At 36.3% G+C, this 115,343-nt stretch carries 110 protein-coding genes (1 of these 110 running past the window's edge); 52 read left to right on the top strand and 58 right to left on the bottom strand.

Features of this window, described 5'->3' with window-relative positions; all coding sequences use genetic code 11:
* On the bottom strand, positions 1-53 hold the 5' portion of the coding sequence (locus tag ACT9TX_RS04310; protein ID WP_481336981.1) for a glycosyltransferase. The gene continues 1,093 nt to the left of window position 1, outside the view; only the first 53 of its 1,146 coding nucleotides appear in the window; its start codon is at positions 51-53; the stop codon falls past the left edge of the window.
* 1 nt (position 54) lies between these two features.
* The gene (locus tag ACT9TX_RS04305) at positions 55-1,395 is read right to left on the bottom strand and encodes an MATE family efflux transporter (protein WP_481336980.1); all 1,341 of its coding nucleotides are present in this window, start codon (positions 1,393-1,395) and stop codon (positions 55-57) included.
* 24 nt (positions 1,396-1,419) lie between these two features.
* On the opposite strand from ACT9TX_RS04305, the gene ACT9TX_RS04300 reads away from it, so the two are divergent.
* Positions 1,420-2,388, top strand: coding sequence for an ion channel (locus ACT9TX_RS04300; protein WP_481336979.1), 969 nt, complete (start codon positions 1,420-1,422; stop codon positions 2,386-2,388).
* 113 nt (positions 2,389-2,501) lie between these two features.
* On the opposite strand, the gene ACT9TX_RS04295 is transcribed toward ACT9TX_RS04300, so the two are convergent.
* The 6 genes from ACT9TX_RS04295 to ACT9TX_RS04270 form a co-directional block, all read right to left on the bottom strand.
* Positions 2,502-3,836 carry a DEAD/DEAH box helicase gene (locus tag ACT9TX_RS04295; RefSeq protein ID WP_481336978.1) on the bottom strand — a complete coding sequence of 445 codons (1,335 nt, stop codon included), beginning with the start codon at positions 3,834-3,836 and terminating at the stop codon, positions 2,502-2,504.
* A gap of 584 nt (positions 3,837-4,420) precedes the next feature.
* Positions 4,421-6,118, bottom strand: coding sequence for a carboxypeptidase-like regulatory domain-containing protein (locus ACT9TX_RS04290; RefSeq protein ID WP_481337007.1), 1,698 nt, complete (start codon positions 6,116-6,118; stop codon positions 4,421-4,423).
* A gap of 300 nt (positions 6,119-6,418) precedes the next feature.
* On the bottom strand, positions 6,419-8,443 hold the full coding sequence (gene glgB / locus ACT9TX_RS04285) for a 1,4-alpha-glucan branching protein GlgB (RefSeq protein WP_481336977.1): 2,025 nt from the start codon (positions 8,441-8,443) through the stop codon (positions 6,419-6,421).
* A gap of 327 nt (positions 8,444-8,770) precedes the next feature.
* Entirely contained in the window at positions 8,771-10,147 is a 1,377-nt protein-coding gene (locus tag ACT9TX_RS04280) for an MFS transporter (protein WP_481336976.1), read from the bottom strand.
* A gap of 99 nt (positions 10,148-10,246) precedes the next feature.
* Positions 10,247-11,530 (bottom strand): glucose-1-phosphate adenylyltransferase, encoded by a 1,284-nt coding sequence (locus ACT9TX_RS04275; protein WP_481336975.1) that lies wholly within the window; start codon positions 11,528-11,530, stop codon positions 10,247-10,249.
* A 146-nt stretch (positions 11,531-11,676) separates the two neighbouring features.
* A complete protein-coding gene (locus ACT9TX_RS04270; protein WP_481336974.1) occupies positions 11,677-13,089 on the bottom strand; it encodes a glycogen synthase in 1,413 nt (470 codons plus the stop codon).
* Between the two features lie 129 nt (positions 13,090-13,218).
* On the opposite strand from ACT9TX_RS04270, the gene ACT9TX_RS04265 reads away from it, so the two are divergent.
* A complete protein-coding gene (locus ACT9TX_RS04265; RefSeq protein ID WP_481336973.1) occupies positions 13,219-14,670 on the top strand; it encodes an MFS transporter in 1,452 nt (483 codons plus the stop codon).
* A gap of 49 nt (positions 14,671-14,719) precedes the next feature.
* Entirely contained in the window at positions 14,720-15,691 is a 972-nt protein-coding gene (locus ACT9TX_RS04260) for an ROK family protein (protein WP_481336972.1), read from the top strand.
* Between the two features lie 87 nt (positions 15,692-15,778).
* On the opposite strand, the gene ACT9TX_RS04255 is transcribed toward ACT9TX_RS04260, so the two are convergent.
* Positions 15,779-15,943: a hypothetical protein gene (locus ACT9TX_RS04255; protein ID WP_481336971.1), complete on the bottom strand. Its 165-nt coding sequence runs from the start codon at positions 15,941-15,943 to the stop codon at positions 15,779-15,781.
* Between the two features lie 451 nt (positions 15,944-16,394).
* Here ACT9TX_RS04255 and ACT9TX_RS04250 point away from each other — a divergent pair, with 451 nt between their 5' ends.
* Positions 16,395-16,787 carry a DUF1801 domain-containing protein gene (locus ACT9TX_RS04250; RefSeq protein WP_481336970.1) on the top strand — a complete coding sequence of 131 codons (393 nt, stop codon included), beginning with the start codon at positions 16,395-16,397 and terminating at the stop codon, positions 16,785-16,787.
* Positions 16,788-16,793: 6 nt separating this feature from the next.
* Here ACT9TX_RS04250 and ACT9TX_RS04245 read toward each other — a convergent pair whose 3' ends face one another.
* A complete protein-coding gene (locus ACT9TX_RS04245) occupies positions 16,794-17,411 on the bottom strand; it encodes an RNA polymerase sigma factor (protein WP_481336969.1) in 618 nt (205 codons plus the stop codon).
* 211 nt (positions 17,412-17,622) lie between these two features.
* Between ACT9TX_RS04245 and ACT9TX_RS04240 the strand changes: the two genes are divergently transcribed.
* The 5 genes from ACT9TX_RS04240 to ACT9TX_RS04220 all read left to right on the top strand — a co-directional run bounded on the left by ACT9TX_RS04240 (position 17,623) and on the right by ACT9TX_RS04220 (position 24,872).
* A complete protein-coding gene (locus tag ACT9TX_RS04240) occupies positions 17,623-18,369 on the top strand; it encodes a response regulator transcription factor (RefSeq protein ID WP_481336968.1) in 747 nt (248 codons plus the stop codon).
* Positions 18,370-18,614: 245 nt separating this feature from the next.
* A complete protein-coding gene (locus ACT9TX_RS04235; protein WP_481336967.1) occupies positions 18,615-20,381 on the top strand; it encodes a DUF4331 domain-containing protein in 1,767 nt (588 codons plus the stop codon).
* A gap of 20 nt (positions 20,382-20,401) precedes the next feature.
* Entirely contained in the window at positions 20,402-22,669 is a 2,268-nt protein-coding gene (locus tag ACT9TX_RS04230) for a T9SS type A sorting domain-containing protein (RefSeq protein WP_481336966.1), read from the top strand.
* Positions 22,670-22,816: 147 nt separating this feature from the next.
* On the top strand, positions 22,817-24,163 hold the full coding sequence (locus ACT9TX_RS04225) for a tetratricopeptide repeat protein (RefSeq protein WP_481336965.1): 1,347 nt from the start codon (positions 22,817-22,819) through the stop codon (positions 24,161-24,163).
* Positions 24,164-24,176: 13 nt separating this feature from the next.
* Complete coding sequence (locus ACT9TX_RS04220; protein ID WP_481336964.1) at positions 24,177-24,872, top strand: HupE/UreJ family protein; 696 nt, start codon at positions 24,177-24,179, stop codon at positions 24,870-24,872.
* A 53-nt stretch (positions 24,873-24,925) separates the two neighbouring features.
* Here the strand turns inward: ACT9TX_RS04220 and ACT9TX_RS04215 are convergent, their stop codons facing one another.
* Positions 24,926-25,345 (bottom strand): aspartyl protease family protein, encoded by a 420-nt coding sequence (locus tag ACT9TX_RS04215; RefSeq protein WP_481336963.1) that lies wholly within the window; start codon positions 25,343-25,345, stop codon positions 24,926-24,928.
* Positions 25,346-25,399: 54 nt separating this feature from the next.
* Entirely contained in the window at positions 25,400-26,140 is a 741-nt protein-coding gene (locus ACT9TX_RS04210) for a DUF6261 family protein (protein ID WP_481336962.1), read from the bottom strand.
* A 440-nt stretch (positions 26,141-26,580) separates the two neighbouring features.
* Here ACT9TX_RS04210 and ACT9TX_RS04205 point away from each other — a divergent pair, with 440 nt between their 5' ends.
* The 4 genes from ACT9TX_RS04205 (at position 26,581) to ACT9TX_RS04190 (ending at position 30,656) form a co-directional block, all read left to right on the top strand.
* Positions 26,581-27,423, top strand: a complete 843-nt coding sequence (locus ACT9TX_RS04205) for a hypothetical protein (protein ID WP_481336961.1) — start codon at positions 26,581-26,583, stop codon at positions 27,421-27,423.
* Positions 27,424-27,456: 33 nt separating this feature from the next.
* Positions 27,457-27,813, top strand: coding sequence for a hypothetical protein (locus ACT9TX_RS04200; protein WP_481336960.1), 357 nt, complete (start codon positions 27,457-27,459; stop codon positions 27,811-27,813).
* Between the two features lie 133 nt (positions 27,814-27,946).
* Entirely contained in the window at positions 27,947-28,309 is a 363-nt protein-coding gene (locus tag ACT9TX_RS04195; RefSeq protein WP_481336959.1) for a hypothetical protein, read from the top strand.
* Between the two features lie 115 nt (positions 28,310-28,424).
* Positions 28,425-30,656, top strand: a complete 2,232-nt coding sequence (locus ACT9TX_RS04190) for a TonB-dependent receptor (RefSeq protein WP_481336958.1) — start codon at positions 28,425-28,427, stop codon at positions 30,654-30,656.
* Positions 30,657-30,691: 35 nt separating this feature from the next.
* On the opposite strand, the gene ACT9TX_RS04185 is transcribed toward ACT9TX_RS04190, so the two are convergent.
* Positions 30,692-31,405 carry a ribonuclease H-like domain-containing protein gene (locus ACT9TX_RS04185; RefSeq protein WP_481336956.1) on the bottom strand — a complete coding sequence of 238 codons (714 nt, stop codon included), beginning with the start codon at positions 31,403-31,405 and terminating at the stop codon, positions 30,692-30,694.
* Positions 31,406-31,447: 42 nt separating this feature from the next.
* Between ACT9TX_RS04185 and ACT9TX_RS04180 the strand changes: the two genes are divergently transcribed.
* Both ACT9TX_RS04180 and ACT9TX_RS04175 read left to right on the top strand, forming a co-directional pair.
* On the top strand, positions 31,448-32,428 hold the full coding sequence (locus ACT9TX_RS04180; RefSeq protein ID WP_481336955.1) for a hypothetical protein: 981 nt from the start codon (positions 31,448-31,450) through the stop codon (positions 32,426-32,428).
* 104 nt (positions 32,429-32,532) lie between these two features.
* A complete protein-coding gene (locus ACT9TX_RS04175) occupies positions 32,533-33,432 on the top strand; it encodes a 3-hydroxyacyl-CoA dehydrogenase family protein (RefSeq protein WP_481336953.1) in 900 nt (299 codons plus the stop codon).
* Between the two features lie 3 nt (positions 33,433-33,435).
* On the opposite strand, the gene ACT9TX_RS04170 is transcribed toward ACT9TX_RS04175, so the two are convergent.
* The gene (locus ACT9TX_RS04170) at positions 33,436-34,041 is read right to left on the bottom strand and encodes an IMPACT family protein (protein ID WP_481336952.1); all 606 of its coding nucleotides are present in this window, start codon (positions 34,039-34,041) and stop codon (positions 33,436-33,438) included.
* Between the two features lie 5 nt (positions 34,042-34,046).
* Positions 34,047-35,093, bottom strand: coding sequence for a bifunctional diaminohydroxyphosphoribosylaminopyrimidine deaminase/5-amino-6-(5-phosphoribosylamino)uracil reductase RibD (gene ribD / locus ACT9TX_RS04165; protein ID WP_481337006.1), 1,047 nt, complete (start codon positions 35,091-35,093; stop codon positions 34,047-34,049).
* A gap of 65 nt (positions 35,094-35,158) precedes the next feature.
* Between ribD and prmC the strand changes: the two genes are divergently transcribed.
* Positions 35,159-36,013 carry a peptide chain release factor N(5)-glutamine methyltransferase gene (prmC, locus tag ACT9TX_RS04160; protein ID WP_481336951.1) on the top strand — a complete coding sequence of 285 codons (855 nt, stop codon included), beginning with the start codon at positions 35,159-35,161 and terminating at the stop codon, positions 36,011-36,013.
* On the opposite strand, the gene dacB is transcribed toward prmC, so the two are convergent.
* The gene (gene dacB, locus ACT9TX_RS04155) at positions 36,006-37,409 is read right to left on the bottom strand and encodes a D-alanyl-D-alanine carboxypeptidase/D-alanyl-D-alanine endopeptidase (RefSeq protein WP_481336950.1); all 1,404 of its coding nucleotides are present in this window, start codon (positions 37,407-37,409) and stop codon (positions 36,006-36,008) included. The two genes, prmC and dacB, sit on opposite strands and share 8 nt — an antisense overlap.
* 40 nt (positions 37,410-37,449) lie before the next feature.
* Here dacB and ACT9TX_RS04150 point away from each other — a divergent pair, with 40 nt between their 5' ends.
* From ACT9TX_RS04150 to ACT9TX_RS04140, 3 genes are all read left to right on the top strand, one after another.
* The gene (locus ACT9TX_RS04150; RefSeq protein ID WP_481336949.1) at positions 37,450-38,706 is read left to right on the top strand and encodes a competence/damage-inducible protein A; all 1,257 of its coding nucleotides are present in this window, start codon (positions 37,450-37,452) and stop codon (positions 38,704-38,706) included.
* 197 nt (positions 38,707-38,903) lie between these two features.
* On the top strand, positions 38,904-41,168 hold the full coding sequence (locus ACT9TX_RS04145; RefSeq protein WP_481336948.1) for a 2-oxo acid dehydrogenase subunit E2: 2,265 nt from the start codon (positions 38,904-38,906) through the stop codon (positions 41,166-41,168).
* Positions 41,169-41,314: 146 nt separating this feature from the next.
* Positions 41,315-42,259, top strand: a complete 945-nt coding sequence (locus tag ACT9TX_RS04140; protein ID WP_481336946.1) for a class I SAM-dependent methyltransferase — start codon at positions 41,315-41,317, stop codon at positions 42,257-42,259.
* A 79-nt stretch (positions 42,260-42,338) separates the two neighbouring features.
* Here the strand turns inward: ACT9TX_RS04140 and ACT9TX_RS04135 are convergent, their stop codons facing one another.
* The 5 genes from ACT9TX_RS04135 to ACT9TX_RS04115 are packed head-to-tail and all read right to left on the bottom strand — an operon-like array spanning position 42,339 to position 46,210.
* Entirely contained in the window at positions 42,339-43,691 is a 1,353-nt protein-coding gene (locus tag ACT9TX_RS04135; protein WP_481336945.1) for a hypothetical protein, read from the bottom strand.
* Positions 43,672-44,334, bottom strand: coding sequence for an RNA polymerase sigma factor (locus tag ACT9TX_RS04130; protein WP_481336943.1), 663 nt, complete (start codon positions 44,332-44,334; stop codon positions 43,672-43,674). Before ACT9TX_RS04130 ends, ACT9TX_RS04135 begins: the two co-directional genes overlap by 20 nt.
* Before the next feature lie 42 nt (positions 44,335-44,376).
* On the bottom strand, positions 44,377-45,270 hold the full coding sequence (locus tag ACT9TX_RS04125) for a DUF5777 family beta-barrel protein (RefSeq protein ID WP_481336942.1): 894 nt from the start codon (positions 45,268-45,270) through the stop codon (positions 44,377-44,379).
* A 12-nt stretch (positions 45,271-45,282) separates the two neighbouring features.
* On the bottom strand, positions 45,283-45,819 hold the full coding sequence (locus ACT9TX_RS04120) for a YceI family protein (RefSeq protein WP_481336941.1): 537 nt from the start codon (positions 45,817-45,819) through the stop codon (positions 45,283-45,285).
* 10 nt (positions 45,820-45,829) lie between these two features.
* Positions 45,830-46,210, bottom strand: a complete 381-nt coding sequence (locus ACT9TX_RS04115) for a hypothetical protein (RefSeq protein ID WP_481336940.1) — start codon at positions 46,208-46,210, stop codon at positions 45,830-45,832.
* Positions 46,211-46,506: 296 nt separating this feature from the next.
* Here ACT9TX_RS04115 and ACT9TX_RS04110 point away from each other — a divergent pair, with 296 nt between their 5' ends.
* Positions 46,507-46,986: an NUDIX hydrolase gene (locus ACT9TX_RS04110; RefSeq protein ID WP_481336939.1), complete on the top strand. Its 480-nt coding sequence runs from the start codon at positions 46,507-46,509 to the stop codon at positions 46,984-46,986.
* Positions 46,987-47,124: 138 nt separating this feature from the next.
* Here the strand turns inward: ACT9TX_RS04110 and ACT9TX_RS04105 are convergent, their stop codons facing one another.
* Positions 47,125-47,928 carry a queuosine precursor transporter gene (locus ACT9TX_RS04105; RefSeq protein ID WP_481336938.1) on the bottom strand — a complete coding sequence of 268 codons (804 nt, stop codon included), beginning with the start codon at positions 47,926-47,928 and terminating at the stop codon, positions 47,125-47,127.
* Positions 47,929-48,039: 111 nt separating this feature from the next.
* Positions 48,040-48,327 carry a hypothetical protein gene (locus ACT9TX_RS04100; RefSeq protein ID WP_481336937.1) on the bottom strand — a complete coding sequence of 96 codons (288 nt, stop codon included), beginning with the start codon at positions 48,325-48,327 and terminating at the stop codon, positions 48,040-48,042.
* 56 nt (positions 48,328-48,383) lie between these two features.
* On the opposite strand from ACT9TX_RS04100, the gene ACT9TX_RS04095 reads away from it, so the two are divergent.
* The 6 genes from ACT9TX_RS04095 to ACT9TX_RS04070 all read left to right on the top strand — a co-directional run bounded on the left by ACT9TX_RS04095 (position 48,384) and on the right by ACT9TX_RS04070 (position 54,403).
* Positions 48,384-50,885 (top strand): YfhO family protein, encoded by a 2,502-nt coding sequence (locus ACT9TX_RS04095; protein WP_481336936.1) that lies wholly within the window; start codon positions 48,384-48,386, stop codon positions 50,883-50,885.
* A 58-nt stretch (positions 50,886-50,943) separates the two neighbouring features.
* Complete coding sequence (locus ACT9TX_RS04090; RefSeq protein ID WP_481336935.1) at positions 50,944-51,192, top strand: hypothetical protein; 249 nt, start codon at positions 50,944-50,946, stop codon at positions 51,190-51,192.
* Complete coding sequence (locus ACT9TX_RS04085) at positions 51,189-51,602, top strand: PIN domain-containing protein (protein ID WP_481336934.1); 414 nt, start codon at positions 51,189-51,191, stop codon at positions 51,600-51,602. Before ACT9TX_RS04090 ends, ACT9TX_RS04085 begins: the two co-directional genes overlap by 4 nt.
* Positions 51,603-51,640: 38 nt before the next feature.
* The gene (locus tag ACT9TX_RS04080; RefSeq protein WP_481336933.1) at positions 51,641-52,420 is read left to right on the top strand and encodes an FkbM family methyltransferase; all 780 of its coding nucleotides are present in this window, start codon (positions 51,641-51,643) and stop codon (positions 52,418-52,420) included.
* A gap of 95 nt (positions 52,421-52,515) precedes the next feature.
* Complete coding sequence (locus ACT9TX_RS04075) at positions 52,516-53,517, top strand: glycosyltransferase family 2 protein (RefSeq protein ID WP_481336932.1); 1,002 nt, start codon at positions 52,516-52,518, stop codon at positions 53,515-53,517.
* A gap of 31 nt (positions 53,518-53,548) precedes the next feature.
* On the top strand, positions 53,549-54,403 hold the full coding sequence (locus ACT9TX_RS04070; protein ID WP_481336931.1) for a glycosyltransferase family 2 protein: 855 nt from the start codon (positions 53,549-53,551) through the stop codon (positions 54,401-54,403).
* Between the two features lie 5 nt (positions 54,404-54,408).
* Here the strand turns inward: ACT9TX_RS04070 and ACT9TX_RS04065 are convergent, their stop codons facing one another.
* The 6 genes from ACT9TX_RS04065 to ACT9TX_RS04040 form a co-directional block, all read right to left on the bottom strand.
* On the bottom strand, positions 54,409-55,527 hold the full coding sequence (locus ACT9TX_RS04065; RefSeq protein WP_481336930.1) for a glycosyltransferase family protein: 1,119 nt from the start codon (positions 55,525-55,527) through the stop codon (positions 54,409-54,411).
* Positions 55,520-56,401 carry a GDP-mannose 4,6-dehydratase gene (locus ACT9TX_RS04060; protein ID WP_481336929.1) on the bottom strand — a complete coding sequence of 294 codons (882 nt, stop codon included), beginning with the start codon at positions 56,399-56,401 and terminating at the stop codon, positions 55,520-55,522. The genes ACT9TX_RS04065 and ACT9TX_RS04060 overlap by 8 nt, the downstream gene beginning before the upstream one ends.
* Before the next feature lie 18 nt (positions 56,402-56,419).
* Positions 56,420-57,121 carry an FkbM family methyltransferase gene (locus ACT9TX_RS04055; protein WP_481336928.1) on the bottom strand — a complete coding sequence of 234 codons (702 nt, stop codon included), beginning with the start codon at positions 57,119-57,121 and terminating at the stop codon, positions 56,420-56,422.
* On the bottom strand, positions 57,105-58,139 hold the full coding sequence (locus ACT9TX_RS04050) for a hypothetical protein (protein ID WP_481336927.1): 1,035 nt from the start codon (positions 58,137-58,139) through the stop codon (positions 57,105-57,107). Before ACT9TX_RS04050 ends, ACT9TX_RS04055 begins: the two co-directional genes overlap by 17 nt.
* Before the next feature lie 75 nt (positions 58,140-58,214).
* Complete coding sequence (locus ACT9TX_RS04045) at positions 58,215-59,471, bottom strand: class I SAM-dependent methyltransferase (protein ID WP_481336926.1); 1,257 nt, start codon at positions 59,469-59,471, stop codon at positions 58,215-58,217.
* Positions 59,472-59,481: 10 nt separating this feature from the next.
* Entirely contained in the window at positions 59,482-59,919 is a 438-nt protein-coding gene (locus ACT9TX_RS04040; protein WP_481336925.1) for a hypothetical protein, read from the bottom strand.
* A gap of 215 nt (positions 59,920-60,134) precedes the next feature.
* Here ACT9TX_RS04040 and ACT9TX_RS04035 point away from each other — a divergent pair, with 215 nt between their 5' ends.
* Positions 60,135-63,047 (top strand): NHL domain-containing protein, encoded by a 2,913-nt coding sequence (locus ACT9TX_RS04035; RefSeq protein WP_481336924.1) that lies wholly within the window; start codon positions 60,135-60,137, stop codon positions 63,045-63,047.
* A gap of 64 nt (positions 63,048-63,111) precedes the next feature.
* Here the strand turns inward: ACT9TX_RS04035 and ACT9TX_RS04030 are convergent, their stop codons facing one another.
* Positions 63,112-63,846 carry a menaquinone biosynthetic enzyme MqnA/MqnD family protein gene (locus ACT9TX_RS04030; RefSeq protein WP_481336923.1) on the bottom strand — a complete coding sequence of 245 codons (735 nt, stop codon included), beginning with the start codon at positions 63,844-63,846 and terminating at the stop codon, positions 63,112-63,114.
* 341 nt (positions 63,847-64,187) lie between these two features.
* Here ACT9TX_RS04030 and purB point away from each other — a divergent pair, with 341 nt between their 5' ends.
* A complete protein-coding gene (purB, locus tag ACT9TX_RS04025) occupies positions 64,188-65,534 on the top strand; it encodes an adenylosuccinate lyase (RefSeq protein WP_481336922.1) in 1,347 nt (448 codons plus the stop codon).
* Here purB and bshC read toward each other — a convergent pair.
* The 5 genes from bshC to ACT9TX_RS04000 all read right to left on the bottom strand — a co-directional run bounded on the left by bshC (position 65,531) and on the right by ACT9TX_RS04000 (position 71,825).
* Entirely contained in the window at positions 65,531-67,129 is a 1,599-nt protein-coding gene (gene bshC / locus ACT9TX_RS04020) for a bacillithiol biosynthesis cysteine-adding enzyme BshC (RefSeq protein WP_481336921.1), read from the bottom strand. The two genes, purB and bshC, sit on opposite strands and share 4 nt — an antisense overlap.
* A 115-nt stretch (positions 67,130-67,244) precedes the next feature.
* A complete protein-coding gene (rimO, locus tag ACT9TX_RS04015; RefSeq protein ID WP_481336920.1) occupies positions 67,245-68,609 on the bottom strand; it encodes a 30S ribosomal protein S12 methylthiotransferase RimO in 1,365 nt (454 codons plus the stop codon).
* Positions 68,610-68,650: 41 nt separating this feature from the next.
* On the bottom strand, positions 68,651-69,160 hold the full coding sequence (locus ACT9TX_RS04010) for a GNAT family N-acetyltransferase (protein WP_481336919.1): 510 nt from the start codon (positions 69,158-69,160) through the stop codon (positions 68,651-68,653).
* A gap of 187 nt (positions 69,161-69,347) precedes the next feature.
* The gene (locus ACT9TX_RS04005) at positions 69,348-70,937 is read right to left on the bottom strand and encodes a peptide chain release factor 3 (RefSeq protein ID WP_481336918.1); all 1,590 of its coding nucleotides are present in this window, start codon (positions 70,935-70,937) and stop codon (positions 69,348-69,350) included.
* A gap of 567 nt (positions 70,938-71,504) precedes the next feature.
* A complete protein-coding gene (locus ACT9TX_RS04000) occupies positions 71,505-71,825 on the bottom strand; it encodes a hypothetical protein (RefSeq protein WP_481336917.1) in 321 nt (106 codons plus the stop codon).
* 694 nt (positions 71,826-72,519) lie between these two features.
* Here ACT9TX_RS04000 and ACT9TX_RS03995 point away from each other — a divergent pair.
* The 4 genes from ACT9TX_RS03995 to ACT9TX_RS03980 all read left to right on the top strand — a co-directional run bounded on the left by ACT9TX_RS03995 (position 72,520) and on the right by ACT9TX_RS03980 (position 75,260).
* A complete protein-coding gene (locus tag ACT9TX_RS03995; protein WP_481336916.1) occupies positions 72,520-73,203 on the top strand; it encodes a hypothetical protein in 684 nt (227 codons plus the stop codon).
* 111 nt (positions 73,204-73,314) lie between these two features.
* Positions 73,315-73,728 (top strand): PH domain-containing protein, encoded by a 414-nt coding sequence (locus ACT9TX_RS03990; protein WP_481336915.1) that lies wholly within the window; start codon positions 73,315-73,317, stop codon positions 73,726-73,728.
* Positions 73,728-73,955 (top strand): membrane protein insertion efficiency factor YidD, encoded by a 228-nt coding sequence (gene yidD / locus ACT9TX_RS03985; RefSeq protein WP_481336914.1) that lies wholly within the window; start codon positions 73,728-73,730, stop codon positions 73,953-73,955. Before ACT9TX_RS03990 ends, yidD begins: the two co-directional genes overlap by 1 nt.
* A 582-nt stretch (positions 73,956-74,537) precedes the next feature.
* Positions 74,538-75,260: a YoaK family protein gene (locus tag ACT9TX_RS03980; RefSeq protein ID WP_481336913.1), complete on the top strand. Its 723-nt coding sequence runs from the start codon at positions 74,538-74,540 to the stop codon at positions 75,258-75,260.
* 68 nt (positions 75,261-75,328) lie between these two features.
* On the opposite strand, the gene ACT9TX_RS03975 is transcribed toward ACT9TX_RS03980, so the two are convergent.
* Positions 75,329-75,919 (bottom strand): 50S ribosomal protein L25, encoded by a 591-nt coding sequence (locus tag ACT9TX_RS03975; protein ID WP_481336912.1) that lies wholly within the window; start codon positions 75,917-75,919, stop codon positions 75,329-75,331.
* 173 nt (positions 75,920-76,092) lie between these two features.
* Positions 76,093-77,058 carry a ribose-phosphate pyrophosphokinase gene (locus tag ACT9TX_RS03970; protein WP_481336911.1) on the bottom strand — a complete coding sequence of 322 codons (966 nt, stop codon included), beginning with the start codon at positions 77,056-77,058 and terminating at the stop codon, positions 76,093-76,095.
* 116 nt (positions 77,059-77,174) lie between these two features.
* On the opposite strand from ACT9TX_RS03970, the gene radC reads away from it, so the two are divergent.
* Positions 77,175-77,858: a RadC family protein gene (gene radC / locus ACT9TX_RS03965; RefSeq protein WP_481336910.1), complete on the top strand. Its 684-nt coding sequence runs from the start codon at positions 77,175-77,177 to the stop codon at positions 77,856-77,858.
* A 139-nt stretch (positions 77,859-77,997) separates the two neighbouring features.
* On the opposite strand, the gene ACT9TX_RS03960 is transcribed toward radC, so the two are convergent.
* The 9 genes from ACT9TX_RS03960 to ACT9TX_RS03920 form a co-directional block, all read right to left on the bottom strand.
* Positions 77,998-78,303: a DUF3467 domain-containing protein gene (locus ACT9TX_RS03960; RefSeq protein ID WP_379012138.1), complete on the bottom strand. Its 306-nt coding sequence runs from the start codon at positions 78,301-78,303 to the stop codon at positions 77,998-78,000.
* Positions 78,304-78,953: 650 nt separating this feature from the next.
* A complete protein-coding gene (locus ACT9TX_RS03955) occupies positions 78,954-79,241 on the bottom strand; it encodes a hypothetical protein (RefSeq protein ID WP_481336909.1) in 288 nt (95 codons plus the stop codon).
* Positions 79,234-79,635 carry a hypothetical protein gene (locus ACT9TX_RS03950; protein ID WP_481336908.1) on the bottom strand — a complete coding sequence of 134 codons (402 nt, stop codon included), beginning with the start codon at positions 79,633-79,635 and terminating at the stop codon, positions 79,234-79,236. Before ACT9TX_RS03950 ends, ACT9TX_RS03955 begins: the two co-directional genes overlap by 8 nt.
* Before the next feature lie 232 nt (positions 79,636-79,867).
* Positions 79,868-81,445, bottom strand: coding sequence for a F0F1 ATP synthase subunit alpha (gene atpA / locus ACT9TX_RS03945; protein ID WP_481336907.1), 1,578 nt, complete (start codon positions 81,443-81,445; stop codon positions 79,868-79,870).
* A gap of 112 nt (positions 81,446-81,557) precedes the next feature.
* The gene (atpH, locus tag ACT9TX_RS03940; RefSeq protein WP_481336906.1) at positions 81,558-82,118 is read right to left on the bottom strand and encodes an ATP synthase F1 subunit delta; all 561 of its coding nucleotides are present in this window, start codon (positions 82,116-82,118) and stop codon (positions 81,558-81,560) included.
* Between the two features lie 83 nt (positions 82,119-82,201).
* Positions 82,202-82,711: a F0F1 ATP synthase subunit B gene (gene atpF, locus ACT9TX_RS03935; RefSeq protein WP_481336905.1), complete on the bottom strand. Its 510-nt coding sequence runs from the start codon at positions 82,709-82,711 to the stop codon at positions 82,202-82,204.
* 107 nt (positions 82,712-82,818) lie between these two features.
* Positions 82,819-83,031 (bottom strand): ATP synthase F0 subunit C, encoded by a 213-nt coding sequence (gene atpE, locus ACT9TX_RS03930; protein WP_379012132.1) that lies wholly within the window; start codon positions 83,029-83,031, stop codon positions 82,819-82,821.
* A 37-nt stretch (positions 83,032-83,068) separates the two neighbouring features.
* Complete coding sequence (gene atpB / locus ACT9TX_RS03925; RefSeq protein ID WP_481336904.1) at positions 83,069-84,178, bottom strand: F0F1 ATP synthase subunit A; 1,110 nt, start codon at positions 84,176-84,178, stop codon at positions 83,069-83,071.
* A 247-nt stretch (positions 84,179-84,425) separates the two neighbouring features.
* Positions 84,426-86,255, bottom strand: a complete 1,830-nt coding sequence (locus ACT9TX_RS03920; protein ID WP_481336903.1) for an ABC transporter ATP-binding protein — start codon at positions 86,253-86,255, stop codon at positions 84,426-84,428.
* A 134-nt stretch (positions 86,256-86,389) separates the two neighbouring features.
* Between ACT9TX_RS03920 and ACT9TX_RS03915 the strand changes: the two genes are divergently transcribed.
* The 9 genes from ACT9TX_RS03915 (at position 86,390) to ACT9TX_RS03875 (ending at position 97,075) form a co-directional block, all read left to right on the top strand.
* Positions 86,390-88,645 (top strand): RelA/SpoT family protein, encoded by a 2,256-nt coding sequence (locus ACT9TX_RS03915; protein ID WP_481336902.1) that lies wholly within the window; start codon positions 86,390-86,392, stop codon positions 88,643-88,645.
* Between the two features lie 63 nt (positions 88,646-88,708).
* The gene (locus tag ACT9TX_RS03910) at positions 88,709-89,929 is read left to right on the top strand and encodes a hypothetical protein (RefSeq protein ID WP_481336901.1); all 1,221 of its coding nucleotides are present in this window, start codon (positions 88,709-88,711) and stop codon (positions 89,927-89,929) included.
* Positions 89,930-90,298: 369 nt separating this feature from the next.
* Entirely contained in the window at positions 90,299-91,003 is a 705-nt protein-coding gene (locus ACT9TX_RS03905) for a hypothetical protein (protein WP_481336900.1), read from the top strand.
* A 165-nt stretch (positions 91,004-91,168) separates the two neighbouring features.
* Entirely contained in the window at positions 91,169-92,431 is a 1,263-nt protein-coding gene (locus ACT9TX_RS03900) for an adenylosuccinate synthase (protein ID WP_481336899.1), read from the top strand.
* A gap of 131 nt (positions 92,432-92,562) precedes the next feature.
* Positions 92,563-93,006 carry a hypothetical protein gene (locus ACT9TX_RS03895; RefSeq protein ID WP_481336898.1) on the top strand — a complete coding sequence of 148 codons (444 nt, stop codon included), beginning with the start codon at positions 92,563-92,565 and terminating at the stop codon, positions 93,004-93,006.
* A gap of 29 nt (positions 93,007-93,035) precedes the next feature.
* The gene (locus ACT9TX_RS03890) at positions 93,036-94,331 is read left to right on the top strand and encodes an anthranilate synthase component I family protein (RefSeq protein ID WP_481336897.1); all 1,296 of its coding nucleotides are present in this window, start codon (positions 93,036-93,038) and stop codon (positions 94,329-94,331) included.
* A 165-nt stretch (positions 94,332-94,496) separates the two neighbouring features.
* Positions 94,497-95,432 carry an ABC transporter ATP-binding protein gene (locus ACT9TX_RS03885; RefSeq protein ID WP_481336896.1) on the top strand — a complete coding sequence of 312 codons (936 nt, stop codon included), beginning with the start codon at positions 94,497-94,499 and terminating at the stop codon, positions 95,430-95,432.
* Positions 95,410-96,285, top strand: a complete 876-nt coding sequence (locus ACT9TX_RS03880; protein WP_481336895.1) for an ABC transporter permease — start codon at positions 95,410-95,412, stop codon at positions 96,283-96,285. Before ACT9TX_RS03885 ends, ACT9TX_RS03880 begins: the two co-directional genes overlap by 23 nt.
* 94 nt (positions 96,286-96,379) lie before the next feature.
* Positions 96,380-97,075 (top strand): LolA family protein, encoded by a 696-nt coding sequence (locus tag ACT9TX_RS03875; RefSeq protein ID WP_481336894.1) that lies wholly within the window; start codon positions 96,380-96,382, stop codon positions 97,073-97,075.
* Here ACT9TX_RS03875 and ACT9TX_RS03870 read toward each other — a convergent pair whose 3' ends face one another.
* The 3 genes from ACT9TX_RS03870 to ACT9TX_RS03860 form a co-directional block, all read right to left on the bottom strand.
* Positions 97,076-97,819 carry an SGNH/GDSL hydrolase family protein gene (locus ACT9TX_RS03870; protein ID WP_481336893.1) on the bottom strand — a complete coding sequence of 248 codons (744 nt, stop codon included), beginning with the start codon at positions 97,817-97,819 and terminating at the stop codon, positions 97,076-97,078. It lies immediately after the preceding gene.
* A 63-nt stretch (positions 97,820-97,882) separates the two neighbouring features.
* Entirely contained in the window at positions 97,883-98,131 is a 249-nt protein-coding gene (locus tag ACT9TX_RS03865; protein ID WP_481336892.1) for a DUF2442 domain-containing protein, read from the bottom strand.
* A gap of 4 nt (positions 98,132-98,135) precedes the next feature.
* The gene (locus tag ACT9TX_RS03860) at positions 98,136-98,405 is read right to left on the bottom strand and encodes a DUF4160 domain-containing protein (protein ID WP_481336891.1); all 270 of its coding nucleotides are present in this window, start codon (positions 98,403-98,405) and stop codon (positions 98,136-98,138) included.
* 187 nt (positions 98,406-98,592) lie between these two features.
* On the opposite strand from ACT9TX_RS03860, the gene ACT9TX_RS03855 reads away from it, so the two are divergent.
* Positions 98,593-99,822 (top strand): NADP-dependent isocitrate dehydrogenase, encoded by a 1,230-nt coding sequence (locus tag ACT9TX_RS03855; protein WP_481336890.1) that lies wholly within the window; start codon positions 98,593-98,595, stop codon positions 99,820-99,822.
* 302 nt (positions 99,823-100,124) lie between these two features.
* Here the strand turns inward: ACT9TX_RS03855 and ACT9TX_RS03850 are convergent, their stop codons facing one another.
* On the bottom strand, positions 100,125-100,394 hold the full coding sequence (locus ACT9TX_RS03850) for a hypothetical protein (protein WP_481336889.1): 270 nt from the start codon (positions 100,392-100,394) through the stop codon (positions 100,125-100,127).
* A gap of 129 nt (positions 100,395-100,523) precedes the next feature.
* Positions 100,524-100,736 carry a hypothetical protein gene (locus tag ACT9TX_RS03845; RefSeq protein WP_481336888.1) on the bottom strand — a complete coding sequence of 71 codons (213 nt, stop codon included), beginning with the start codon at positions 100,734-100,736 and terminating at the stop codon, positions 100,524-100,526.
* 73 nt (positions 100,737-100,809) lie between these two features.
* Between ACT9TX_RS03845 and ACT9TX_RS03840 the strand changes: the two genes are divergently transcribed.
* Both ACT9TX_RS03840 and ACT9TX_RS03835 read left to right on the top strand, forming a co-directional pair.
* On the top strand, positions 100,810-101,112 hold the full coding sequence (locus tag ACT9TX_RS03840) for a type II toxin-antitoxin system Phd/YefM family antitoxin (protein WP_481336887.1): 303 nt from the start codon (positions 100,810-100,812) through the stop codon (positions 101,110-101,112).
* Positions 101,113-101,119: 7 nt separating this feature from the next.
* Positions 101,120-101,308: a Txe/YoeB family addiction module toxin gene (locus ACT9TX_RS03835; RefSeq protein ID WP_481336886.1), complete on the top strand. Its 189-nt coding sequence runs from the start codon at positions 101,120-101,122 to the stop codon at positions 101,306-101,308.
* A gap of 66 nt (positions 101,309-101,374) precedes the next feature.
* On the opposite strand, the gene pruA is transcribed toward ACT9TX_RS03835, so the two are convergent.
* Positions 101,375-103,006: an L-glutamate gamma-semialdehyde dehydrogenase gene (gene pruA / locus ACT9TX_RS03830; RefSeq protein WP_481336885.1), complete on the bottom strand. Its 1,632-nt coding sequence runs from the start codon at positions 103,004-103,006 to the stop codon at positions 101,375-101,377.
* Between the two features lie 312 nt (positions 103,007-103,318).
* Between pruA and ACT9TX_RS03825 the strand changes: the two genes are divergently transcribed.
* Entirely contained in the window at positions 103,319-104,482 is a 1,164-nt protein-coding gene (locus ACT9TX_RS03825) for a putative sugar nucleotidyl transferase (protein ID WP_481336884.1), read from the top strand.
* 113 nt (positions 104,483-104,595) lie between these two features.
* A complete protein-coding gene (gene tpiA / locus ACT9TX_RS03820; RefSeq protein ID WP_481336883.1) occupies positions 104,596-105,351 on the top strand; it encodes a triose-phosphate isomerase in 756 nt (251 codons plus the stop codon).
* A 65-nt stretch (positions 105,352-105,416) separates the two neighbouring features.
* Here tpiA and ACT9TX_RS03815 read toward each other — a convergent pair whose 3' ends face one another.
* Positions 105,417-105,758: a hypothetical protein gene (locus ACT9TX_RS03815; protein WP_481336882.1), complete on the bottom strand. Its 342-nt coding sequence runs from the start codon at positions 105,756-105,758 to the stop codon at positions 105,417-105,419.
* Positions 105,759-105,792: 34 nt separating this feature from the next.
* The gene (locus tag ACT9TX_RS03810; RefSeq protein WP_481336881.1) at positions 105,793-106,506 is read right to left on the bottom strand and encodes a VIT1/CCC1 transporter family protein; all 714 of its coding nucleotides are present in this window, start codon (positions 106,504-106,506) and stop codon (positions 105,793-105,795) included.
* A gap of 114 nt (positions 106,507-106,620) precedes the next feature.
* Here ACT9TX_RS03810 and ACT9TX_RS03805 point away from each other — a divergent pair, with 114 nt between their 5' ends.
* Positions 106,621-107,211, top strand: coding sequence for a peptidylprolyl isomerase (locus ACT9TX_RS03805; protein ID WP_481336880.1), 591 nt, complete (start codon positions 106,621-106,623; stop codon positions 107,209-107,211).
* Here the strand turns inward: ACT9TX_RS03805 and ACT9TX_RS03800 are convergent, their stop codons facing one another.
* Together ACT9TX_RS03800 and ACT9TX_RS03795 are read right to left on the bottom strand one after the other, a co-directional pair.
* Positions 107,212-107,580 carry a hypothetical protein gene (locus ACT9TX_RS03800; RefSeq protein ID WP_481336879.1) on the bottom strand — a complete coding sequence of 123 codons (369 nt, stop codon included), beginning with the start codon at positions 107,578-107,580 and terminating at the stop codon, positions 107,212-107,214.
* Between the two features lie 69 nt (positions 107,581-107,649).
* Positions 107,650-108,078, bottom strand: a complete 429-nt coding sequence (locus ACT9TX_RS03795; RefSeq protein WP_481336878.1) for a small multi-drug export protein — start codon at positions 108,076-108,078, stop codon at positions 107,650-107,652.
* A 49-nt stretch (positions 108,079-108,127) separates the two neighbouring features.
* On the opposite strand from ACT9TX_RS03795, the gene ACT9TX_RS03790 reads away from it, so the two are divergent.
* Entirely contained in the window at positions 108,128-108,508 is a 381-nt protein-coding gene (locus ACT9TX_RS03790) for a hypothetical protein (protein ID WP_481336877.1), read from the top strand.
* Between the two features lie 241 nt (positions 108,509-108,749).
* Here ACT9TX_RS03790 and ACT9TX_RS03785 read toward each other — a convergent pair whose 3' ends face one another.
* Positions 108,750-111,035, bottom strand: coding sequence for an aconitate hydratase (locus ACT9TX_RS03785; protein WP_481336876.1), 2,286 nt, complete (start codon positions 111,033-111,035; stop codon positions 108,750-108,752).
* 147 nt (positions 111,036-111,182) lie between these two features.
* A complete protein-coding gene (locus ACT9TX_RS03780; RefSeq protein WP_481336875.1) occupies positions 111,183-113,951 on the bottom strand; it encodes a bifunctional aconitate hydratase 2/2-methylisocitrate dehydratase in 2,769 nt (922 codons plus the stop codon).
* 203 nt (positions 113,952-114,154) lie between these two features.
* Between ACT9TX_RS03780 and ACT9TX_RS03775 the strand changes: the two genes are divergently transcribed.
* The 3 genes from ACT9TX_RS03775 to ACT9TX_RS03765 all read left to right on the top strand — a co-directional run.
* Complete coding sequence (locus ACT9TX_RS03775) at positions 114,155-114,376, top strand: PspC domain-containing protein (protein ID WP_481336874.1); 222 nt, start codon at positions 114,155-114,157, stop codon at positions 114,374-114,376.
* Positions 114,377-114,640: 264 nt separating this feature from the next.
* Positions 114,641-115,102 carry an IS200/IS605 family transposase gene (gene tnpA / locus ACT9TX_RS03770; RefSeq protein WP_481336873.1) on the top strand — a complete coding sequence of 154 codons (462 nt, stop codon included), beginning with the start codon at positions 114,641-114,643 and terminating at the stop codon, positions 115,100-115,102.
* Positions 115,071-115,343, top strand: a 273-nt coding sequence (locus tag ACT9TX_RS03765; protein ID WP_481337008.1) for a hypothetical protein, incomplete at its 3' end; no start/stop codon positions are given. The genes tnpA and ACT9TX_RS03765, both read left to right, overlap by 32 nt.

Genomic DNA, 115,343 nt, shown 5'->3' with positions numbered 1-115,343 from the left:
TATGCATCAAATTTATTAGGATACCAACTTGCTAACCATAATACCTGCTTCATATTACTCAGTTTTATTGGTTAATAAATGAAACACCCATTGATAATCTGATTTTTTAAAGCGAAGCAATTCATAAACAGACATTGTATTGCTTTTGAAAAAGCGATAGAACGAATACGCCACATTTACCGTGTAACCAACGCTACTAACAATGGCAGCAGCCACAATACCATATTGTTTTACAAACAAAAAATCGCCCAAAAGAATAACCACAAGCGCTAAAACTGCACCTGTAATGTTCACTCTCATTTGATTTAAGCCACTGAAATATGCAGATAGTAACGCCAACACTGATAATGAAAAAATGCCCGGCAGCAACAATGTAACTGACCAATGCATACTGCTAAATGTGGCACCGAATACACTGGTAAAAACTATATTTCCAAACAAATAACTTAACACGAATACCGCCAAAAAGCATTGCGCCAACAACCTTACAATAATCAAAATTTGCTGTGGTATAAAGGCAACAGCTTTACTATCGGCAGATTTGGGAAATACCACACTAGCAAATATTTGTGGCAATACCAATAACAACTGTACCGTTTTTGATGCTTGAATATAATTACCCAAATCGCTCGCTGTGCAGTATTCATTTACAAAGCAAAAATCTACACGATACACAAAGAAAAAAACAACGTTACCTGCTAAGGCTAATAGTGAATATCGCAGCAATAAATTGGTTTGTTTTGTATTGGGCAAAGTGAATCTTTGAATAGGTTTTATCTTTAAAAAATAATAACCTGCAACAGCCAAACCTTGCACAACAAAGAACGAAAAATAAGTAAGCACCAAATCAGTTTTAGAAGCACCTAAACAATACAACACCAACAACACAACACTTAGTATCGCATTTACACAAGCCATGGTTACATTACCAGAAAAAAAATCATCTTCTGCTTGAAACAAGCCCAAGAAAATATTAGATAACAGCGTACCTAGTATAAAAGTGATACCAAAAATGGCAAGTAACACGGGTGTTGCATTTGCCTGCGGCAAATAATTTGCGCAAGCAAACATACCAATGGTTACTAGTACGGTTATTATTGCAAATGCTACAACTACAAATGATAATACAGCTTGCCTTGGGATTAATTTGCTAGCAACATAATACGCCACACCGCTTTCAATATTTACACTTACAACTAGGGTTAATAAAAAGAAAATAGTCGTTAAATAATTGGCCCAACCGCTTATTTCTGCTTGCAGCAATCTACTCATCACAATGTTTAAGGCAAACAAAGTAATGAGGTACAAACCACGCCACACAATACCTTGACGTAATAATTGCTGAAACTGCATGTAGAAAATAAAATTAGTAGCGGCTAAAATACGATATTGCACAAACCAACGCTATCTCAAATTATTATGGCATTACTAACACACTTTAACCGTAGGGCAAAAGCAGAAACAGAAACAGGCTTAGGCACTAATACAAACTACAATGGCGGCAGATTTTTTAATAAAGATGGTTCGGCTAATATAGAAATGCGTGGCATGAATTTCTTCAGCCGCTTTAATATTTACCACACACTTTTATCGCTGCCTAATTGGAAATTTCTTGCCATCATCATGCTTGCTTTTGTAGGTGTTAACTTGGTATTTGCAGGTGTATACTTACTCATTGGGTTAGAACATTTAGGTGGTTTAGTAGCCACTACTAATGGCGAAAAATTTGGCGAAGCTTTTTTCTTTAGCGCACAAACATTTACCACCGTTGGCTATGGTCGTATTAATCCTATTGGTTTTGCTGCAAGCTTTACTGCTTCGCTTGAAGCATTGGTTGGCCTAATGAGTTTTGCATTAATTACAGGCTTGCTGTATGGTCGTTTTGCAAGACCACGAGCTTATATCAAATACAGTCAAAACGCTTTGTTTACGCCGTTTCGTGGTGGTATGGCTTTTATGTTTCGCATTGTGCCTTACACTAAAAACTTTTTGGTAAATGTTGAAGCCAAAGTAACCATGAGTATGCAGGTACTAGACGATGATGGCACAAAAAAGAATAAGTTTTTCAATCTGCCGCTTGACATTGCTAAGGCCAATAGTTTAATAAGCAACTGGACAATTGTACATGTAATTAACGAGGAAAGTCCATTTTACAATCTATCAAAAGAAGATATCGATAATGCCAATGTAGAAATTTTGATTCTCGTACAAGGCTTTGATGAAAGCTTTGCCAATACGGTTATTTCTCGTGGTAGCTATGTGGCGGCTGAGTTTGTATATGGCGCTAAGTTTTTACCAATGTACCATCCTAATAAAGATAATACAGGTACTATTTTAGAACTTGACAAACTAGATGCGTACGAAGAAATGAAACTACCGCAAGAGTAATAGAACGTAGAATAAAAAGATTGGATGGATTTACAACATTGTACTTTAAAACCTACTTTAAAAATCGGTGTAAATCTATTCAATCTGTGTCATCCGTGTTCTAAATACTTTTTCTATTTTTCTTTTGGCTTTCTTTTAATAGGCTTACCGTATTTCTTCATCATTTTATCTTTATGACTCACTTTTACAGTGACTTTTTTCTTGTTCTTATCCTTTTTCTCATGAAACGCAGGTCCTTTTTCTTCTTTCTTCGGCAGCTTTACTAAGTGCGTTTTCATTTTCACCTTTGGCTTTTCATCTTCTGTCAATACATCCGAAATCACCAAATCATCTGGCAAAGGCAATACAGGCACAGCATAGTTCATTAACGCTTCTATCCTAGCCTGCTGTTCTTGTTCTCGCTCTGTAATAAAACTAATTGAGATACCTTTTTTATCAGCCCTACCAGTTCTACCAATGCGGTGAATATAGTTTTCTGGCACTTCTGGCATGTCAAAGTTTATCACATGCGTTACTTCAGAAATATCCAAACCACGTGCAATTATATCTGTCGCAATGATAAAGCGGTACGTACCATTTGTAAACTGATTCACCGTATTAAAACGATGATTCTGCTCTTTGTTCGAGTGAATCACTCCTAGCCTGTCAGGAAACTCTGCTTTCAGTTCGTCGTACAAATCGTCTGCTAAGCTTTTAGTAGCTACAAACACCAATACCTTGCTCATCTCTTCATGCTGCGTAAGCAACTGAATCAGCAAATTAACTTTGGTATAAAAGTTAGGTACATGGTAAGCCGTCTGAATAATATTTTCTAGCGGTGTGCCTGTTGGCGCCGCTTCTATGCGTTCAGGTGTGTCAAAATAGGTGTTCATCAGCAACTCTACATCACCTGTAATAGTAGCAGAAAACATCAGGTTTTGGCGCTTTGGGGGCAGCAAATCCAATATGGCTTTTAACTGCGCTCTAAACCCAAGATTCAGCATTTCATCCACCTCATCAATCACCAATCGCTTAATGGCTTTGGTTTTAAAAGCCCCGTCATACATCAAATCTATCAATCTACCAGGCGTAGCCACCAGCACATCCATACCTTCGGCTACTTCTAGTTTTTGCGTGTTAATATTCACCCCACCATATACACCTACCACGGCCACATTCATGTAAGTAGTCAGTTTTTTCACCGCTTCTACCACCTGAACCACCAATTCTCTCGTAGGCACAATGATCAAAATTTGCGGTGCCGTGTCTTTACTAAATTTCCATTGGCGCAAGCAAGGCAACAAATAAGCAAAGGTTTTACCAGTACCAGTTTGCGCAATACCACACACATCTCTACCACTCATAATCACCGAAAAAGCCCTAGCCTGAATAGTAGTTGGTTTGGTATACCCAAGATCATCCAAAGCATTTAACAACGGTGCGTTTAAATTTAAATCACTAAAAGTCATAATCGTTTGTTCAACACATAGGCACAAAGGCACATAGCTTTACAACCATTTCCTTTTATCTATGCTATTTTAATCAATAGTATCCTTACCAAACAGCATTTCTATTGTGCCTATGTGGTAAATTTTATTGGCGGTGAAGGTAGCTTTAAAACAGCGATAAAAATTCCCCGTCATTGCGACGCAGGAAACAATCCAACGTCATTGCGAGGTACGAAGCAATCTAAAATCATTTAAAATAGACTGCTTCGTGCCTCGCAGTGACGAGAACCTTTTATTTACCAGCTTTAGTGGTACTATGATGCTTCGGTTGTGTCACTCTACCGATAGCTATCGGTATGTACGTTCTGTTCGCTGCGCAGCTTTTATTGTAGCGTAGATATTTTCATACAAAGCTATCTTCAAAATCCTTGAAGGTTTCAATAAAAACCTTCAAGATTAATATAAGGTATTTTACACAAAGTAACAAAGAAGGCAAAGAGCGCAAAGGTTTTATTGTCATGCTGAGGAACGAAGCATCTAACCGAAATGAATTAATACCGTTTGTTATAGTAAGAGAAATGAGTGAAATCAAAACACCTTTTCGTTTATCGCTTAAATATATATCCAATGCTAAAAGAAAAATTCGTTGGCTCAATGCCGGTGTAAGTGCCTCCTTGATAGTAGTTATAGTGATAAGTCGGCGTCACAAATAAGCAACGTTTACGTGTGATTTCTATAGACACGTTAGTACCAAACACCCAGCTTTTAAAACTTTGATCAATGTTCTGATTATCTTTTTTGATAGTAGTTACTGAATACCCTGCAAAGGGCATTATAAATATTGGCCTATGCGATTTATTGACTTTAAATTGATAATCTAACTGATAATGACTGGTAATAGCAAATATTCCCCCTAACCCGTAAAAAGTTTTGCTCCCAAATTCAAAAAACAATCCACCATGTAGCCTAAAGCCATTAGTTATTCCTAACCCATATTCTGCTAATGAATTATAACTTGAGTTTTTCGTATCAATCGGCTGCTTGCCAAGTGATAGCATTATATAAACATTATCACTTCGTAAATATTTAAATAAAGCACTTATTACATTCGTATTCTTTATTGTTTTTGTAGTATCAACATCTGGCACTTTCATTACGGGTATATTACCAGCTACTTCCTCTTTTTTAAACAAGCTATCATATTTTGCCCAATCATCTTTATTGCCCTCTTTAAGTGTTTTTATATTTTCGTCTCGCCGTTGTAACACTTCTTGGTAGTCGAATGATTTTACATCACTGGTATCCACAGACGTAGTTACGAAATTTCTAAAGTAGTGTTCATCATAATTAGTGGCATACTTGTTTTCGCCTTGGCTTTCTTTTATGTACCATTTGCCATTAAATAACTGATAAGTTGTTGAATGAATACCAATAGAAACTGGTACAAAAAAAATTTCGTTAACATTATATCTAGTAACATCAAATTTTACAAAAGCCAAAGTAGCTGTATCTAAATAAATAGTACCCTCTGTCTGCTTTTTTGTTTTAGATTCAAAATCTACCACAAATACTTTTCTACCTTCAAACACTATTTTTTCACGCTCTGTATAAACATAATTTTTAAGATACTTTCTGTTAATGTAGTCAGGTCTATTAAATACATAATCGCCTATACCATAAAACTGTCCAACCCATCGATGTTTTTCAGTTGGGGTATTGTAGTACTTAGACGACTTATTTTCTTTTAATACAAACTTATTTTGTATCAATTTCACTTGTTGTTTGTCATTGTCCTCATTATTGTAAGCAGGAGAAAATGCTTTAACGACACCGTCAGCTTTATAATAATAATCACTATCGTTTACAATGTTATATACCCTATAAATACCGTTGATAATAAAAGGTTTGTTAGGATAATTTTCCGGTATTTTATCAATCGCTCTCTCAATTAGTGTTTTTGCTCTTGTAGAAACTATCACCTCTTTTAGATTACTACTCGCAGGAACAAGTTCTATCATATTACTTACATTATGTAAGCAATTAATAGTTGCTTTTTTATAGCCAATGAAACTAAAACTAAGTTGAGAGGTATTAATTGATGTATCTATATTGATACTAAAAAAGCCTTTATTATTAGTAACAGAGCCTTTGTACTTACTAACTTGTATTGATACACCCTGTAGCGGTTTATGGCTCGCTTTATCCACAACAGTACCTTTAATCTGCACTACTTGAGAGTAAGCAGAAATAGAAGATAATAACGCTAATAATAAACATACCAGACATTTTTTTTTGACCAACATAAGATTCAACAATTAGTAATTAAAAATTGTAGATATTTTACATTCAGCTATTATCTTATTAAAATACAAACATTGAAATCGCTCTACTAAACTTTCAGTTGTGTAGATCCTTTGTCTTTTCTTTACCCCACAACCTTCTCAGCAACCTTTGCACCGCTACCACCTTGCTCTATAATATTTCTCGCCAATACATATTCGGTATAAAAATCTGGGTATTTCTTTTTCAGTACCACTATTAGGCAAATACCAAAAAGCTTTAGTGTTCTTTGTGTTTCCGTCTTTGTGTACTTGGTGGTTAAACTACCCCAACACAATACCAGCCAATGGCGGTAAATTCAATGTGAGTTTATAGCATTTGGTATCTTCATCTACCAATTCAGCTTTTATTGCTGGGTTAAACACATCACCAGTGCCCCAATAGGCTTTATCGTTACTGTTAAATATCTCTTGCCACTCGTTTTTGCCATGCACATAAATTTCCCAATTCATGCGCACTACAGGCGTCATGTTTAGCACTACCACCACATCATTTTCTGGTAATTCGCCTTTGCGCTTGTACACCATTACACATTCATCACGGTGGTTTAGGTCTATCCATTCAAAGCCATCATTACCAAATTGTTTTTCGTACAAAGCCGGCTGACCTCGGTACAATTCATTCAGCTTTTGCACACAATATTTCATACCACCATGGCTTACATGTTTTAGTAAATCCCATTGCAGCTCTGTTTTGTAATTCCACTCAGCGGTTTGCCCAAATTCATCACCCATAAACAGCAACTTAGCCCCGGGATGTGTAAACATATAGGTGTACAACAAACGCAAGTTGGCAAACTTTTGCCACTCATCACCAGGCATTTTATAAATCATAGGGCTTTTGCCATGCACCACTTCATCGTGGCTAAGCGGTAGCATAAAATTTTCATCGCTAAAATAAGCCATACTAAACGTAAACTTATTCTGCGAGCCTTTGCGCAGCAATGGGTCTATTTTAAAGTAATCTAGTGTATCATGCATCCAGCCCATCATCCATTTCATACCAAAGCCCAAGCCACCTTCAAAAGTGGGCTTGCTTATGCCCGGCCAGTCAGACGCTTCTTCTGCAATAGTTTGTGTATCGGGGAAATCTCGGTATAAAGTTTCATTCAAGTCTTTAATAAACGCAATGGCTTCAATATTACCATTACCACCGTATTCATTTGGTTCCCATTCACCTTCTTCACGGCTATAATCTAGGCGCAGCATCGAACTTACCGCATCTACACGCAAGCCATCAATGTGAAATTGATCGTACCAAAAACGAGCACTACTTATCAAAAAGCTTTTTACCTCGCCACGTTTGTAATTAAAAATATAGCTGTTCCAATCTGGGTGAAAACCCTTGCGCATATCGGCATATTCATAGGTGTGTGTACCATCAAACAAGTACAAACCATGTGCATCGTAAGGAAAATGCGAAGGCACCCAATCTAATATCACACCAATACCTGCTTGGTGCAGGCAGTCTACCAAGTAAGCAAAATCTTGTGGGTTACCAAAGCGACTAGTAGGTGCAAAAAAGCCCGTGCCTTGATAGCCCCAACTACCATCAAATGGATGCTCCATCACAGGCATAAACTCTACGTGTGTGAAAGCCATTTCTTTTAAGTAAGGTACTAGCAAAGCCGCTATTTCACCATAGGTTTTATAACTTTCTTCATCGTTTTTATCTGGGCGCATCCAGCTAGCCAAATGCATTTCATACACAGAGTAAGGTGCATTTAGTGCATTGTGTTTTTTGCGTTCTTGCATCCATTGATTGTCTTGCCAATAATATTCAGTGGCCCAAGTAATTGATGCAGTAAATGGTCTTATTTCAGAAAAATGTGCAAATGGATCAGCTTTATCTAGTCGTGCATTTTCATAGCCATGAATGTGGTATTTATAAGCCTCACCTTTTAAAACATTGGGTATAAATCCTTCCCAAATACCAGAACTATCTTGCCTTACTTTTAGAGGATGCGCTGTTTTATCCCATTTATTAAAATAGCCTGTAACGCTTATGAATGTTGCATTTGGTGCCCATACAGCAAAGTAAGTACCTTCTGTACCAAGTACCGTTAACTGCTTATTGCCAAATAATTTATACAAACTATAGTGTGTACCATTTTGAAAATTACGTACATCTTCATCCGTAAATAGTGAGTAGTTCCAAACCGATTGTTGGCTATCTACAAAATGGATGTCTTCGTATTTTTTTTCTGCTAGCATTCCAACTTTTTTAGTGTTTTGTGCTGTTGGGTTTATGGAATTAGCATCTTCTTTCATCAGTGAATTTTTAGGCATAGCAACCATTAATAATGGTGAATGTTTTATTAAAACTAATTTCTTAATTTATGTAATGCAATTTATACATTTTACAGGCAATTAGCAGTAATACTTTTAGCACCCGTATAAAAAAGGCGAAGGAAAAACTAATGGTTGTTTTTAGCATTTTGGCACTACCATCAATTGTTTTGTGAAGCCAATAAGCAAGCATTAGAAACCAATTTATAAACACTACCAACAAGCACATGTAGTTGTTTTAATAATAAAGCAAAAAACAGTGTATTTGTGCTATGCAACAGTAGCCAAATAGTACTACTAACAATGGTTACATAAGAATTATCTAGATTAAGATTTTTGCGATGCAGTGTTATTAGTGTCTTGTACAAACAAGCAACTTAGTGCAGCCAAAAGCATAAACACGCCAGCTAAAACAATGGCATAAATGGGCTGATTACCATAAACATGCTTTACTATCCAGCCACCAAAAAGACCGTTAACGATTTGAGGCATGGTGATAAAGAAATTAAAAATACCCATGTAAATACCTAGCTTGCCTGATGGTATAGAGCCTGATAAAATAACATAAGGCATTGATAAAACGCTTGCCCATGCTAGCCCTATACCTACCATAGAAAAGGTAACCATGTTTGGATCTTTAATAAAATAAATAGAAATTAAACCAACACCACCAGCTAGTAACGAAAACGCATGCGTGGCTTTGCGACCAATAAATTTTGCAATCATTGGCAAAAACAAAGCATATACCATAGCAACTAAATTGTACACGCCAAAAGCTGAACTTACTTTATTGCCTGCTTCATTATAAGCAATGCTTTTACTATAATCACCACTTAAACCATAAACGTGTGTAGCAACAGCATCTGTTGTAAAAACCCACATACTAAAAAGTGCAAACCATGTAAAAAACTGCACTAAGCCAAGTTGCTTCATGGTTTTAGGCATTTGAGCAAAGTCTTTAAAAATTTCACTCAAAACAGGCTTTTCTGTTTCTTCATTCTTGCCATGAAACTGCTCGTACTCTTTGGGTGGATATTCTTTTGAAAAAAATACTGTAATTAAAATGGCTATCATAAAAACTGCTGCACCAATATAAAATGCGTACTTGATATTATCGGCTACACCATCTTTTGCAGTTTCCATACTAAAGCCGCTTTTACCTAAAATTTCAGGTAATGCAGAACCTACAACGGCACCTAAACCAATTAAAAAGGTTTGTATTGAAAAGCCAATTGTACGTTGCGAGTCGGGCAAATTATCAGCCACCAAAGCTCTAAATGGCTCCATAGCTACATTAAACGAAGCATCCATAATCATTACCATGCCAGCCCCAACCCATAAAGCAGGAACTATTGCAGATAACGCACCAGAATTTGGTAAAAAAACTAAAGCCAATGATGATAGAATTGCACCTGCCAAAAAATAGGGTTTTCTACGACCTAATTTATTCCATGTTTTATCGCTGTAATGACCAATAAGTGGTTGAACAATCATACCAACTAATGGCGCAACTATCCAAAACATTGGCAACTGGTCTACATCGGCACCATAAGAACGTAAAATGCGGCTTGTATTGCCATTTTGTAAAGCGAAACCAAATTGAATACCCAAAAAGCCGAAGCTCATTGTAAAAATCTGTACTAAGGATAATTTAGGTTTAGCAACAGTGTTTGTAACGTTTGGGGCTAAAGTTGAACTAGTCATAGCAATCGTTTATAATTATAATTGTGTATTTTTTACACGTTGCAAAATAAAGCAAAAAAACATCCGCAATTGTGCGGATGTTTTCATTTATCAAATTTATTAAATTACAAAACCATTGGGTAAAATAGCACCTTTTTTTACCACCACTATGCCATCTTTTACACTATATAATGGATGGTCTGTATTTTCTAAGTGCTTACCGCCATTAATACGCACATCATTACCTATACGGCAGTTTTTATCAATAATAGCATCTTTAATATAGCAACGCTCCCCAATACCAATTTTAGGGATACCTTTTCCTACGTTCTCTTGCATCACTTCTAATGTTTCGTAGTAGTCGTTACCCATAATATAGCTACTCACAACTGTAGTACCATAGCCAATGCGAGCCCTAATACCTAATACACAATGTTCAAGTCGGCTTGCATTTATAATAGAACCCTCTGCAATTAAGGTTTTTTCTAAAGTTGTACCACTAATTTTTGCTGGTGGCAGCATACGTGGTCTTGTGTACACCACATTGCTATTGTCAAATAAATTGAACTCAGGAATTTCAGCTGTTAAAGCTAAATTCGCTTCAAAGAAAGAAGCGATATTTCCAATATCTGTCCAATAACCTTCATATTGATAGCTTGCTACTTTATAATTTTCGATAGCGTTAGGGATGATCTCTTTACCAAAATCTGTGGCATTGGGATGATGATCTTTCAACAAATTATTCAATACCGCTTTGTTAAATATATAAATCCCCATTGAGGCTAAATATATTCTGCCTTGCTGTTGCATTACACCACTTGTAGTGCTTGTCCAATCGCCAAGTACATCTTTTTTAGGTTTTTCTATAAACGATGAAATCATACCGCCTTCGTCTGTTTTAAGAATACCAAACTCGGTGGCATCATTGGCATGTACAGGTATGGTAGCAATAGAAATATCAGCTCCTCTGTTAAGATGATCCGTAATCATTTCTAAGAAATCCATTTGGTACAATTGATCACCGCTTAGTATTAAAATGTATTCGAAATCTAAGTTTGAAATGTGACGTAGCGATTGTCTCACCGCATCGGCTGTACCTTGAAACCAACCTGGATTATCAGGTGTTTGTTCTGCTGCCAGAATATCTACAAACCCAGTACTGAATGCACTAAAGTGGTAGGTATTTTTAATGTGCTTGTTTAATGAAGCTGAGTTAAACTGCGTTAACACAAACATACGGTTGATGCCGCTATTCATACAGTTGCTAATAGGAATATCTACCAAACGATATTTACCAGCTACTGGTACTGCAGGTTTAGAGCGTGATGCTGTAAGCGGGTACAATCTGCTGCCAGCGCCACCACCTAATATTACTGCTACAATTTTTTTACTTAAAGATGCCATAAAATTGGGGTTAAAAAGTTTTTTTCATAATTATCAAAGCAATCCAAAAAACAGAGGTTGGAAAGTTATGACGAAAGCAATTGATATACATACATTGGTTAAAAAAAATTAGACAAATCTTTTGTTAACTTCAAAAAGACTAGTTATTAAGCACTTTTGTATACATCGGTATAGGCTTCAACTACTGCTTCCCAGCTGTGGTCTATTTGCATCATGTATTTACGCATCCAACCAAAGTGCGTTTTATCTTTATACACTTCTATAGCTCTATAAATTGAGTGCGCCACATCGCTTACCGTTGCGTTATTAAATCTAATACCAAAACCTTCCCATTCACCCATGTCTTTTACGGTATCTTGCAAGCCACCAGTACTTCTAACCATTGGCACTGTACCATATCGCAAGGCATACATTTGGTTTAAGCCACAAGGTTCTACCCTACTTGGCATTAATAAAAAGTCGGCAGCTGCATATAGTTTATGACTCAAGGCTTCATCGTAACCAATTACCGCATTGTAGTAGCCTCTGTATTGACTAGTGATATTATTTAATTCCCATTCTACATGTTTATCACCACTACCAAGCACCATATAACAAGCTTTTCCTTGCTGATGGTACAAAGCGTTTAAAAATGCTCCAGGCAAAATATCGGCTGCTTTTTCGCCCACAAGCCTACCAATAAATACAAACAACGGCAGTTTTTCATCTAAGCCATAGGTCTCACAAATTTGCTTTTTGTTTTTCTTTTTACCTGCATCAGCCGTTTTTACAGAAAAATTACTGGTAAGGTAAGGGTCTGTTGCAGGATCCCAAACTTCATTATCAATACCATTTAAAATACCTACACACTTACCTTTTTCGTACTCAAATAAATCTTCCAATCCATTGCTATTATAACGCAGCTCATCCATATAGCTAGGGCTTACAGTAGTAACTTTCCAAGCACATTTTACGGCACTAGCAAGCGGATTTATAGTGTTATTCCAATCTAAATCGCCCCATTTATAGCCATCGTATGCAGGTATTAAACTGGCTTTATCCCAACCTATCCAGCCTTGGTATTGTGCATTGTGAATGGTTAACACCGTTTTTACATAAGCCATGCGTTTAAAGGCAAAGCAATTCTTCAACATAAACGGTATTAGGCCTGCATGATAATCATGCACATGAATAATATCAGGTTGATGTTGCCAACTATTAAGCCACGTTAAAACTGCTATTTGAAAAGAGATAAAACGTTCGGTATCGTCACTATAACCATAAATTTTTTCTCGGTCAAGCAAGCCATTGATGTCAACTAAAAACAAATCGTAGCCAAGTTTATTAGTAGCTTCTTTGATAATGGTAAAGTCAAACTTTTTAGAGCCTAAATAGGCTGTGCCTTTAAAGTCAACTACCCATTCATTTGCGTATAAAAACTTGGTGCGGTACATTGGCATCACCACTTTGGCATAGTTGCCAGCTTTGCATTGGTATTTAGGTAACGCCCCTACTACATCGCCTAAGCCACCAGCTTTAGCCATTGGGTAACACTCTGCACTTACGTGAATTATTTCCATATAGATAATCGTGTTTTTGTAAAAGAAAATCCAAATTAGGGGTTAAAGCTTTTGTAACAAATTTTAACCAAACAATTTTATGTAAATAAAACTCTTTATTTTCAGCCCCTAACAAAAAATGTTTGCATTATGAACCAAAAAACTAAATGGGGGCAATTCGGCACATTAATTACCGTATTCTTTTTCTGGGGTTTTGTTGCCGCTAGCAACGATATTTTAATCCCTGTATTTAAAAAAGCTTTCGTGCTATCACAAGCAGAAAGTCAATTAGTGGCCGTTGCATTTTACATTGCCTACACAGTTGGTTCTATCATTTACCTTATTATTTCTAAGTTTATTGGTAGCGATTTATTGAATAAAATTGGTTATAAAAACGGTATCGCACTGGGCTTAATTATTTCTGCAATTGGTACACTACTATTTTATCCAGCAGCTAATAACAGTTCATTTACTTTAATGATTACAGGTTTATTTGTTGTTGCCTTAGGTTTTTCATTACAGCAAATTGCAGCTAATCCTTTAGCCGTAGTTATGGGTGACCCAAAAACTGGTTCACAACGTTTAAGTATGGCAGGTGGTGTAAATAATTTTGGTACTACCATCGGCCCATTGTTAGTAAGTTTTGCCATTTTTGGTAGCGTCAATTCAGCTAATACTGAGGCAAGTATTGGTAGCGTTAAAATACCTTACCTTATTCTAGGCCTAGCATTTTTACTAGTTGCTGTGTTCTTAAAATTTTCTTCTGTACCTAATAAAATAGACCTTGATAATTTAGCTACTGAAGAAGCCGGCGATACAAGCAAAGTGCTTCATAAAAAATATGCTTTTCAATATCCACAACTTTGGATGGGCATGATTGGCATATTCGTTTATGTAGGTGTAGAAGTAGCTACAGCTAGCAACTTACCAGAGTTTTTAAAACAAAAAATGGCAATTAGTACCGATAAAGTTGCTCCTTATATTTCATTGTATTGGGCTAGTTTAATGATTGGTAGATGGACAGCCAGTATTGGTGCGTTTGACATGTCAAAATCGGCAAAAGACATTCTTAAATTCTTCATGCCATACATTGCGTTTGCAGTATTTATTATTGTAAACATGATTGCACAACACGATGTATCATCTTTCTATTTATACGGCTTTGTAATTATTGCTATGATTATTGGCGACATTTTAAGCAAAGGTAGCCCTGCAAAAATGTTACTTATTTTTTCATTAATGGGCATTACAGCTTTGGTGATAGGCATGCTTACTACTGGCACAGTTAGTATTTATGCCTTTGTAAGTGTTGGCTTATTTTGTAGCACATTATGGCCTTGCATATTTACATTGGCAGTAGCTGGCTTAGGCAAGCACACCAATGAAGGTAGCAGCTTTTTAATTATGATGATTATGGGTGGCGGCTTTATTAGCTATTTACAAGGTTATGTTGCTTCTGAGCATTTACTTGGTATTCAATACAGCTACATTGTAGGTGTTGCCTGCTTTGCCTACCTTGCTTTTTATGCTATTAAAGCTAAAAGTATTTTAAAAGCACAAGGCATAGATTATGATGTGCTGGCAAAAGGTGGTGGCCATTAATTTTGCGCAGCAGAACTTTTTTAACAATAGATATTAACGATAGATAACAATGAGTACAACAAACCCTCAATATGCAGTAGGTATAGACCTTGGCGGCACCACCGCAAAATTTGGTATTGTAGATAGTGAAGGCAATATACTTGAGCAAGATAGAATAGCAACAGCAAGTGAAAAACCAGTCAACTTTTTTGTAGACGAACTACATAAAAAGTTGCAACCGATGATTGACAGACATGGCGGCAAAGAGAATATGATTGGCATAGGTATGGGTGCGCCAAATGGCAATTTATACACTGGCAATATTGAGTATGCAGCCAATTTACATTGGCAAGGCATTGTACCTATTGCACATTTAATTACAGAAAAATTTGACATTAAAACCACGCTTACCAACGATGCAAATGCTGCTGCCATGGGCGAAATGATGTATGGTGCAGCTAAAGGCATGAAGCATTTTATAACCATCACACTTGGCACAGGTGTAGGTAGCGGTATTGTTATTGATGGTAAAATGGTGGTTGGTCACGATGGCTTTGCTGGCGAATTAGGTCACGTAATTGTGCGCCATGGTGGTAGATTACACAGAGGCACAGGCAGTCGTGGTTGTTTAGAATCTTATGCATCAGCAACCGGTGTTAGAGATACCGCTGTAGAATTTTTAGCGGCTAACCCTACCAAAGTAAGCTTGCTTAGAGACTTTGCAGAAGAAGACCTTACTAGTCAAACAGTGTACGAATGTGCCATACAAGGCGATGAAATTGCCAAAGGTATTTTTGATTTTACTGGCGAAATTTTAGGTGAAGCTTTGGCAAACTTTGTCATGTTCTCTTCACCGCAAGCTATTATTTTGTTTGGTGGCCTTACTAAAGCTGGTAGCTACATCATGACCCCTACCAAAGAAGCGATGGAAAAGAATTTAATTCAAGTATTTAAAAATAAAGTGCAACTAATGTTTAGCAACTTAAAAGAAAGCGATGCTGCTATTTTAGGCGCAAGTGCATTGGTGTGGGATGGCAAGTAAGCATAAACTGATGTATATTTTTTACAATAAAATGCCCAGTTAATTTAATTAACTGGGCATTTTATATTACCCACCTGTCTCATGATTTTAATTTTCTAAATCATTATAATCAGGTGCATCTTTATCAACTTGAGATGTGCTTTTTTTCATTTGTCGGTCTATCCTTAATGCGTGGTTTCTATTACTTACCATTACAAATAAAATTAAACCAAGCGATAACGCCAATACGGTATACAATAATAATAAGTTCATAATTTCTGTTTTTTGCTTTGTTAATAATTGGTTTTAAATCTTTATAGAAGCCTGGTGTAAAGATTCTATTGCTTCTACAAAAATTTATAACCATTTTGCCTACTTAACCTCAATACAAGTTTTAAGCCAACTTGCGGTTGTAAGTAGCATCTATTAACGAATTGACGGCACGAATGCTGGTAAAAGCACTAATAAAGCCGTTATAAATAGCAATTTTTAAGATAATACACAATTACGTGTTAAAATGAATTGTATACAGTGTGACTAAGTATTAAACAGGTGAATAATGCAAGGCTCTGATAATATTGAAGCCACTGCAACAAAACCTTTACAAAATGAACAAACAGGTGTAAAAGCAAACACCATAGTTGTTAATGATTTGCCATAGGTGATTAAAAAGAAGTGAAATAATTATCTTCGATACATATTTAACACCATAAACATTACTGTAATGGCTGAACTAAAAACTCAAAAAACAGAATTAAGCGTTGAGGCATTTATTAATACAGTTGCTGATGAACAAAAACGTAAAGACGCTTTTACCATTCTTGAATTAATGGAAAAAGCCACTAAGGTCAAGCCTAAAATGTGGGGGTCAGCCATTATTGGTTTTGGCGATAAACGATTAGTTTATGATAGTGGCCGTGAATTAGATTGGTTTATTATGGGTTTCTCGCCACGCAAGCAAAACTTTGCATTGTACATTAGCGGTGCTGTTACAGATGAGCAAGCATTGTTGAAAAAACTTGGTAAATATAAAACTGGCAAAGGCTGCTTGTACATTAATAAGATTGATGAAATTGATATTGCCGTTTTAAAAGAAATCATCCAAAAAGGATTATAAAAACTGTTATTGGCAAGCATCCTTTAAAATACTAATTCCTTTTCTTGCCAAGGTTTTAACAGTACCAATAGGTAATTTTAAAAGTTCAGCAGTTTGTTGATACGTATAACCATAAAAAAAAATCATATCAATGATGGTAGCATATTTAGCATCAATTTTTGAAGCTTTATTTCTAATATCTTTATTCTCTACAATTACTGCATTTGAAAAACTAATGCTTATATAATCCAAATCAAGCGAATATATATCGTTATTCACATTTGATAAGTGTTGACGATTTGTGGAAGAACGTAGATAATCAATTGCTGTATTTCTAGTAATTTTTAGCATCCAAGTAAACAGGGCTCCTTTTGTAGCATCAAACAAGTGTATACTTTTCCATATTTTTAAGAATACATCTTGAAGAAGATCCTCAGCAACATCATTGCGACCAACAAGTTTAAGGAGAATACTATAAAAAGCGCCACTATAGTTATCATAAAGCATATTGAATCCTTGCTCATTTCTTGCTTTTATCAATTCTACAAGCGATATGGTGTTTAATATTATTTCGTTAGAATTTTTACTTCTGGGTAATGCCCCTAAAGTTGATTGCTTCCAAGAATACTTTTTGGCTACTATCATAATACAAAAATTAACGCGATAGAGATGATATATTTGAGGCACGAAAGTATAGGTAGCAATGTTTGCAAAAAATAGTGAAAACCGCTATTTTTTCGCATATAAGAGCAAGAAATAGGTGAAGCAAATTAAGTAATTACAACTTTTATGTATGCAAAATGACAATTTAAAGAAGATGCAGAATGCAGATATTTTGTATCATAAAATTGTATCAATGTCTTCTTCATTTTTTAAAGACAATGATATTGGCAACATAGAACGTTTTAGAGAAGAAGCTAACCTGTTGCTTAACAGTGTAAGAGGTACAGATGCTGTAATAGCAATATTTGATCATCTTAACTATGCACCGATACTAGAAGTTGGCGAAAAAGATTTTTGGGGTAACCTGCCAGAAGTACCAAAAGAACAGCGAATGGCTCAAATTATGAGCCTTCTTGAAATAGATTATTTATCATTTTTTACAGATTCGGTAAAATGGTTTACAGAAATATTAGAAAAAATACCTTTTGAACAAAGTGAAAATATTCAAATATTTCATTGTGGCATTAGATATAAACTACTTAATAATAAACCAATTTGCCTTTTTTCTAAAGGCCTACCTATTCATTACGATGAAAATAAAAAATTCAGCTACACATTTAATTATGTACAAAACATTAATCATTTACTTAAAAAAGATTACAGGTATTATTGGATAAGAATTACTCACGGAAGCAATAGCGAATATATCCATACGTTTCATTCACAGGACAAATTATACTCTACTAAAGACCTTTTATCGATAAGAGAAAAAGAAATTTTAAAATTAGTAGCAGATGATTATGACACTAAAGAAATAGCTGCCCGTCTTTTTATAAGTACCGCCACCGTAGGCAACCACCGTGGCAATATGATTGAAAAATTAGGTGCAAGAGATACCACTGCTTTGGTTCAATTAGCTAAAATGGCAAACATGATTTAGTCATTTTAAAGTACATACTTCTATAAACAACACTTTCATAAAAATATATAGAGTATATAGTATTCATTCAACTTCCACTACTCTATGTGAACTAAAAGCGTATCCGCTTATTTTCAATACTTCTGCTAAATTCTTGCAATATTTTAAAAAGTTAAATCTTTTTATCGCCAAGCGTCGTACATATCTGTACCATCTTTATTCCTACTGTCTGTTAGCATTTATCTTAACATTTAATGCATTAATTTATGAAAAGAATTTTTCACACCTTTCAATGGAAGCATCTAGCCATGATTCCATTAGCCATGTTGCTCAACTTTACAGCAAAAGCTTCATCGCACAGAGAAGCACCATTGATTGCCAATGATCCATTGGCCGACAACACCGATGTGTATGCGTTTAGAAGCCCAGATGATTCATCTACGGTTACGCTAATTGCCAATTACATCCCTTTTCAGTTACCAGAAGGCGGGCCTAACTATTACAGTTTTAGCCCTAATGTGCGCTACGAAATTCACATTAAAAACAAAACTACCACCACAGGTGATGACATTACTTACCGTTTTACATTTACACAAGTAAACCAAGATGGTACAACATTCTTCAACATTCGCTTAGGCCAGCAAAACCTTAAAACCACTTACAAACTAGAAAAAAGTACTGATGGTGGCAGTACATTCATAACAATTATAAATAGTGGTGTTGTACCACCTGCTAACATTGGCCCACGTTCTATAGAAAATGCAACGGTTGGTTTAGGTAGCAATTACAATACCTTAATGACCAATGCAATTACTACTGCTATTACGGGTGAAAAGGTATTTGCTGGCCCTGCTGACGATCCGTTTTTTGTTGATTTAGCAGGCGCATTTGATGTAGGCAATTTTAGACCTGAAGGCAATACTACCAATGCTACTAAAGATGGTTTAGCTCGTTTTAACGTACACAGTATTGCTATTAAAGTGCCTATCAGTTCTTTACAAAAAGATGGCAAAACCACTGCACAAGCTACCAGCATTTTAGATGGTGATTTTGTAATTGGTGTATGGGCAAGCGCAAGCCGCCAACAAATAAAAACATTAGCTAGCGATGGTAGTGGCAATGCAACTTTTTCAGGTAATTGGGTACAAGTATCTCGTTTAGGTATGCCTTTAACCAACGAAGCCATTGTTCCAGTAGGCCAAAAAGATAAATGGAATACTGTAAAAACCAATAGTTCTGGTGAAGGTAGCTTTATTCCTTACTTCAAAAATCCAGAGTTAGCATTATACATGGATGATTCTCAATTTGGTGGTGCTGTGCCTTCTATGAATGCATTACGTATTCAACAAAAATCATTGGGTTCATTCGATTTTAGAAATGGTAAGCCAGGTCTATATGGCTTAAAAGGCAATCCAGCATTAGATGGTACAGCATTAAGCGAAGCAAATTTTGGTAGCGTTTTATTACCTGATAATTCTAGTCCTCGTGCAGTAGACTTATTGCCAATTTTTTATACAGGTGTACCAAACTTAAAACCTTACCAGTTAGCAACAGGTAAACCAGCAGGCAGCCCATTATCGGCAGGTAAACCATTTATCAATAACTTTTTACCAACTTTTGGTGATATGCTACGCTTAAATATGGCTGTACCTGTAACACCAAGAAATAGTGCTGATTTTAGCTCTCTTGGTTTAGTTCAAGCAGCAGTATTGGGTTTAACAGATGCGCGTTATACAGCAAGTGGCACAACATTGCAGTTTATCCCTAACATGGATGGTTTTCCTAATGGTAGACGCCTAGAAGATGATGTTACTACGATTGAATTACAAGCAGTATCTGGTGTAGTATTAGCAGCTATAGGTTTGTGGTACGATGATTATACAGTAGGTCAAAGCCCAGTAACACCAAGATTGGTAAATGTACTAAGCTTTAGTGCAGGCCCTACTAAAAACGATACCACGTTTAAATCATCTTTCCCTTATGTGCAAACACCATGGAGAGGCTACGATTACACTTCTAAACCAAGGTTCTAACCCATTTTAAATTAAATTTTATGAACAGAATTATAAAACTATTCACGGCCACACTGGTTTGTGTTACACTTAGTCAAAGTGTAGTAAAAGCCTCTTCTCACAGAGAAGCGCCATTGATTGCCAACGATCCATTGGCAGATAATACCGATTTATATGCTTTTAGAAGTCCATCAGACTCTAGTAAGATTGTGTTGATTGCAAATTATATTCCTTTCGAGCATCCTGCTGGCGGACCAAACTGGTACACATTTGGCGAGAATATTCGCTACGAAATTCACATTAAAAACCAAACTGCAACTACCGGTGACGATATTACCTATCGCTTCACATTTACACAAGTAAACCAAGATCCTACTACGTTTTTCAACATACGTTTAGGGCAACAAAATGTAAAAACTACTTACACTTTAGAGCGTAGCATTAACAACAGTGGTGTATTTACAACTATTGTAAGTAATGGTATTGTACCGCCGCCAAATATTGGCCCACGTTCTATTGAAAATGGCACAGTAGGTTTAGGTGCAAGTAGCTACGATGCATTAATGACAGCTGCAATTGCAACTGCTACCACTGGCGAAAAAGTATTTGCTGGCCCTGTTGATGATCCATTTTTTGTAGACCTTGGTGGTGCATTTGATGTAGGCGGCTTTAGAGCCACAGGTAAAGATGGTTTGGCTAAATTCAACTGCCACTCATTAGTAATTGAAGTGCCTATTTCTACTTTACAAAAAAATGGCAAAACCACCGCACAAGCAACATCAATACTTGACCCTGAATTTGTAATTGGTGTGTATGCAAGTGCAAGTCGCCCAGCTATTACAACTTTCGATTCTACAGGAGGCAAGCCAGTTGCTTCTGGTAATTGGATTCAAGTATCTCGTTTAGGTATGCCTTTAACTAATGAAGTGGTGATTCCTATTGGTCAAAAAGACAAATGGAATGCTACGTCACCAAGTAACGATTTGCAATTTGCATCTTACTTTAAAAATCCTGAGTTAGCATTATATATGGATGATTCTCAGTTTGGTGGTGCAGTACCAGGTTTAGCACCTTTACGTATCCAAAGCAAATCTTTAAATACCTATGATTTTAGAAATGGTAAAAAAGGTTTGTATGGCTTAAAAGGTAATCCAGCATTAGATGGCACAGCATTAAGCGAAGCAAATTTTGGTAGCATTTTATTACCAGATAGTACTAGCCCTCGTGCTGTAGATATTTTACCTGCTTTTTACACAGGTGTCCCAAATTTAAGACCTTATCAGTTAGCAACAGGCAAGCCAGCCGGTAGCCCACTATCAGCAGGTAAACCATTTATCAATAACTTTTTACCTACCCTTAGCGACATGTTGCGCCTAAATATGGCCGTACCAGTAACGCCAAGAAACAGTGCTGACTTTAGCTCTTTAGGTATTGTAAAAGCAGCCGTATTAGGTTTAACAGACCCTCGCTTTACAGCTAGCGGTACAGCATTACAATTTATACCAAACATGGATGGTTTTCCTAATGGTAGACGTTTAGAAGATGATGTAACCACTATTGAATTACAAGCTGTTGGTGGTGTAGTATTAGCAGCTATTGGTTTGTGGTACGATGATTATAATACCAATGGCAACAATGCTGTATCAAATCAATTAGTGAATGTTATTAGCTATAACGCTGGCATAACTGCAAATGATACCACTTTTAAAGCTAGCTTTCCTTATGTGCAAGCACCTTGGCGTGGCTTTACAGGTGCTAACTATGTAGGCCCAGTAAACACACCTTTACCAGTAAATTTTGTTGACTTTACTGCAAATGTATCTGGCGATAATGTATTGCTAGATTGGCAAGTAACCAATGAAGTAAACAATAACCATTACGATGTAGAACAAAGCACTGGTGGTACTTTTACAAAAGTAGGTACAGTAAATGCAACCCTTGGTAGCGGTATTAAAAACTACGGTTTTACCCATACCACACCTGCTAAAAATGCTACCAATTACTACCGTATTAAGCAAGTAGATAATGATGGTAAATTTAGCTACTCACCTATCCGCTCTGTAAGATTTGATAGCAAAACAGTGTTATCTATTTCACCAAATCCTGCGAGCAGCTTTATTAATGTGAGCAGCACACAAAGCAATATTAATGTTGCAATATTTGATGGTAATGGCAAAAAAGTAGCTAATAAACTATTAACATCTGGTAATGCTCGTTTCGATATATCTAGCTTATCAAGCGGTACATACATAGTAATTGCAGAAAGTAATGGTGTAACTGTAGCTTCTAAAAAAATAGTGAAACAATAATTATCCCGTTAATTATCCAATTCTTATTTAACCCAGCCGATTGGCTGGGTTATTTTTTTGTGCAGTTATTTCTTTGCCAATCCAAACCACTCTTTACAATCAGCCGTATGTATTAGAAACCTATACATCATCTGAAATTAATACAACATGAAAAAGAAAAACATTTACCTATTAAGCATTGCCTTATTTTTAATAGCCACTACCGCCATTGTAGTTAATTACAATAAAAAACAAAAAGAAAAAGACGGTTACGTTTACGAATTATTAGACCGTAAAGGACCAGCAGCTCAAAGCAAAGAATGGCTAGATGTAAAAAAACGTGCAACAGATCTTATTGCCGCATTAGCGCTAAATCCAAACGATACTAAATCATCTTTAAAATTAGCATCACTATACATTCAAGAGGCAAGAGAAACTGGCAACTATGTGTATTACGATATGGCTGCAATGCACCAACTAAAAACTGTATTAAAAGCTGAACCAGACAACTTTAATGCATTGGTATTTAAAGCCCTAATTGAAATGAGTCAACACCATTTTGCTGATGGCCTAGCAACAGCAGCAAAAGCTAGAGCTATCAATCCTTACAACGGCTACATCTATGGTTTATTAGTTGATGGTAATGTAGAAATGGGTAGATACGATAGCGCTGTTGTATATGCAGATAAAATGGTATCAGTTCGTCCTGACTTAACGTCTTACTCAAGAGTATCTTACTTAAGAGAAATTTATGGTGATTATGCTGGCGCAATTAAAGCCATGAAAATGGCGGTAGAAACTGGCGGTGCTGGTGACGAACATACAGAATGGACCCGTGTGCAACTTGGTAGCTTGTACGAGAAAGTTGGTGACTATAAAAAAGCCGATACATTATATCAATACTCTTTGGCATTAAGACCAGGCTATTCTTACGCTATTGCTGGCTTAGGCAGAGTGGCTTTGGCGAATAAAGATTATAAGAAAGCTATTGGTTATTTTGAGCAAGCAGATTCATTAATTAATGATAATGCTATGAAAGAAGAACTGGTAGATATCTATCAAATTTCTGGTGATTCTAAAAAAGCTGAGGCTACTGCGAATGCTGTAATAACTGATTTAAGTAAAGATGCAAAAGCCGCCAATGATGATGAAAATATTGGCCATTATGCCGATAAAGAATTGGCTTACGCGTACCTAAAAATTAAAAACGTTGACAAAGCTTTAGAACATGCATTATTAGAGTACAATCGCAGACCAGATAATATTGATGTAAACGAAGCTGTTGCTTGGGTGTACTACAATAAAGGTGAGTTTGCCAAAGCATTACCTTATATAAAAGTGGCGTTAAAAACCAATTCTAAAAACCCAACATTGCTAAGCAGAGCAGGTTTAATTTTTTATAAAGCAGGCGATAAAACAATGGCAAAAACCTTGTTGCAAGAAGCTACTAACAGCAATGCGTATATTGCACAAAGCTTACGTACCGAAAGTATAGAAGCTTTTAAAACTTTATAATCATTCTGCTTGTATGACATCAAATTATTTGTTGCCTTCGCTAAAATATCATAAGCAAAAGCTGATTGGGCTTTCTGTTTTGCTGTTACTAATTGCCAATAATAGTTATGGCCACACCATTAACTATTCGCTAGAAAAAGCACCTACAGAGCATGTTGTTTTATTTTACCTAAAGCTTGGTTTTAGCCACATTATTCCACAAGGTTTAGATCATATTTTGTTTGTAATAGGCCTTTGTTTATTGAGCAATAAAGTAAAAGTAATCTTGTGGCAAGCTACAGCATTTACAGTAGCACATTCTATTACTTTGGCATTAAGCATGAAGAGCATTATTGTAGCACCAAGTGCAGTGGTTGAGCCTATTATTGCCTTATCCATTCTGTTTGTAGCCATAGAAAATATGCTGCTAACAGAACTAAAACCATGGCGCATTTTACTGGTGTTTTTGTTTGGGTTAATACATGGGCTAGGCTTTGCAAGTTCACTCAACGAAATAGGGCTGCCACGCAATCAATTTGCACTCTCTATCCTATCGTTTAATGTAGGTGTTGAGCTGGGGCAAATCAGTATTATACTTGCTGTGTTTGCCTTACTGGTAATCCCTTTTGGCAAGAAGCCATACTATAAAAAACGCATTGTTTACCCCCTATCAATTGCTATTGCTGCAATGGCTTTGTATTGGACCATTGAGCGAGTGTTTTTTGCATAAAAAAGCTGTGAACAAAACCAATGTTCGCAGCTTTTATACCTAGCCTTTAACTATTATTTCATTTTCATTTGGGCAAAATAAGGATGCTCTGGATTAACAATTAATTCTTGTCTTAGTGGATGAATCAATATATCCATGTCTTCCATAGGTATCGCACCAAGTAAAGGTTCGTTGTCACCAGGTAACACCATTGCTCTACAAGTTGATTGCCTATTTTTAAATCTTACTTCTATTGGCCCTACTACATCGTACTCTTCAATAGTACCATTTGCCATTTGTGCTTTACGCTTTTCTATTACGGGCAATTGCAATTGCTCTTGTATGTTTTCGTTAATGGCCAACATGTATGCACCAGAATCTGCTAGCATACTTACCGTCATTTGTTTCACTTCCTCCTCACCTATTATATGGCGCTTGGCAAGTATTAAGTCTTCGCCATTAATTAATGTTATATCTGCATATACTAAGCCCATAATTACTTATTTTATTGTTCAAATTTACAGATAAAAGTCCACCACCTATTATTACTACGCTGGCGGATTATCATTTGGCGTTGTATTACCGCCACCTGATCTACGCCTTTTTGCAGTTGCAACATACTGGTCTTTCAAACTATTTATTTTACTAATCAAACTATCATATGCTGCCGAAGGTGTTGTTAGCGCATAAAATTCAATATGCTTTTTCAATACATCAAATTTTGCTTCTACTACTTTACGTAGTTCCAATATATCACCCTCTGGTATTTCGGCATATTCTGTATTACGCACTAAATAAGTATCGTTAAAGTCTACGTTAGTTTCTTTTAAAACAGTGCCCCAACTGGTTAAATTAAGTAATGCCAACGCAGCTTTTACCTTATCATCCGTTTCAAAATCTACTGCTAGTTTATCTAATGTGGTAGTTTGGGTTACCAAATTTTGCCGCACTATATTACTACCATATTTATCAATACACAATTCTATGGTTGTAGCGGCTTTTACTATATTACTATCATAATGGTAAGTATAGCCATCTACTACTTTTCTAATGCCTGTAAAATGTCTATCTCGCAGCACATCCAAGTTAGTAATGGTAGTTGTTTCGCCACTTTTTTGTGGTCTTACATATAAAGTATTTACAGCTTCAACTGCGGTTTTTACATCTACTAGCGGCGCATCAATTTTAAGGGTACTTGGGTCGCTATCGTTGCATACTTTTTCAATATTGGTAAATAAGCCAATAAATTCACCATTAATAAAAATGCTGTACGGAATGTCTTGTATCATATACTATTAGTTTAAGGTTTAAAAGTAATGATTTATCTATTTCCTCATTAAAATTGCATATTATTTTTTTTATTTTTTTGGCTACCGCCAAATGGCATCTGCAAAACCTGCCGCAAAGTTTGTTGATGCTTAAAAGCCGTAAAAAAACTTCCGCAAAGTTTGCGGAAGCAAAATGATGCGTAAAAAACGTTCAGCAAAGTTTGCTGACGCTAAAAAGCTGTAAAAAAACTTCCGCAAAGTTTGCGGATGCAAAATGACACGTCAAAAACGTTCAGCAAAGTTTGCTGACGCTAAAAAGCCGTAAAAAACCTTCCGCAAAGTTTGCGGAAGCAAAATGATGGATAAAAAGATTATTTAGTAGTGTATTATATTGAGAGTTTCGGCTATTTTTGAGTTGGCGTTCATTACCAATAATATTTTAAATTCAATTAAATTCCATCATGAATATATTCTTGAGTTGGTCTGGAGAAAAAAGTAAGAAGGTTGCTAATTTATTTAAGGATTGGTTACCACAAGTTATTCAAGCAGTTAAACCATGGGTATCTACACAAGATATAGAATCAGGAAAAGGTTGGCATAGCCAAATTCAAGGTTCATTAAACAGTACTTCATTTGGAATATTCTGCCTGACAATGGAAAATAAGAATACGCCTTGGATTCTCTATGAAGCTGGTGCGATTTCGAAAGGTGACCCCAAGAATAATGTTTGTACTTTTTTAGTTGATTTAAGAACTACCGATTTAATAAACAATCCTCTATCTAGCTTTAATCATACATTCAATCAAAAGGATAGCATTTTCAAATTAATAAAAGAAATTAATAATCAACTTTTAGAATTAAAATTGGATGATGTCGTTTTAAAAAAAGCTTTTGAAAAAAATTATCCAGATTTTGATGGCGAAATGCAAAAAATTTCGACCGATAGTTCGACTACAAAACCCACATTAACACTTCAAGAGCAAACCATTAATGAAATTCTAACTACTGTACGGAAAGTTCATTACGAAATAATTGATACCAAAGCAAATGTGAAATCTATTAAAGGGGCATACCCCAGAACTGCGTATTCAAATATTTTGCAATCATTCTATGGCAATTATCTATTAAATACGTCTAACGCTTCCCAATTTCAAAGAAAAGTTGATTCTTTCACAAATGATTTCGTTGAAAAAAATGGACGTTTTCCAAGTAATGAAGAGATAGAGAAGTCCTTTAAAGAGGAAGAAGATGACAATAACAATGAAGATAGTAATGCAGATATTTCGCCGTTGTTGGCTTCCTAGCCAACAACATATAACATGTAAACTCTTTCTAGCATGAAAATCTCTACATTCTCTGAAATGATTCAAGAATATGCACTAAGACCAATTGATAGTGATGATTTGCAAGAAAGAGATAAACTATTAAGTACCCATAAGTACACAATCATTTTTGAGGCTGAATTCTTAGAGTTCCACAATCTCGAAAAATGGATAAAAGAGAACATAACTAAAGAGCCACTAAATATTTTGTTTTACGGTAAGCTAGATTATGACTATGGTTTCTTTGAATTATTTATAGACAATAAAAGCCATTTTGAAAAAATAGAAACAATCGTTCCTACTTTATATACTACTTTTCCAAATGGGGAAACTTTAAAAACAAACGGCTCGAACAATTTTATACATCTCTAGAAATTATTTTCGCTGGCATTGGTGTTGCCTCACTAACTGCAAACACCAATCAATTGTTTGTAAAAGTCACATCAAAAGACAAAGAAGAGATACCAACAATCCAACCACCACATTTTCCCGTACTTTTAAACCGATGAAACAAGTATTATCATATTTGGTGTTGCTAGCTTATAGCACCGTTATGTTAATGCCTGTGTTACCCTATGTTTCTGATACTGTGGCGCACACATTTTGGTTGTACGAGCATATTTCTACCGTACACTACGAGCATGGTAAATACCACACCCATTACGAGGCGCAAGCCATAGCCAAGAAAACCAATACAGATGCTACTACTACCAATGGTAAGTACAATACCAATGCAGATGACCATGTAGCGATTAATGCAACCTATTGTTTTAAGCAGCCCATTATTACTACCCAACATTTGGGGGCTTATACAGCACGTAACTACCACACTCATTTACAAGGCGATTATCCACCGCCAAAGGCTTAGTATGTTCTAGTTTTTTATTAATCCTATTTATTAAACAAGTAAATGTCTACCAATGCTGTGCCATTAAGTGGCTAGCCATTTCTATGCATTTGCTTTCGCAAAACTATTTGCATACATGAAACATACATTAACCACGCTGTTAATGGTGTGCCTGCTTATTACTACCAAAGCGCAAACCTTTTTTAAAGGCAAAGTGCTAGATGCTGTGAGTAGACAACCATTAGAAGCAGCCATTATTACCATTAGCCAAAACACTAGCACACTTACCGATAGAAATGGCTTTTTTACTTTTGCAAGCAATACCAATCAGCCATCTATTACAGTATCGTTTATTGGCTATCAGTCAGTAACCATGCTGCTTAGCAATAGCAGCAACACTATTATTGCTTTACAACCAACTACTGCACAATTACAAGACGTGGTAGTATTGCAAAAGGGTACGCAAACAAAATTTACCAGCCTTGCCAAAATAGACCTTGACCTTAAGCCCGTACGCAACACACAAGAGTTAATGCGCCTAGTACCAGGCTTATTTGTGGCGCAACATGCAGGTGGTGGTAAAGCAGAGCAGATTTTTTTGCGTGGCTTTGACTGCGACCATGGTACAGATATACAAGTAAGTGTAGATGGTATGCCTGTAAATATGGTATCTCATGCGCATGGTCAGGGCTATGCAGATGCACATTTTATTATTCCTGAAACCATTAACAATATTGACTTTGGTACAGGCCCTTACTATACACAGCATGGCAATTTAAACACGGCTGGTTATGTAAGCTTTTCTACTTACAACAACATAGCCAAAAGCATGGTGCAAGTAGAAGCAGGTAGGTTTAATACAGCTAGGTTAGTAACCATGATAGACTTGCTAAAACGCAATAAGGACAAGCAAAGTGCTTACTTAGCAGCAGAAGCCAACTATACTGATGGACCTACCATTAACAAGCAACACTTTAACCGCTTTAATATTTTTGGTAAATACAACGTAGCTCTAATTAACAATACGCAACTTACGGCTTCGCTATCTGCTTTTTCTAGTAAATGGGATGCTTCTGGCCAAATACCAGAACGTGCAATAGACAATGGTAGCATTGATAGATTTGGCTCGATAGACCCAAGCGAGGGCGGCAATACAGAGCGATATAATGCCAATGTATTGCTATCAAAAAGATTTAACAATGGGTTGATTTGGGATAATCAGGCGTATTATAGTCGCTATATTTTTAGCCTATTTTCAAACTTTACATTTTACCTAAATGACCCCATAAATGGTGATGAAATACATCAGAAAGAAGCACGTAATATTTTTGGTTACACCTCTACTTTGCATGGTAAAAATACTTTTGGCAAAGTAGCTATTGCATCAACTTATGGTGTAGGCATTAGGCATGATGTGACAACTAATTCTGAATTAGCCAATGTAGTAAAAAGAGCATTTTTAAGCGATGTTAAGAAGGGCGATATTAAAGAAGCTAATGCATTTGCTTTTGCAGACAAGCAAGTTGCTTTTGGCAAATGGTCTGTAAACGTTGGTGCTAGGCTAGATTATTTCCATTTTAATTATTTAGATAAATTATCAGCTACACAATTACCATCGCAGGGCAAAGCCATCATAAGCCCTAAGTTGAATATTCAATATACATTTAGTAACAAAATACAAGCTTATATTAAGTCTGGCAAAGGTTTTCACTCAAATGATACAAGAGTGGTGGTTGCAAATAATGGCTTAGAAACCTTGCCAGCAGCTTACGGCAGCGATATTGGCGTGATACTAAAACCTACCAACAATTTATTAATTAATGTAGCTGCATGGTATTTATACTTAAATCAAGAGTTTGTGTACGTAGGCGATGCAGGCGTGGTAGAACCTAGTGGCAAAACAAGAAGAGAAGGTATAGATGTGATTGCCCGTTACCAGTTTAACACGCATTTGTTTGCCAATGTAAACCTCAACTTTACCAAACCAAGAGCCATCGGTGCAAATAAGGGTGAAGATTATATTCCTTTAGCCCCAACTGCAACTAGCACAGGCGGTATATTTTACAAAAACAAAGAAGGCTTTAATGGTAGCCTCACTTATAGATACATTAAAAATAGACCAGCTAATGAAGACAATAGCATTATAGCAAAAGGTTATTTTTTGGTTGATGGCGCTATTAACTATACCAAACCTAAATATGAAATTGGCTTGGCTTTAGAAAACATTGGTAATATTAAATGGAAAGAAGCACAATTTGCAACCGAATCAAGATTGCAAAATGAGCCTTTGGGTAGTTCGGTAACTGAGTTACATTTTACACCCGGCACACCATTTTTTATACGAGCTAAATTGGCGGTGCTCTTTTAAAATATAGACTTGGAAAGTTTTTAACTTTCCAAGTCTTATTTCACTATCACCACATTTTTATCATCAAGTATTGGCAAGTTCTTAAACCGCAGAATCACGTTGGCAGTAACCACCACATCACGCTGGCAATAATCTACAATGCGTTGTAGGTCTTTTTCTTTGTAATACACTTCTTGCACCATACTGCCATCCATATCTGTTTTAGAAGTAGGTATGCCTAATACATTGGCCAATAAGTGCAGTGAAATATAATTTTTATAGTCACCAAATTTCCACCAAGCAAGGGTATCAAACATTTTTACATCCCAAGGTCGCTTGTCTTGCAGTTGTAAATATTCTGGCAAGGGCAGTCTATTAATCAGTAGTCTTCTGCATATAAATGGAATATCAAACTCTCTAATATTATGTCCACCAAACTGAAATTGCTTTTGGTGTTGGTACATTTTATCGCAAAGCTTAACAAACTCTTGCAATAATTTTCTTTCATCATCACCGTACACACTTTTCATCTTTAAGCACACTTCTTTGTCCTCATTTTCATAGAAAAATGCAGTTGAAATACAGATAATTTTACCAAATTCTGCTAGTATGCCAGCCTTCATTTTGTAGCTTTCTTCAGGCGATACATTTTCTGGCACGGTTTTAGAAATTTTTTCAAACCAGAGGCTTTGCCACTCAGGATTAAGACTGTGATAGTCAGCTTCTGAAGGCACGGTTTCAATGTCTAACAATAATAAATTGGCTAGCATACTAAAATCAAATTATTTTTATTGACTTAAAAAACGAAAACTATGAGTTACACACCTTCTGCAACACCACAAAATTACCAACAACAACCTAAAGATAATCGTAACGTAATATACGGCATTCTTGTTGGTGCATTATTATTAACATGGGGCTACATGATTTACGATAAAAGCCAAACTAAAGGCGAGCTTGAAAGCAAAAACACGCAAATTGTGAGTGTAAGCAGCGCAAAAGACTCTATACAACAAGAGTATAATTTAGCTTCTGCAAAGCTTGATTCTATGGCTGGCACCAATGTAAAACTAGAAGGTGCTTTGGCTGAAAAAAATAGCGATATCATTAAACTTAAGCAAAACATTAATGGTATTTTAAAGAAGAAAAATGCGACTGATAGCGAGCTAAAACAAGCAAAAGCGATGATTGCTGAATTAAATGGCAAGATTGATAACTTGTTTGCAGATTTAGAAAAAGCAAAAGCGGAAAACCAACAATTAACCGCAACTAATACACAACTTAATAACGACAAGCAACAGTTATCGGCCGAAAAACAAGCTATCGCTGAAAACTTAGCTGCTACTGACGCTGCTAAAAAAAGTGTAGAAGATTTAGCCTCTACCCTACATGCATCCAATATTTCAATTGGCGCTATTAATGTAAAAGGTAATGGTAAAGAAAAAGAAACAACGACTGCTAAACGTGCAGATTTATTGCGCTTTTCTTTTGACCTTGATGAAAACCGAGTTGCACCTAGCGGTACTAAGCAAATATATATTGCAGTAGTAGGGCCAGATGGTAAAGCGATAAGCAACGGTACAAGTTTTAATACTAGAGATGCTGGCGAAAAACTATATACTGAAAAAGTAGAAGTAATGTACGAACAAGGCAAACGCAAACCAGTAAGTTTTGATTGGAAACAAAAAGATGCCAACTACCAAGTTGGTGATTACAAAATTCAGATTTACCACAATGGGTTTAAAATAGGCGAAGGTGTAAAAACCTTGAAAAAAGGTGGTTTATTTAGCTAAACACTTTTATCCCAGAAATTTAACAAAGGCAACCTAAAAACGGTTGCCTTTGTTGTTTAGCTAATTTGACAATTGAAGTGTTAATTTGTAAAAAATTGCTTGTTATGATAGAGAAAAATATTTCGGTTATTGGTGCTGGCACGATGGGTAATGGTATTGCACATGTATTTGCACAACATGGTTTTTCGGTAACGCTGATTGATATTAGCCAAACACAGCTTGATAAAGCAATAGCTACCATTGCTAAAAACCTAGATAGACAAGTAGCTAAAGGCAGTATTACTGAAGCTACAAAACAAGCAACACTTACAAATCTTAATACGCAAACAAGCATTGAACTAGGTGTTGCCAATGCAGAATTGGTAGTAGAAGCTGCTACAGAAAACATTGATTTGAAATTGTCAATTTTTAAACAGCTAGATACCTATGCACCATCAAATGCGATTCTTGCTTCTAATACATCTTCTATTTCAATTACTAAAATTGCCAGTGTAACTAAGCGACCCTGCCAAATCATTGGTATGCATTTTATGAATCCAGTACCAGTGATGAAATTGGTAGAAATTATAAATGGCTATGCTACTAGCCAAGCGGTTACTACAACAATCACTGAACTTAGCAAGCAATTACAAAAAGTGCCTTGCGTTGTAAATGACTATCCTGGCTTTATTGCCAATAGAATATTGATGCCAATGATTAATGAAGCCATTTACAGCTTATACGAAGGCATTGCTGGTGTTGAAGAAATAGATACCATTATGAAACTTGGCATGGCGCATCCAATGGGGCCTTTGCAATTAGCAGATTTTATTGGCCTAGATGTTTGCTTAAGTATTTTAAAAGTGCTACAAGATGGCTTTGGAAATCCTAAATATGCACCTTGCCCATTATTGGTAAATATGGTAACTGCAGGCAAATTAGGCATTAAAAGTGGCGAAGGATTTTATACGTATGCTGTTGGTAGTAAAGATTTAGTTATAAGCAACATCTTCAAAACAAGGTAAAGCTTAGCAACGTCTTACATCAACCGTGTGCAGGTCTTTAAGCTTAGATAATACTTCTTCTAAGCGTACTTTTGGTACGCCCACTTGTACAATGGTAAACAATTGATTTTCCTGCTTGATGATATTGCAATTGCACTGTTTTAAAATCACCATTACATCGTTCATTCTGGTATAATCAAATTGCAGTTCATAATTAACTTCAACAGATTTTTGAATAATTGGCACTACTTGAAAAGCCATCGCAGTAGCAGATTTATACGCATTAATTAAGCCAGGGACACCTAGTAATGTGCCGCCAAAATATCTTACTACTACAACCAATACATTCGTTAACTGCTTGCTATCAATCACATTTAAAATAGGCTTACCAGCTGTGCCACTTGGTTCGCCATCATCGCTTGCCCTAAAATTATTACCATCTAAACCTAACCTGTAACCAAAACAATGGTGCACCGCTTTTGGATGCTCTTTTTTTAGTTCTTGTAAATGTTTTTTAAAATCTTCAACAGCATTAATAGGAAATGTATAAGCTAAAAACCGACTGCCTTTATCTTTAAACTCAGCTAAAGATGGTTGCTCAATGGTATAGTAATATAAGTCGTTACTCATAAGGCCTAATTACTATTGTTTTGATTGGTAAAATATGTAATAGCGTCATTCAATAAAGCCACTTGTTTAGCTTTTGCATGATGACTTAAGATAGGTGCAGGAACGCCCTCATTAACTATCAATGAGGTATTCGTAATAACAATAGCTTCGTCCCACAAATACTTATCAATAAAGGATTGCAGCATTTTACTACCACCTTCTACAAGCAAGCTTTGAATATTCAGTTGATAGCAAACTGCAAGAATTTCATTCAGTAAATCGGCTTCTTTATTCAGCTTGTAATAAGTTAGATTTTCTTGTTCCTCTTGCTTGATATAATTAAACACAATCGTTCTTTCTTGTTGATCAAACAATTGCAAATTGGTGGGTAGTTTTAAGTCTTTATCAATTACTAAACGCATTGGGCTTTTGCCATACCAAAGTCTATTTGTGAGCGAAGGATTATCCAATAAAGTAGTATTAGTGCCTACTAAAATAGCAGCGTTTTGATGACGCAATTGATGAACTAGTCTATTGGAAAAATCATTACTAATTAACAGTCTATAATTACCATTTGTGCCTATAATACCATTGGCAGTTTCTGCCCATTTTAATACAATAAACGGTCGCTTCTTTTCATGAAACGTGAAGAATCTTTTGTTCAGTTCTCTACATTTATTTTCCAATACACCAACCGTTACTTCTGCACCTGATAAACGCAATTTTTCTATGCCTTTACCATCTACTTGTTTGAAGCTATCTCTACATCCAATCACTACTTTCTTAATACCATGCTTAATGATTAAATCGCTACAAGGTGGTGTTTTACCAAAGTGGGCACAAGGTTCTAGACTTACATAAATGGTTGATGGTGGTATTAAATGAACATCCTCTTTTGCAACACTGTTGATACAATTCACTTCTGCATGCGCTTCACCATATTGTTGATGATAGCCCTCACCTATTATTCTATTGTCATACACCAATACACTACCAACCATAGGATTGGGTGCAACATTACCCTCACCAAGTTTGGCTAATTGTAAGCAACGTAACATGTATTGTTCATGCAAAGTCAATATTGACAGGTATTTGGTAAAGGCAGCAAAAATAACTGAAATGATAGTAACATTGCAGCATGACTATTAACACGGCATATCATCAGCTTTTGTACCAACTATTTGAGTTGTACGATGACCGTGAAGCCGCCAATATTACCGATTGGGTAATTGAATATATTACCGGACAAAGACGCATAGAAAGAATACTTTACAAAGATTTACCTTTAAATAGCTCTCAGCAACAACAGCTTGAAACCTTTACACAGCAACTATTACAGAACAAGCCTGTGCAATATGTGTTGCAAGAAGCATGGTTTGCAGGTATAAAGTTTTTTGTAAAAGAAGGCGTATTAATACCAAGACCAGAAACCGATGAATTGGTAGAACTTGTTGTGAGCAAATCACAAATCTCAAATCAAAAATCTCAAATACTAGACATTGGTACTGGTAGTGGTTGCATACCTATTGCTTTAAAAAAACGCCTACCATCTAGCAACATTTTATCAGTAGATATAAGTGAAGCAGCGTTAGTAATTGCTCAAAAAAATGCAACTGATTTAGACGCAGATATTAGCATACAACGATTGGATTTTTTAGACGAAACAAACTGGCAACAACTTGGTACTTTTGATATTATTGTAAGCAACCCACCTTATATTAAGCAAAGTGAAAGCAATGTTATGAGTAAGCATGTAACTGACTACGAGCCAAGCCTAGCTTTATTTGTAGCTGATAATAATGCTTTAATTTTTTATGAAAAAATAGCGGCTTTTGGTAAAACGCACCTTAATCCGAATGGACAAATTTTTGTTGAAATAAATGAAGCTTTGGGTAAAGAAACTGTGACTATGTTTCAGCAACATGGCTACCAAACTTTACTAAAACAAGACCTTCAAGGTAAAGACAGAATGGTACAAGCTTGGATTATTTAAGTTCATCCAAAACTGCAAATAGCTTTTTTACAACTGCGCTAGCACTACCATCAAAGTTGTTGACAATGATAGCAACTGTATAATCAATACCTGCCTTACTTGTATGATAACCAGCAAAACTTTTACTACCACCAATAGTGCCACTTTTTAGTTTCATACCATTATATATTGGCAATGCATCGTAGAAAGAAGGAAACCATGTTTTATCTTTTGCATACTGCAACACATTTACCAAAAGATTAGTCGTTATGCGGTTTTGAGGCGATAAACCACTACCATCAATTACTTTAATAGCGCCTTTATCAATGCCTCTTTCTTGCCAAAATTTCCTAACTATTTCAACACCTTTGTCAGTAGAACCTACACCAGATTTCTCGTAGGCAATCGTTTTTAATAAAGCTTCACCAAACAAGTTGATACTCTTTTTCATGAACCAATAATTAATGCTATCTAGTGTTGGTGATTTATGTGTAGCTATTATTGTACTTGGCTTACGAATAACTGCATCATCTATTGTTGATAAATCAAACATGCTTTTGAAGCTGATATTTTCTTTAGTCAAAGCATCTTCTAACACTTGTTGTATTTGCCATACAGGATTTGAAAATGCACCACTTATTGTAAACGTTTTTTCGCCGGCAGGCACTGTGCCTTCTACAAAACCTGCGTTGCTATAGGGTGGTAAATAAATGTAGCCATTATCGCCACTACCTTTTTTACCAGTAGTAATATTGGGTTTTAAAAATGCTTTTTGTAAAGCTGGATTAGTTTTTAAAATAGTCACTTCATCACCTTCATTATCCCCTGGCTGCAATACTAAATCGTACTGGTTTTCGTGCCAATTTAAGCCCCAAGTACCAGCGCCATAATAGTTACCAATGTCATCCCAAATCCAGCCACCTGGTAATGGTTGATAACTGAATTTTCTACCGTCTAAAAACACATTGCCATCTATTGATTTAATGCCAGCTTTTTTAATTGCGTCTAGCCATTCTTTTACAATTACACTGTCTTTTGTAGCGCTGTATCGCCAGCTACCCAATGTAGGATCGCCACTACCAACTAAGTACAAATTGCCACTTAAAATACCATTTGTAATTGCACCATCATAGCCTAGTTCTGTTTTGTACTGATAATCCTTACCCAAGAACTCAAAAGCCGTAACACTTGTTATAATTTTTTGGCAGCTTGCTGGCGCTAAGCCTAAGTGACTATTAAAATCTATCACCACCTTATTTGTCTTAGATTCTACAACATACAAGCTTAAACTAGCGTGCTTTAGAGCACTGTCTTTTTCTAATTGCTGCATGGCTTTAGTAAGCTTCTCACTAACGCTTTGAGCAGTAGAAATAATGCCTATAAAAATTAAACTAATGAGAAGTTGAAAGTGTTTCATGTGAGTACAATTACTTTGCACAAAATACAGCGTTCGTTTTATGGAAAAAATATTTGCGTCTATTATTACCATTGGTGATGAATTATTGATTGGTCAAGTGGTAGATACTAATAGCCCTTGGATGGCTCAAGAATTGAATAAAATAGGCGTTGCAGTTAAGCATCGTGTAGCTGTTGGCGATGCTTGGGATGACATTTGGTATGCCTTAGATGAAGAAAGTAAACACGCAGATATCATTCTTCTTACAGGTGGTTTAGGCCCTACAGCCGATGATATTACAAAGCCTTTATTGTGCGAATATTTTGGCGGCAAAATGGTGGTTGATGAACCAACTTTGGCGCATGTAACAAATATTTTTGCCAATATTTTAAAGCGTCCAATGATTGAGCGTAATGCCAAGCAAGCAGAAGTGCCAGATGTATGTACCGTTTTAAAAAATGAAGTTGGTACTGCACCAGGTATGTTGTTTGAGCGTGATGGTAAAATTTTTATAGCCATGCCAGGTGTGCCACATGAAATGAAATGGTTAATGACCAATCAAGTGTTGCCATTAATTCCTACAAAGTTTTCAGCTCCAATAATTGAACATAGAACATTGCTAACAGCAGGTATTGGCGAAAGTTTTTTAGCAGAATTAATAAAGGATTTTGAAGAAGGTTTACCAGCCAATATCAAATTAGCTTATCTGCCTAATTATGGCATGGTGCGTTTGCGCCTTACATCTTCGGGTTTCGATAAAGCTGATATCATCGCACAATTGGACAATCAATTCAACTTGCTAAAACAAAATGTAGCTGAGCATTTAGTGATTGATGAAGATATTTCGCTTCAAGCAGTAGTTGCTAATCTTTTAAAACAATACGGCAAAACATTAGCTACTGCAGAAAGCTGTACAGGCGGGTACATTGCCCATTTAATCACTTCTATGCCAGGTTCATCGGCCTATTTTACAGGTAGTGTAGTATGCTACGACAATAGAATTAAAACAGAACTGCTTGGTGTAAGCAACGAAGTTTTGCACACAGTGGGTGCTGTAAGCGAACAAACTGTGACCTTAATGGCTAGTAATATTGTAAAATTAATGAACACCGATTATGGTATTGCTGTAAGTGGTATTATGGGGCCAGCTGGCGCTACAGATGAGAAGCCTGTTGGCCTTGTATGGATTGCTGTTGCTGACTCTCGGCGTGTTATTGCCAAACAATTTAACCTACGATACGACAGAGAAAGAAACATTCAAATGACTGCGATAAATGCCCTTAACATGATGAGAATGTTAATTGTGGATAACCATTGAATAACTTTCGAAAGCTAAAAATTACTTTTGGTAGAATTATGCAACAAATTATTTATTAGTTCCGTATAAGAAACTAGCAGCACTTAGCCTAAGTTAACGTAGCGCTTGTCTATCTTATTGCATCCAACGAAAAATAATTTTTATAAAGTTGTTTAATTAGGGGTAAAATTTTTAACCCATTAAATTCTCTGTTACGTATGGCTATAGTTGATTTGATAATGCCCAAAATGGGTGAAAGTATTATGGAAGCGACCATTTTGAAATGGCATAAAAATGTTGGCGACCGTATTCAACAAGATGAAACATTGCTTGATATTGCAACTGACAAGGTTGATAGCGAAGTACCTTCTACTGTGGATGGCACTGTAAAAGAGATATTGTTCGAGGTAAATGATGTTGTAGCAGTAGGTAGCGTAATTGCTAAAATTGAAACTTCTGTTGTGGTACCTTCTACACCTGTTGCACCACAAGCACCAGTTGCAGCTGCACCTATTGTTGTTCCAGCACCTGAGCAAATTTACCAAGCACCTGTAACACCACAACCTGAAGAAATTGAGCCGCCTTTCTTGGGCGAATTGCCTTACGTACCGCAAAATATTACAACAGCTAGTGCAAGAAATAACAATAGTTTCTTCTCGCCATCTGTACTGAGTATAGCAAATAGTGAAGGCATTAGCTTAAGCGAACTGGAAAAAATAATAGGTACAGGTGAAGATGGTAGAGTTACTAAAAAAGATATTCTAGAATATGTGCCTGAAAATAGCGGCCCATTAAAACCAACAGGTAATAATCGCTTTTTCTCGCCGTTAGTTTTAAATATTGCAAATAGTGAAGGCATTAGCCTTGCAGAACTTGAGCGCATTGAAGGTACAGGCGCTGATGGTCGTGTATCTAAAAGAGATGTGTTACAATATGTTGCTAATAAGAAAGCCGGATTAATACCTGCCTATGTAGCACCAGTTGCTGCACCGCAGGCAGTATATTCAGCACCACCTGCACCAGCTGTAGTTGCACCACAACCTGCGGTAGTTCCTGAACCTGTAGTTGCTGTAGCGCCAACGGTTATTCCTGAACCCGTAGCTGTTCCTGTTCAAGCTGCATTTACAGCACCTTCAGTAGAACCAGTATTGATGCCTCAACAACCAATTGTAGAAGTACCAGTAGCTACCGTTCCTGAGCCAGTTGTAACTGTACCTGAACCTGCAGTTATTGTTTCTGAACCTGTAGTTACTGTTCCTGAACCGGTAGTTATCGTTCCTGAACCAGTAGTTACCGTTTCTGAACCGGTAGTTACCGTTTCTGAACCGGTAGTTACTGTTCCTGAACCAGTAGTAACTGTTCCTGAGTCAGTGGTAACTGTGCCTGAGCCAGTTGTAATTGTACCTGAACCAGTTGTAACTGTGCCTGAGTCAGTGGTAACTGTGCCTGAGCCAGTTGTAATTGTACCTGAACCAGTTGTAACTGTGCCTGAACCAGTTGTAACTGTGCCTGAACCAGTTGTAACTGTGCCTGAGCCAGTTGTAACAGTACCTGAGCCAGCTATTCCTGAACCGATAGTTGAAGAAACAGCAGTTGAACAAAAATCAGTAGTTGCAACATCTATTAACCAAACTTGCTTACAGCCTGTGCAACAGTCAGTATTTGTACCCACACCAGTTTACAGCCAAGATATTCCTTTAACTACTCTTGCTGAAGGACATACGGGTAAATTCGCTAATCCAACGTCTGCATTGCCTACAGGTGATACAGAAATTATAGAAATGGATAGAATGCGCAAACTGATAGCCAAACACATGGTAAACAGTGTGCAAACTAGCCCACATGTAACAAGCTTTGTTGAAGCCGATGTAACAAACATGGTGCTTTGGCGCAGCCGCGTTAAAGATGAGTTTGAAAGAAGAGAAGGTACTAAAATTACTTTTACACCAATGTTTATTGAGAGCATTGTAAAAGTAATGCAACAGTTTCCATTGATTAACTCTTCTATTGAGGGCGACAGAATTGTAGTTAAGAAAGACTTTAATATAGGTATGGCTACCGCTTTACCAAGTGGCAACTTAATAGTACCAGTTATTAAAAGTGCTGAGAAATTAAATATTGTAGGTTTAAGTATGGCTGTAAATAATTTGGCAAATGCTGCTAGAAATAGCCAGTTGAAACCAGATGATACAAGTGGTGGCACATTTACCGTAACCAATATTGGTACGTTTGGTAGCTTAATGGGTACACCTATTATCAATCAGCCGCAAGTAGCTATTTTGGCTATCGGTGCCATTAAAAAGAAACCTGTAGTTATTGAAAGTGAAGATGGTGATACCATTGGCATTAGACACATGATGTACCTATCACTTAGCTACGACCACAGAGTAATTGATGGTAGCGTAGGGGCTAGTTTTTTAACTGCTGTTGCAAAAGAGTTAGAGCAATGGGATGTTAATAGAACTTGGTATCAATACGTGTAGTATATAAGGTGGGCAAAGCCGAAGCGATTACAGAACGATGCAGTGTGCGACGCAACAGAGGCTAAATAGAATTACCACAGTTGACCAACAAAAAATACATTTACAGCCATCAAATTTTGATGGCTGTTTTTTATTGAATAAAGATTATGAATGAGAAGCTAATCATGTTTACCAATCGCTTGCAGAAAGTGTACAAGCATGGGCATAAACAGGCCGTAAGGCAAGGTATTACGTGCTACAGGGTGTACGACCATGACTTGCCCGAATTTCCTTTTTGCATAGAGCTTTATGAGGATAAAGTGTACCTAGCTGAGTACTTGCGTAGGCATGGTATGACGGATGAAGAACACGAGCAATGGCTAGAAGATTGTGTGGCGGTAATTGCGAATTTGCTACAGGTAAAAGACAAAAATATTTACATAAAACAACGCAGACGAAAAGCCAATAGGCAAGAGCAATACGAGAAAGTTGATGATAAAAAAGAGTTTTTTACGGTGCTTGAAAATGGGCATAAGTTTTTGGTAAACTTGACCGATTACTTGGATACAGGTTTGTTTTTAGACCATAGAATTACTAGGCAAATGGTGCAGAAAGAATGTGCCGACAAGCGTGTGCTGAACCTATTTGCTTATACAGGTTCGTTTAGTGTGTATGCAGCGGCTGGCAAGGCTAAAAGTGTTACTACGGTTGACTTATCGAAGACTTACCTGACGTGGGCTGAGGATAATTTTGCTATTAATTTGCTGAAAGACCAAGAGAATTTCCAGTTTGTTCATGCTGACGTGAAGCAATATTTAAAAACATTGGCACCAAATAGTTTTGACTTGGTAGTAATGGATCCGCCAACGTTTAGTAATAGTAAGCGCATGAAAGACATTCTAGACATTCAACGTGACCATGTAGAACTATTAAACGATGTGTTAGCGGCAACAGTAACTGGTGGTAAGGTTTATTTTAGCACTAACTACACCAAATTTATTATTGACACAGCGGCTATAAATGCTAGTGACATAAGAGATATTACCAAAGCAACTACACCTTTTGATTTTGAAGGTAAATTAAAAAGATGGTGCTATAAATTAGTAAAATAGTTGGGCTCAACACATAGGCACAGAAGGCACATAGATATGTTTGGTACCCAATAAAAGTATCGAAAAGAATAAGATTGAACTATTTGCCCTTAAGATTAAGTGACAATTGAAGACCTGCACTGTATAATTTCACTTGTCCTTCACCAATACCTGTTAATGGTATTTTTACAAATGGCGTTAACTGATAAGATAGTTGTTTACTTAATTGTCTACGATAACCAACTGCTAAATTTAAGATTGAAAACAAATGATTGTTTTTATCTTCTATCAGGTAATTGGTTTTGCGAGGCATATTGTAATAGAGATAATTATAATCGTAGGATTCGCTTTTCATAAAGTATGTTGACACACCACCTACAGCGAGCCAACTAGCTTTTTTACTTTGTGCAAATTGATATTGAAGATTAATTGGCAACTCGTACACTAAGCAGTTAGCATCAACTGTTTTAAGCTTGTAAGAAGCCATTACCCAAGGTTGATTTTTATAATCAATACTATCTGCTGTGTATAATTTTTTACTTACACCAAAGCCTGTGGCAATACTTAACTTCTTGGTAATTTGATAGCTTAAGCCAATACCAAAAGTGATGCTTTTAGGGTCTTTAAATGATAAGTCAACTGCTGAAATATCTGCTGCTGCAAAAGCACTCACTTCAAATTTTGAAAGGAAAGACGACTTTTTCTTTGGGCTATCTTGTTTAGTAATTACTGCAAGTTTAGTAGCAGTATCAACATTCTTTTTGGCTTCTATTTTATCAGTTGCATTTGCTTTTTCAACAGATTTTACATCTGCATTTACAGTTGCATTATCAATACTGTTGCTTGTCGTGTTATCAACAACCTGAGTACTGTTAGTGCTACTAGATTGGTTTGTGTTTAACTGTGCATTTTGTTTAGTGGCATTATCAAGAATAGATGGTTGATGATTGTCGCTTCTACTTTTACGTTGGTTCGTTGCATTTGCTGTGGCAACAAGTATTTTACCAGTTGAAGTTTTAAAGCTTCTGTTATTAGCTGTATTTCTTGTAACCGTTGGCACAGTTTCATCTACCGCCACTTCACTATTATCATTAGCTTTAGAAATTGGCGTGTTTGAAGTATTGGCATCATTTATACCAACTTGCTCTGCTACTTTATTTTCAGTTTTTGTTGTTTTATTATTAGTTTCTACTTCTTCAATTTTACCTTTTAATTTATTGCTTGCTACTGTTGTATTATTAGCATTATTATGTTGCATATACATAGCAGTACCACCGCCCACTAGCAGCAATAGCAATAACCACCACCAAAGTACAAACCTGCGCTTCTTTTTATCACCATCTAGCAATTGCTCCATGCGCTGCCATACCTCTTCATTAAAGGGCATAGCAGCGCTGTCATCAGCTTGCTGGCTTAGGTTAAGTAAATGTTTATCAAACTGCTCTGCGTTCATACATTGTATAATTATTCTTGGCTAGCAACATTTTTTGCAAATGTTGCCTCGCTTTGGATAAATTCGATTTTGATGTTCCTATAGCTATACCAAGCTGCTCACCTATTTCTTCATGGCTAAATCCATCTAACACAAAAAGACTAAAAACAGTTCGGTAAGCTGGTGATAATTGTTGCACACAATCAATAATTTCTTTGTAAGAAATCTTAGCTAACTGACTTTCATCAGCATCAATAGTATCCAGTTGTGCATCGGTAATTTCTGCGTGATGATTGTGTTTATCGTATTTACGATAATGATCGATAGCTGTGTAAATAACAATACGCTTAATCCAACCTTTAAAATCTGCTGTTAAGCTATTGTGTATAGAATTGAACTTACCTATTTCTCTAAATATTTTCAAGAAACCATCGTTCAAAATCTCTACAGCATCATCGTTACTTTTAGCATAACGCATACATATTGACATAAGATAGCTATAAAACATAGCATACAATTGCTTCTGGCTGTCTCGTTTGTTAGCAGCGCAGTCTTTCAGCAAGTGTTTTAAGTCAATATCGTTAATCAGCTGTGGTAGTTTTGGGTTTGTATCGGGTAAAGTTACAAAATGGTTGTTCGATGTGTAAACTTTATTTTTTTTCACACGATTATTGAGGGCAATATGTAATGCAGCTTTAGCCAATTGTTACAGACTTAGTTTTTGCTTTTTAATCTTAAATACCCTTGAAATATTAAAGCCAAAATGGATGTCACCATTTTCCCATTTACCAGATGTTTGGTTAATAAATGTACTTTCTGTTAACCCTGTAGAATTGGTAAAGTGCAACTGAAATACGTGGCCACCTGTTTCAATATCTACACCTAAAGCCAACGAATTATAGTAGCCACTAAATTGATTGAACTGGTAATAATACTCGGCTGTAAGGCTTAATCTTTTAGATAATTTTTGCCTTGCACCAATGCCTAAACTATACAAATCGTTAGGGTCATTTGCAAATGGTACTAAATTGTAATGCACCATAGTAGGCATTAACTGTATAGAGGTTGATGAACTGAATTTTCTAGCAATAATTAATTGATAGGTATATGCAGTTTTATCGCTAGTGGTGCGTTTTATAGCAGGGTCGCTATCTTTTAATGTTTTAATAATTACTGCCGCTAAACCAGTAATAGACACAGGCGATGCATGTGGGCCAGTGCTTTGCTTTAACAATTTCACTTTCAAAAAGCCATCCATTTGCTTTTGAAACGTGCTTCTACCAATGCCAATGCCAATATTATTAGTAATGCCATAATCAAGACCTAGGCGTTCTGTAGCATTGTCTAAACCAAAGAAATTATAACTACCGCTATTTAACAATCCAAAACGGTGCGAAATTCTAAAGTCTAGCAAGCCAGCTTTGGTGTTTTCTATTGAGTGACCGTTAATTAAATGCGTGCTTTTAAACGTTGCTTCTACGTATTCTTTGTGCTTAGTGCTATCGGTAGTAGTTTTAAATAAATCTATTTCTTGTGCTACAGCTACATGTGCACTTGCGGTTGCAAGTAGTAGCGTAAATATTTTTTGTATTGTTGTCATAATTTTTCTTGGTTAATCGTATTTACAATCTACAGTAATGGTCAATTCTTTAGCTATTTTATCGCCTATTAATGTGCCTTTAATGCCATAATCAGCAAGCTTTATTTTAAAGCTACTTTTGGCTGCTACTTTACCCGCTTTTATATCTATGGTACCTGTGGCTGTTACATTTTGCTTTACACCATGTATTTCTAACTCGCCTGCTACTGTGGTTTTGTAAGTACCATCTTTGTCAAAATTCACCTCAGGTACATTGGTTATTTTACCCTTAAATACCGCTTTAGGAAATTTATCGCTTTCCATATAGTTCTCGTTAAAATGCTCTTGCATGGTAGCATTTTCAAACCTAAATCCACGTATAGCTAGTTGAAAAACCATTTGTCCATTGTTACTTAACTTACTATCAACTTGGTTATTAACCGCAGCTATATCTTCTATTAAAGTAGATGAAAAAAAGCTCACTTTACCAGACTTAGTTTGATAGATTTTTTGATCGGTTGTAAATGCAAATGCGCCTAACGCTATGAGCATTCCTAATACATATTTCATGGTAGTGGTTTTAATTGTTTGGTGCGCCGTTTCTTATCCAAGTTCTTATTTTGGCTATATCACAACTAACTAGTTTAGCAGCGCCCTTAGGCATTGGGTCGTAGCCTGGTGTTTGGTTTACTACATGATACAGTAAATTACTAGTAGCATAAGGCTTAAGATTGTTGTAGGTGCTTAAAATATTGCCACCACCAAAACTTGCAGGTGCAGTATGGCAACTATAGCAGTTGGCCGATAAAATGCCTACTATTTCTACGCTATAGCGCACATTGGTAGTATCGCAATTAACAATAGGTATGGTAGTTGTATCACTTACTTCTTTTTTATAAGTACAGCCTGCCCAAAAGCTTGCTGCAACAATGGCTAGTACTATAATGCTCCTTCTTTTCATGTTTTTATTTTGTTTATGGTTTATTATAAATTTTGTCTTCATTAGTTTTTAAAAATACACCACGCTATCGAACGTTTCTTAGCACAATTATATAGGTTGCGGCATAATGTGTATAAATAAGGGAGGGCTGGTTGGGTTGATATTTATTTTCTAAAAGTTGATATGTGTTTGTAGCTATTTTCGTGATAAGAACGAGATGCCATGAGTTTCGGTTGCTTTGTGGCACAAATATTTTTTCTAAGAATTCATTTACGGCTCACAATAGATACGCTAGTTTTACGCCCATAATTATTTGTATGGACGCAACACATTCATTTCCACAGCCTTTGGTATTTACAGTAAGAGTGTACGGCATTTTAATAGATAGGCTAAACCGCATTTTGGTAAGCGATGAATTTATTCGCGGTAATTATTTTACCAAATTTCCTGGTGGTGGTTTAGAGTTTGGTGAAGGCACAAGAGATTGCCTTAAACGTGAGTTTATGGAAGAAACAGGGCTTGATGTAACCGTAGGCGACCATATTTATACCACTGATATTTTTCAGATGTCGGCTTTTAATAGTAGACACCAAATTATTTCCATTTACTACTATGTGCATAGCAATGTACCTACCAATATTGAAGTAAAAACCACCCGATTTGATTTTGCCCCAGAAGCTACAAGCGACCCAAATGGCCAAGCAGAAGTGCGCCGTTGGATACCTTTAGAAACCTTAACAGAAGCGGATGTTGACCTACCGCTAGATAAAATTGTGGTAGGGATGTTGAAGAAGTGATAGGTGTGATTTACTTAACGGTTATTAGTAAAAAAACCGGGCAAAAAAAGCAAAGACGGTTTAGAATATTAAGTACTCTGTTTCTTAATTGCCCTTCGGTTCACATTTCACTTTTCACAATTCACCTTTCACTAAAAATTATCCTGCCGTAGGAATATTTTCAAAACCTGTGGTTGCTTCGCCAGCGGCTTCACGTTTCATTTGTTGTGCTACATCATGGCCTACGTATTTGGCAATACCTTTTTCAGCATAAATAACCACAGGGCTAAGTATAATGGCCATGGTAAATTTGTAGATATAGTTCATCATACCAAAGGCTAAAATTTGCTGCCAAGTAAATACGCCCCAAAATGCAATAAACAGCACAATGTAACTATCAACTAATTGGCTTACCAATGTAGACCCTGTAGCACGAAGCCAAAGGTGCTTATCACCTGTTACTTTTTTTATTTTGTGAAACACATACACATCTACAATTTGGCTCACTAAAAACGCAGCCAAACTACCTACAATAATGCGCATGCCTTGCCCAAAAATGCCATTGAACGCTACTTGCATATTGGCAATACCATTTTGCGTACCGCTACCTAGCCAAAAATCAGCTGGCGGTACACCAATAGCCATGTAGTACATGATAAAAGCGTAAGAAATTAAGCCTACAGCGGTAAAAGATATTCTACGAACCGCTTTGGGGCCATAAAACTCATTCACAATATCAGTTACAATAAACTCAAGCGGCCAAAGTAGCACACCACAAGTAAGGTTAAAACCCAAACCACTTTGCCCAAACATGGTAAAGTTGGCAGGGCTTATGCCAAACAATTTTTCTAGCGAAAATATTTTAGTACCAATACTTTCAGCTATTAACGCATTGGCCACAAAAAATGCCGCAATGGTAATAAAGAGTTTGGTAGGCTTGTCTTTTAGAATGGTTGTTATCATTGTTAACCGCTGATTATTGTTGATGGAATGTTTCTTAGACCATAGACGATAGTCCATAGTAGAACCGCTACCATCTACTATCGTCTGTGGTCAATCGACCGTCGACTATCATTAAGCTTTCATCATCACTGTTAATATTTGAAATAAAAATATCACCAAGTTAAGGCGTAGTAACCATTTGGGTTCAGTTGTTTGCCTTATGATAATAAACAGTATTAGCCACCAAAGGTTGAGTACCACATTTAAACAGGGCGAAACAATATAGCCAAGTATTAAAATAGTGGCATTTACATCTTTATTAGTAATGAAGTGTGTAGTGGCATCTTGCAAGTACCAACAGTACAGAAATAGCACATTACAAAGCAGCGCAACACGAGATAGAAATGAGTGAACTTGCATAAGTTGAATTAGGTTTGAAAAATAGTATTATTTTGCCGAACTCTTAACATAGAACCATGAAGAAACTTAATTGGAAACCATTGCTGCCACACTTACTTGCAATTGGCGTTTTCTTAGTAGTATCAGTTTTTTATTGTTTGCCAGCCCTTAAAGGTATGATGGTAAACATGCACGATTTGCTAGGCGCAAAAGGTATGGCACAGCAAAGTATTGAATTTAAAGAAAAGTATGGCTACGTACCAAACTGGACCAACAGTATGTTTAGTGGTATGCCAGGTTACCAAATTTTATTTGAACAAACTACTAAAATCACTCTACTCTATTTCCATTACATCTTCACATTGGGCTTACCAGATCCTGCCAATTTCTTCTTTTTGGCTTGTGTTGGTTTCTATATTTTATGTGTATCGCTAAACATTAAACCTTGGATAGGTACTTTAGCGTCACTAGCATATGCTTATGCGTCTTACAGTGCAGTAATTGTAACCGTAGGTCACGTAACTAAGTTTGCCGCTATGGGCTATGCACCTGCGGTAATTGCAGGCTTAATACTACTTACACAACGTAAGTATGTTTTGGGGCTAATAGCTACAGTGTTATTTGCCACCTTACAAGTGTATCAAAACCACTTACAAATTACTTACTACACATTGCTAATAGCGCTTTGCTTAGGTGCAGGCTTCTTGGTTACCTGTATTAAAGAGAAAGATTTTAAACATTTATTTAGCACACTAGGCTTAGCTGTAATTGCAGGCGCAGTAGCATTAGGTTCTTTCGCCGTAATGATTTTACCAACCAACGAATACACCAAAGAAAGTATGCGTGGTGGTAGAAGCGAATTAACACCTAAAAAAGGCAAGAGTAATACCACAAAAAATGGTTTAGATAAAGATTATGCCTTTACGTGGAGCTATGGTATAGATGAAACGCTAACCTTAGTATTACCAGCATTTAAAGGCGGTAGTTCAGGTTCATCTGAGCTTGGTGGCGAAAACAGCCATGTGGTAAAAGCCATGCAAGACAATAACTTGCCACAAGATGCTGTTAACTATTTCTACCAATACATGAGTGCTTATTGGGGGCCACAAACTTCTGGCACTTCTGGTACGGTGTATTTAGGGACTATTATTTGTATGCTATTTATCATTGGTTTATTTGTAGTAAAATGGGCTGATAAGGGTTGGATAATTGCTGCAAGCATTGTTGGTATTGTATTAGCTTGGGGTAATCATTTTCCTGCGGTTAACTATTTCTTATTCGATCATTTGCCACTGTACAACAAGTTTAGAGCACCAACCATGAGTTTGGTGATGCCTCAATTAACCTTCCCATTATTGGGTGCTTTGGCTTTGCAAATATTATTTTATAGCAAGTACGATTTAGCTGCTATGAAAGACAAGCTAAAATGGAGCGGTATTGCAGTTGTTGCGTTAGTAGCAGTTATAGCTTTTGTATATGTAGGCGGTAGCTTTAAAAGCCCTAATGATGCGCAATTGAAAGAAGGTATTGCTAATGCCTTATCACAAGGTGGTAGCAAAGAACAAGCAGCAACTATTAGTAATGCCATCATGAGTGGCTTAACTGCTGACAGAAAAGGTTTGTATGGTTCTGACCTTCTAAGAGTTATTTTCTTTATGGCCTTAGCAGGTGTAGTTATTTGGTACACCATCAACAAAAAAATAAAACCAGAACTAGCATTAATAGTACTTACAGCAGCTACGTTTGTAGATTTAATTACCGTTGATTTGCGTTATTTAAAAAGCGATAATTATGTAGATAAAGATGAGTTTGTGCAACCATTTTTACCAAATGCTGCAGATTTACAAATAAAGAAAGACACAAGTTATTACAGAGTATTTGACCAAACAACTGACCCTTGGAATAGCAGCCGTTGTGCTTACAACCATAACTCAGTAGGTGGTTATCACCCTGCGAAATTGGCTTTGTATCAAGATTTGATAGAAAACCAATTAAGTAAAGGTAATATGGAAGCATTTAACATGCTTAATACAAAATACTTTATCACGCAAGGTCAAGGTAATAATGCTGCGCCAATGGCACAACAAAATCCTGGTGCTTATGGTAATGCTTGGCTGGTAAAAAGCATAAAAGAAGTAGCCAATGCTGATGCTGAAATGACAGCGCTTGATAGTGTGAACAAATCAGTGGCAATTATTGACAAAAGAGAAGCAAGCAAAATAACTGCTCAGCCACAATACGATAGCACTGCTAGCATTACATTCAAACAAAACTTGAACGATTACTTAAAGTATGAGAGTAATGCAACTACCAATCAGTTTGCAGTATTTAGTGAAATTTATTACCCGTATGGTTGGGTAGCTACTGTTGATGGTAAAGAAACACCAATAGTAAGAACCAATTATTTGCTGCGTGGTATTAATATTCCTGCGGGCAAGCATACCATTGAGTTTAATTTTAAACCAAAAACTGTTGCACTTGGTAATTTGTTAGGTTTGATTTTAGGCATTGTAGGTTATATTGTATTGCTAGGTGGTGCGTTTTTACTGTGGAGAAATTATAAGAAACTAGCAGTATAAAGATGATTGTATTAGTAGCTTTACAGAAATAAGATTATTTTAGCGAAAAAAAATCAATATGATTACATCATCGCAACATATTAGCCTTGCAGATTATTATTTTGGGTTTCTAAAGAATTTGAATGCCGATAGTAAACTTGATTTGATTTCTAAATTATCGCAGTCTTTAAAAGAGGAAGCAAAGACGCAGCCTAAAACAAGTTTACAATCTCTCTTTGGCGCTTATAAATCAGAAGAAACTGCCGAAGAAATTATTGCTGAATTAAGAGCATCAAGAGTGTTTAACAGAAATACTGAATCGCTTTGAAAAAGTATTTACTTGATACCAATATCTGCATTTTCTTTATAAAAGGGCAATACGAGTTGAATAAGAAAATTGCAAAAATAGGCGTAGAAAATTGTTTTATTTCTGAAATGACCGTTGCTGAATTAAAATATGGTATTGAGAATAGTAAAACAATTGAAGCAATGAGACTAATTGTTGAGGCATTTATTCCCAAGTTTGCAATTATTCCTATTTATAATTCATTAGATATTTATGCTAAAGAAAAGGCAAGACTGAGAAAAGAAGGCCTATTAATAGACGACTTTGATATTCTAATTGGTGCAACAGCTATAGCTAACGATATGGTTATGGTAACCAATAATGTTGCACATCTAAATAGACTTACGAGCATTACAATTGAAGATTGGACAACATTAGCCACAAAAAAATAATACCTAATTAGCCCAGAATTAAATTCGACTAAAAATACATGCAAGTAAACACAGCGAGAAAAATAGTGCCCACCTTTGTAGTTGATTTTGCGAAGCAAATAGCTTATGCCTTGTACAGAGGTTCGGAGAAACTATTTGTGGGGGCTTTTGACAAATACGACTTTCAAACTTTTGAGGTATTTAAACGTGTACTTAAGCCCACATCAAACTGTATAGATGTAGGTGCGCATAAAGGTTTTATTTTAGAAAAAATATTGAAATATGCACCTCAAGGTAAGGTAATGGCATTTGAGCCGATACCAGATCTGTACAATAATTTAAAGGCAAAATTTGGTAAAAAAGCACAAGTGTTAAATATTGCTTTATCAGACAAAATGGGTGTGGCCGAATTTGCTTACTATGTAGACAGACCGGCTATCAGCGGCTTTAAACAAAGGGATGCGTTTGAACAAGATGGTCATGTAGAACATTTAAAAGTACCATTGAATACCATTGATAATTTAGTGCCAGAATTTACCAAAATAGACCTGATTAAGATAGATGTAGAAGGTGCCGAGTTATCAGTATTAAAAGGTGCTGAACGCACCATTAAGAATAGTAAGCCATACATTTTATTTGAGTTTGGCTTAGGCGGTGCAGACTATTACGAAACCACACCACAGCAAATATTTGATTACTTAACTGATTGCGGTTTGGTATTATCAACTTTAGAATATTTCTTAAAAAATATGCAACCATTTAGCAGAGAAGAATTTGTAGGACAATATGCCAAAAGTTATAACTACTTTTTTATTGCTTACGATGCTGCAAAGGTTTAAACATTTTACCAGGTAGACACAAAGGCACATAGTTTTTAGCAAGTCAATCAATTATCTATTTGCCTACTGTGCCTATGTAGTGAGAAAAAATAGCTATGGATTTATCAATCATTTTCGTTAATTATAAAACAGCACAACTGCTGCTTGACTGTATTGATAGTATCTATACGCAAACAAAAATGCTATCAGTAGAAATTATTGTTGCAGATAATTTTTCGCAAGATGATAGTAAGCAAATAGTAACCAATAAATTTCCTGCTGTAAAATGGATTGATATGCCATACAATGCAGGTTTTGCAAGGGCTAATAATGCAGGTATAAAAATAGCTACAGGCGAATTTGTATTAATACTCAATACCGATACCATTATACTTGATGGTGCTTTAGACAAAGCTGTGGCATTATTTAAAGCAGAGAAAGAAGCAATTGCGTGTGGTGTACAATTGCTAAATACCGATGGTAGCCATCAAATTTCAGGCGCACATTTTATAAAAGGTGGTCTTAATTTTTTACTACCTCTACCCTATTTGGGCAATTTTGTAAGGTATTGGGGTTATCGCTTGAAATCAACCGTACCAAGCATTACAAGCGTAAGCGACAAAGTAGAAGTAGATTGGATAGTTGGTGCATTTATTTTAACGAGAACAAGTATTGCAAGACAAACATTACTTGACGAAGATTTTTTTATGTACGCAGAAGAGATTGAATGGTGCAGTAGGTTAAGGCAACAAGGCAAACTCTTTTTGTACGAAGCACCCAAAGTAATTCACCTTGGTGGTGCTACAAGTGGCAGTTTTTACAATACCGAAGAAAGCGACAACAGTAAAAATTTGTGGAATAAAAAGGGCAAACAAATATTGATATCTATGATGCTGCGCATCAGAAAACAATATGGCGTACTGTGGTTTTTATTAATGCTAGCTATTTTTGTTGCAGAAATACCAATATTTGCCGTGGGCTTATTGCTTGAAAAAATAGTTGGTAAGCAAACAAGATTGTCGTGGTCTTCTTTGTTAAATTATTGCAACAATATCTTGGTGTTACTAAAGCTAACAGGAAAAATAATTGTCAATAAACCACATTTTTATAAGGTGTAACCACTGATATCAGTGATTGAATTAGCCATTTATGCAACTATCTATCATCATTATTAACTACAATACGTTTCAACTGACTTGCAATTGCATGCAAAGTTTGTATGAAAAATTGATTGGTATAGACTTTGAAATAGTGTTGGTAGATAATGCATCAGTAGAATGTAATCCTCAATTGTTTTTAGAAAAATTCCCCAACATTACATTGGTTGCAAGCCCCGTCAATACTGGTTTTACAGGCGGTAACAATATGGGTATTGAACATGCCAAAGGTGATTATCTATTACTTTTAAATAGCGATACAGAACTGATAAATAATGCACCAAAAATTTGTTACGATTATATTTTAGCCAACCCAAAAGTAGGAATGGTCACTTGCCAATTGCTTTATCCTGACGGCAGAATACAGCCTACTTGTAGACGATTTAGAACCATAACTTGGGAATTACTGGAAGTATTTCCTGTATTTAAATTATTATCAAAAGAAAAGCAAGGTCAGCTAATGTTACACCATTATTTTGACCATAAAACCTTTGCTAATGCTGATTGGGTTTGGGGGGCGTTTATGCTATTTCCCAAATCCATAATTCAGCAATTACCAGAAAAGAAACTGTCAGATTTATTTTTCATGTATTGCGAAGACACGCTCTGGTGTTGGGATTTTAAACAACTAGGCTACGATATTCATTACTTACCACAAGCACAAGTAATGCATATTCACAAAGGCAGTGTACATAAAGATAAATGGATACAAATTCGAAAAACAGGCATTAAAAACCATGCTATGTTTATGAAGAAATTTTACCCAGATTTCCGTTGGTATATTTTTGCAGGGATTTATCTTACTAAGCAATATGGGGCTTTGTGGCTGGCGAAGTCGAGAGGGTAATAGTACTACTTTCTTTTCAGCACCCTTTTTCTAAAAGTATTACTTACCAATCTAAAAGGCAAAATCAAAAAACCCATAAAAACTTCTTTGTAAAAGGCGAGTTTATCTCCATGTACTTGTCGATTGATTTGAATGTGTTTTGCAATTGATGTAAACTGAAAATAAGTTAATAAATTATAGATAATAAAACGTGTTGTTTTAAAACTAAATGGAAATTGTTGGTGGTATTTGCCTTTGGCTTCGGTAAAGTTTACTAATGCTTCTGTTACACAATTATGGATAGTAATAATGTTAAAGTTAACTAACTCAATTAAACCATCAGTAGAAATATTAAATCGCTCGAAATCTCTAGATATTGGGTTACTCCAAATGGCACTTGCGTTTAATAATTGCACCATTGGCAACTGTTTACCAGCGGTTGAAGTACTTATCCATGTAATGCCGCTAGAAGCTCCTAATAAGAAAGTACAGTGATGCGTTAGGGCCGCTGTTTCTCGTAAACTTAAACCGCTTCCATCAATGATTTGTGATGATGGATGGCTAATTTTATTAGCTGAAGATAAAATTACAGCAACCTCTTTATTTATCGTTAGCTGAGCTGCTATTTTTAAAGCAAAATCCATTGTCATTTCTGATTGACCACTTTGTGGGGCAAACTCAAATAAAATAATATGTTTGTATTTTTCTAGTTGATGAAAATTCGCAAAGTCTTTTGCTTTTTGTATTTCATTGGGGTGCAAAATCAATATTGGTTGAATAGGAACAGTGATATTTTTAGAATACCCTCTAAAAGTTGAAGCCCTTGTGCAGCCATCATAATTGGCCTGATTATCATCAATTAAGTTGGTAAAATACACTTCATTCCATTGACCATTTTGTTTTTCTAAAAAGATTCTTTTTTTGAATTTTCGATAAGCGACAATGTCTAATTTGGCTACCTCATTTACTTCTAAAATTTCATCTACAAAAGGATTATTCGCAATAATATCTTTACAAAAACTAGCGATAGCCCAAGTCAATTTACAGTTTGGGTAATCATGCTTTATTTGCCTAGCAATAGCCGTTGCATACAAGCTATCACCATTAGAATATAAGTGTACTAAAAGAATATTTTGATTAGACATTTTGCGGTTGGGTCAACATCATGGTTACCAATTTTTCAAAATTAACCGTTGGTTGCCATCCTAAATAATGAATTGTAGCTGGATTAGAAATCAATTGACGGTATTCGGATTTAAAACCAGATTTTATAGCTACATAGGGCTGCCAATCTTTACCGATAAAATTAAAACAAGCTTCTATATAATCTTGAATAGAATAGCCAATACCGCTACCCATAGTCGCTTCAAAAACGGTTTCTTGTTCCACTAAAGTAACAATGGCTTTTACCACATCACCTGCATAAGTCCATTCTTTTTTTACTGTAGGGTCACCAATTTCAATTATTCGATTTTCACCATTTGCAATTGCCAATACATCGGCTGCAATCATCTGTGCCACATGGCGTTTTGTTCGTCGTGGACTGTCATGGTTAAAGAAATAACCAACATAGGTTTTAATGCCCAAACTACGGTAATATCTTGCCGCATAAGCAGATTGAATACGGGCAATTGAATACGCATCTCTTGCTTCAAATTCATCTGTTTCTTTTATTGGTTGGTTGTTATTTACAAACTGCAAACCACTACCTGAAATAAATACTTTCGTTTGTGGCGACTGTGTTTTTACTGCTTCTAAAATATTTAAAGCCCCCGTTGCAATTGTCGCATGATTTTCAAACAGCGCATCATGCCTTGTGGTAGAATTTGCGGCTAAATGAAAAATATAAGTTGGCTGTGTTTGCTGAATAAATTGTTTAATAGCTTCATAATCAGTCAAATCAACACGTAACGTATCGCCACCTCGTGATACTTCAATTACCTCAATATTTTTATCTTTTAAGTGTTGAGATAGATAAAACCCATCCTGCCCATTTGCACCAAAAATGATTGCTTTCATTAAACGATAATTGATATTTTAATCTGCTATAAAAATGGTATTAATCCGTGTATCTGCATAAACAGAATAACCTTTTGTCTTAAGAAAATCAGCTACATCTGTTGTTTTGTACTCTTGTTGTAGTTCATTGTATGCAAGGGTTTCAACACAAATAGCTTTGGGCTTATACTTATCAAAATCTAATGATTCTAAAATAGCCAAATCCAAACCTTCAACATCAATTGACAACAAATCTGGCGCTTTACCTAGATTATTTTCTATGAGGGTATTGATATTTATCAAAGGCATCGAAATCACTTTCTCGTATCTTATTTTACCCATTTTATCCATACCAATATTTGCCCAATAATCAGCAGATTCTTTAGAAAATGTGCTTAACCCATTAGCATGATTTGGGAACAAGTAGAAATCTGCCGTAGTTATATTCTCTACACCAATACCAGCATTAACACAAATATCTCTGCTTCGTAATTTTTTAAGTTGCTTGTATAAATATGGATTAGGCTCAACACAGATACCTTTACTGCCACGGGTATAAAAATAGTAGGTATTACTAATGTAGCGAGGGTCGTTAGCACCAATATCAAGATAAGTTGGTTTTGAAATATTTTGATTGAAAAAGAATCTAGCCAATATTAAATCTTCACCTGCCTGAGAATAAATAACAGTTGATTTTAATAGCAAGAACTTCTCAACTAATTTTCTAAATAAGTTTTGCATTTTGCATTGATTTTTGTCTTGCTGAAAGCAGGCCTATAATTTTTTGTATGGATAATAAACGCTTATACTTTCTATATCTGTGAGTTATAAATTGACTAAAATTATTTTTCTTGTGAATTAAAGTAAAATAGCCTTCGTTATTACTTTGCAAAAGTTTTGGCTGGCATTTTGCCAACACATTTTCAAACTGCAATGCAAAATTCTCAGGTGTCCAATCTTTTGCCATTTGATGCACTTTATCAAGTGATTGTTCAATAGACTGTTTTAAACTCCAAGTTGGATATGGTGGCAAATATTTTATAACGTGTCTAAACGTATCGTTGTTAGAAATACTTAGCGGTCTATTAGCAATTATCGCTTGATCTGTAGTTGCTGCAAGACCCGGCATGTTTCTATCATACAGAAAACAATTGAGTGTATTACTGGCACACCACTTTATCAGTTCATCTTTATCCATGTAATCGTGAGTAACAATTACTTCAATACCTGGTTTTGCTTTTTCAGTGCATAATTTACCTAAAAAATTAGCATAATTTTGAGAATCAGGAACATAATTACCAAAAGGAATATTAAGTTTAATAATTGCCTTGTCAAACTCTTTATTTACTGCTTCTACAACATGTTGAAAGCCCTTTCCTTTTGTGGCAAAACCAAACGTACCAATCACTGGAATATCATTTGGTTGGTACTGGGGAACAAAATTTACTTTTTCTAAGGGTCTAGGAAAAGCAAAAACTTTTTTATTTTTATGCTTAATAGTGGGATCTAAAACCACATAAGCATCAAAGTGATTGTCTGGGCAAAGTACAAACGGATCGCCAGGTAAAATTTCTAGAACCATTGTTATTTTAAGACCATTCAACTGCTTAATACAGCTAGTATCCAACCATTGCATTGTTGAAGGATGATAATTGAAAAAGTAGAAATGATAACCAGTAGGAACCTTATTATTAACGGCATTGATTTCTATATAATCTAACTGATACTTATGCGAAAGTTTCAATGCATTAAATACCATCAAGCCAGATTCGTAAATGCTGTCTTGTGCTTTTTCATTATTTATAAAAAGTCCCTTCATTAAAAAATTATATCACTACTTTTTGTAAATATCAATTACAGGTATTGGGAAAATAAAGCCTGTACCCTTATCTAAGGCTTCTTTTTCACGTTCAACAAATTCTGCTTTAAAATGCCAAGGCAATACCAAATAATAATCTGGGTTCATAGCACGGCTTTCTGCTTCGCTAATGATTGGGATATTGGTACCTAATGTGTAAGCACCATATTTATCAGGGTTACGTTCTGCGGCATACTCAACTAACATGCTATTGATATCGCACCATTGTAAAATGGTGTTGCCCTTAGTTGAAGCACCATAAACGTGCACTTTTTTACCTTCATTCTTTAATTTCACCAACAAATCGTGTAATTCATTTTTAACTTTCTCAATACGGTATTGAAATGCTACATATGGCTTATCGGTATCAAGTTCTAAATCAAATTCTTTTTGACGAATGTCATTCATCAATTGATAATTCCCTTTATTATAATATAGACTACTTTCTTTGTGAGTGGCGTAACAACGAATACTACCGCCATTAATATCGTTGAATGAAATTTTAAATATTTTCATTCCTGCCATTCCAACAATTTTTTCCAAAACTGCTAAACTGTAAAATTCTAAATGTTCATGGCAAATAGTATCATAACTATCAAGTTCAAGCATATGAGGCATATAGCTCATTTCAAACACCCAAATACCATCTGAGGATAAAAAGCGTTTGATATTTTTAACGAAATCTACCGGGCTTTCTAAATCGTAGAACATGGCAATGGATGTAATAATATCCAATTTTGTATCGCCAATAGCAGTTGAAAGTTCTGCCGAAGGAAATATATCTTGTACAACAAACGCATTTTTCACTTCTTGAGCAACATCGCTGGGGTCGCAACCAAACTTTTTAAATGTTGTTGGATAATAGTCTAAAAGCGTACCATCATTACAGCCAATATCTAAAACAGTACAGTTGTCTTTTTTTATTAAAGCCAACGTAGAATCTACTATATCTTTTAGATGATTACGCATGGTTGCATTAGTACCACTACGGTACCAATAAGCAGCGTATAATATTTCTGGTGGCACACTGTGTTCCATTTGCAATAAACCACAGGCGTTTTCATCAATTTGTGGATTACATCTTACTAAAGAACAATTAATTTTTCTTTGAGAAGGCATTTCTTTGCCAGGCTTTACAAAAGAACCTTGTAAGTATTGAGGACCAAGGCTTATTACTGGTGTTAATGATGTAGAACCGCAAACACGGCAAGAAGTTCTTTTACGGATATGCATACGTTAGATATTATTTGTTTACAATTATTTCTTTAAACTTAAGGTCAATGGCATCAATACATTTATTACGTTCAAGGTTTAAAACCGCCAACATTTTAACCAAATTGTCCTTTTCAGGTACGGGTATATTTTCTATATCATACCCTTTTTCTACTTCATGCCATAGTCTACAATTTACATCTGCCAACTGAGAAAACATGGCACCTATAGCACCAATCACTTCAGCTACTTCGTTACCTTCCTTTTTAAAAATTTTATTGGCAGCAAATGTTAGTCTATCTAAAGGAATATTTCCAACAATAGCATCGGCTACATAAGCATCAATTTCCTTTTGCAATTGTATAGCTTGTCTATTTAAGCTATTTAAACGTTGTTCATCATCCGTATGGTATTGCTTCAATTTAACGATTGTTAATTTATCACATAACATACCAAGTGTTTCTGCCATAGTTATTTGTTAGGTGGGCGAAGGTAATAATTTACACAGATACTTTTTGTTCCTATTTTGCAATAAGGTTGTCTCGAAGTTTTTCAATAGTTATATAAATACAACTAAATATACTATGTACTCATTTTTTTTAAGTTATTTTTAAAGCTCTTTTTTCTAATTAATATAGACCATATCAAATATAATGATATATTCGTTTTTCTAAAATAAAGCACATGAAAAAAAGCGACCTATTTATCATCTCGAAGAAGCTGTTTATCCTCTTCATTAGTATTCTCTTTTCATTAAACATTTCAGCCCAAACAGCCCCCCCAATTGAATGGCAAAAATCTTTCGGTGGCTCCGGAGAAGATGGCTTAAACAGAATTCAACAAACTACTGATGGTGGTTATATAGTTGGTGGTTACTCAACTTCTAATAATGGTGATGTATCTGGCAACCATGGTGGTAAAGATTTTTGTATTACTAAATTAGATGCTAACCGAGTAATACAATGGCAAAAAAGTTTAGGAGGTAGTGGTGACGACGGATTAAACAGACTACAACAAACTTTCGATAAAGGTTATATTTTATCTGGTTTTTCAAACTCAAACGATGGTAACGTAAGTGGTAATCATGGTGGCTATGACTATTGGGTAGTGAAATTAGATTCAGTTGGTAATATAAAATGGCAGAAAAGTTTCGGTGGTACTGGTAACGACTATGCTACTAGTATTAGGCAAACCTTAGATACCGGTTATGTAGTTGTAGGTAATTCAGAATCTAACAATGGAAATGTTAGTGGCAATAATGGTGGTATTGATTATTGGATAGTTAAATTAGATAGTATTGGCAATATTAAATGGCAAAAGAGTTTCGGGGGTTCTGGCACTGACGTAGCATCTAATGTTATTCAAAATGCTGATAGTAGCTATTTAGTAGTAGGTTTTTCTAATTCAAATAATGGCAATGTTAGTGGCAATCATGGTAACAATGATGTTTGGACTCTAAAGTTGGATAAAGATGGTAATATTTTTTGGCAAAAAAGTTTAGGAGGTTCTAGCGATGATAATGGTTATAGCGTAAAGCCAACAACTGATGGTGGCTACATATTAGCTGGTGATACACGCTCTAATAATGGCGATATTAGTGGTAATAATGGAGGTCAAGATTATTGGGTAGTAAAACTTGATGGCACTGGTGCCATTTTATGGCAAAAAGCGTTGGGTGGTACTGCAAATGACCAAGCTAATGCAATTATCCAAGCATCTGATGGTACTTATTTAGTAGCTGGCGAATCATATTCGACGAATGGCAATATAACTAGCAGCAAGGGTAGTCAAGATTATTGGGTTGTAAATTTGAGTGCAACAGGCACTTTAATATGGCAAAAAAACTTAGGAGGAACTGGAATTGATTATGCCTCTGACTTATACCAAACTAACGATGGTGGTTTTGTGGTAACTGGTGGAAGTCAATCTAACAATGGCGATGTAAATGGTAATCATGGTAGTTACGATTTTTGGATAGTAAAACTTACAACAAATACTACAACTACAGCATCCCAAATCATTACAACATTTGCAGGCGGCGGTTCGGGTGGTGATGGTAGTTTAGCTACATCTGCAAGTTTAAATTTACCTTATGCAGTGGCTACAGATGGCAGTGGCAACATTTATGTGGCTGATAGAAATAACCAACGTGTGAGAAAAATTAGTTCATCTGGCATTATTACCACGATTGCAGGTAATGGTATAGGAGCATTTGCTGGTGATGGCGGCTTAGCAACTTCAGCAAGCATTTCTAATCCATATGGATTAACAATTGACAATGCAGGCAATATTTATATAGCTGACTGGGGCAATAATCGCATTAGAAAAATTACTACTGCAGGTATTATTACTACAGTAGCTGGTAATGGAACTGCAACTTTTAGTGGTGATGGAGGACTAGCTACATCTGCCTCTTTAAACGGGCCTACAGGTGTTTCCGTAGATTTAAATGGCAATATTTACATTGCAGACTATAACAACAATAGAATTAGAAAAGTTACGGCATCTACGGGTATTATTACTACAGTTGCGGGTACAGGCACTATCGGCTTTAGTGGCGATGGAAATTTAGCTACAACAGCAACTTTTTATAACCCTTATGATGTGCAAGTTGACAAAAGTGGCAACTTGTATATCGCAGATTTTTTAAATCACAGAGTACGTAAAGTTAATACAAGTGGTATAATCACAACTATTGCAGGTAGTGGTATTACGGGTGCTGGTAACGGTAGCTTTAGCGGTGATGGTAGTTTAGCTACTTCTGCTACTCTACATGGCCCAACACGTCTAGTCGTTGATACACTTTTAAACATATTTATTGCAGACTATGCTAACCATAGAATTCGTAAAATATCTAGCAATGGCATCATAAGTACAGTTGTAGGTAATGGTACTGCTGCATTTAGTGGCGATGGTGGATTAGCAACCTCAGCATCTATCAATACCCCTACTGGAATTGCTTTGGATTCTTTGGGCAATTTGTACATTGCAGATTTAAACAATAATAGGATACGTAAAGTAGGTAGTAATACTGTATTACCAGTAACCCTATTAACCTTTAATGGCAACAAACAAAATGAAGCGATTCATTTGCAATGGACAACTACAAATGAAATAAATACCGCTAATTTCATTATTCAACGTTCCACAAATGGCATTGACTTTAGTGACATTGGTTCTGTTATTGCAAGCGGAAACACTACTAATAAAGTAGACTATGATTTCACAGATTTAAATCCAAATAGTAGCAAAAATTATTATAGATTAAGAATGCTTGATAAAGATGGCAAGTTCACCTTTAGCAATACTATCGCTTTTGAAATTGGCACTAATGCAACAGCTACTACAATCAAGCTTTCGCCAAACCCTGCAAGGAATTTTGCACAGTTACAAATAGCAGCAAAAAAAGATGTAGTTGCTACCATTAGAATCTATGATGCACTTGGCAAAAGAGTGTTAACCCAAACAAATAACCTAAAAAAAGGTACTAATGTCATCAATATTAACAATGTTGGTTTATTAAAATCTGGTTTATATTTTGTACAAACAATAGTAGATGAGACGGTAAATACAACAAGATTACTAGTAGAAAATTAGTAATTATAATTGGAGTAAAATAAAAATCCCGAAGCAAATTGCTTCGGGATTTTTATTTTAGAACTTATTGCAATTTTTCTAAAAAAAGCGCTAAGCCTCTTCTTTTTGCCTCTGTAAGCTGATAACTAATATTTTCAGTATAATATTTTTTCAAATCGTATTTATCGTAAGTGTTGTCTGCAATTACTTCTTCTATGTGCTTAATGCCATAACCATTGGCCATGCTAAAAGCTTCTATAAAATCTTCATGCAATGGTTTATTGGCTACCCAAGCTGCAAATACAAAGGGCAAGCCTGTATGGGCTATCCATGCTGTGGCTAAATCGTAACTATATTTTGAAATAAGCCTTTGTTCAAAAGCCCTATCGCCTATTACCACAGCTGCTGTAGTGCCTTTTATTTCTTCTCTAAAATTGGCTGTGGCTTCTTTAAAAACAACTTCTTTTTGCCAATATTCTTTTAATAAAACCTTCGCAAGATTAATAGATGTACGACTTTGATAATCTAAAATCACGGTTTCAATTTGTTCCATTGGTACTTCGCTGAATAAGCAAACTGACGCCACTTCTGTTTCTGCACCAATACAAAAATCGGTTACAATATGTGCTTCTTTTAGTTTGGGTATAATGGCTACAGGTACAAGGCCCACATCTATCTCATCATCTAACAACATTTGGGCAATTTTTGCAGGATATGCTTCTATTAATTCTATTTTATCCATTAAGCCACTACGTTTTACACCGTACAATAATGGCTTTGTGTTTAAATAACTTACCGCACCAACTTTTATCTTCTTCAAATGGTATAATTTTACGCCGCAAAGAAAAACATTTTGAACCACAACGAGTTAAAGTTTAACCACTAAAAACACAAGGGTTTCACAAAGTGCCCTAAGTCTGAGTGGCCTTGTGCGTATTTCCTTAGTGCCATTGTGGTTAAAATTAGCTTTGGAAAAAGCTGAACAAAGTATCTAGCCGTTGCAGTTGGAACTTCGTTAACTCAGTTTAAACTTGCAAGGATGATGCGCAGGATTACTACAGCTGGTTACATAAAAAAGTGAAAAGTGGGTGGTGAAAAGTGAAAGAAAAAGAGACATGATTAAACTAAACTATAAATAAATACCACATATACTAACAATTAATGGAATTAACTAACCTTACCGCTATCTCACCTATTGATGGCCGCTACCGCAAGCAAGTACAACACTTAGACAATTATTTTTCTGAATTTGCCTTGATAAAATACCGCGTATTTGTTGAAGTAGAATATTTCTTCTTTTTGGCAGATAAAAAGCTGTTTAAACTGTCAGCAAAAGCAAAGGAAAAACTACAAGCCTTTGCAGATAATTTTAGTGTAGAAGATGCGCAACGCATTAAAGACATTGAAGCGATTACGAACCACGACGTGAAGGCGGTTGAATACTTTTTAAAGGAACAATTAGATGCGATTGGTATTGCTGATTTGAAAGAATGGATTCACTTTGGATTGACTTCGCAAGACATTAATAACACAGCGATACCACTTAGTTGGAAGCATTGCATGGAGCTAGAATATTTGCCTGCAATTGCCAATATTCATAACAGTTTACATGACCTTGCAACCCAGTGGAAACAAATAGCTATGTTGGCTAAAACACACGGTCAGCCTGCATCGCCTACCGTTTTGGGTAAAGAAATTATGGTGTTTGTAGAACGTATTGCTAACCAAATTACCTTGTTTTCGCACATACCTTTTGCTGCAAAATTTGGTGGCGCTACGGGCAATTTTAATGCGCACCATATTGCTTTTCCTAACAAAAATTGGGTGGCTTTGGGTAATGATTTTGTAGATAATTACTTAGGCCTTGAGCGTATGCAGTTTACTACGCAAATAGAACATTACGATAGTTTGGCGGCACATTGCGATGCGATGAAACGCATTAATACCATTTTAATTGACTTGTGTAGAGACATTTGGACCTACATAAGCATGGATTATTTTAAGCAAAAAACCAAAGCTGGTGAGGTTGGTTCATCGGCCATGCCACATAAAGTAAACCCGATAGATTTTGAAAATGCAGAAGGTAATTTAGGTGTTGCCAATGCTTTACTAGAGCACTTTGCAGCTAAGCTGCCTATCAGTCGCTTACAACGTGATTTGACTGATAGCACTGTATTGCGTAACCTTGGTATGCCTGTAGCGCACACTATTTTGGCAACAAAGAGCTTAGAAAAAGGTTTGGGTAAATTGTTACTAAACGAGGCTAAAATAGCTGAAGATTTAGAAAACAATTGGGCTGTGGTGGCAGAAGCGATACAAACAGTGTTGCGCAGAGAAAACTATCCTAACCCTTATGAGGCTTTGAAAGATTTAACTCGTGGTAATCATAAAATTGACAAAAAAGCCATTCACGATTTTATTGGCAAACTAAAAGTGAGCGCTGAATTGAAGAAGACGTTGAAAGCTATTACACCTAGCAATTATGTGGGTGTAAGTGCAGAATATTAAGGCAGTTTTACAATTGTAAATTGCTGTTCTAAAGTAAGAGATTGGTTGTAAATAGTTTGCAACCAATCTTTTCCATATTTAGCATAGAAATAAGAGAAATTCTCTATTCTTTCTTGCAAACTATTATTAGGAAATAACTCAGCTTTTAGCTTTTTTATTTGACGTTGCTGCGCCTCAAAGCGCCTTTTTTCAGTACGCAATATTTTCTTTTCAAGCTCATATAAAGACTTCAACGCTTTGGTTTGTAAGGCTTCTGTATGATTCTTCAGCGATTCATCAATATTACCTGCAATCAATTGTAATGCTTTGTATTGTTGTTTTACAGCTTCAATTTGTGCAGTAATATCTAGTTGATGAGTAGAATTCTTTTGTACCAAAGTATTAATCAAATCAAACGGCTTTTTAAAGAAATCTTCAACAGCAAAGCCTAATTTTTCAATACGTTGCACTTGTTCATCTGTAACAAACAACAGCGAATTACGCAAGATGAGCATTGGATAAGGCACATTGACCGCCTCAAATACTTTTTGCAGCTCAAGCCAATAAGCTAGCTCACCACCACCACCAATAAAAGCAATATTGGGTAAAATGGTTTCTTGAAAAACACCTCGTAAAATCACATTGGCACTAAAGCGCTCTGGATGCTTTTGTAACTCTTCTAAAATCTCTTCTTGACTAAATTCTAAGCCCAAACTTGAAACTTGAAACTTGGAATTAGCAACTTCAATTCTCTCTCTTTTATCATCAATTAAGTAAAATAAATTCAATTCTCTGCCACCTGCTTGTACTTTGTAATGCTTGCTTAGTTGTTCTATGGTTTCTGCGACAGCTTTATGAGAAAATTGCTCAGTAATTTCTTTGGTAATAACGCTATTAAACCGAGCTTTTAACGCAGCATTATCTGGTATTAACACCAATAAACCATAATCTGCAAACAATGCATTTACAAGCTCTAAAGTTGCTTGCTGTATGGTTTTGCCCAACGTGTAGCATTGGTTAAAAATAGCTATCAAATCATTACCAAAAGGATGAATACCAACTTGCCCTTGAATGCTTGTGATGATTTGTAACAAAGCTTTATCAACCAACATTCTGCCTACAGCACCAGTTTGTTTAGTATTCCAAATGAGCTTTTCACCACCAAGATTAATGTAGCCCAATTCATCCAAATCGGCATCTTCGCTTCCCATGTAATACACAGGCACAAAGTTGTATTCAGGTAGTTCTTTTTGTAATTCGTCTGCCAGTTTTATAGCATGAATGATTTTGTAAATAAAGTATAAAGGACCAGTAAAAATATTAGGCTGATGCGCTGTGGTAGCGGTAAATGTATTGTTGCTTTTAAGCGCTTCTAAATTGACAATTTGCTTATCGGTTAAAGTAATATTTTGGTATTGATTAGTTAATGCATTTACCAATAATTCTCTATTAGTTGCAAAAGCTTGCCTTGCAGCAATGGCAGCTTTTATACCGTCTAAGTCTACAGAATGCTTATAGAAATTTTGCAACTGTTCATTGCCTGAAACATAATCTGCTACTAGCTTTGAAAAATAGCCTGTCTGTTGGTATGATAAGTGCAAATGATTATTTTCCATGAATTGATTGACTATACAATTGACGTATTTAGACATACGATTTTCGTAAGCCTTGCAAATATCTATAAACAAGCATTCACCCAAGAAACGTATATCCTAAATCGAAAATCAAAAACTATCCTACCACTTCACCTTCTAAATCATAATCAAACGCTTTGGTAATTAATACATTTACAAAGCTGCCTATTTCTAGTTTCTTTTTACTATTAATAATCACCTCATTATCTACTTCTACACTATCAAATTCAGTACGTCCAAGATATCTGCCACTTTCTTTTCTATCAACAATCACTTTAAAGGTTTTACCTACTTTTTCTTGGTTTTTCTCAAGGCTTATTTCCTGCTGAACCTCCATAATTTCTTGTGAACGTAGTTCTTTATCTTCTTGCGAAATATTGTCTTCTAATAAATGTGCTGAGGTATTCTCTTCATGACTGTAAGAGAAAATTCCTACCCTATCAAAACGATGCTCAATTAAGAAGTTTTTCAGCTCTTCAACATCTTCTTCTGTCTCACCAGGAAAGCCAGCAATTAAAGTAGTGCGCAAACAAATACCCGGTACTTTTTCACGAATAGCATGTATCAATTCACTCATTTCTTCACGAGTAATTTGACGCTTCATGGCTTTCAACATGTTATTACTCGCATGTTGCAGAGGCATATCAAGGTATTTGCAAATATTGTCGTGACGGTTCATCGCATCTAAAATTTCCAACGGAAATTTGGATGGATAAGCATAATGCAAGCGTATCCACTCTAACCCTTCTACAGCCGCTAACGCATCTAGTAAACGTGGCAATTCTCTTTTCTTGTAAATATCTAAGCCGTAGTAAGTTAACTCTTGCGCAATCAACATTACTTCTTTCACACCTTTCTTTACAAGGCTTTCAGCCTCTGCAACTAACTGCTCTATTGGCTTGCTCACATGCTGACCACGCATTAACGGTATAGCACAAAAAGAACAAGTACGGTTACAACCTTCGCTAATTTTTAAATACGCATAATGTTGCGGTGTGCTTAACAAACGCTCGCCTACTAGCTCTGCTTTATAATCAACCTCAAATTTCTTTAGCATTAATGGTAATTCCATGGTACCAAACCAAGCATCTACTTCTGGCATTTCAGCTTCTAAATCTGCACGGTAGCGCTCACTTAAACAGCCTGTAACAAATACTTTGTCAAGTTTACCTCTTCGCTTTAGTTCTAGTTGATCGAAAATCGTATTGATGCTTTCTTCTTTCGCTTTATCTATAAACCCACAAGTATTTACTACCACAATATTGTGGTCTAGTTTTTTGTTTTCGTGTACCACATCTATATCACTAGCCTGCAACTGACCACTCAGCACTTCACTGTCTACTAGGTTTTTACTACAACCAAGGGTAATAATATTTACCTTGTCTTTCTTTAGCGTTTTCGATTTCATAATAAGGCGGCAAAGGTAAGGATGTTGAATGATAGACCATAGGTGATGGTTCATAGGTAATAGAAGATTAGAAAATACAAACCTACAATGACCTATTAACCATGAACTACACGTTGCAAGACAAATAAATTCAACGTTTCATCCTCGTTTCTAGTTGTGTCTTTTAGAGTAAAACCTGCTTTATCAAGCACTTTCTCAGAAGCAATATTTTCTGGTTGTGTAATGGCGAATAATTGTTGCTTATTAAAATTATCAAAAAAATAAGCCACACCAGCTTGTAGCAATTCTGTTGCATAACCTTTACCCCATTCATTTGGTAACAAAGCATAGCCTATGTGATAATCAATATTGCCTTGCATCGGCAAAATAGAAAACATCCCTATCAATCGGTCTGTTTCTTTTTCACCCACATACCATCTACCAAGCATTGGTTCTTCAGCATATGCTTGTAGTTGCTGTGCTAAAAATGCATCGCAGGCAGCTCTATCTTTTACAGGCCTTATGTAGCGCATCACTGCTTCATTGCTATTCAACAAAAAAAAAGCTTCGCTATCAGCAATGGAAAATTGTCTTACAATAAAATGAGTGGTTGTAAAAATGAGCATGGGTAAAATTAAAAATGCCACAGAAACACTTAAACACAGATTAAAATTATACCTGCTTATCAATTCTTCTGTGGCAAATTAAAATTCTTTCAACAATACCTCTGTGTTTCTGTGCCTCTGTGGCAAATACCTCATCATTCAACCCTCAAATCATAGCCTATCCTTCAAATCACTCTAATCAGCGGTTCTATTTCTGCACCTCATTGGTAAAATGGAACTGAATATCTGGATTATTGCTGATTTCTGTATTTAAAAACCATTCGCTTTGTGCTAGATAAACAGGATTACCATCTTTATCAGCAGCAGAGTTTTGTTGTTTAAAACGCAAGAAATCTTCTAGTTTTTTCTGGTCGTTACTAGTCAACCAACAAGCCTTATAAAAAGGCAGGGTTCTAAACTCACAAGCAGCACTGTATTCGTGCAACAAACGGTACTGAATTACTTCAAATTGTAAATCACCCACACAACCAATTATCTTTTTATTACCGCCAAACTGTGTAAACAATTGCGCCACACCTTCATCCGTAAGCTGACTAATACCCTTTTCCAATTGCTTGGTTTTCATCGGGTCTTTGTTCACTAGTTCTTTAAATATTTCTGGCGAAAACGTTGGTATGCCCGTAAAGTAAAAATCTTCACCTTCTGTCAAGGTATCACCAATTTTAAAGTTACCCGTATCAAACAAGCCCACCACATCACCTGGGTAAGCATCTTCTACCACCTCTTTACTTCTAGCCAAAAAAGAATACGGATTACTAAAACGCACATCCTTATCCAGCCTTACGTGGTGAAAATATTTGTTACGCTCAAACTTACCGCTACACACACGCAAGAAGGCAATTCTATCTCTATGCTTAGGGTCAAGGTTGGCATGAATCTTAAAAATAAAGCCGCTAAACTTATCCTCACCTACACTCAATGTGCGCTTAGTAGTTTCTCTGCTGCGTGGTACAGGCGCTATTTTTATAAACGTATCTAGCATTTCCTGCACACCAAAATTGTTTACCGCACTACCAAAAAACACAGGGGCTACTTTACCGCTTAGATAATCTGCTTTGTTCAGTTCGCCATACACACCATCTATCAATTCTACATCTTCACGCAGTTGATTCGCATCTCTATCGCCAATTTTCGCATCTAACACCGCATCGCTTAGGTCTTCAATCGCAACTGTATCTTCATCGTCTTCACCTTTGGTACTAGCTGTAAATAAGCGCAAGCTTTTATTATCTAAATTGTACACACCTTTAAAATCTTTACCGCTGTTTATTGGCCAGGTCATTGGGTGTAGCGACAGTTTCAACTCGTTCTCAACTTCTTCAAGTAAGTCAAAACGGTTTTTACCATCACGGTCCATTTTGTTTACAAACACAATCACCGGTGTATCTCTCATTCGGCAAACTTCCATCAGCCTACGTGTTTGATCTTCCACACCATTCACACTATCAATCACCAATATTACCGAGTCAACAGCCGTCAAGGTTCTATACGTATCTTCAGCAAAGTCTTTGTGGCCGGGCGTATCTAGTAGGTTTATCAAAAAGCCTTCATACTCAAACGTCATCACACTCGTAGCCACACTAATACCACGCTGACGTTCAATTTCCATAAAGTCACTCGTAGCATGTTTTTTAATCTTATTACTTTTAACCGCACCAGCCGTTTGAATAGCACCACCAAACAACAACAGTTTCTCTGTCAACGTCGTTTTACCAGCATCGGGGTGAGAGATGATAGCAAAAGTTTTCCGCCTGTTTATTTCTTTCTCAAATTTCATAATACTTGTCATTAAGTCATTCGTCAATAAGTCATTAGCACACTATCTGCTAATTTTCTACTATTGACCTTCTTATCAGACTTATTTTAAAGGCAGCAAAAGTAAGGATAAGCAGGTGTATGTCACCAGCTTTTGTACTACTATGAAGCTGCATATGCGTCGCACCTCGCATCGCTTACAATGCTATTGAGCTTTTATTGCAGCGTAGGCATTTCATGCAAAGAAGCAAAGAATGCAAAGGTTCTTAATTCGCTACGTCATTGCGAGGCACGAAGCAATCTAAGCACACTTATTACAGACTGCTTCGTGCCTCGCAGTGACGGTTGAGTGCTCGTCTTTCAGCCGTCGTTGCGTCTTTGACCAAGAACGAATTAAGAAAGTAGCTGGTGAAAGAAAGACAAACTGCGGCAGAAAAACATTACCAACTTCAGTAAGCACAGACTTTGACTTTTTGTTTATATGCCGCTAAGATAAATTGAATAAGAATACCGACAAATATGTTGCTAGATAAAATGGTACGTGTTTTCACGTACCATTGTTGAAGAAATCTATATTTAGTAAATTAAACTATTTAAGCTTTTTCATTGTAAAAGAAACAATGTTACTAGTAGGTGAGAAATTTGCAACAAGTCCGCTAGCAGAATCATCAGAGTATTTACCACTGTATGTAATCTTCTCAGGATTTCCATTTTGATCAAGCATTATTACAAAGAAATTACCTTTATCATCTTCTTGCCAATTAAAGGAACTAGTTGGATCGCCATCTTTTGAATAAACCTGCCCCTGATTGCTCTCATTGAAATCAAGTTCATAATTAACATAAACTTCTTCTTCGGTTACCCACCATCTTGTGTTGTTTAAGCTTGGGGTTTGTGTTGTTTCTGACATAATTTATTTTTTCTCTACTCTTTTTGGCTTTTCGAGGTTAACGCCCTTGCAATTAGGATTAACATAAACTCTTTGCAAGAAGAGCTTATGTTTCAAAAATATCTCTAAAAATTTGAAATTTATTCAACAAAAATGAAAGTTTAATGATAATTTAATGCGCAAAAAATCAAGTACTGAGAAGCACTAATTTTATCATCAATAGAAACTTCACGGCTGTATAAAAAACAAGCTATTTGAATACTTTGCCCCTTTTCGTTATTACATCTACCCCCTCAGTTACCCCATCCACCCTCTGCGTTAATCAGCGACATCTGCGAGCAATACTTTCTTCATCCTACATTAATCAGCGACATTTGCGAGAACCCCATTCTACGCCCTACGTTGCGCCAAAATGACCCTCAAACGCACAACGTAGCGCCTCAAACGCTTAACGTAGTACCTCAAACTGCCAACGTGGCAGCTCAAACAAATAACGTTAGCCCTCAAATATTTAACGTAGTGGCTCATTACAATAACGTGCAACCTCAAAAGTATAACGCAGAGCATCACTGCTTCAACGTAGCATGTAAAACAGCTAACGTAGCTAGACGAACGCTTGTCTACACAAAAGTTATCCACAAAATAATATATTTATGCAGCAACACTTTTTATTTTAAAATACCTATAGTACTTTTAAAACATAAAACTATAACTCATGCCTACAAAAGTTGAAACACGCCTGTATTCTATGGCTGATGCCGACCTAAAGCAGAAAGCCGATGGCTTAAAAGCCACCATTACAAGAGACTTGGCAGACTTTGCCAAACGCAACATTACCGCTACCCAAGTAGATGCCTATCAAACAACCATTGATACATTTGACAACACCACCACTGATGTAGAATTACAAGGTGAAGTAACCGTAGCTGCCGATGAAAAAAATGTGATTGCCGAAAACACCCGTGTGGCCATACGTGCTATACGTGGCATGGCAGATACCGCCTACAATGGCAAGGGTAAATACTACATTTTTGGCTTTGAAGATTTGGCAAGATTAACCGATGCAGACTTGTACAAGCTAGCCAAGCGTGTGGTACGTGTAGGCGGCAAACTATTTACCGACCTTGCAGCACAAGGGCTTACACAAGCGCAACTCACCGACCTTGATAACCTTGCCAAAAGCTTTGATACGGCGATAGATGCAGTAGAAGAAGCTATAGAAAACAGAGATTTAGAAACACAGGACAGAATTATAAAAGGCAACACCCTATGGCAAGAAATGCTACGCCTTGCAGCCATAGGCAAAAGCCTATACGAAGGCACCAACGAAGCCAAGTTTAACGACTATGTGCTAATAGGCGGCGGCTCTGCACCTGTGGTGACGTCACCTGCGGGGTAAAAGGGGTTCTGTCTTGGTGAAAGCAATACTATAAAACGCTAAAAGAACTAATTTTTAAATAATCAGTAGTACATCGACTTATTTTAATTTTAAACAAATAAAAAACTAAAAATGGCATTAATTGAAATCGTATCAGGTCTTCCTAGTGAGGTTACATATCAACTAATGGCTACCGAAAAAGTGTATTATTTTTCATTTATTACTTTTAAAGGTGGTTGCGGTTCATCTGGTCAGCATCAAAATTACTGGCTCGCTTTAACAGATAGACGTGTTATGTATAAAACAAAAGTTTCTGAATTGAAAGGAAAACTTGAAAATTTTGTAGAAAAAGATGGTGATTTACCATTCGATAAAATTTCATTTATTGAAGTTTCAGAAGGTCAAGAAGTAAAAGGGTGTAGTGCTCAGAAAACGTTTCAATTAAGAATAAGTACATCTGGTGGAACAATTGCAATTCCAATACCTACGAAGGAAAAAGGGTATGAAATCAGGAAAATATATTCAGAATTAAGCCATAAAGGGTAATGAAAATTTTGACTTTACCCTTCAATTTGATTTTGATATTTTCAATACAGGTTTATCAAAAAACTAAAAAGAGGCGTTATTCAAAATGTTTACATTATCCATCTTGCTCTGAATACGGAATTATTGCTTTAAAGAAGTATAATTTATTTAAGGCTGTAAAATTGACAATAAGTAGATACAATGATTGTAACCCTTTTTCAAATAGACCTTACATTGACTACCCTTAATAGAAAGAAATTGGATTATAACTAACATAATATTGGAGACGATTTTTAGTTTAAATATTTCATAAGTCATGGTAGGAAAAGTAACCTTCATTAATACTCAAACAAATAATTTCTGTATTGCTACAAGAAAAGGAAAATGTACTATTTGCAATGCCTCAAATATTAATGATATTAAAGTGGGTGACTCTATTGAATTCGACAATGTTCTCGGCGGTAGTTATTTTTATAATTTAAGAACAGAAAGAATCAATGCTAGTGTAGTATATTGGGATATTAATATAGGGTCATCTATAGAGTATTGTAAATAATTTGAAGTAAAATAGATTTTCGCCTTTGTTGGTATGTAACGCAGCTAAGTGTGGGCAAGCGTACCAACAAAGCTTCTTCACTTTAGTATTTCCATAAACAATCTAGGCTGCTGCACCATGCGTAAGGGCTGTTCGTTTCTAGCCCACAGTACTGCGAAGCTGTACGAGGACTAGAAACGAATTGCCCGACCCGCCACAAGCGGGAACGCCAAAGCCATTAACACTGCTTCCATTTATCCATTTTACCCTACCTTACTGCTTTAAATAGCAGCCTATGTTCAGGCATAAAGGAAAAACACGTACGCTTACACACAACTTACAAATAGCTTCGCTACTATCTTTTGTGGCAGGTATGGTAAATGTGGCGGGCTTTTTGGCCGTGCAGCGGCTTACTACCAATGTTACCGGGCACTTTGCCTTTTTTGTAGATGAAGTGTTTAAGCTTAACTTTTGGGGAGGGTTGGTATATTTTCTCTACATCTTTTGCTTCTTTTTTGGCTCGTTTGTCTCTAGTTTTTTAATAGAATACACCTCTCGTAAAGATGAGCATTATAGCCACATTGTACCAGCATCTATTGAGTGTTTCATATTATTACTCATTGGTTGCTTTGGGCATCAACTAGCCATTTCGCTTCCAGATGTGGTGGCTTGTAGTTTGTTATTTGCCATGGGCTTACAAAACTCTTTGGTTACTACCATTTCTAGTGCAAGTGTACGCACCACGCACCTTACAGGCCTTTTTACCGATTTGGGTATAGAGCTATCACAACTGTTTTTCTATACCACCACCGAGCAGCAACTGCGCCTTCGTGCGTCTATTAAACTGCGCTTTACTATTATTGGTTTCTTTTTTATTGGTGGTGTGGTAAGTGGTGTGCTTTACGCACAAATGGCGCTACATGTGCTATTAATTACCGCTGCGGTATTGATACTTGGTCTTATTTACGATAGCGTTAAGTTTAAAATATTGCAGCTAAAGCGTAAACTGAAAAAATAGCAATGCATTGCAGCAACAAAAAAGCCCCCTGCAATTGCAGAGGGCAAGTAAAAAGTATCTTAAAAGAATTATTTCTTCTTAGTATCTTTTGCTGCCGCAGCCTCTTCTTGTTTCAATTGACGAGTCATTACAACTGAAGCGATAGGAATACGTGGCGAGTTCATAATTTCCATTTCTGGAGCTTTGATGTCTTCAACACGTAAATTTTCGTTCAATGCAAGGTTGGTAATATCAACTTCAATAAATTCTTTCAAATTAGAAGGCAAAGTTTTCACTTTTACACTCTTCATTTTAATAACCAATTTACCACCTTCTTTCACACCTTTAGATACACCTACTAATTTAATAGGTAAGTCAGCAATTACTTTTTTATCACCTACTAACTCTAACAAGTCAACGTGAATTAAAGTGTCGCTTACTTTATCAAATTGTAAGTCTTTCATAATAGTCGTGTATGTTTTACCATCCACTTTTACTTCTGCTAATTGAAACTCACCAGTGTACACTAATGCTTTAAACGCTTTTGCAGGAGCAGAAAAAGTAACTTCGGTAGCCCCACCGTAAATTACACCAGGCACCAAGTCTTGAGAGCGCAACTGACGGGCAGCTTTTTTGCCAGTTTCGGTCCTCAATTGTCCTTCGATTGTAACTGTTTTCATGTTTATATTTTTTTGGATTGCAAAAGTAAGGGAAACACACGAAAAATAGGATGTCTGAACGTAGATTTACTAGGATTAAATGAATTTACATGATTTACGAAAATTAAAGAAGCGATACAATTGTTAGTTTGTACCGCTTCTGTAATTAATTTCAAATACCAAATTATAAATTATTAAATACCACCACGTTCTCTATTTCTCAATTGCGAGTGTATAAACAGGCTTGTAATACTTTTATTTTCGTAGGCGTTACGTAAGGCAATGGCAAATAAATCGGCAACTGACAATACTTTTATCTTATCGCTATGCCTTTTTAAAGGGATTGTGTCGCAAACAACCAATTCTTCTAAAACGCTATTTTCAATATTTTCATACGCTTTACCGCTTAAAATTGGATGCGTACATAGTGCTCTTACGCTTAAAGCACCTTTATCTTTTAATAAACCAGCGGCTTTTGCTAGTGTACCGCCCGTATCGCAAATGTCATCTATCAATACAATATTTTTACCTGCAACATCACCAATTACCACCATACTTGCAATCTCGTTTGCTCGTTTACGATGCTTATCACAAATAACCATATCTGCATTAAAATAACTTGCTACTTCGCGTACACGTGTAGTGCTACCAACATCTGGCGAAGCAAAAGCTAGATTACTCAAACGCATTTGCTCAATATATGGTATAAAAATGGCAGAACTATCTAAATGATCAACAGGCACATCAAAGAAACCTTGAATTTGTGGCGCATGTAAGTCCATAGTTACTACTCTATCGGCACCAGCTGCTTCTAGTAAAGTAGCTACCAATTTGGCACCGATAGCCACACGTGGCTTATCTTTTCTATCTTGCCTACCGTAACCGTAGTAAGGTAAAACTGCAATTACTTTATAGGCACTTGCACGCTTTACAGCATCAATCATTAACAATAATTCCATCAAGTTATCAGTAGGTGCGTAAGTGCTTTGCACTAAAAAAACATAATCACCACGTACACTTTCTAAAAAGATGGGCTGAAACTCGCCATCGCTAAACTTTTGAATCGTTAACTTTCCTAAAGGCACACCAAAACGTTGTGCAATTTTTAACGCTAAATCTTGAGAACCTGTACCTGAAAAAATTTTTACTGAGGGATTCATAACAAATTAAGAGGTTGGGGCGAAGGTAATTTTTTAAAGGGTAGTTGTAAAGATTATTTATGCTTTTGATAAAAAAAAATAAACAAGATGTATATTGAGGCTTCAAATAATACATAATGGCTGCTATAAAAGATTGGGCTACAGACGATAGACCAAGAGAAAAACTAATGATTAAAGGTGCATCTGCTTTAAGCAATTCAGAGCTATTGGCTATATTAATTAATAATGGTACGCCTAATAAAAGTGCTGTTGATCTTGCAAAAGATTTACTAGCTGGTTGTAACAATAATTTACAACGCCTTGGCGAATTGAACTATAAACAAATTGTTCAGTTGAAAATTAAAGGGCTTGGGCCAGCAAAAGCGGTAACCATTGCTGCTGCATTAGAACTAGGCATTAGAAGAGACAGCACCGAAAAAAAGAAAGACAAAATAGTATCTAGCCGAGATATTGCCGACTTTTTAAAAGCGCAATTGCAGTATAAAAACCATGAAGTGTTTGTAGTAATGTTCTTAAGTACTGCGCAGAACATTATTCACCACGAAATATTGAGTGAAGGCGGTATAGATATGGTAATGATAGAGCCACGAACCATTATAAAAAAGGCGTTAGAGTATAACGCCAAATCAATTATTCTATGTCACAATCACCCAAGTGGCAACTTAAAACCAAGTAGAGCTGATGTTACTTTAACCGAGAAAATTAAACAGGCCGCTACCCTATTCGATATTAATGTTTTAGACCACATTATTGTAAGTAACGAAGGCTATTATAGCTTCTGCGATGAAGGACATATTTAGTTTGGAGTTTGAAAAGTTTATTCAGTTAAAAAAATTTAGGAAGTTTAGCAGTTTATATAGTTCAAAAGTTTAGTTACAACTCAAACTATTTAAACTCTCAAACTTTTAAACTATGGACTTTAAACTCCAAACTAGTTTTTTATGCTTGCGCTGTAGGGCCACCAAAATTCATCGGAATTTCTACTTGCTCCAAGTCTTTAATATGACCATTAGCGGCTTCGTAACGCTCAATATTTTCAATCATTGCTTTCATAAAGCGCTTTGCATGCATTGGTGTAAATATGATGCGGCTTTTTACTTTGCTTTTAGGTGTACCAGGCATTACATTTACAAAATCCATTACAAATTCTGCATGGCTATGTGTAATGATTGCAAGATTGGCATAGGTACCTTCTGCTACTTCTTCGCTTATTTCTATGTTTAATTGGTTGGGTTGTTGTTCCATGTTATAAGATGTGGTTTTAGAAAATGTAAATATAGCCGTTGCAGTAAAACAAGTCTGCTTTAAAAAGAAATTTCAAATAAAAGATTGCTAAAACTATCTTAACCTTTTAGTTAATGCTTTTACTAAGCTACAAATATGGTTTAAACCAGTAAATAAGCTTTTGCATGGCAAAAAATGTATAATTAATTGATTGAAGGAGCTTTTTTGGCTTCACAAAAGTGCTTTTAACGAGTTAAAGGCCTTCTGTATAGTAAAAAATGTATAATTAATCAATTAACTGGGCTTTTTTCGCTGCGCAAAAGTGGTTTTAACTAGAAATAGGCTTTTGTATAGTAAATAATGTATAATTAATCAGTTAACGAGCAATTTTCGCTTCGCAAATGTGCTTTTACACGAGTTTTTTGGCTTTTTGTAGGCTTACAAGTATGTTATACACGCATGGATGATGTATTATAACTATACAGAAATTACTACAACAGTATAGTCTTAAAGTTTCTATTTATTGTTTACTGTCAGTCAAAAGCTGAAATTGATATTAAATAATAGGAGAGTTAGATTGGGGTATTTCAGGCTCGAGCGTATTTCAGAACATTGAGTATTTTACAAAAATCACTCTTTAAAATAAGTGAGAGTCTGTTATAAATTTTGGTTTATTGACTTAAATAAGCACCTTCTTTCCAGTTTTTGTTAGCTTCAAACCATTCTAACAAAGCCCCCATAAACCCAAATCTCGCTGCAAGACAAGTGGCTTGTTCGTAACATACTTTAGCCGGGGATAATTCTCTTATTCGTATAGTTCTCTTATGAATAGCTTTATTACCTTTAAGTACAAAAGTTTTGGTCTGTCCTACTGAAAAGTAGCCTTCAAACTTTCCTGTATCTTTTAAATGCTGTTCAATAAAAGAAAAATCAACTGATGGATAAAATGGGTCAGGCATATTCTGATTCTTCTGCGATTTCTAATTTAGGATTAATATAACTATCACCTGTTTGTAAAAGTCTATCCAAAAGTTCATCAGTTTCTGACACACAAAAACCTAAAATATGATTTCCATTTTGGTCAACTTGTTTCCAACCAAGTGCTTGCAATTCTTTTTCAATGCCTTCGCCAAATTTTTCAGAGGCAATACAGAAAGATTGAATTGCCTCTTTTATTGCAAACTCAGCATCTTTTTCATCGTTTGCAATGGTATCTATATTAAGTAATGGCAATTGTACGTGAATATTTCCGTCAAATTCAGATTCTTTGCTCCAAACAGGCATCGAAACTGAAATTGAAGCAAGTTTATTGTTTGCCCTTGTAATTTCAATATTTGCTTCTATAGTGTTCATTGTTGTGATTTGCTTTCAAAGTGCAATTTAGGCATCAAAAATGATACTTAGCAAATTATAATTTACTTTTTAGTAAATTTTCAGTTACAATTCAATCGCAGCATTACAGAACGTACAAGGACGCAACTAAAGCAACATAGTAGTAATACAACTGGTCAACAAAAAAATAACCCTTGAATGCAAAACAGCCTCGAAAATTTCGAGGCTGTTTTATAATATCAATCTTAAAAGACTATTTATACTGAGGGAATAAGCTTTTTGCTAATTCTACCATTTTGTTTAAGCTATCGTCGTTTAATTGACCTTTCTTAAACTCAGCTAATACGTCTGGTAATTTATTTTCCATTTCCATTAAGAAATGTGCTTCAAAATCTTTTACTTTTTTAACAGCAACGTCTTTTAATAAACCTTGTGTACCTAAGTAAATAATAGCAACTTGTTTCTCTACGGTAAATGGTGTGTATTGTGCTTGTTTTAATATTTCTACGTTTCTAGCACCTTTATCAATTACGTTTTTAGTAGCAGCATCTAAGTCACCACCAAATTTAGAGAAGGCTTCAAGTTCTCGGTACAATGCTTGGTCAAGTTTTAAAGTACCAGATACTTTTTTCATTGACTTAATTTGTGCACTACCACCCACACGGCTTACGGAAATACCTACGTTAATAGCAGGACGAATACCAGCATTGAACAAGTTACCTTCTAAGAATATCTGACCATCGGTAATAGAGATAACGTTAGTAGGGATGTATGCAGATACGTCACCAGCTTGTGTTTCAATGATTGGTAAAGCTGTTAAACTACCACCACCTTTTACTAAATGCTTAATAGAAGCTGGTAAATCGTTCATTTGACTAGCCACGTCGTCATTAGCAATCACTTTTGCAGCTCTTTCTAATAAACGACTGTGTAGATAGAATACGTCACCTGGATAAGCCTCACGACCTGGTGGACGACGTAATAATAAACTCACCTCACGGTAAGCTACCGCTTGTTTAGATAAATCATCAAATACGATTAATGCAGGACGACCGGTATCACGGAAGAACTCACCAATAGCTGCACCAGCAAATGGCGCATAGAACTGTAAAGGCGCAGGATCGCTAGCAGAAGCACACACAATAGTTGTGTAAGCCATAGCACCGTTATCATTCAATGTTTTCATTACACCAGCAACAGTAGATGCTTTTTGACCAACCGCTACGTAAATACAGTATACTGGTTTGCCAGCATCGTAAAACTCTTTTTGGTTGATGATGGTATCAATACAAATAGCAGTTTTACCAGTTTGACGGTCACCAATTACCAACTCACGTTGACCACGACCTACAGGAATCATCGCATCAATCGCTTTAATACCAGTTTGAAGTGGTTCTTTTACTGGCTCACGATAGATAACACCTGGTGCTTTACGCTCAAGTGGCATCTCGTACAAGTCGCCAGTAATAGGGCCTTTACCATCAATTGGTTCACCCAATGTATTAATTACACGTCCTACAACACCCTCACCTACTTTAATAGAGGCAATTTGGCCAGTACGTTTAACTTTTGCACCTTCTTTAATGTCTGCACTTTCACCCATCAATACTACACCCACATTGTCTTCCTCAAGGTTCAAGGCAATGGCTTTAACACCATTTTCAAATTCTACTAGCTCACCACTGCGTACACCATTTAGGCCATACACACGGGCAATACCATCACCCACTTGAAGCACCGTGCCTACTTCTTCCAAATCAGCAGAAGCATTAAAATTGCTTAGTTGTTGCCTCAAAATCGCTGAAATTTCATCCGGCTTAATTGCTACCATATTATTTGAGAGTTTAAAATTTTCTTGTTTTTATTTTTTGTTACCAGCTTTTGTACATCTATTTAGCTTCGTTGCGTCGCACACTGCAACGCTTAGATACTTTATGCAGCTATTAAATAGCAGGCACATAATGGTTTTTCAGAAACTGTTTTTTTACGTCGTTTAAATCACGCAAAATACTTGCATCAACCAATTTATTGTCAAATTCAAGTACAAAACCACCAATCAATTTGTCGTTTACTTTAGCTTCTAATTCTACAGAGCCAGATGACTGTGTATTGTTCACCTTAGCTTGAATGCTTTGTTTCAACTCATCGCTAATAGCTACCGCAGTAGTTAAAGTAACGGTGCGAATACCTTTAATATCGTTGTACTGACCAATAAAAGCATTTGCAATTTCATACAAATCAGATTCGCGACCTTTAGTAACCAATAACTTAATAAAAGCTGTTGTTAGTTCACTCACGTTGCTATCTGTAACCGCAGAAATAATTGCTTCTTTTTTATCAGCCTTGATAATAGGGCTTACTAAAACTGCAACAAACTCACTGCTAGCTTTACAAACAGCCTGTAAATATTTCATATCAGCATATACCACTTCTAGTTGACTTCTTTCTACAGAAAGGTCAACTAAACTTTTGGCATATCTTGCTGCTAAACGTGGATTAGGCATACCCCAAACCCCTAAAGGGGCATTTTGTTTTTAAGTGAAAATATTATTAACCGCTTTCCTAGTTCCCCTTTAGGGGTTAGGGGCTAATTAAGTTTTACTACTTCGGCTAATTGCTGAATATAACTTTCTTGTTCAGCTTTGTTGGCTAATTCTCTTCTTAAAATCTTCTCACTCACTTCAATTACCAAAGCACCTACTTGATTTTTAACATCAGTTAGAGCAGCATTTTTTTGTTGCAAAATAGCTTGTTGTGCATCTGCAATAATTTTATCGTACTCAGCTTTTGCTTTATCTTTTGCTTCAGCAATCATTTTATCAGAAGCAGCTTTTGCTTCTTTAATCACAACTGCTCTTTCTTCACGAGCTTGATTCATCATCACCTCGTTCTCGTTTTTCAAGCTAGCCATTTCAGCTTTCATCTTATCAGCTTGCAACAAAGCGTCAGCAATACCAGACTCACGTTCGCTAATAGCAGCCATAATTGGCTTCCAAGCAAACTTGCTTAACAAGAACAATAATACTAAAAAGGCTACAGTACTCCATATTACTAAACCAATATCTGGCAATACTAATGGATTAATTTCTAAAAACATGCGTTAGTTATTTTGTCTTAACAATCATCTTACAAAAAATTAAGAAAGCCCATTGCCCTTTGCGTTGGGCTTTCTTAAAACCATTGTGCTTAGCGCACAAATTAGTACTAGCCATTACCCAAAAGGGCAACAACCACAGCAAATAGAGATACCGCCTCTACCAATGCAGCAGCGATAATCATACTTGTACGAATATCGTTTGCAGCTTCTGGTTGACGAGCAATACCTTCAACAGCACCTTTACCAATTTGGCCGATACCAATACCAGCACCTATTGCAGCTAAACCTGCACCTAGTGCAGCAATACTTCCTCCTAACATGTTGTAGAGTTTTTGATGATTAAAAAAAGGTTATTTATTAATGATGTGCTTCATGATGATGGTGCTCTTCAATAGCTGAACCAATATACAACGAAGCTAATAATGTAAAAATAAAGGCTTGTAGAAACGCAACTAACAATTCAATAGCACCAATAAACACTGCAAATGGTACAGCTACTGCGGCTGTAGCAACAGATTTAAAGATGAAGATTAAACATATTAAACTTAATACAAGAATGTGACCTGCTGTAATGTTCGCAAACAAACGAATCATTAAAGAGATAGGTTTTGTAAATACACCAATCAACTCAATAGGTAATAAGAAAATTTTCATTGGTACTGGTACACCCGGCATCCAAAAAATGTGTTTCCAGTAATCTTTATTACCATTAATATTTACAATAATCAAAGTAAAAAATGCCAATGTAAAAGTGAATGCAATATTGCCACTCACGTTAGCCGCACCAGGGAAAATAGGTATCAAACCAAGCAAGTTATTAATCAATATAAAAAAGAAGATAGTTAGTAAGAAAGGCATAAACTTAGCATACTTAGCACCAATATTTGGCTTTGCAACATCATCTCTTACAAATAAAATTAATGGCTCTATGAATGATTGTAAGCCTTTAGGTGCAGAAGTAACCCCTGTTTTTTTGTAAGCAGACGCTACAGATAAAAACACCAATAGTAATAGTGTTACAGAAAGTAGCATAGAAGCTACGTTTTTAGTAATTGACAGATCATATAAACCTTTAGTAGCAACTTCATCAATACTACCAGCAGCATCTACAATTTTAATTTTTCCTTCAAATAATTTGTAGCTGTTTTTACTTGCAAATACAACTGGTTCGTGATGTTCGTTTATTAAATGTGCAGAACTAAATACATCTATACCACTTTGTGTAAATAGAATAACTGGCAGAGGCACAGTTGTGTGACCAATGATATGCCAACCGTGTTCATCTTTAATGTGATCAAGAATAGTTTCAGTAACGTTAAATTTTTCTTCGCCTTCTTTTTTCTCAACATGGTGTTCGTCAGCAGCAGCATTATGAAGAGTATCATTTGCAAAAGCAGACACAGTTAAAAATGATAAAATAATGCTGAAAGCCCCTGCCAATAAAGTTTTCATGATTTTCGACGCCATATCTATTCTCAAATTTGCGGCGAAGATAAGGGGATACTGACAAAAAATTGAACCAAAGAGAGTCAAAAGTGGAAAAAAGTTATTTAACAATTGTACATATCCTCAATGAAGACATTTAATCACGTAAGACTCTGAATTAAATCGATAATTATTTGCGTTAGATAATATTTTAACATATTAATTTAGGTTGTTTCAAAGTCGAATACACTGTGACAAGTTAATGAATCCAGCGCCAGATTTTATACTTTTATCCAACAAGATTCTGCTGCTTATCATAGCTCATTTCGTGCAATTTACTATAAAATCCGCCCAATGCCAATAGCTCATCATGATTACCAATTTCTTTTATCTCACCCTTATCTAACACAATAATCTTATTTGCCTTGCGAATGGTTGACAATCTATGTGCAATTACAATGGATGTTCTATCAGCTATCAATGTATCTATAGCTTTTTGTATCAGCAGTTCGCTTTCAGTATCAATAGAAGAAGTGGCTTCATCTAAAATTAATATCGCAGGATTGTATAATAACGCCCTTGCAAAAGAGATTAATTGCCTTTGCCCCAAACTCAAGGTACTACCTCTTTCCATCACATTATAATCATAATCACCTGGTAATTGTATGATAAAGTCATGTAAGTCTATCATTTTACAAGCATCAATTGCTGCTTGCTTAGAAATCAATGGGTTTCTTAAAGTGATGTTATCAAGCACCGAACCTGAAAACAAAAACACATCTTGCAACACCACACCAATGCTACTTCTCAACTTCTCTATTGGATAGTTCTCTGTGTTAATACCATCAATACTAATAGCACCTTTTTGTATATGATACAACCTATTTAATAAGCTAATAATAGATGTTTTACCACTACCAGTATGCCCTACCAAAGCCACGGTTTCTCCAGCTTTTACATCAAACGAAATATCTTTTAGTACATAATGTTCCTCATTGTAGGCAAACCAAACCTTATCAAAACTTATCTGTCCTTGAATTGGTTCTAAAGGCTGTCGACCATTGGTCGTAGTCTGTGGGCTTTCTACCAACATATCTTCATTATCCAATACCTTAAACACACGTTCAGCAGCAATCATTCCCATTTGTATCACGTTAAATTTATCTGCTATTACACGTAATGGGCGAAATATTTGATTAAGATATAAAATAAAAGCCACCAATAAACCTGCATCTAACTTTTTATCAGCCACCCACCAAACTAGTAAGCCAGTACTTATGGCTAATACCAATTCTACCACAGGAAAAAATACGCTGTAAGCAAAAATGGCTTTAATGTTTGCGTTGCGATGTTGCTTATTAATCTCATTAAACTTTGCCAATTCTCTGTCTTCGGCAGCAAAAGCTTGCACAATATGCATACCTGTTAAATGTTCTTGCACAAAAGCATTGAGCGCAGCAACCGCATTACGTACACTCATAAAACTTTTGTTCACACTTTCTTTAAAGTAGTAAGTAGCCACAATCAGAAAAGGAAAAGGAATTAAACTTACCAATGTTACTCGCCAATCCATCCAAATCATAGTGGCAAGCGTAATAATAATGGTGAGTAAATCGGCCACAATTGGTATTAACCCATCGCTAAAAATATCGTTAATGCTTTCTATATCGTTGATGGTTCTTGTGGTAAGCGTGCCAATTGGCGTTTTATCAAATTGGCTTAAATTTAAACTCACCACTTTTTCGTACACCGTTACACGTAAATCTTTTACCACATTTTGCCCAAGCCACGATGTAATAAATGTAAATGCAAAGCGCACAGCAGATTCTACCAACAAGAATACAATCTGAAAAATGGTGATATTAACAATAAATCTAAAAATATCATTACTGTTTTTTAATAAGATAATTTGTTGAATCCAATGAGGTATGGGCAAATTATTGTGGATAGATTTATTAACCGTTAGTTGAATTAAGTAAGGGCGAACTGGCGCAAAAATAGCCATTACAATGGCTAGTGTTAAACTAGCAATAAAGAAGTTTCTGTATGGTTTTACAAAATGAAACACACGTTTCATTAAAAATAAATCAAGCGCTTTTTTTTTCGATGTATCACTCATAATATTGACAAATGTAACAGCATTGGTAAGTTATAGTTTGTTATTACTGGAAATTTATAAGACCTATGCAGCCAAAAAATTTACTGTTAACTCTTACTTAATAGTCAGCCCTTATTGTCTTATATTCGTTATCTATGATTGAAGCGCAACAAATAGTAGAATCAGCAGCACAGCCAAAGTATAATCTCACGCCTGAACAAGAGAAAAAAGAAATTCTTCGCCATTATCGTGCTCTTTTGCGCAGCTTACGCCCAAAAATTAAAAAAGGCGATAGAGAACTGGTACGTACCGCTTTTGAAATGGCGGTAGAAGCCCATAAAACCATGCGCCGAAAAAGTGGTGAGCCTTACATTCTTCACCCATTGGCAGTAGCCATGATTTGCGTTGAAGAAATTGGCCTTGGTGTGCGCAGTACCATTTGCGCATTACTACACGATACTGTTGAAGATACTGACGTTACGCTTGATGACATTACGAGAGAATTTGGTTCTGAAATAGCCAAAATTGTAGACGGGCTTACCAAGATATCTAATATTGTAGATACCAATACAAGTCAACAAGCTGAGAACTTTAAAAAGATTTTATTAACCCTTACAGACGACCCAAGGGTAATATTAATAAAACTAGCCGACCGCTTGCACAACATGCGTACGCTAGACAGCATGAAGAAAGAAAAGCAATTGAAAATTGCTTCAGAAACGGTTTGGGTATACGCACCGCTAGCGCACAGAATGGGCTTATATAGCATTAAAACCGAGCTAGAAGATTTATCAATGAAGTATTTGGAAACAGATGCTTACAAAGAGATTGCAAAAAAGCTATCTGACACCAAACGAGAAAGAACCAGGTATATTAATGAGTTTATCCGTCCATTAAAAGAAAAACTAGCTGCTACAGGTTTCAACTTTGAAATTTATGGCAGACCCAAAAGCATCCATTCTATTTGGAATAAAATAAAGAAGAAAGGCGTATCATTTGAAGAAGTGTACGACCTCTTTGCAATACGTGTAATACTAGATGCGCCAGCAGAAAAAGAAAAAGAACAATGCTGGAAAGTGTACTCGATGATTACCGATGAATACACCCCTAGCCCTGAACGCTTACGTGACTGGCTAAGTAACCCAAAAAGTAATGGTTACGAAGCTTTGCACACCACAGTAATGGGCCCGCAGGGCAAATGGGTAGAAGTACAAATACGCACCAAGCGTATGAATGAAATTGCAGAAAAAGGTTTGGCTGCGCACTACAAATACAAAGAAGGTAGCAGCGACGAAGACCGTTTTGACAAATGGTTTGGGCAAATAAGAGAAGTATTGTCACAAGAAGATACAGACAGTGTTAACTTTTTGCACGACTTTAAAACCTCATTTTTAGCCGAAGAAATTTACGTGTACACACCAAAAGGCGAAGTAAAAATGTTGCCAAAAGGTAGTACAGCTTTAGACTTTGCATTTGCGGTTCACAGTGCTGTGGGGGCTAAATGTATTGGTGCTAAAGTGCATCACAAACTAGTGCCTATAAGCCACAAACTACGCAGTGGCGATCAAATTGAAATTATTACAAGCAACAAGCAAAAACCAAGTGAAGACTGGTTAAACATTGTTGTTACCGCCAAGGCAAAAGCCAAGATTAAAGATAGCCTACGTGAGGAAAAACGTAAGATTGCAGAAGATGGCAAATACATTTTGCAACGCAAGCTAGAAGGTATGGGCGCAGCTTATAGCCAATACAATATTGATGAATTAATGAGCTTTTACAAGCTCTCATCGCAGCTTGATTTGTTTTACAATATTGCTGTAAAAGCCAATGACCTAAAAGAACTGAAAGAGTTTCATGTACTAGGTGATAAACTAGAACTACCAAAGCCAAAAGTAGTAGTACATGAAGTAGCGGTAGAACCTCAAAAGCACTATAGCAAGAAAGAAAGCGAGCTCATCATTTTTGGCGAAAGCAGCGATAAAATTATGTACTCGCTAGCCAAGTGTTGCAGCCCTATACCAGGTGATGCCGTATTTGGTTTTGTAAGCACTGGTAAAGGTTTAATTATCCATAGAACCAACTGCCCTAATGCCACACAATTAATGGCTAATTACGGCCATAGAGTGGTAAAAACAAAGTGGGCAAAAAACAAAGAAATCTCTTTCTTAACAGGCTTGCGCATTATTGGTGTAGATGATGTGGGTGTGATTCATAAAATTACCAACATTATTAGTGGCGAGCTCAGTATTAATATTGCTGCCCTTACGATAGAAAGTGGTGAAGGTATTTTTGAAGGTACTGTAAAAGTATTTGTACACGATAAAGAAGAACTAGAAGAACTTGTAGCAAGGCTTAAAGAACTAAACGGTATTCAAAGAGTAGATAGATTTGATACAGAGGAAGGGAAATAAAAATGCCATGTATCAAAATATTATCCAATTAATTTCCACAAATTAACACGATTTAAGCATCTCATGGAAATAGATTACACACAGACTTTTAAGGGCTTCATTAATAGGTTTGACGTAGAAAAGAGTTACGGATACATAGAAACCCCATCACATGGATCATTTTTCTTTTTTATTGACACAACTATTTACAGGAATAAAAAAGAGTTAAACGAAGCTCATAAATTCAGAGCAGGCGATGAAGTAGAATTTAAAGTCAAAAAATATACCGATGGCTCCAACAAAGCCTACGATTTAAGATTCATTCAAAATACTAGAAGAGATAAAATAATTAATGAAGCTATAGAATTCAATACCCTAAAAGGATATTTAAAAAAAGTAGAAAATAAATACTTTGTTAAGCATTTAGAAACCTATATTTTTATTCCTCTTGCAATAAGTGAATGGGAAACCGATTTGGATATAATTTATGATGACAGAATTAATACTCTTGTCCTATTCGAAATACACAATATAAAAAAGCCGACACAAATTTTTGCAACACTTAAGGATAGAGTTCTAAAGCCAGAATTTAGACTACTTACAGAAATTAAAGAGGCTAATGCAACAACAATGGCTTGTGTTACTGGTAAGAACGAATTTGGACTGTTTGCTACTATTTTCAATAGTACAATGAAAGCATTTATACGTCTTGTAGATGCGGGAGAAATTTTAGAATATGGCAATTCAAAAAAAGGGGATGTCGTAGAAGTTAGAGTATCAAGTTTATCACCTGAAAGCAAAATCGTAATTTTAAAAATTGTTCCTAAAAAAGTTGACCAAACAATAGTTACTGAACGTACATTCCAATTTAAGCTTGAGCATTTTGGGACAAGCGTAGTTGAGAAAAAAACAAAAACAATCATTGAACGCACACATGGCTTAGTCGTTAATGAGTTAGCAAATGAGTTGTCGAAAATGGGACATTTGATTGGTAATGATGGCAATAGGGACTTGATAATACGTGATGGAACAAATAACTTAAAGTGTATTTTCGAAATAAAAACTAGCATTAATTCTCAAAGTATTTATGCAGCAGTCGGTCAATTATTAATGTACAGCATAAACATAGAGACACTTACTGAGCCAGGATTATTTATTGTTCTACCAGACCTATTAAATGACTCCGTACTAGGAAAACTACGTGACTTAAAAATAGAACCAATTTATTATTCTTGGCATGAGAAGCTGCCCATTTTTCACAATCTTGATAAAATACTTAAAAAAGTTTTTAGGGGTGGCACTTAGATTATTTTATGTGAATGAAATAATCTTTTCGCAATCAATTGATGTCTCTCAAACACGAATAATAAACCAGTCTTTCCATTTTACCGATAGTACAATCTACTCAACCCTACCCTCATAATTCCAATACAAGCCCTCTTTTGCCTCACCACGGTATTCTTAATTGAATTGTTACAGCTGCGTTGCATTAACAAACCATTTGTAATGCCATTATCAAAGCACTGTGGCTGCCACATTATCATTGTAATTACATTACAAGATAGGTGTTGCGTTTATAAATGTTAATGTATTAAAAAATATAGAACATGCGCATTTACACATACTATATTATTCGTACATTCAAGCATCAATTAACCACAAAAATTGTATTGTATGAAAACTGTAAAACTATTTAGCCCCGATGCTACACCATCAACTGGCGGTACACCTACAACTTCAGGTACATCTGCCACCAACATTCCTAAAAAAGACATCGATTTTTTAGCAACTATGGAAGCCGTAGCAGCCAAATGGGCACTAAACCCTACACTTACCTTGCTTTGGGTAACGCAAGCTAGTTTTGCTACCAATGTGCAAGCCTACCGCACGGCATTAACCACTCGTAATAGCACAGGTAGTAACCGCCCTGCAATTACTAAAGCCTTACGCACACTAGACAAAAAAGTAGATGAAGCGGTTACAGAAGTAAAAGTGTACATACAAAAGAAGTTTAAAAAAGCCAATGCCATACCACAGTTTAGCCGTTATGGCATTACCAAGCAAGCCAATGTATACCAACTACCTAGAGACCACAACGAGCGCCTTGCAGCATTTGCACTAATGCTTACTGCTATTGCTGCCGATGGATTTGATAATGAAGAATATGGCAAAACATTTTGGACCAGCATTACTGCCGAATACAAAACCACGCTAGATGCAGCTAACGCAACTGATGGCACAGTAAGTACCAATGTGGCTACAAAAAATGAACTAAGAAAGCAATTAAACAAAGTATCTGTAGCATTATTACTGCTATTAAAAGCTAATTACCCAGATACCTATGCAGGTGTGTATAGAGATTGGGGCTGGAAGAAATAATGTACTAAATACACGATAACTACACTTACTAAATCCTTGAAAGCCATTTACTACTTTCAAGGATTTTTTTTACCAATGGTGAAAACTTTTGTAAAAAAATAAAATGCCTACATCAAACGCAATTACAAAAACCCAACACTTACATTTGCGGCTCAATAACAAATTATGGTTGATGTAATTCTTGGTTTGCAATGGGGTGATGAAGGAAAAGGTAAAATAGTTGACTTTTTTGCTCCTAACTACGATGTAGTTGCACGTTTTCAGGGTGGCCCAAATGCTGGACACACATTGTACGTAGGCGATAAAAAAGTGGTGCTACACCAAATTCCTTCTGGTATTTTTCACCAAAATACTACTAATATTATTGGTGGTGGTGTGGTACTAGACCCAGTAACACTTAAACGTGAGTGCGATGTGGTGGCTTCTTTTGGTATAGATGTAAAAAAGAACCTTTTTATAAGCGAACGTACCAATATTATTGTGCCTACGCACCGTGCTTTAGATAAAGCAAGTGAGTTATCTAAAGGCGATAGCAAAATTGGTTCTACGTTAAAAGGTATTGGCCCTGCTTATATGGATAAAACAGGTCGTAATGCCATTCGTGTAGGCGATTTGTTAGATAAAAGTTTTACTTCTCAGTACATAAAACTGCGTTTAAAACACCAAAAACTACTAGATAATTTTCATTTTATTGAAGATATTTCTACCTGGGAAGATGAATTTTTTGAAGCGCTAGAGTTTTTAAGAACGTTGAACGTTGTTAACAGCGAATACTTCATTAACAATCAAATTACAGCTGGTAAAAAAGTACTAGCCGAAGGTGCACAAGGCAGTATGCTAGATATTGATTTTGGAACTTTCCCATTTGTAACTTCTTCAAATACTATTTCAGCAGGTGTTTGTACAGGTTTAGGTGTATCGCCTAAAAAAATTAACGAAGTATTAGGTGTAACCAAAGCTTACTGTACAAGAGTTGGTAGTGGCCCTTTTCCTACAGAATTATTTGATGAAAAAGGCGAAGAATTACGCAAACTAGGTAGCGAATTTGGTGCTACAACAGGCCGCCCACGTAGATGTGGCTGGATAGATTTAGTAGCTTTAAAATATACTTGCATGATTAATGGTGTTACCAAAATCATCATGACTAAAGCGGACATTTTAGATAGTTTTGAAGAACTACAAGCTTGCACAGCTTACACTATTGATGGTAAGCAAACGCAAGAAGTGCCATTCGCAATATCTAAGGTTAAAATAGATCCAGTATTGGAATCTCATGCAGGCTGGCATTGCGATACATCATCTATTAAAGAAGCAGCAAATTTGCCTCAAAACATGTCTAGCTACATTAGTTTTATAAACAGTTATGTAGGTGCACCTGTTAAGTATGTGAGTAATGGCCCTGGTAGAGAGCAAATTGTAGCATTGTAATTAAATTGTCATGTAGAGGAAGGAAGAATCTAATCAAACCGATGAGATTCTTCCTTCGTCAGAATGACAAAAATATATTTGGTTAATTAAAATTTCAGTTGAAAATTTACTCTATAAAATCTTATTAGAACATGGCAATTAAATCTGATAAGGATGCAAAATCCACAGCAAAGAAGACACCAGTAGCAAGTACTACACCTAAAGCATCATCAAAAAGTAAAAAACAATTAGAAGACGATGAAGATGATGACGACGATTTTGATGATGAAGATGTAAAACCAGCAAAAAAGGGTGCTAAAGCTTCGTCTAAAAAAAGTGATGATGATGACGACGATGATGACGATGTAGAAGAAAAAGAAGACGATTGGAACAAAAGTGATGATGATGATTGGGATCCAGATTTTGATGAATTTGATATTCCAAAGTCTAAAGGTGGTGCCGCTAAAAAACCAGCAGCTGGTGGTAAAAAAGCAAAAGACGATGATGAAGACTTTAAGTTGGATGAAGACTTTAAAGAGTTTGATTTGTTTGATACCAAAGGCGGAGGTTTCGACGATGAAGATGATGACTTTTAATCATCGTTACTAAACGCACCCATTTATTTGTGCAAAGAGCTATAGACACATTTTTAATACACGATTTTTCTACAACAAAGCAACAGCTATTGCATTGGGCTAACCAATACAATAGCTGTTCTTTTTTAGACAATCACCAATACACATCGCTACACCATAGCGTAGAATGTTTGGTGGCCGTAGGTGAAGTAACTCGCTTCTCGCCTACTAGCAATCATCAAAGTGCATTAGCCAGTTTTTTACACCAAACCAACGATTGGTTATTTGGGCATATTAGCTACGATTATCACAGCGTTTTACAGCAATTATTAGGGCAGCAAAAGCATGATAACATTGGCTTTCAGCCAATTTATTTCTACCAACCAGAAATAGTGCTCCAACTATCTGCAACTGAATTAAAGATTGAAAGTTTAACGAAAACACCGCTTTCTATTTTTAAAGAAATAGCAGCAACACAAACCACAGAACAAAAAACACAGAACCAAGAACTAGCCATACAAGCACGTGTGAGCAAAGCAGATTACTTGCAAACTATCCAAAATCTTCAGCAACATATTTTACGTGGTGATTGCTATGAAATCAACTACTGTCAAGAATTTTATGTAGAAAATGCAATCATAGAACCGCTTGCCATTTACCAACAACTAACAGCGATTTCGCCTAATCCTTTTGCCAGCTATTACAAGCTAAACGATAAGTATTTGCTGTGCGCAAGCCCTGAACGTTATTTAAAAAAGCAAAGAAATCGACTAATTTCTCAGCCTATAAAAGGTACTTTTAAAAGAAATCTAAAAAATACTGAAGCAGATAATGCACTTAAGCAACAGTTATTTACTAGCCATAAAGACCGCACAGAAAATGTAATGGTGGTAGATTTGGTACGTAACGATTTAAGTCGCATTTGTAAAGAAGGTAGTGTACAGGTAGAAGAATTATTTGGCATTTACACTTACCCACAAGTACATCAAATGATTTCTACCATTGTTGGTGAAATCGATAGCACAACAGGCCTTGCAGATATTTTACAAGCCACTTTTCCTATGGGCAGCATGACAGGCGCACCCAAACAAAAAGTGATGCAATTAATCAACCAATACGAACCAAGCAGTAGAGGGCTGTATTCAGGTGCAGTTGGTTACATTACCCCAAACAAAGACTTCGATTTTAATGTGATCATCAGAAGTATTTTGTACAATGCTTCAAGCCAATATTTATCGTACCAAGTAGGCGGTGGCATTACGTTTAACAGCATTGCTGAACAAGAATATGAAGAATGTTTGTTAAAGGCAGAAGCGATAAGGAAAGTGTTAACCGCTGATGAATAATGATGGTCAATGATTTGCCATGATGACTAGAATTCAACAAATCATGTATTGATTTCAAAATGTTAATCTTTTAATATCATAGCACATCAATCAATCATAATTAATCAGCGGTTAATTATTAATCACCAATACACAACTACTTTTACAATTCATTGTTATAGCACTATGCAACCGGTTATAAAAGTTTCCCATCTATCTAAGCAATTCAAAGATTTCAAAGCCGTCAGCGACCTTTCTTTTACCGTCAATCAAGGTGATGTGTATGGTTTTTTAGGGCAAAATGGTGCTGGTAAAAGCACTACCATTCGTATGTTAATGACGTTGATAGAACCTACATCAGGTGATATTGAATTATTTGGCTTGCCATTAAAAACACATCGCAACGAGATATTGCGCCAAGTAGGCGCAGTCATTGAAAAGCCTGATGTTTATAAATATCTATCAGCTTACGAAAACATCAAGCTATTTGCAAAACTGAGTGGCGTGAAAGTAACAGATAAGCTCATTATGGATCAGCTAGAAATGGTAGGGCTAGCAACACGTGCCAAAGACACAGTTAAAACCTTCTCGCAAGGTATGAAACAAAGACTTGGCATTGGCATAGCTTTAATACACAACCCTCAATTAATAGTGCTTGACGAGCCTACCAATGGTCTTGACCCGCAAGGTATTGCTGATATTAGAAACCTGATTCTACACCTAAGTAGAGACATGAAAAAGACGGTTGTGGTATCATCACATTTACTAAATGAAATTGAACAAGTAGCAACTCGTGTTTTAATTATTGACAAAGGCAAAAAGCTAATAGAGGGTAATGCCAATGAATTGTTTGACCCTGCACAAACTATCGTTGAAATTACTACTACAGATAACGCATTGGCACTGCAACAATTAGCACAAAGCAATTGGCAACAACATGTACAAGCATCACGTAACAACAACATTTTTCTAAAGCTCAATAGGCAAGTCATTCCTCAATTACACAAAGATTTAGTGAACTTGAATATTGAAGTGATTTCGCTACAGCCGCGCCACAGTTTAGAAGACTATTTTTTACAAATTACTAGCACCAACCAACATGTACAAGCTTATACAAATTGAGTTATACAAAATCTTTCGTAGGCCACGCACATACATTGCATTTGCAGCAATTACTGCATTAATTACCATCATACAATTAGGGTTAAAAATGGATGGTAAAACCTATGCTGAGTTTATGATGCGTGACTTGTCATCGTCAATAACTATTGATGGTAACATCTTAAACGGCTACTTGGTTTGCTACATTATGTTGCAACTATTGCTGGTACACGTACCGCTATTAATCGCCTTAATTGCAGCCGATATGATTAGTGGCGAGGCTAACATGGGCACATTGCGCATCATGCTCACAAAGCCTATTAGTCGCACACAGTTTATGCTCGCAAAGTTTGCAGCAGCAGCAGTGTATACCATGATGTTACTAGTTTGGCTAGCCATTTTAGCCTTGTTTGGCAGCATGTTAATTTTTGGCACAGACGACCTGTTTTTAATGAAAAGTAGCTACGTAGTACTACTAAAAAATGGTGATATTTTCTGGCGTTATGTGGGCGCATTTGGCTTTGCAGCAGTAGCCATGCTTACTGTGGCAGCACTTGGTTTTTTATTGTCAGTTTTTGCCGAAAACTCAATAGGGCCAATTGTTGCAACCATGAGTGTGATTATATTTTTCACCATTTTAAGTACACTCAACATTCCTATTTTCAATGCCATCAAGCCATTTTTGTTCACCACACACATGAACGATTGGAAAGAGTTTTTTGACATGAAAGTCACTGATACCAACGAGTCTATTATTGGCTCGGTACTAAGGCCAGAGAAAATCATCAACTCAATTTTGGTACTGCTAATTCACATCGTAGGTTTTGTTACAGCAGCCATCCTCATTTTTAAAAAGAAAGACATTTTAAGTTAAATGTCATGCTGAGGCACGAAGCAACTAACCAAATATAGGCATCTTCTTCGTTCCTCAGAATGACAACTCTATTCAGCAATTAAACCATCAACACATGAAACAACTACTCACCTTTATCATATTTTTTGCATTACACACCACAGTAGGTGCACAAGATGTTACAGCACTAATAAATAAAGTAAAAGCCAAGCTTGATGCAGTAAACGATTATGAAGCAGATGGCAAAATGAAAACTGATGTAGCTTTTATAAAAGCACCGTTAGGTAGGGTAAAAGTGTATTTTAAAAAGCCTAACAAATTTCGTTTGAAAAAAGATGGCGGCATTTCTTTATTACCAAAAGGAGGTGTTTCAGTAAACATGAATTCACTTATTAGCGGTAAAGATTTTGTGGCTATTGCTGCTGGTGAATCTGTGTTAAACGGCATCAAAGTGAAAATAGTAAAATTGTTACCTAGCAGCGATAACAGCGATATTGTATTGACCACTTTATACATTGATGAAGTCAATTTACTCATTCGCAAAGCTGTAACTACTACCAAAGAAAATGGTACTTACGATATAGAAATGACTTACGGAAAGTTTGCTAACTACAGCCTACCAGATAAAGTAGTGTTTAGTTTCAACACCAAAGATTACAAGCTACCAAAAGGCATCACACTAGAATTTGATGACAATAAAAAGCCAGAAACCGAAGCAGAAAAACTGCGCAACAAAAAAGGCAGAGTAGAAATTACTTACTCTAATTACATCATCAACAAAGGCATTGATGATGCAGTATTTAAGATGTAGTTACTTCAACACAGCTGCCATTTGTGGTGCTAGCAAGTCTGCCCATAATTTGTATTGCTTACCACTTGGGTGCAAGCCATCTATCGCTATTAAGCTTTTATATGCGGCTGCCAATCTTGATGCAGGTGTAATATCAATATAATTTACACCTTGAATACTTTGTGTTACTTGCTTGTTTATGGCATTGTAAGCATCTATTTGCTGGCTAATGGTTGGATTATTGCCACCAAAAGGCGTTACGCCATAGTCAGGAATACTTAGCACAAATACATGATTGGGCTTATTGCCTGAAAGCTGAATAGCCGTTTGTAACAACTGTAAAAAACGGCCTGCATAGTCATTAATATTTCTGTTTTGATATTGGTCATTCACACCAATTAATAACGTCACCACATCAAATGGACCTTTGGGGTTAACACTTGTAATAGCAGTTGCAAGATTCGTGGTTGTCCATCCTGTAGTAGCAATATATTGCAGCGGTACAATATTGACATTTTGCTGTTTTAATATGGCTGCGGTTTGCGCAGGAAATCTATCTACACTATCAACCGATTGACCTATAGTATAAGAATCACCCAAAGCCAAGTACGATTTGTAAACAGATGTAGCAGGTATTGGTATAGGTGTAACAGGCGTTACAGTTGGTGTTTCCATCATAATTACTTTTTTAGTACAGCTACTTGTGCCAATTATCATTAACAATAATAACAGTTGTACAGCTTGATATGGTATCAGTTTTCGCATACCATTATATACGTTAATAATTGCACAATAGTTTGTATAAACAACAAAACGACAGCTAAGTAATTATGAAACTATAGACAAGCTTTTGCTATCTGTATATAATCTATCTGGATCTATATCCGTTTCTTCATCCCAAACAATAATGCCGTTTATAACACTTACTTGGCGGCATAATACTTCATCTTGTAAATGTTGGTATACTGGATAATGCAAATAAGGTTGCATATCAAACTCTCGCATTTCATCGTTTTGAAATGTCACAATTAATTTGAAAGGTGTTTCATAAATAACCGCTTTTGCTCGAGGATTCATAGCTCTATTTTAATGGGTCAATTCTAAAAATAGTATTACCAGTAACCGCCAGTTGCCAATCGGCAAGTAAATCTTCCTTGTGAATTTCAATCCAGGCTTGTACTAGTTTTTCTTTTGCTAAAGGCAAATTTCCAGTAAGTAAAATCCCCTCAGGAATTTGGTAAACACCTTCCATCTCACCATATTTAACATGAATGTGAGGCAGATTGTGCTGCTTTGTATCTAAATAATACATACTTACAATTAGGCCATAAAACATAGAAATAACTGGCATTGTACAATTTTAGCGTGAAAATAATTAAAATTACTAAAGGCATTATTCAAATACTCATTAACTAAGTATTTAATTGTTGCCAAGACAACTACACTATACGTTAATAATTGCACAATAGTTTGTGTTCTACGAAAATAGTATTCCATTACATTTGTAACCCTTATTAAAAATTTGTAAACGTAATAACATGCCACAAAAAATCAAGGTTGCCAATCCGGTAGTGGAATTAGATGGCGACGAAATGACCAGAATTATCTGGAAATTTATTAAAGACAAATTAATTCTTCCTTACCTAGAATTGGATATTAAATACTACGATCTAGGCATGGAATACCGTGACGAAACCAACGACCAAGTAACTATCGATGCTGCAAATGCTATTAAACAATATGGTGTTGGTATTAAATGTGCTACCATTACGCCAGACGAGCAACGTGTAGAAGAGTTTAAGCTAAAACAAATGTGGAAATCGCCAAACGGTACTATTCGTAACATCCTTGATGGTACTGTATTTCGTGAGCCAATTGTTTGTAGCAATGTACCACGCCTAGTACCAAATTGGACCGCCCCTATCTGTATCGGTCGTCACGCTTTTGGTGACCAATACCGTGCTACTGACTTTGTAACCAAAGGCAAAGGCAAACTAACTGTTAAATTTGAAGGTGAAGATGGTACTGTACAAGAGTACGAAGTATTCAACTTTAAAGGCAATGGTGTAGCATTAACCATGTACAATACCGACGAAAGTATCTATGGCTTTGCACGTGCTTGTTTCAACCAAGCATTGGCTAAAAAATGGCCTTTATACTTGTCTACAAAAAATACCATCCTTAAAAAATACGATGGTCGTTTTAAAGATATTTTTGAAGAAGTGTACCAAAACGAGTTTAAAGCCAAATACGCTGAAGCTGGTATTACTTACGAGCACCGCTTAATTGACGACATGGTGGCTAGTGCCCTTAAATGGAACGGCAACTTTGTATGGGCTTGTAAAAACTACGATGGTGACGTACAAAGCGATACCGTAGCTCAAGGTTTCGGTTCTTTAGGTTTAATGACTTCTACCCTTGTAACGCCAGATGGTACTGTAATGGAAGCAGAAGCAGCACATGGTACCGTTACACGTCACTACCGCGAACACCAAAAAGGCAAACCAACGTCTACCAATCCAATCGCATCAATTTTCGCTTGGACGAGAGGTTTAGAATTCCGTGGTAAATTAGATGGCAACCAAGAGTTAATCAACTTTTGCCATGCACTAGAAAAAGTGTGCGTAGAAGTGGTAGAAAGCGGTAAAATGACCAAAGATTTAGCAGTATGTATTTACGGCAACAAAGTAAATCATGGTGAGCATTACCTATACACAGAAGAATTCTTAGATGCTTTAGACACAGCTTTACAAGCAAAATTAGCTTAGTCTCATTTTGTCATGCTGACGAAGGAAGCATCTAACGCAAACTAAAACATTAGAAAGCCCTGCATCATTACGATGCGGGGCTTTTGTTTTATTAAGTTGCCGGCTTTTGTACTACTATGATGCTGCATATGCGTCGCACCTCGCATCGGTTACAATTCTATTGAGCTTTTATTGAAGCGTAGGTATTTCACACAAAGAAACAAAGAAGGCAAAGGGAGCAAAGATTAATTATTCAGACTTATTTATATCTTAGAACAATAAAAAAATAAGCCATTACAAAGTAGAATAAGTTTGATAGAACATTATTTCAAAAAAGTTCTTCCTATATCTTCCATCATAATAATATCCGTTTCCTTTCCAAAAGCTTCTCCATCAATAATATAGAACCCCAATTCAGCCATTCTAGAACCATATTTCCCTGCAATTTTTCTTGTTATTGCTTTTGGTAGTGAAATTTGTTTTTCCTCTGCGACTTTTAATGTACCGGCTTCAAAGCAACAATCTTCTTCGAATTGTTCAATTGTGACGTCTATCGTATCAATAAATTTAAATATCGCTTTTATCGTTTCCATAACTTAATATTTCATAGGGTTCTTAGTAAAGAACCATTGTTTAAATTATATAAATCTACACAAAAAACTAAGGAATGCTACTTATAAAATATTTTATAATAAATAGCCTTTACAATTCGCTTGCAAGAGCTATTTTTCTTTCATCTCATCTTTTACCCGCTTTATAATAGCGCCACCAAATACGCAAAGCCCTGCATTAAATAGAACCAACGCTAAAGTACCATACCAAAACCAAGCCTGCCCATTGGCTTTTTGGCTACCTGCATCTATTGCCATACTTAATCCTGCACCTACTAGTATTAACCCAAGTGGTGCTTGCCATAACCATGTTTTTATTTTCATCTCCCTAAAATACAAAAACACAAACAAGCAAAAGAAATTTTTCTAAATTTACCTTTACTAATAACTTTGATGTATGACAACAACTTACCACTTAAACGTAAATGAGCTATCAATAGAATTACTAAATTCTATAAAGCTGGCATTTAAAGATAAAACGATTGATATTGTTGTTTCGGAAGCGGTAGATGAAACCGAATACTTATTAGCCTCGCCAAATAACAAAACCTATTTAATGCAAGCCGCTAAAGATTTAGAAGAGGGCAAAGGCATTACTTTCTCGGTAAATGAGTTACAAGAAAAAAATATGGTAGATAATGAGAGCCGTAACATTGAGTCCACTTGCACTTACACAGCTAAACGAGTGGAAACAAACTGATACTAAAATGCTCTCAAAAATAGTAGCACTTATTACAGAAATTGCAGCAACACCATTTGTAGGTACTGGTAAACCAGAACCATTAAAACACGACTTGAAAGGCAAATGGAATCGCAGAATTAATCAAGAGCATCGATTAGTGTATCAAATAAAAGATACAAGCATTGAAATACTTTCTTGCAGATATCATTATTAAAAAAGGTGGTTAAGCATTGATTTGCTTAACCACCTTTTCTTATCTATCTAATTCAATAACACACATTTATGCTTCCATCACAAATGGATATCTGTAATCGGTTGGTGGTACAAATACTTCTTTAATGGTTCTTGCACTTAACCAACGGTATAAGTTAAGTTGGCTACCAGCTTTATCATTAGTACCACTACCCCTTGCACCGCCAAATGGCTGCTGACCAACTACTGCACCTGTACATTTATCATTTACATAAAAATTACCAGCCGCATTGCGCAAAGTATTGGTGGCAACTTCTATCGCATAACGGTCTTGCGCAATAATAGCACCAGTTAACGCATAGGCAGATGTGCTATCAACCACCGCTAGGGTTTCTTCGTATTTGTCAGCATCGTATACATAAATGGTTAATACTGGCCCAAATATTTCCTCGCACATGGTTAAGTATTTAGGGTCTTTGGTTTCAATTACGGTAGGTTCTACAAAATACCCAACAGATTTATCGTAATTACCACCAGCAATAATTTTCACCTTTTTATCCTTCTTAGCTTCGTCTATGTATTTGGTAATTTTCTTAAAGCTACGCTCATCAATTACAGCTGTAATAAAATTGCTAAAATCTTCTACGCTACCCATTTTCATACTAGCTAAAGCAGCTACTAATTTCTCTTTAATGGCATAGGCCAAATTGCTAGGTATATAAGCCCTAGAACAAGCGCTACATTTTTGCCCTTGAAACTCAAAAGCCCCACGAGCCAAAGCCGTAACAGCCACATCTACATCGGCACTTTTATGCACCATAATAAAATCTTTACCGCCAGTTTCACCTACAATGCGTGGGTAGGTTTTAAACTTTGCAATATTGGTTCCTATAGATTGCCAAATGGTATTAAACACAGCGGTGCTACCTGTAAAGTGTACACCAGCCAAATCAGGGTGCGAGAAACAAACTTTACCAAGTGTTGGGCCATCTACATAAATCATGTTGATAACACCATCAGGCAAGCCAGCTTCTTTCATCACTTTCATAAACATCTGTGCTGAATAGACTTGCGTATCGGCAGGTTTCCATACCACTGTATTGCCACACATGGCAGCACTAGCAGGTAGGTTGGCACCAATAGCCGTAAAGTTGAATGGCGTAATAGCTAGCACAAAACCTTCTAAAGGTCGCCACTCTAGGCGGTTATGCATACCTGGTGAAGACACAGGTTGTTGCTTATAAATCTCGCTTAAGTAGTGTACATTAAAACGTAAAAAGTCAATCAATTCGCAAGCCGCATCTATCTCTGCTTGGTAGGCATTTTTACTTTGCCCAAGCATGGTAGCAGCATTAATATGATAGCGATATTTTGTAGCCAATAAATCGGCCGCTTTTAAGAAGATATGCGCTCTTGCTTCCCAACTCATATTGGCCCAAGCTTCTTTAGCAGCAAGTGCTGCAGCTATGGCTTGTGTAACGTGTTTTTCTTCGCCCATATTAAAATAACCAAGCGTAAAAGCTTTTTCATGCGGTGGATGCATGGCTACTTTGTTGGCAGTTTTTACCGCCTTATTACCAATGTACATTGGCACATCAATTTGCTTTTTCTTCAACTCTTTTAAAGTGGCTTTCAAGGCTGCTTTTTCAGGGCTACCAGCGCCATATTGTAATACAGGTTCGTTAGGTGGTAATGGGTATGCAAATGTTCCAAAGTTCATAACATGTAAATTTTAGAAACTGCAAGTTAGGGAAAGGATAGGAACACGGATGACACTGATTGATAGGATAAGAACAGATTTTACATTATTGGTAAACATCTACAGTATTTGTCCAATTTGCTTACTAATATTTTTATTTCCTAAAACATTGAAACAATAATGACAACAATATAAACCAAAGAGCAATAGAGGTAAGTATTTTCTCATTCTTCCTTCCTTCTTTGCGCTGTGGTTTAATTAATGAAAATTGATTTTAAAAACTCCCTTTAGGGCTGGGGCTTCTTGCCGTAAGTTTGTAGCCAATTCTTTACTATGGCTATCGTTTTGTTTGATAACGCACAACGCAACTATTTACAACCACTTACAGCCACCAAAGCCATTGCAGCATTGCGTTTTGGCATAGTAACCATTGCAGAAAGATGGGCTTTGCGAACCAAGCAACAAGTGTTCATTCATACCGACCAATATTTACAGCCTCTTTATTCTTCAATTGAAGAAGGCGACCATATTTGGGTAGATGCATCCATCATGTTGACAGACCATTTGCTTGACAGAATTTTATCGTTACAAATGGGTGAAGCTTTAGCTAATAATTGTGGTTTAATTGCTGGCAGAAGTACCGAACCATCACATACATTCAACCCAAAAGAGAGCCTGCAATGGTTTCAGAATATTTATGACGTGCTAGATGTTGAATGCATCAAATATCCGCAGCAATTATTTCACTGGAACGACAAAATGATTCGTGAAGATTTTGCCCATTTAACAAAGAACAAAACATCGCAGCCAATTAACCATACCAATCAAGTAATTAATGCACAAGACATTTTCCTTGAAGATAATATAACACTCGATTTCTGTACGCTCAATGCTTCTACTGGCCCTATTTATATTGCTAAAGACGCAGTAATAATGGAAGGTTCTATGTTACGTGGGCCTTTGGTAATTGGCAACAATAGTTTGGTAAAAATGGGTAGCAAATTTTACGGTGCTACCATTATTGGCCCTAATTGCGTGGTTGGTGGCGAAATTAAAAACGTGGTATTTCAAGGGCATAGCAACAAAGCACACGATGGCTATTTAGGCGATAGTGTAATTGGCGAATGGTGCAATTTTGGCGCAGGCAGCAGCAATAGCAATGTAAAAAATACTGGTGGCGACGTAAAAATTTGGAACGCTGGCGCTAATACTTTTGTATCGGGTGGGCAAAAATGTGGCGTATTAATGGGTGATTATAGTCGTGTTGCCATCAATTCATCTATCAATACAGGATCGTTTATTGGTGTGTGTTGCAATGTATTTGGCGCAGGATTATTACCAACCAAAATACCAAATTTCACTTGGGGTACTTTAGCAGAATACGATTTAGAAAAAGCCTATATAGACATTAATAATTGGAAACAAATGAAGCATCAAAGCCTAACCGATGCTGAAATTGGCATACTGAAACATATCTTTGAAGCCTCAAAGCATTAACCACATAGACATCTAGTCACATAGAATAACTACATAAAAACTATGAGCCTTCTGTGACTATGTGTTAAAACATAAAACTACAAACACCAAACTTTAAACTTCAAAACTTACCCATGCGTAAACAAATTGCAGCAGCCAACTGGAAAATGAATGGCACTTTAGAACAAGCAAACACTTTACTAGATGCTTTTGCATCGGCAACATTAAACGTAAACGAAAACAGACTAGCCATATTCGCAGTACCTGCACCTTACTTAATGATGGCTAAGAAAAAATTGGCTGGCAATCCTTTCTTACAAGTAGCTGCACAAAACATTTACAGCAAAAAAAGCGGTGCTTACACTGGCGAAATTTCAGTAGAAATGTTACAGTCAATCGGCATCAACTACGTGGTTCTTGGCCACTCAGAAAGACGTGAATACTTCGGTGAATCAAACGCTTTTTTAGCTGATAAAACGAACATCGCTTTAGAATACAACATCATACCTATTTTCTGTTGTGGCGAGCCTTTAGATATTCGTGAGGCCGATACACAAAACGCTTATGTGGCTACGCAATTAACCGAAAGTTTGTTCCATTTATCAGCAGAGGCGATACAAAAAGTAGTGATTGCTTACGAACCAATTTGGGCTATTGGTACTGGCAAAACCGCTAGCAGCGCACAAGCACAAGAAATGCACGCCTTTATCCGCTCACATTTTGCTGCCAAATACGGTGCAGATGTAGCCAACAATATTTCAATTTTATACGGTGGTAGCGTAAAAGCTAACAATGCCGTTGAGTTATTTTCTCAGCCCGATGTTGATGGCGGCCTAGTTGGTGGCGCATCGCTCATTGTAGATGAATTTGTGCAGATTATTAATGCGTAAGATGATTTCTGAATATCGAAACCCTCCAAGAAACAATTTCTTGGAGGGTTTTTTATTTAATACCCTTATTTCAAAATCATCCAGAATGTAAGCATCATTATAATAAATGTCATAATCGTTACAGCCCAAGTTAAGTTCACTATATGTTTGGACATTTTATCATTAGCGATTGACATTCTTGCCATCATCGATACCATTCTTTTTTGTGCACCTGCGATATTTTCTAGAGCGGTTCTATTTGGATTATGTGTTTCTTCATGAACATCACATACCAACTGTTCTAATGGTTTATGCAAATCTCTATTTGTTTCTCTTTCTGCTTTTTCTCTTATTGTAAGATTTTCAAGAACAGATTCATCGAATTCAATTCTTTCCCATTTTTTTGATTTCCCATTAAATAATCCCATATCACTCGTTTATAAGTCTGTTTAAAATGCATCTTTACTTCCCATCAATCGCTTTAGCAATACCAAATGCAGCAGCCGCAGCAGCAGCGCCTATCATCATTACTTTAAGCCCGCCTAGCAAAGGATTTACACCTGTCATTTTACTTTTAAAATAGCCAAACACAAACAAACACACCAACGTAACTAATACAGATACTTTTAAAGCATCTACCGAATTATCAATAAAGAAGTAAGGACTTAACGGTATTAAACCACCCAACACATACGACAAGCCAATATTGAAAGCACTCTTGGTAGCACGTTTAGGGTCTGGTTTATCCAACCCAAGCTCGTGTTTCATCATAAACTCTACCCAGCGATCTTTGTCTTTACAAATTTCTTCTACCGCTTTATCCTGCAATTCTTTACTAAAACCCCAATCTCTAAAAAAGATACGTACCTCTTCTTTTTCAACTTCTGTTTTGGTTTCTATTTCGTCGTATTCAACTTTTAGCTCGCTATTGTAATGGTCTTGCTCTGTTTTGCCTGCTAAATAACCACCTAAACCCATAGCAATAGAACCTGCTGCAATTTCTGAAATACCTGCCACCACTATTAAGCTGGTATTACTTACTGCACCACTTAACCCTGCTGCCAAGGCAAATGGCACCGTTAAACCATCGCTCATACCTATTACAATATCAGTCAATAGTTCTGAGCTTTTTAAATGCTTTTCTTGGTGATTGTGGTGTAAATAGATGTTCTGCATGCTAGGTAATTGTAACAGTTAATGGTTATGTAAATATATACAACTCAAGTTTTCTGCTACATGTTTTTCGTCAGCTTTTGTAGCAACTAGTTTAAATACTATTTTGCACACAGTATGAAACAAATAGCCATTCTTATCATTTTAATTTGTTGCGGTTTTGCTTGCAAAAGCAAAAAGGTATATGACAATCCGCATGTAGTAATAGAAACTTCTTATGGCGATATAGAACTAGAATTATTTGACAAAAATGCCCCTAAAACAGCAAGTGCTTTTTTGGCTTATGTAGATAGTGGTTTTTATGACAACAGTAATTTTTATCGTGTACTGAATATCACCAACCAACCATCTGATGCACCTAAAACAGAATTGATACAAGGTGGCCTTTGGAAAACTAATAATGATAAGGCAAGAAGCTTAAAAGGTACACCACACGAAACCACATTGCAAACTGGCATTTTGCACAAAACAGGTGTAATCTCGATGGCTAGAAACGAGCCCGGTAGTGCGACTACTGAGTTTTTCATTTGTATGGATGACGAGCCTGGCCTTGACTATGGCGGTGAAAATATGGCCGATAAACTAGGCTTTGCTGCCTTTGGTAGAGTGGTAAAAGGAATGGATGTTGCAAAAACAATTTACAAACAATCGGATGTAAACCAACAATTTAAAACACCCATACCAATTTTTAAAATAGTACGCTTATAACTAAGGTTTCACTACAATTTCAGCTTCTTTGGCAATAATTATTTGTGGCTTGCCTTTGTATTCTTTTACCACACCTGTTACACACACTTCTTTGTCGGCGTAAAATTCTTCAGGCTTGTTGGTAAAATTCTTTCTATTATCTGGCTCTATTACAATGGTTAAAGGCGATTGTGGATAAGCAGCCCCCATATTTAACAAGGTGATTTTGTTCTCACCACGGTCAAAATATCTACCGCCAAATATTTTACCACAAACCGTTACACTATCGCCTATGTGCTTTGCCGCTTCATCGGGGGTAATTTTTGTTTGGGCAGATAATGAGATACTTGAAGCGATTACTATAAAAGCTGCTACAATAAATTGACGCATGAGGTTATTGATTTGGGGGTAATTTGAAAATGGCAATTTCTGCTTAACAGGCCACTTTAAAAAATTTATTTAAAACAACTGAATACCAAAATGTCCAATGGTTGTAAATACTGCACAACGGGTTAAAACACCAATACAACACCACATGGCTAATTTATGCATGGGAACATTAAACCCAACACCAACGGCAATGCTTACTGGTGCGCCCACTGTAACAGTGCCCAAAAACCCCAAACCAATAACGCCATATTTTTCCATAAGCTTGTGAGCGAGGTTTGGCTTTTTCTCTTTTACTACCAGCTTAGGTTTACGATATTTGCCAATAAATGCTTCAATTTTTTCACCCAAAAATGCGGCAACAAACACCCCAACAATACCACCCGTTAAGCTAGCAAAAAAGATTACCCAAGGCGATAAACCCATTAAAAAACCCGTAGGTATAGCTGCGTAAATCTCAAATGTTGCTAGCGCTGCAACGGTTAGTATTTTGTAAAACATGGCGTGAAGCTAATGGGTTTGTGTGACAAGGAATGTTATAAAAGAGAAAATGCAGTTATCACAAAATCACACACAAATAAAATCCAATATCATTCATCCAATTTTCTCAAAAAACTACATTTTCCCATTTTCAGCTACCCATTGTACCTATACAACAGCTTGCCGCAGTTTGCACGAAGCAATTGTACCTGTACAACAAGCTGCCGCAGTTTGCAGCAAACAATTGTACCTATACAAAAGGCTGCCGCAAGTTGCAGGAAGCTGTTGTACCTATTCGACGGCTCGCCGCAGTTTGCGGCAAGCAATTGTACCTGTACAACAGGTTGCCGACTATTTTCTACTCGTTGTACTGATACAATGGCGTGAAGTTTTTATTGCTACAGATGCTTTTTTCTTAAAAATAAACATTATCTCATTTACTATAGCCTAGCAAAGTGATTTGACGGCTTACCGTAAGGTCAGGATAAAGTAAGAAAGAAAACAAAGCCTTTGTGCCCTTTGCCTTTTGGTTGCTTTGTGTGAACCTATATGCTACGATAAAAGCTGCGCAGCGATAAGAACGCAAAAGTGTGCGACGCAACAGACGCTAAATAGTAATACGACTGCTGGTGACATAAAAAATCCCGCCACTTAAAGGACGGGATTAGATCTTCTGTTTACAAATCACCAGCTTAATTACCAGCAACTTGCCTACGAATGATGTTTAACGCTGCGCCAGCTTTAAACCATTCAATTTGTTGATTATTGTAAGTGTGGTTCGCTAAAATTTCATCTTTGCTACCATCTGCATGTGTAAACACAAGGGTTAATGGCTTGCCTGGTGTAAATTCAGTTAAGCCAATAATATCTATAGTATCGTCTTCTTGAATTTTATCGTAATCGGCTTTATTGGCAAAAGTTAAAGCCAGCATACCTTGTTTCTTCAAGTTGGTTTCGTGAATACGGGCAAAGGATTTAGTTAACACTGCACGAACACCTAAGAAACGTGGTTCCATAGCGGCGTGTTCACGTGAACTGCCTTCACCATAGTTTTCATCACCTACCACAATACTACCAATACCAGCGGCTTTATAAGCACGTTGTGTAGCAGGTACAGGGCCATATTCGCCTGTTAGTTGATTTTTTACATTGTCAGTTTTCTCGTTAAAATAATTCACTGCACCAATGAGCATATTGTTACTAATATTATCTAAATGACCACGGAATTTTAACCAAGGACCAGCCATAGAAATATGGTCTGTGGTACATTTACCTTTCGCTTTAATTAATAATTTCAAGCTTTTTAAATCTGTTCCTTCCCACTCAGCAAATGGCGCTAATAATTGTAAGCGTTTGCTTGCAGGGTCTACCGCAACTGCTACACTGCTACCATCTTCAGCAGGTGCTTGGTAACCTGCATCTTCAACAGCAAAACCTCTTGGCGGTAATTCCATGCCTGTTGGTTCATCTAGTTTAACGAGTTCACCTTTTTCATTGGTTAAAAAATCGGTGATAGGGTTAAATGTTAAATCACCTGCAATAGCCAAAGCCGTTACTAATTCAGGACTTCCTACAAATGCCAAAGTATTTGGGTTACCATCTGCACGCTTAGCAAAGTTTCGATTGAAGCTATGAACAATGGTATTGCGCTCTTGTTTTTCAGCACCAACTCTCGCCCACATACCTATACAAGGCCCACAAGCATTTGCAAAAACGGTAGCACCCATTTTATCAAAGATTTCTAAAAATCCGTCACGCTCAATGGTATAACGCACTTGTTCGCTACCAGGTGTAATGGTGTATTCAGCTTTTGCTTTTAAGCCTTTTTCATTTACTTGTTTTGCCAAAGAAACAGCACGAGAAATATCTTCATAACTACTATTGGTACAGCTACCAATTAAACCCACTTCAATTTTTGTAGGCCAATTGTTTGCAGCAGCAGCTTCTTTCATTTTAGAAATTGGCGTCGCTAAATCTGGCGTAAATGGCCCATTTAAATGCGGTTCTAATTCACTTAAATTAATCTCAATCACCTCATCAAAATATTGAGAAGGGTTAGCATAACACTCTGCATCACCATTCAAATATTCTTTAATCGTATCAGCCATTGCAGCAATTTCTGCACGGCCAGTGGCGGCTAAATACCTGCTCATGCTTTCATCATAGCCAAAGGTTGAAGTAGTAGCACCAATTTCAGCACCCATGTTACAGATAGTACCTTTACCAGTACAACTCATGCTTGTAGCACCTTCACCAAAATATTCAACAATAGCACCAGTACCACCTTTTACAGTTAAAATACCAGCTACTTTTAAAATCACATCTTTAGGGGCTGCCCAGCCACTTAGTTTACCAGTGAGTTTTACACCAATTAGCTTAGGCCATTTTAGTTCCCACGGTAAGCCTGCCATTACATCGCAAGCATCTGCACCACCAACACCAATGGCAATCATACCAAGCCCCCCAGCGTTTACGGTATGGCTATCTGTACCAATCATCATACCACCAGGAAAAGCATAATTTTCAAGTACCACTTGGTGAATAATTCCTGCACCGGGTTTCCAAAAACCTAAACCATATTTGTTTGAAACAGAAGCTAAAAAATCATACACTTCTTTACTTTCAGTATTCGCTACTGCAAGATCGTGTTTGGCTTCATCTTTTGCCATAATTAAATGGTCGCAATGCACTGTACTTGGTACTGCCACTTTAGGCCGACCTGCTTGCATAAATTGCAACAAAGCCATTTGCGCCGTAGCGTCTTGCATGGCTACTCTATCGGGTGAAAAGTCTACATAGCTTTTACCACGACCAAAGTTTTCTAACTTCATATCGCTGTGTAAGTGTGCAAACAGAATTTTTCCTGATAAGGTTAACGGACGACCTAATGCTGTACGTGCTGCATCAACTTTTGCAGGCATTTCTGCGTACACTTTCTTAATCATGTCAATGTCGAAAGCGGTATTTTTTGTTTCCATATCGTAAAGTTTGAGCTTTTATTAAAGAAGCTAAAGTTAGCGATTGTATTCGATTAAGATAGATTTAGAATATTCGAAAACCGATAAAAAAATAGCCCCATTCTGTTTTAAGAGAATGGGGCTATAAAGTGATTTATGTGCTAATATTTATTTCACTAATTGAATACTTGATGGCGCAAATTTGGTTAAATTAATTCCATCAACTGCCTTCACGTATTCTTCAATAGTTGGTGTTCTACCAAGAATAGTAGACAATACCACTACAGGTGTAGAAGATAGTAACGATTCACCTTTTTTACCTTCAGCATCTTCAACCACACGGCCTTGGAACAAACGTGTAGATGTTGCCATAACGGTATCACCTTTAGCGGCTTTCTCTTGGTTACCCATACATAGGTTACAACCAGGACGCTCTAAGTACAACATTTTTTCGTAGCTAGTACGTGCTGCTGCTTTTGGTGCATTATCATCAAACTCAAAACCTGAGTATTTTCTCAATACTTCCCAATCACCTTCAGCTTTTAACTCATCAACAATATTGTAAGTTGGTGGTGCAACAACCAAAGGAGCTTTAAATTCAACTTTACCATTTTGCGCTTCAATGTTTTTAAGCATTTGAGCCAAAATTTTCATGTCGCCTTTGTGTACCATGCAAGAACCAACAAAACCAAGGTCTACTTTTTTATCACCACCATAGTAAGATAATGGTCTGATTGTATCGTGGGTATATCTTTTAGAAACATCTGCATTGTTTACATCAGGGTCAGCAATCATTGGCTCAGCAATAATGTCTAAATCAACAACCACCTCTGCGTAATATTTGGCATTTGCATCAGGTTTCAAAGCTGGTTTTTCGCCAGATTGAATTTCTGCAATTCTTTTATTCGCTTTATCGATCAATCCTTGCAACACTTGGGTTTTGTTATCCATGCCTTTGTCTATCATGATTTGGATTCTGCTTTTCGCAATTTCCAATGACTCAATCAAAGTTGCATCTTCAGAAATACAGATAGAAGCTTTTGCTTTCATTTCAGCAGTCCAGTCGGTAAACGTGAATGCTTGGTCTGCAGTTAAAGTACCAATGTGCACTTCAATCACTCTACCTTGAAACACATTTTCGCCACCAAACTGTTGTAGCATTTGAGCCTGTGTAGCATGCACCACATCACGAAAATCCATGTATTCTTTCATGCTACCTTTAAAAGTAACTTTTACAGAATCAGGTATTGGCATTGAAGCTTCACCTGTAGCAAGCGCTAATGCAACTGTACCTGAGTCAGCACCAAAAGCAACACCTTTAGACATACGTGTGTGTGAGTCACCACCAATAATGATGGCCCAATCATCTACTGTAATATCATTCAATACTTTATGAATAACGTCGGTCATTGGGTGGTAAACACCTTTAGGGTCACGACCTGTAATTAAGCCAAACTCATTCATGAATTTCATCAACTTAGGAATATTGGCTTGCGCCTTTTTATCCCAAACTGAAGCAGTATGACAACCAGACTGATAAGCACCATCTACTGTGGTAGAAATGGTAGTAGCAGCCATTGATTCCAATTCTTGAGCCGTCATTAAACCAGTGGTATCTTGAGAACCAACAATATTTACCAATACACGAACGTCAGAACCAGCATACAACACTTTACCAGGTGCTACACCTACAGCATTATTGTTAAATATTTTCTCAACAGCAGTAAGACCTTGCCCTTCAATTGTCACTTCTTTTGAAGGTGCAAATACAGGTGCAATAGCAATACCTAATACTTGCGAAGCGAAGGTTTGAATTTTCTTACCAAATACGATGGCATAAGAACCACCGGCTTTGATAAATTCCATTTTTTGAGGTGTGAATGATCTAGAAATATCAATCAACTCTTTATCGCCGTTATATAATTTTTTTGTTTTTGTATTAATGGTTAATACGGTACCTGTAGCTACTGAATACACATGTTCAAGTATCGGTTCGTTATTTTCATCACGTACCACTTTACCATCAGCATCTACTTTTTTAACCCAGTTTTTAAGGTCAATACCAATACCACCAGTTACATCAACCGTGGTCAAGAAAATTGGTGAAATACCATTTGTACCACCTACAATTGGTGCAAAGTTTACAAAAGGTACATAAGGGCTCGCTTGTTTACCTGTCCAAAGTGCCACGTTGTTTACGCCAGACATTCTTGAAGAACCAACACCCATGGTACCTTTTTCAGCAATTAACATCACAGATGCATCTGGATGTTGGGCTTTCAAAGCTTCAATTTCAGCTTGTGCAGCAGGTGAAATCATGCATTTACCATGTAATTCACGGTCAGAACGTGAGTGTGCTTGGTTACCTGGTGATAATAAATCGGTAGAAATATCACCTTCACCAGCTATAAATGTTACTACTTTAATTTCTTCAGGTACATCTGGCAGCTTTGTGAAAAACTCAGCTTTAGCATAACTTTCAAGAATGCCTTTTGCAGTAGCATTACCACTTTCAAAAGCATCTTTCAAGCGTTTCAAATCTGCATCGTACAAGTACACTTGTGTTTTTAATACATCACCAGCTTGTTTTGCAATTGCAGCATCATTATCAAGGGCTAAGTCTAGCAATACTTCAATTGAAGGACCACCTTTCATGTGCGACAATAATTCGAAAGCGAAATCAGGAGTAATTTCTTTAACCACTGACTGACCAAGAATAATTTCTTTTAAAAACTTAGCTTTTACACCAGCAGCAGGGGTAGTTCCTGGCAACGTGTTGTAGATGAAAAACTGAAGCGAATCAGCACGGTATTCGTTGCCCAAATCTTTAATTTGTTCAATAATATCACTAATCAGTTCTGCACTATCAATTGGCTTAGGATGAAGCCCTTGCGATTTTCTTTCTTCAATCTCGTTGATGTAATCCTTATAATTCATAATGAAACTTTTTTCAAGCTAATTGGCAGCAGTTGTAAAAATTGATGTTGGACGCAACGTTATATACAAATGACTGTCTTAAATTTGGTGGCGAATTTAAGGTAAAACAAAACCCCACTAAAATGTGTTTTAGGTTTATAAAGTAAATTTTATAAATTGCACATGATTGAATACCCCTATCAATCAGAAAAAACGTACTACTTATGGATAAGATTAGAGCTTTTTTTGAGGTTCATGCCTTTGGGGTTTGCTCAGCTTTGGGCGAAAAACTAGGTATTGCTACCACACGTATACGAATGTGGTTTATCTATATTTCTTTCCTTACCGTTGGTTCACCCATTATTGTGTACATGATTTTAGCTTTTTGGCTAAACATGAAACGCTACATTACCGCCGCACGAAGAAATCCTTTGAGGGATTTGTAAATTAGTCAATTGGCAATGGTGAATAGTCAATAATAATTATTCAGATTGGTTATTTAATCCGTTCCGCTACAAACATTTAGTCACTATATATCTTCTCCTTTTTCGTTCCGTTGGGAACATCTCGTTGGTAGAAAACGTTTCGTTGGTAAAAAAAATTCAATTCGTTCCATTCGGAACGTCTCGTTGGTAGAAAAAATCATGATTTTAATGTCGTTCCGCTAGGAACGTTTCGTGCTTTTATTTAATTTGCCATTAAAATTCATAATGCCAAATACGTACACCCAAATTCACGTACAATTTGTGTTTGCTGTAAAATACAGACAAGCATTAATTAGTAATGAATGGAAAGAAAAACTACACAAATACATTACTGGTATTATTCAAGCCAATAACCACAAAATGCTACAAATTAACAGTGTAGCCGACCATATTCATATTTTCATAGGTATGCGACCAAACCAATCTATTGCCGCATTGGTACAAAATGTAAAAACAGAAAGCAGTAAATGGATAAAAGCGGAAAAACTCTGTAGCGCCAATTTCGCATGGCAAGAAGGTTATGGGGCATTTTCATATGCTAAAAGCCAGGTAGATGTTGTGGTTCGGTATATTCAAAATCAGGAAATACACCATAGAAAAGAAACATTTTTAGATGAATACAGAAAGTTTTTGGTGGCATTTGAAATTGATTGGGATGAGCAATTTATATTCAAACCATTGGAATAGCACGAAACGTTCCTACGGAACGAAATCATTTTCTGACACAATTATTTCTACCAACGAATTGTTTTCTACTACCAACGAGATGTTCCTAGCGGAACAAGAAACCAAGCATTTTACGCAGCCTTTGATGATGAAGAAATCTGCTTTTATCCACCCATCCGTGTTCCACCAACGAGATGTTCCTAGCGGAACAAGAAACCAAGCATTTTACGCAGCCTTTGATGATGAAGAAATCTGCTTTTAT

The organism is Parasediminibacterium sp. HNIBRBA5674 (assembly GCF_056745525.1).
The sequence above is the reverse complement of the archived record's forward strand: the minus strand, read 5'-3'. Positions and strand labels throughout refer to the sequence as shown.

What these genes read in the sequence shown, in the direction of transcription:
- ACT9TX_RS04205 (WP_481336961.1), top strand. Translation starts at nt 26,581, where the DNA reads ATGAATATATTCTTGAGTTGGTCTGGAGAAAAAAGTAAGAAGGTTGCT.
- ACT9TX_RS04070 (WP_481336931.1), top strand. Translation starts at nt 53,549, where the DNA reads ATGCAACTATCTATCATCATTATTAACTACAATACGTTTCAACTGACT.
- ACT9TX_RS04230 (WP_481336966.1), top strand. Translation starts at nt 20,402, where the DNA reads ATGAACAGAATTATAAAACTATTCACGGCCACACTGGTTTGTGTTACA.
- purB (WP_481336922.1), top strand. Translation starts at nt 64,188, where the DNA reads ATGGAATTAACTAACCTTACCGCTATCTCACCTATTGATGGCCGCTAC.
- ACT9TX_RS04050 (WP_481336927.1), bottom strand. Translation starts at nt 58,139, where the DNA reads ATGGTATTTAATGCATTGAAACTTTCGCATAAGTATCAGTTAGATTAT.
- ACT9TX_RS03825 (WP_481336884.1), top strand. Translation starts at nt 103,319, where the DNA reads ATGGCTATCGTTTTGTTTGATAACGCACAACGCAACTATTTACAACCA.
- ACT9TX_RS03955 (WP_481336909.1), bottom strand. Translation starts at nt 79,241, where the DNA reads ATGCCTGACCCATTTTATCCATCAGTTGATTTTTCTTTTATTGAACAG.
- ACT9TX_RS03950 (WP_481336908.1), bottom strand. Translation starts at nt 79,635, where the DNA reads ATGAACACTATAGAAGCAAATATTGAAATTACAAGGGCAAACAATAAA.
- ACT9TX_RS03995 (WP_481336916.1), top strand. Translation starts at nt 72,520, where the DNA reads ATGCCTACAAAAGTTGAAACACGCCTGTATTCTATGGCTGATGCCGAC.
- ACT9TX_RS03850 (WP_481336889.1), bottom strand. Translation starts at nt 100,394, where the DNA reads ATGGAAACGATAAAAGCGATATTTAAATTTATTGATACGATAGACGTC.
- ACT9TX_RS03840 (WP_481336887.1), top strand. Translation starts at nt 100,810, where the DNA reads ATGACAACAACTTACCACTTAAACGTAAATGAGCTATCAATAGAATTA.
- ACT9TX_RS03960 (WP_379012138.1), bottom strand. Translation starts at nt 78,303, where the DNA reads ATGGAACAACAACCCAACCAATTAAACATAGAAATAAGCGAAGAAGTA.
- atpE (WP_379012132.1), bottom strand. Translation starts at nt 83,031, where the DNA reads ATGTTAGGAGGAAGTATTGCTGCACTAGGTGCAGGTTTAGCTGCAATA.
- ACT9TX_RS04235 (WP_481336967.1), top strand. Translation starts at nt 18,615, where the DNA reads ATGAAAAGAATTTTTCACACCTTTCAATGGAAGCATCTAGCCATGATT.
- ACT9TX_RS03905 (WP_481336900.1), top strand. Translation starts at nt 90,299, where the DNA reads ATGAAAACTGTAAAACTATTTAGCCCCGATGCTACACCATCAACTGGC.
- pruA (WP_481336885.1), bottom strand. Translation starts at nt 103,006, where the DNA reads ATGAACTTTGGAACATTTGCATACCCATTACCACCTAACGAACCTGTA.
- ACT9TX_RS03875 (WP_481336894.1), top strand. Translation starts at nt 96,380, where the DNA reads ATGAAACAACTACTCACCTTTATCATATTTTTTGCATTACACACCACA.
- ACT9TX_RS04100 (WP_481336937.1), bottom strand. Translation starts at nt 48,327, where the DNA reads ATGCAAGTTCACTCATTTCTATCTCGTGTTGCGCTGCTTTGTAATGTG.
- ACT9TX_RS03900 (WP_481336899.1), top strand. Translation starts at nt 91,169, where the DNA reads ATGGTTGATGTAATTCTTGGTTTGCAATGGGGTGATGAAGGAAAAGGT.
- ACT9TX_RS04300 (WP_481336979.1), top strand. Translation starts at nt 1,420, where the DNA reads ATGGCATTACTAACACACTTTAACCGTAGGGCAAAAGCAGAAACAGAA.
- atpF (WP_481336905.1), bottom strand. Translation starts at nt 82,711, where the DNA reads ATGTTTTTAGAAATTAATCCATTAGTATTGCCAGATATTGGTTTAGTA.
- ACT9TX_RS04055 (WP_481336928.1), bottom strand. Translation starts at nt 57,121, where the DNA reads ATGCAAAACTTATTTAGAAAATTAGTTGAGAAGTTCTTGCTATTAAAA.
- glgB (WP_481336977.1), bottom strand. Translation starts at nt 8,443, where the DNA reads ATGCCTAAAAATTCACTGATGAAAGAAGATGCTAATTCCATAAACCCA.
- ACT9TX_RS04060 (WP_481336929.1), bottom strand. Translation starts at nt 56,401, where the DNA reads ATGAAAGCAATCATTTTTGGTGCAAATGGGCAGGATGGGTTTTATCTA.
- ACT9TX_RS04190 (WP_481336958.1), top strand. Translation starts at nt 28,425, where the DNA reads ATGAAACATACATTAACCACGCTGTTAATGGTGTGCCTGCTTATTACT.
- ACT9TX_RS04140 (WP_481336946.1), top strand. Translation starts at nt 41,315, where the DNA reads ATGAATGAGAAGCTAATCATGTTTACCAATCGCTTGCAGAAAGTGTAC.
- ACT9TX_RS04215 (WP_481336963.1), bottom strand. Translation starts at nt 25,345, where the DNA reads ATGGGCTTAGTATATGCAGATATAACATTAATTAATGGCGAAGACTTA.
- ACT9TX_RS03870 (WP_481336893.1), bottom strand. Translation starts at nt 97,819, where the DNA reads ATGCGAAAACTGATACCATATCAAGCTGTACAACTGTTATTATTGTTA.
- tnpA (WP_481336873.1), top strand. Translation starts at nt 114,641, where the DNA reads ATGCCAAATACGTACACCCAAATTCACGTACAATTTGTGTTTGCTGTA.
- ACT9TX_RS03895 (WP_481336898.1), top strand. Translation starts at nt 92,563, where the DNA reads ATGGCAATTAAATCTGATAAGGATGCAAAATCCACAGCAAAGAAGACA.
- ACT9TX_RS03880 (WP_481336895.1), top strand. Translation starts at nt 95,410, where the DNA reads ATGTACAAGCTTATACAAATTGAGTTATACAAAATCTTTCGTAGGCCA.
- ACT9TX_RS04095 (WP_481336936.1), top strand. Translation starts at nt 48,384, where the DNA reads ATGAAGAAACTTAATTGGAAACCATTGCTGCCACACTTACTTGCAATT.
- ACT9TX_RS03810 (WP_481336881.1), bottom strand. Translation starts at nt 106,506, where the DNA reads ATGCAGAACATCTATTTACACCACAATCACCAAGAAAAGCATTTAAAA.
- ACT9TX_RS04245 (WP_481336969.1), bottom strand. Translation starts at nt 17,411, where the DNA reads ATGATAGTAGCCAAAAAGTATTCTTGGAAGCAATCAACTTTAGGGGCA.
- ACT9TX_RS03865 (WP_481336892.1), bottom strand. Translation starts at nt 98,131, where the DNA reads ATGAATCCTCGAGCAAAAGCGGTTATTTATGAAACACCTTTCAAATTA.
- ACT9TX_RS04150 (WP_481336949.1), top strand. Translation starts at nt 37,450, where the DNA reads ATGGAAAAAATATTTGCGTCTATTATTACCATTGGTGATGAATTATTG.
- ACT9TX_RS04180 (WP_481336955.1), top strand. Translation starts at nt 31,448, where the DNA reads ATGAGTTACACACCTTCTGCAACACCACAAAATTACCAACAACAACCT.
- bshC (WP_481336921.1), bottom strand. Translation starts at nt 67,129, where the DNA reads ATGGAAAATAATCATTTGCACTTATCATACCAACAGACAGGCTATTTT.
- ACT9TX_RS04145 (WP_481336948.1), top strand. Translation starts at nt 38,904, where the DNA reads ATGGCTATAGTTGATTTGATAATGCCCAAAATGGGTGAAAGTATTATG.
- ACT9TX_RS04065 (WP_481336930.1), bottom strand. Translation starts at nt 55,527, where the DNA reads ATGTCTAATCAAAATATTCTTTTAGTACACTTATATTCTAATGGTGAT.
- ACT9TX_RS04295 (WP_481336978.1), bottom strand. Translation starts at nt 3,836, where the DNA reads ATGACTTTTAGTGATTTAAATTTAAACGCACCGTTGTTAAATGCTTTG.
- ACT9TX_RS04175 (WP_481336953.1), top strand. Translation starts at nt 32,533, where the DNA reads ATGATAGAGAAAAATATTTCGGTTATTGGTGCTGGCACGATGGGTAAT.
- ACT9TX_RS04240 (WP_481336968.1), top strand. Translation starts at nt 17,623, where the DNA reads ATGTCTTCTTCATTTTTTAAAGACAATGATATTGGCAACATAGAACGT.
- ACT9TX_RS03885 (WP_481336896.1), top strand. Translation starts at nt 94,497, where the DNA reads ATGCAACCGGTTATAAAAGTTTCCCATCTATCTAAGCAATTCAAAGAT.
- ACT9TX_RS04170 (WP_481336952.1), bottom strand. Translation starts at nt 34,041, where the DNA reads ATGAGTAACGACTTATATTACTATACCATTGAGCAACCATCTTTAGCT.
- ACT9TX_RS04125 (WP_481336942.1), bottom strand. Translation starts at nt 45,270, where the DNA reads ATGACAACAATACAAAAAATATTTACGCTACTACTTGCAACCGCAAGT.
- ACT9TX_RS03805 (WP_481336880.1), top strand. Translation starts at nt 106,621, where the DNA reads ATGAAACAAATAGCCATTCTTATCATTTTAATTTGTTGCGGTTTTGCT.
- ACT9TX_RS04010 (WP_481336919.1), bottom strand. Translation starts at nt 69,160, where the DNA reads ATGCTCATTTTTACAACCACTCATTTTATTGTAAGACAATTTTCCATT.
- ACT9TX_RS04290 (WP_481337007.1), bottom strand. Translation starts at nt 6,118, where the DNA reads ATGTTGGTCAAAAAAAAATGTCTGGTATGTTTATTATTAGCGTTATTA.
- yidD (WP_481336914.1), top strand. Translation starts at nt 73,728, where the DNA reads ATGAAAATTTTGACTTTACCCTTCAATTTGATTTTGATATTTTCAATA.
- ACT9TX_RS04135 (WP_481336945.1), bottom strand. Translation starts at nt 43,691, where the DNA reads ATGAACGCAGAGCAGTTTGATAAACATTTACTTAACCTAAGCCAGCAA.
- dacB (WP_481336950.1), bottom strand. Translation starts at nt 37,409, where the DNA reads ATGAAACACTTTCAACTTCTCATTAGTTTAATTTTTATAGGCATTATT.
- ACT9TX_RS03800 (WP_481336879.1), bottom strand. Translation starts at nt 107,580, where the DNA reads ATGCGTCAATTTATTGTAGCAGCTTTTATAGTAATCGCTTCAAGTATC.
- ACT9TX_RS03855 (WP_481336890.1), top strand. Translation starts at nt 98,593, where the DNA reads ATGCCACAAAAAATCAAGGTTGCCAATCCGGTAGTGGAATTAGATGGC.
- ACT9TX_RS04275 (WP_481336975.1), bottom strand. Translation starts at nt 11,530, where the DNA reads ATGGCATCTTTAAGTAAAAAAATTGTAGCAGTAATATTAGGTGGTGGC.
- ACT9TX_RS04120 (WP_481336941.1), bottom strand. Translation starts at nt 45,819, where the DNA reads ATGAAATATGTATTAGGAATGCTCATAGCGTTAGGCGCATTTGCATTT.
- ACT9TX_RS03815 (WP_481336882.1), bottom strand. Translation starts at nt 105,758, where the DNA reads ATGGGATTATTTAATGGGAAATCAAAAAAATGGGAAAGAATTGAATTC.
- ACT9TX_RS03780 (WP_481336875.1), bottom strand. Translation starts at nt 113,951, where the DNA reads ATGAATTATAAGGATTACATCAACGAGATTGAAGAAAGAAAATCGCAA.
- ACT9TX_RS04220 (WP_481336964.1), top strand. Translation starts at nt 24,177, where the DNA reads ATGACATCAAATTATTTGTTGCCTTCGCTAAAATATCATAAGCAAAAG.
- ACT9TX_RS04255 (WP_481336971.1), bottom strand. Translation starts at nt 15,943, where the DNA reads ATGAACTTATTATTATTGTATACCGTATTGGCGTTATCGCTTGGTTTA.
- prmC (WP_481336951.1), top strand. Translation starts at nt 35,159, where the DNA reads ATGACTATTAACACGGCATATCATCAGCTTTTGTACCAACTATTTGAG.
- ACT9TX_RS03915 (WP_481336902.1), top strand. Translation starts at nt 86,390, where the DNA reads ATGATTGAAGCGCAACAAATAGTAGAATCAGCAGCACAGCCAAAGTAT.
- ACT9TX_RS04260 (WP_481336972.1), top strand. Translation starts at nt 14,720, where the DNA reads ATGAGTACAACAAACCCTCAATATGCAGTAGGTATAGACCTTGGCGGC.
- ACT9TX_RS03775 (WP_481336874.1), top strand. Translation starts at nt 114,155, where the DNA reads ATGGATAAGATTAGAGCTTTTTTTGAGGTTCATGCCTTTGGGGTTTGC.
- ACT9TX_RS03975 (WP_481336912.1), bottom strand. Translation starts at nt 75,919, where the DNA reads ATGAAAACAGTTACAATCGAAGGACAATTGAGGACCGAAACTGGCAAA.
- ACT9TX_RS03990 (WP_481336915.1), top strand. Translation starts at nt 73,315, where the DNA reads ATGGCATTAATTGAAATCGTATCAGGTCTTCCTAGTGAGGTTACATAT.
- ACT9TX_RS04265 (WP_481336973.1), top strand. Translation starts at nt 13,219, where the DNA reads ATGAACCAAAAAACTAAATGGGGGCAATTCGGCACATTAATTACCGTA.
- radC (WP_481336910.1), top strand. Translation starts at nt 77,175, where the DNA reads ATGGCTGCTATAAAAGATTGGGCTACAGACGATAGACCAAGAGAAAAA.
- ACT9TX_RS04195 (WP_481336959.1), top strand. Translation starts at nt 27,947, where the DNA reads ATGAAACAAGTATTATCATATTTGGTGTTGCTAGCTTATAGCACCGTT.
- ACT9TX_RS03785 (WP_481336876.1), bottom strand. Translation starts at nt 111,035, where the DNA reads ATGGAAACAAAAAATACCGCTTTCGACATTGACATGATTAAGAAAGTG.
- ACT9TX_RS03920 (WP_481336903.1), bottom strand. Translation starts at nt 86,255, where the DNA reads ATGAGTGATACATCGAAAAAAAAAGCGCTTGATTTATTTTTAATGAAA.
- atpB (WP_481336904.1), bottom strand. Translation starts at nt 84,178, where the DNA reads ATGGCGTCGAAAATCATGAAAACTTTATTGGCAGGGGCTTTCAGCATT.
- ACT9TX_RS03970 (WP_481336911.1), bottom strand. Translation starts at nt 77,058, where the DNA reads ATGAATCCCTCAGTAAAAATTTTTTCAGGTACAGGTTCTCAAGATTTA.
- ACT9TX_RS04075 (WP_481336932.1), top strand. Translation starts at nt 52,516, where the DNA reads ATGGATTTATCAATCATTTTCGTTAATTATAAAACAGCACAACTGCTG.
- ACT9TX_RS04185 (WP_481336956.1), bottom strand. Translation starts at nt 31,405, where the DNA reads ATGCTAGCCAATTTATTATTGTTAGACATTGAAACCGTGCCTTCAGAA.
- ACT9TX_RS04045 (WP_481336926.1), bottom strand. Translation starts at nt 59,471, where the DNA reads ATGCATATCCGTAAAAGAACTTCTTGCCGTGTTTGCGGTTCTACATCA.
- ACT9TX_RS03980 (WP_481336913.1), top strand. Translation starts at nt 74,538, where the DNA reads ATGTTCAGGCATAAAGGAAAAACACGTACGCTTACACACAACTTACAA.
- ACT9TX_RS04115 (WP_481336940.1), bottom strand. Translation starts at nt 46,210, where the DNA reads ATGAAAAGAAGGAGCATTATAGTACTAGCCATTGTTGCAGCAAGCTTT.
- ACT9TX_RS04005 (WP_481336918.1), bottom strand. Translation starts at nt 70,937, where the DNA reads ATGAAATTTGAGAAAGAAATAAACAGGCGGAAAACTTTTGCTATCATC.
- atpH (WP_481336906.1), bottom strand. Translation starts at nt 82,118, where the DNA reads ATGCCTAATCCACGTTTAGCAGCAAGATATGCCAAAAGTTTAGTTGAC.
- ACT9TX_RS04090 (WP_481336935.1), top strand. Translation starts at nt 50,944, where the DNA reads ATGATTACATCATCGCAACATATTAGCCTTGCAGATTATTATTTTGGG.
- rimO (WP_481336920.1), bottom strand. Translation starts at nt 68,609, where the DNA reads ATGAACCATCACCTATGGTCTATCATTCAACATCCTTACCTTTGCCGC.
- ACT9TX_RS03835 (WP_481336886.1), top strand. Translation starts at nt 101,120, where the DNA reads ATGCTCTCAAAAATAGTAGCACTTATTACAGAAATTGCAGCAACACCA.
- ACT9TX_RS03790 (WP_481336877.1), top strand. Translation starts at nt 108,128, where the DNA reads ATGCAGTTATCACAAAATCACACACAAATAAAATCCAATATCATTCAT.
- ACT9TX_RS04040 (WP_481336925.1), bottom strand. Translation starts at nt 59,919, where the DNA reads ATGGCAGAAACACTTGGTATGTTATGTGATAAATTAACAATCGTTAAA.
- ACT9TX_RS03845 (WP_481336888.1), bottom strand. Translation starts at nt 100,736, where the DNA reads ATGAAAATAAAAACATGGTTATGGCAAGCACCACTTGGGTTAATACTA.
- ACT9TX_RS04270 (WP_481336974.1), bottom strand. Translation starts at nt 13,089, where the DNA reads ATGGAAATAATTCACGTAAGTGCAGAGTGTTACCCAATGGCTAAAGCT.
- ACT9TX_RS03910 (WP_481336901.1), top strand. Translation starts at nt 88,709, where the DNA reads ATGGAAATAGATTACACACAGACTTTTAAGGGCTTCATTAATAGGTTT.
- tpiA (WP_481336883.1), top strand. Translation starts at nt 104,596, where the DNA reads ATGCGTAAACAAATTGCAGCAGCCAACTGGAAAATGAATGGCACTTTA.
- ACT9TX_RS04200 (WP_481336960.1), top strand. Translation starts at nt 27,457, where the DNA reads ATGAAAATCTCTACATTCTCTGAAATGATTCAAGAATATGCACTAAGA.
- ACT9TX_RS04210 (WP_481336962.1), bottom strand. Translation starts at nt 26,140, where the DNA reads ATGATACAAGACATTCCGTACAGCATTTTTATTAATGGTGAATTTATT.
- ACT9TX_RS04080 (WP_481336933.1), top strand. Translation starts at nt 51,641, where the DNA reads ATGCAAGTAAACACAGCGAGAAAAATAGTGCCCACCTTTGTAGTTGAT.
- ACT9TX_RS04035 (WP_481336924.1), top strand. Translation starts at nt 60,135, where the DNA reads ATGAAAAAAAGCGACCTATTTATCATCTCGAAGAAGCTGTTTATCCTC.
- ACT9TX_RS03795 (WP_481336878.1), bottom strand. Translation starts at nt 108,078, where the DNA reads ATGTTTTACAAAATACTAACCGTTGCAGCGCTAGCAACATTTGAGATT.
- atpA (WP_481336907.1), bottom strand. Translation starts at nt 81,445, where the DNA reads ATGGTAGCAATTAAGCCGGATGAAATTTCAGCGATTTTGAGGCAACAA.
- ACT9TX_RS03860 (WP_481336891.1), bottom strand. Translation starts at nt 98,405, where the DNA reads ATGCCAGTTATTTCTATGTTTTATGGCCTAATTGTAAGTATGTATTAT.
- ACT9TX_RS04250 (WP_481336970.1), top strand. Translation starts at nt 16,395, where the DNA reads ATGGCTGAACTAAAAACTCAAAAAACAGAATTAAGCGTTGAGGCATTT.
- ACT9TX_RS04105 (WP_481336938.1), bottom strand. Translation starts at nt 47,928, where the DNA reads ATGATAACAACCATTCTAAAAGACAAGCCTACCAAACTCTTTATTACC.
- ACT9TX_RS04225 (WP_481336965.1), top strand. Translation starts at nt 22,817, where the DNA reads ATGAAAAAGAAAAACATTTACCTATTAAGCATTGCCTTATTTTTAATA.
- ACT9TX_RS04280 (WP_481336976.1), bottom strand. Translation starts at nt 10,147, where the DNA reads ATGACTAGTTCAACTTTAGCCCCAAACGTTACAAACACTGTTGCTAAA.
- ACT9TX_RS04000 (WP_481336917.1), bottom strand. Translation starts at nt 71,825, where the DNA reads ATGTCAGAAACAACACAAACCCCAAGCTTAAACAACACAAGATGGTGG.
- ACT9TX_RS04110 (WP_481336939.1), top strand. Translation starts at nt 46,507, where the DNA reads ATGGACGCAACACATTCATTTCCACAGCCTTTGGTATTTACAGTAAGA.